Origin of the sequence: Bradyrhizobium sp. 2TAF24 (genome assembly GCF_052115025.1) — a bacterium.
In the GTDB taxonomy this organism is placed as follows: Bacteria; Pseudomonadota; Alphaproteobacteria; order Rhizobiales; family Xanthobacteraceae; genus Bradyrhizobium_A.
On the sequence record NZ_JBFRFW010000012.1, the window covers coordinates 54389 to 164560 of the forward strand.

General features: G+C 67.6%; 111 protein-coding genes (2 of these 111 only partly in view). 55 read left to right on the plus strand and 56 right to left on the minus strand.

Translation table 11 applies throughout. The annotated features are described in order from the left end of the window. Both AB4Z37_RS19015 and AB4Z37_RS19020 read left to right on the plus strand, forming a co-directional pair. Positions 1-263 carry the final stretch of a sensor histidine kinase gene (locus AB4Z37_RS19015; protein ID WP_441518303.1) on the plus strand. It extends 703 nt beyond the left edge of the window, so the window shows 263 of its 966 coding nt (coding positions 704-966); its start codon lies beyond the left edge, outside the window; its stop codon occupies positions 261-263. 84 nt (positions 264-347) lie between these two features. After that, on the plus strand, positions 348-629 hold the full coding sequence (locus AB4Z37_RS19020) for a hypothetical protein (protein ID WP_441518304.1): 282 nt from the start codon (positions 348-350) through the stop codon (positions 627-629). 67 nt (positions 630-696) lie between these two features. Here the strand turns inward: AB4Z37_RS19020 and AB4Z37_RS19025 are convergent, their stop codons facing one another. The 13 genes from AB4Z37_RS19025 to AB4Z37_RS19085 all read right to left on the minus strand — a co-directional run bounded on the left by AB4Z37_RS19025 (position 697) and on the right by AB4Z37_RS19085 (position 12649). Further along, the gene (locus AB4Z37_RS19025) at positions 697-1566 is read right to left on the minus strand and encodes a hypothetical protein (protein ID WP_441518305.1); all 870 of its coding nucleotides are present in this window, start codon (positions 1564-1566) and stop codon (positions 697-699) included. A gap of 77 nt (positions 1567-1643) precedes the next feature. Then, positions 1644-2558, minus strand: coding sequence for a hypothetical protein (locus AB4Z37_RS19030; RefSeq protein ID WP_441518306.1), 915 nt, complete (start codon positions 2556-2558; stop codon positions 1644-1646). A gap of 3 nt (positions 2559-2561) precedes the next feature. Further along, the gene (locus tag AB4Z37_RS19035) at positions 2562-3851 is read right to left on the minus strand and encodes a hypothetical protein (protein ID WP_441518307.1); all 1290 of its coding nucleotides are present in this window, start codon (positions 3849-3851) and stop codon (positions 2562-2564) included. Next, on the minus strand, positions 3851-4105 hold the full coding sequence (locus AB4Z37_RS19040; RefSeq protein WP_441518308.1) for a hypothetical protein: 255 nt from the start codon (positions 4103-4105) through the stop codon (positions 3851-3853). Before AB4Z37_RS19040 ends, AB4Z37_RS19035 begins: the two co-directional genes overlap by 1 nt. 9 nt (positions 4106-4114) lie before the next feature. Continuing rightward, positions 4115-4534 (minus strand): hypothetical protein, encoded by a 420-nt coding sequence (locus AB4Z37_RS19045; RefSeq protein WP_441518309.1) that lies wholly within the window; start codon positions 4532-4534, stop codon positions 4115-4117. A gap of 10 nt (positions 4535-4544) precedes the next feature. Then, positions 4545-6728, minus strand: coding sequence for a portal protein (locus tag AB4Z37_RS19050; RefSeq protein ID WP_441518310.1), 2184 nt, complete (start codon positions 6726-6728; stop codon positions 4545-4547). 121 nt (positions 6729-6849) lie between these two features. After that, a complete protein-coding gene (locus tag AB4Z37_RS19055) occupies positions 6850-7821 on the minus strand; it encodes a hypothetical protein (protein WP_441518311.1) in 972 nt (323 codons plus the stop codon). A gap of 244 nt (positions 7822-8065) precedes the next feature. Then, positions 8066-8491 (minus strand): hypothetical protein, encoded by a 426-nt coding sequence (locus tag AB4Z37_RS19060; protein ID WP_441518312.1) that lies wholly within the window; start codon positions 8489-8491, stop codon positions 8066-8068. A 13-nt stretch (positions 8492-8504) separates the two neighbouring features. Continuing rightward, positions 8505-10025: a terminase gene (locus tag AB4Z37_RS19065; protein ID WP_441518313.1), complete on the minus strand. Its 1521-nt coding sequence runs from the start codon at positions 10023-10025 to the stop codon at positions 8505-8507. Continuing rightward, entirely contained in the window at positions 10000-10464 is a 465-nt protein-coding gene (locus tag AB4Z37_RS19070) for a terminase small subunit protein (RefSeq protein WP_441518314.1), read from the minus strand. Before AB4Z37_RS19070 ends, AB4Z37_RS19065 begins: the two co-directional genes overlap by 26 nt. A 311-nt stretch (positions 10465-10775) precedes the next feature. Further along, positions 10776-10946: a Flp family type IVb pilin gene (locus AB4Z37_RS19075; RefSeq protein WP_441518315.1), complete on the minus strand. Its 171-nt coding sequence runs from the start codon at positions 10944-10946 to the stop codon at positions 10776-10778. A 333-nt stretch (positions 10947-11279) separates the two neighbouring features. Continuing rightward, complete coding sequence (locus AB4Z37_RS19080) at positions 11280-11804, minus strand: GNAT family N-acetyltransferase (protein WP_441518316.1); 525 nt, start codon at positions 11802-11804, stop codon at positions 11280-11282. Positions 11805-12007: 203 nt separating this feature from the next. Further along, a complete protein-coding gene (locus AB4Z37_RS19085) occupies positions 12008-12649 on the minus strand; it encodes a glutathione S-transferase family protein (RefSeq protein WP_441518317.1) in 642 nt (213 codons plus the stop codon). Positions 12650-12942: 293 nt separating this feature from the next. Here AB4Z37_RS19085 and AB4Z37_RS19090 point away from each other — a divergent pair, with 293 nt between their 5' ends. Both AB4Z37_RS19090 and AB4Z37_RS19095 read left to right on the plus strand, forming a co-directional pair. After that, positions 12943-14196, plus strand: coding sequence for an MFS transporter (locus tag AB4Z37_RS19090; RefSeq protein WP_441518476.1), 1254 nt, complete (start codon positions 12943-12945; stop codon positions 14194-14196). Next, positions 14193-14858, plus strand: a complete 666-nt coding sequence (locus AB4Z37_RS19095; RefSeq protein WP_441518318.1) for a TetR/AcrR family transcriptional regulator — start codon at positions 14193-14195, stop codon at positions 14856-14858. Before AB4Z37_RS19090 ends, AB4Z37_RS19095 begins: the two co-directional genes overlap by 4 nt. A gap of 11 nt (positions 14859-14869) precedes the next feature. Here the strand turns inward: AB4Z37_RS19095 and AB4Z37_RS19100 are convergent, their stop codons facing one another. Continuing rightward, positions 14870-15493: a LysE family translocator gene (locus AB4Z37_RS19100; protein ID WP_441518477.1), complete on the minus strand. Its 624-nt coding sequence runs from the start codon at positions 15491-15493 to the stop codon at positions 14870-14872. Between the two features lie 199 nt (positions 15494-15692). Between AB4Z37_RS19100 and AB4Z37_RS19105 the strand changes: the two genes are divergently transcribed. Both AB4Z37_RS19105 and AB4Z37_RS19110 read left to right on the plus strand, forming a co-directional pair. Further along, positions 15693-16466, plus strand: a complete 774-nt coding sequence (locus tag AB4Z37_RS19105; protein WP_441518319.1) for a DUF169 domain-containing protein — start codon at positions 15693-15695, stop codon at positions 16464-16466. Continuing rightward, the gene (locus AB4Z37_RS19110) at positions 16463-16795 is read left to right on the plus strand and encodes a hypothetical protein (protein WP_441518320.1); all 333 of its coding nucleotides are present in this window, start codon (positions 16463-16465) and stop codon (positions 16793-16795) included. The genes AB4Z37_RS19105 and AB4Z37_RS19110 overlap by 4 nt, the downstream gene beginning before the upstream one ends. Before the next feature lie 188 nt (positions 16796-16983). On the opposite strand, the gene AB4Z37_RS19115 is transcribed toward AB4Z37_RS19110, so the two are convergent. The 4 genes from AB4Z37_RS19115 to AB4Z37_RS19130 form a co-directional block, all read right to left on the minus strand. Then, on the minus strand, positions 16984-18231 hold the full coding sequence (locus AB4Z37_RS19115) for an MFS transporter (RefSeq protein WP_441518321.1): 1248 nt from the start codon (positions 18229-18231) through the stop codon (positions 16984-16986). Between the two features lie 289 nt (positions 18232-18520). Further along, the gene (locus AB4Z37_RS19120; RefSeq protein ID WP_441518322.1) at positions 18521-19846 is read right to left on the minus strand and encodes an ABC transporter substrate-binding protein; all 1326 of its coding nucleotides are present in this window, start codon (positions 19844-19846) and stop codon (positions 18521-18523) included. Positions 19847-20105: 259 nt separating this feature from the next. Beyond that, positions 20106-20870: an outer membrane protein gene (locus tag AB4Z37_RS19125; RefSeq protein ID WP_441518323.1), complete on the minus strand. Its 765-nt coding sequence runs from the start codon at positions 20868-20870 to the stop codon at positions 20106-20108. 264 nt (positions 20871-21134) lie between these two features. Next, the gene (locus AB4Z37_RS19130) at positions 21135-22823 is read right to left on the minus strand and encodes a methyl-accepting chemotaxis protein (RefSeq protein ID WP_441518324.1); all 1689 of its coding nucleotides are present in this window, start codon (positions 22821-22823) and stop codon (positions 21135-21137) included. A 252-nt stretch (positions 22824-23075) separates the two neighbouring features. On the opposite strand from AB4Z37_RS19130, the gene AB4Z37_RS19135 reads away from it, so the two are divergent. Next, positions 23076-23534, plus strand: a complete 459-nt coding sequence (locus AB4Z37_RS19135; protein ID WP_441518325.1) for a cupin domain-containing protein — start codon at positions 23076-23078, stop codon at positions 23532-23534. Positions 23535-23655: 121 nt separating this feature from the next. On the opposite strand, the gene pdxR is transcribed toward AB4Z37_RS19135, so the two are convergent. From pdxR to AB4Z37_RS19150, 3 genes are all read right to left on the minus strand, one after another. Next, complete coding sequence (gene pdxR / locus AB4Z37_RS19140) at positions 23656-25098, minus strand: MocR-like pyridoxine biosynthesis transcription factor PdxR (protein WP_441518326.1); 1443 nt, start codon at positions 25096-25098, stop codon at positions 23656-23658. An 84-nt stretch (positions 25099-25182) separates the two neighbouring features. Continuing rightward, positions 25183-25710 (minus strand): nucleoside 2-deoxyribosyltransferase, encoded by a 528-nt coding sequence (locus AB4Z37_RS19145; protein WP_441518327.1) that lies wholly within the window; start codon positions 25708-25710, stop codon positions 25183-25185. Continuing rightward, positions 25707-25904: a hypothetical protein gene (locus AB4Z37_RS19150; RefSeq protein WP_441518328.1), complete on the minus strand. Its 198-nt coding sequence runs from the start codon at positions 25902-25904 to the stop codon at positions 25707-25709. The genes AB4Z37_RS19145 and AB4Z37_RS19150 overlap by 4 nt, the downstream gene beginning before the upstream one ends. A gap of 226 nt (positions 25905-26130) precedes the next feature. Here AB4Z37_RS19150 and AB4Z37_RS19155 point away from each other — a divergent pair, with 226 nt between their 5' ends. Both AB4Z37_RS19155 and AB4Z37_RS19160 read left to right on the plus strand, forming a co-directional pair. Then, the gene (locus AB4Z37_RS19155) at positions 26131-26412 is read left to right on the plus strand and encodes a hypothetical protein (RefSeq protein WP_441518329.1); all 282 of its coding nucleotides are present in this window, start codon (positions 26131-26133) and stop codon (positions 26410-26412) included. Positions 26413-26425: 13 nt separating this feature from the next. Further along, positions 26426-26740 (plus strand): hypothetical protein, encoded by a 315-nt coding sequence (locus AB4Z37_RS19160; RefSeq protein ID WP_441518330.1) that lies wholly within the window; start codon positions 26426-26428, stop codon positions 26738-26740. 49 nt (positions 26741-26789) lie between these two features. Here AB4Z37_RS19160 and AB4Z37_RS19165 read toward each other — a convergent pair whose 3' ends face one another. Beyond that, complete coding sequence (locus AB4Z37_RS19165) at positions 26790-28772, minus strand: methyl-accepting chemotaxis protein (RefSeq protein WP_441518331.1); 1983 nt, start codon at positions 28770-28772, stop codon at positions 26790-26792. A gap of 405 nt (positions 28773-29177) precedes the next feature. Between AB4Z37_RS19165 and AB4Z37_RS19170 the strand changes: the two genes are divergently transcribed. Continuing rightward, the gene (locus tag AB4Z37_RS19170; protein ID WP_441518332.1) at positions 29178-30155 is read left to right on the plus strand and encodes a helix-turn-helix domain-containing protein; all 978 of its coding nucleotides are present in this window, start codon (positions 29178-29180) and stop codon (positions 30153-30155) included. A gap of 109 nt (positions 30156-30264) precedes the next feature. Here the strand turns inward: AB4Z37_RS19170 and AB4Z37_RS19175 are convergent, their stop codons facing one another. Further along, entirely contained in the window at positions 30265-31005 is a 741-nt protein-coding gene (locus AB4Z37_RS19175) for a CBS domain-containing protein (RefSeq protein WP_441518333.1), read from the minus strand. Between the two features lie 200 nt (positions 31006-31205). Here AB4Z37_RS19175 and AB4Z37_RS19180 point away from each other — a divergent pair, with 200 nt between their 5' ends. After that, positions 31206-32087 (plus strand): universal stress protein, encoded by an 882-nt coding sequence (locus AB4Z37_RS19180; RefSeq protein WP_441518334.1) that lies wholly within the window; start codon positions 31206-31208, stop codon positions 32085-32087. A 77-nt stretch (positions 32088-32164) separates the two neighbouring features. Here AB4Z37_RS19180 and AB4Z37_RS19185 read toward each other — a convergent pair whose 3' ends face one another. Beyond that, on the minus strand, positions 32165-32614 hold the full coding sequence (locus tag AB4Z37_RS19185) for a hypothetical protein (protein ID WP_441518335.1): 450 nt from the start codon (positions 32612-32614) through the stop codon (positions 32165-32167). Between the two features lie 135 nt (positions 32615-32749). Here AB4Z37_RS19185 and AB4Z37_RS19190 point away from each other — a divergent pair, with 135 nt between their 5' ends. From AB4Z37_RS19190 to AB4Z37_RS19200, 3 genes are all read left to right on the plus strand, one after another. After that, positions 32750-33502, plus strand: a complete 753-nt coding sequence (locus AB4Z37_RS19190) for a Crp/Fnr family transcriptional regulator (protein ID WP_441518336.1) — start codon at positions 32750-32752, stop codon at positions 33500-33502. Between the two features lie 584 nt (positions 33503-34086). Continuing rightward, entirely contained in the window at positions 34087-35304 is a 1218-nt protein-coding gene (locus AB4Z37_RS19195) for an ABC transporter substrate-binding protein (RefSeq protein ID WP_441518337.1), read from the plus strand. 385 nt (positions 35305-35689) lie between these two features. Further along, a complete protein-coding gene (locus AB4Z37_RS19200) occupies positions 35690-38818 on the plus strand; it encodes an ATP-binding protein (RefSeq protein WP_441518338.1) in 3129 nt (1042 codons plus the stop codon). Between the two features lie 28 nt (positions 38819-38846). Here the strand turns inward: AB4Z37_RS19200 and AB4Z37_RS19205 are convergent, their stop codons facing one another. The 9 genes from AB4Z37_RS19205 to AB4Z37_RS19245 form a co-directional block, all read right to left on the minus strand. Next, positions 38847-40325 (minus strand): MmgE/PrpD family protein, encoded by a 1479-nt coding sequence (locus tag AB4Z37_RS19205; protein WP_441518339.1) that lies wholly within the window; start codon positions 40323-40325, stop codon positions 38847-38849. Positions 40326-40417: 92 nt separating this feature from the next. Beyond that, entirely contained in the window at positions 40418-41887 is a 1470-nt protein-coding gene (locus tag AB4Z37_RS19210; protein WP_441518340.1) for an MmgE/PrpD family protein, read from the minus strand. Positions 41888-41889: 2 nt separating this feature from the next. Further along, positions 41890-42777, minus strand: a complete 888-nt coding sequence (locus AB4Z37_RS19215; RefSeq protein WP_441518341.1) for a helix-turn-helix domain-containing protein — start codon at positions 42775-42777, stop codon at positions 41890-41892. Beyond that, entirely contained in the window at positions 42774-44210 is a 1437-nt protein-coding gene (locus AB4Z37_RS19220; protein WP_441518342.1) for an MFS transporter, read from the minus strand. Before AB4Z37_RS19220 ends, AB4Z37_RS19215 begins: the two co-directional genes overlap by 4 nt. Before the next feature lie 47 nt (positions 44211-44257). Continuing rightward, entirely contained in the window at positions 44258-45106 is an 849-nt protein-coding gene (locus tag AB4Z37_RS19225; protein ID WP_441518343.1) for an HpcH/HpaI aldolase/citrate lyase family protein, read from the minus strand. Position 45107: 1 nt separating this feature from the next. Beyond that, positions 45108-46298 (minus strand): CaiB/BaiF CoA transferase family protein, encoded by a 1191-nt coding sequence (locus AB4Z37_RS19230; protein WP_441518344.1) that lies wholly within the window; start codon positions 46296-46298, stop codon positions 45108-45110. A gap of 40 nt (positions 46299-46338) precedes the next feature. Next, positions 46339-46923, minus strand: a complete 585-nt coding sequence (locus AB4Z37_RS19235) for an HDIG domain-containing metalloprotein (protein ID WP_441518345.1) — start codon at positions 46921-46923, stop codon at positions 46339-46341. Further along, positions 46920-48206, minus strand: coding sequence for an MFS transporter (locus tag AB4Z37_RS19240; protein WP_441518346.1), 1287 nt, complete (start codon positions 48204-48206; stop codon positions 46920-46922). The genes AB4Z37_RS19235 and AB4Z37_RS19240 overlap by 4 nt, the downstream gene beginning before the upstream one ends. A 167-nt stretch (positions 48207-48373) precedes the next feature. Further along, positions 48374-50185 carry a DUF1302 domain-containing protein gene (locus AB4Z37_RS19245; protein WP_441518347.1) on the minus strand — a complete coding sequence of 604 codons (1812 nt, stop codon included), beginning with the start codon at positions 50183-50185 and terminating at the stop codon, positions 48374-48376. Positions 50186-50308: 123 nt separating this feature from the next. Between AB4Z37_RS19245 and AB4Z37_RS19250 the strand changes: the two genes are divergently transcribed. The 4 genes from AB4Z37_RS19250 to AB4Z37_RS19265 all read left to right on the plus strand — a co-directional run bounded on the left by AB4Z37_RS19250 (position 50309) and on the right by AB4Z37_RS19265 (position 54018). Continuing rightward, positions 50309-51511, plus strand: a complete 1203-nt coding sequence (locus tag AB4Z37_RS19250; protein ID WP_211963123.1) for a citrate synthase — start codon at positions 50309-50311, stop codon at positions 51509-51511. 143 nt (positions 51512-51654) lie between these two features. Beyond that, a complete protein-coding gene (locus AB4Z37_RS19255; RefSeq protein ID WP_441518348.1) occupies positions 51655-52377 on the plus strand; it encodes a Crp/Fnr family transcriptional regulator in 723 nt (240 codons plus the stop codon). 66 nt (positions 52378-52443) lie between these two features. Then, entirely contained in the window at positions 52444-52734 is a 291-nt protein-coding gene (locus AB4Z37_RS19260) for a DUF1330 domain-containing protein (protein WP_441518349.1), read from the plus strand. Positions 52735-52818: 84 nt separating this feature from the next. After that, entirely contained in the window at positions 52819-54018 is a 1200-nt protein-coding gene (locus tag AB4Z37_RS19265; protein ID WP_441518350.1) for a serine hydrolase domain-containing protein, read from the plus strand. Positions 54019-54160: 142 nt separating this feature from the next. On the opposite strand, the gene AB4Z37_RS19270 is transcribed toward AB4Z37_RS19265, so the two are convergent. Then, entirely contained in the window at positions 54161-54760 is a 600-nt protein-coding gene (locus tag AB4Z37_RS19270) for a hypothetical protein (RefSeq protein ID WP_441518351.1), read from the minus strand. A gap of 769 nt (positions 54761-55529) precedes the next feature. Here AB4Z37_RS19270 and AB4Z37_RS19275 point away from each other — a divergent pair. Next, positions 55530-56180 carry an ankyrin repeat domain-containing protein gene (locus AB4Z37_RS19275; RefSeq protein WP_441518352.1) on the plus strand — a complete coding sequence of 217 codons (651 nt, stop codon included), beginning with the start codon at positions 55530-55532 and terminating at the stop codon, positions 56178-56180. 348 nt (positions 56181-56528) lie between these two features. Here the strand turns inward: AB4Z37_RS19275 and AB4Z37_RS19280 are convergent, their stop codons facing one another. The 3 genes from AB4Z37_RS19280 to AB4Z37_RS19290 are packed head-to-tail and all read right to left on the minus strand — an operon-like array spanning position 56529 to position 61517. Further along, a complete protein-coding gene (locus tag AB4Z37_RS19280; RefSeq protein WP_441518353.1) occupies positions 56529-58016 on the minus strand; it encodes a Dyp-type peroxidase in 1488 nt (495 codons plus the stop codon). 25 nt (positions 58017-58041) lie between these two features. After that, positions 58042-60084, minus strand: coding sequence for a hypothetical protein (locus AB4Z37_RS19285; protein ID WP_441518354.1), 2043 nt, complete (start codon positions 60082-60084; stop codon positions 58042-58044). After that, positions 60084-61517 carry a cytochrome P450 gene (locus AB4Z37_RS19290; protein WP_441518355.1) on the minus strand — a complete coding sequence of 478 codons (1434 nt, stop codon included), beginning with the start codon at positions 61515-61517 and terminating at the stop codon, positions 60084-60086. The genes AB4Z37_RS19285 and AB4Z37_RS19290 overlap by 1 nt, the downstream gene beginning before the upstream one ends. A 423-nt stretch (positions 61518-61940) precedes the next feature. Here AB4Z37_RS19290 and AB4Z37_RS19295 point away from each other — a divergent pair, with 423 nt between their 5' ends. The 6 genes from AB4Z37_RS19295 to AB4Z37_RS19320 all read left to right on the plus strand — a co-directional run bounded on the left by AB4Z37_RS19295 (position 61941) and on the right by AB4Z37_RS19320 (position 65358). Then, positions 61941-62654 (plus strand): Crp/Fnr family transcriptional regulator, encoded by a 714-nt coding sequence (locus AB4Z37_RS19295; protein WP_441518356.1) that lies wholly within the window; start codon positions 61941-61943, stop codon positions 62652-62654. Between the two features lie 385 nt (positions 62655-63039). Then, positions 63040-63276, plus strand: coding sequence for a hypothetical protein (locus tag AB4Z37_RS19300; RefSeq protein ID WP_441518357.1), 237 nt, complete (start codon positions 63040-63042; stop codon positions 63274-63276). A 95-nt stretch (positions 63277-63371) separates the two neighbouring features. Continuing rightward, the gene (locus AB4Z37_RS19305; RefSeq protein ID WP_441518358.1) at positions 63372-63575 is read left to right on the plus strand and encodes a hypothetical protein; all 204 of its coding nucleotides are present in this window, start codon (positions 63372-63374) and stop codon (positions 63573-63575) included. A 55-nt stretch (positions 63576-63630) separates the two neighbouring features. Beyond that, a complete protein-coding gene (locus AB4Z37_RS19310; RefSeq protein WP_441518359.1) occupies positions 63631-63795 on the plus strand; it encodes a hypothetical protein in 165 nt (54 codons plus the stop codon). Between the two features lie 356 nt (positions 63796-64151). Beyond that, a complete protein-coding gene (locus AB4Z37_RS19315; RefSeq protein WP_441518360.1) occupies positions 64152-64379 on the plus strand; it encodes a hypothetical protein in 228 nt (75 codons plus the stop codon). 49 nt (positions 64380-64428) lie between these two features. Then, the gene (locus AB4Z37_RS19320) at positions 64429-65358 is read left to right on the plus strand and encodes a class I SAM-dependent methyltransferase (protein ID WP_441518361.1); all 930 of its coding nucleotides are present in this window, start codon (positions 64429-64431) and stop codon (positions 65356-65358) included. A gap of 114 nt (positions 65359-65472) precedes the next feature. Here AB4Z37_RS19320 and AB4Z37_RS19325 read toward each other — a convergent pair whose 3' ends face one another. Both AB4Z37_RS19325 and AB4Z37_RS19330 read right to left on the minus strand, forming a co-directional pair. Next, positions 65473-66633 (minus strand): acyltransferase family protein, encoded by a 1161-nt coding sequence (locus AB4Z37_RS19325; RefSeq protein ID WP_441518362.1) that lies wholly within the window; start codon positions 66631-66633, stop codon positions 65473-65475. 184 nt (positions 66634-66817) lie between these two features. Continuing rightward, positions 66818-68140 carry an MFS transporter gene (locus AB4Z37_RS19330; protein WP_441518363.1) on the minus strand — a complete coding sequence of 441 codons (1323 nt, stop codon included), beginning with the start codon at positions 68138-68140 and terminating at the stop codon, positions 66818-66820. A 240-nt stretch (positions 68141-68380) separates the two neighbouring features. Here AB4Z37_RS19330 and cyoA point away from each other — a divergent pair, with 240 nt between their 5' ends. The 13 genes from cyoA to AB4Z37_RS19395 all read left to right on the plus strand — a co-directional run bounded on the left by cyoA (position 68381) and on the right by AB4Z37_RS19395 (position 80242). Further along, the gene (cyoA, locus tag AB4Z37_RS19335; protein ID WP_441518364.1) at positions 68381-69541 is read left to right on the plus strand and encodes a ubiquinol oxidase subunit II; all 1161 of its coding nucleotides are present in this window, start codon (positions 68381-68383) and stop codon (positions 69539-69541) included. Between the two features lie 14 nt (positions 69542-69555). After that, on the plus strand, positions 69556-71562 hold the full coding sequence (cyoB, locus tag AB4Z37_RS19340; RefSeq protein WP_441518365.1) for a cytochrome o ubiquinol oxidase subunit I: 2007 nt from the start codon (positions 69556-69558) through the stop codon (positions 71560-71562). Next, positions 71559-72197, plus strand: coding sequence for a cytochrome o ubiquinol oxidase subunit III (cyoC, locus tag AB4Z37_RS19345; protein WP_441518366.1), 639 nt, complete (start codon positions 71559-71561; stop codon positions 72195-72197). Before cyoB ends, cyoC begins: the two co-directional genes overlap by 4 nt. Beyond that, the gene (gene cyoD, locus AB4Z37_RS19350; RefSeq protein WP_441518367.1) at positions 72194-72586 is read left to right on the plus strand and encodes a cytochrome o ubiquinol oxidase subunit IV; all 393 of its coding nucleotides are present in this window, start codon (positions 72194-72196) and stop codon (positions 72584-72586) included. The genes cyoC and cyoD overlap by 4 nt, the downstream gene beginning before the upstream one ends. Positions 72587-72678: 92 nt before the next feature. Beyond that, the gene (locus tag AB4Z37_RS19355; RefSeq protein ID WP_441518478.1) at positions 72679-73419 is read left to right on the plus strand and encodes an SURF1 family protein; all 741 of its coding nucleotides are present in this window, start codon (positions 72679-72681) and stop codon (positions 73417-73419) included. A 93-nt stretch (positions 73420-73512) separates the two neighbouring features. Beyond that, positions 73513-74871, plus strand: a complete 1359-nt coding sequence (locus tag AB4Z37_RS19360) for an ATP-binding protein (RefSeq protein WP_441518368.1) — start codon at positions 73513-73515, stop codon at positions 74869-74871. Further along, the gene (locus tag AB4Z37_RS19365) at positions 74861-75424 is read left to right on the plus strand and encodes a response regulator transcription factor (protein WP_441518369.1); all 564 of its coding nucleotides are present in this window, start codon (positions 74861-74863) and stop codon (positions 75422-75424) included. Before AB4Z37_RS19360 ends, AB4Z37_RS19365 begins: the two co-directional genes overlap by 11 nt. A 211-nt stretch (positions 75425-75635) precedes the next feature. Beyond that, on the plus strand, positions 75636-76028 hold the full coding sequence (locus tag AB4Z37_RS19370) for a DUF2946 family protein (protein WP_441518370.1): 393 nt from the start codon (positions 75636-75638) through the stop codon (positions 76026-76028). A gap of 86 nt (positions 76029-76114) precedes the next feature. Beyond that, on the plus strand, positions 76115-77209 hold the full coding sequence (locus AB4Z37_RS19375) for a hypothetical protein (RefSeq protein ID WP_441518371.1): 1095 nt from the start codon (positions 76115-76117) through the stop codon (positions 77207-77209). A 133-nt stretch (positions 77210-77342) separates the two neighbouring features. Next, positions 77343-77891 (plus strand): TlpA family protein disulfide reductase, encoded by a 549-nt coding sequence (locus AB4Z37_RS19380; protein ID WP_441518372.1) that lies wholly within the window; start codon positions 77343-77345, stop codon positions 77889-77891. Between the two features lie 8 nt (positions 77892-77899). Next, a complete protein-coding gene (locus tag AB4Z37_RS19385; RefSeq protein WP_441518373.1) occupies positions 77900-78454 on the plus strand; it encodes a hypothetical protein in 555 nt (184 codons plus the stop codon). 26 nt (positions 78455-78480) lie between these two features. Then, positions 78481-78669 carry a hypothetical protein gene (locus AB4Z37_RS19390; RefSeq protein WP_441518374.1) on the plus strand — a complete coding sequence of 63 codons (189 nt, stop codon included), beginning with the start codon at positions 78481-78483 and terminating at the stop codon, positions 78667-78669. Positions 78670-79105: 436 nt separating this feature from the next. Then, a complete protein-coding gene (locus AB4Z37_RS19395; RefSeq protein ID WP_441518375.1) occupies positions 79106-80242 on the plus strand; it encodes a DUF2778 domain-containing protein in 1137 nt (378 codons plus the stop codon). A gap of 213 nt (positions 80243-80455) precedes the next feature. Here the strand turns inward: AB4Z37_RS19395 and AB4Z37_RS19400 are convergent, their stop codons facing one another. Further along, positions 80456-81043 (minus strand): TetR/AcrR family transcriptional regulator, encoded by a 588-nt coding sequence (locus AB4Z37_RS19400; RefSeq protein WP_441518376.1) that lies wholly within the window; start codon positions 81041-81043, stop codon positions 80456-80458. A gap of 120 nt (positions 81044-81163) precedes the next feature. Between AB4Z37_RS19400 and AB4Z37_RS19405 the strand changes: the two genes are divergently transcribed. Continuing rightward, positions 81164-81529, plus strand: a complete 366-nt coding sequence (locus tag AB4Z37_RS19405; protein WP_441518377.1) for a nuclear transport factor 2 family protein — start codon at positions 81164-81166, stop codon at positions 81527-81529. A gap of 152 nt (positions 81530-81681) precedes the next feature. Here the strand turns inward: AB4Z37_RS19405 and AB4Z37_RS19410 are convergent, their stop codons facing one another. Then, the gene (locus tag AB4Z37_RS19410) at positions 81682-82086 is read right to left on the minus strand and encodes a GFA family protein (RefSeq protein ID WP_441518378.1); all 405 of its coding nucleotides are present in this window, start codon (positions 82084-82086) and stop codon (positions 81682-81684) included. A 122-nt stretch (positions 82087-82208) separates the two neighbouring features. On the opposite strand from AB4Z37_RS19410, the gene AB4Z37_RS19415 reads away from it, so the two are divergent. The 6 genes from AB4Z37_RS19415 to AB4Z37_RS19440 all read left to right on the plus strand — a co-directional run bounded on the left by AB4Z37_RS19415 (position 82209) and on the right by AB4Z37_RS19440 (position 86732). Next, positions 82209-82787, plus strand: coding sequence for a TetR/AcrR family transcriptional regulator (locus AB4Z37_RS19415; RefSeq protein WP_441518379.1), 579 nt, complete (start codon positions 82209-82211; stop codon positions 82785-82787). 84 nt (positions 82788-82871) lie between these two features. Then, positions 82872-83252 (plus strand): tautomerase family protein, encoded by a 381-nt coding sequence (locus tag AB4Z37_RS19420; protein ID WP_441518380.1) that lies wholly within the window; start codon positions 82872-82874, stop codon positions 83250-83252. A gap of 275 nt (positions 83253-83527) precedes the next feature. Beyond that, a complete protein-coding gene (locus tag AB4Z37_RS19425) occupies positions 83528-84577 on the plus strand; it encodes a hypothetical protein (RefSeq protein ID WP_441518381.1) in 1050 nt (349 codons plus the stop codon). Positions 84578-84723: 146 nt separating this feature from the next. Continuing rightward, positions 84724-85017 (plus strand): hypothetical protein, encoded by a 294-nt coding sequence (locus AB4Z37_RS19430; protein ID WP_441518382.1) that lies wholly within the window; start codon positions 84724-84726, stop codon positions 85015-85017. A gap of 153 nt (positions 85018-85170) precedes the next feature. Further along, positions 85171-85425 (plus strand): helix-turn-helix domain-containing protein, encoded by a 255-nt coding sequence (locus tag AB4Z37_RS19435; protein ID WP_441518383.1) that lies wholly within the window; start codon positions 85171-85173, stop codon positions 85423-85425. Beyond that, positions 85425-86732 (plus strand): type II toxin-antitoxin system HipA family toxin, encoded by a 1308-nt coding sequence (locus AB4Z37_RS19440; protein ID WP_441518384.1) that lies wholly within the window; start codon positions 85425-85427, stop codon positions 86730-86732. The genes AB4Z37_RS19435 and AB4Z37_RS19440 overlap by 1 nt, the downstream gene beginning before the upstream one ends. Positions 86733-86762: 30 nt before the next feature. Here the strand turns inward: AB4Z37_RS19440 and feoB are convergent, their stop codons facing one another. Continuing rightward, positions 86763-88640 (minus strand): ferrous iron transporter B, encoded by a 1878-nt coding sequence (gene feoB / locus AB4Z37_RS19445; protein WP_441518385.1) that lies wholly within the window; start codon positions 88638-88640, stop codon positions 86763-86765. Between the two features lie 4 nt (positions 88641-88644). Continuing rightward, positions 88645-88917 (minus strand): FeoA family protein, encoded by a 273-nt coding sequence (locus AB4Z37_RS19450; RefSeq protein ID WP_441518386.1) that lies wholly within the window; start codon positions 88915-88917, stop codon positions 88645-88647. 334 nt (positions 88918-89251) lie between these two features. Here AB4Z37_RS19450 and AB4Z37_RS19455 point away from each other — a divergent pair, with 334 nt between their 5' ends. Further along, positions 89252-90505, plus strand: coding sequence for a carboxylate-amine ligase (locus tag AB4Z37_RS19455; RefSeq protein ID WP_441518387.1), 1254 nt, complete (start codon positions 89252-89254; stop codon positions 90503-90505). Between the two features lie 156 nt (positions 90506-90661). Here the strand turns inward: AB4Z37_RS19455 and AB4Z37_RS19460 are convergent, their stop codons facing one another. Together AB4Z37_RS19460 and AB4Z37_RS19465 are read right to left on the minus strand one after the other, a co-directional pair. After that, entirely contained in the window at positions 90662-90829 is a 168-nt protein-coding gene (locus AB4Z37_RS19460; protein WP_441518388.1) for a hypothetical protein, read from the minus strand. A 29-nt stretch (positions 90830-90858) separates the two neighbouring features. Then, entirely contained in the window at positions 90859-91536 is a 678-nt protein-coding gene (locus AB4Z37_RS19465; protein WP_441518479.1) for a methyltransferase family protein, read from the minus strand. Between the two features lie 301 nt (positions 91537-91837). On the opposite strand from AB4Z37_RS19465, the gene AB4Z37_RS19470 reads away from it, so the two are divergent. Further along, positions 91838-92614: a TetR/AcrR family transcriptional regulator gene (locus AB4Z37_RS19470; protein ID WP_441518389.1), complete on the plus strand. Its 777-nt coding sequence runs from the start codon at positions 91838-91840 to the stop codon at positions 92612-92614. A gap of 72 nt (positions 92615-92686) precedes the next feature. On the opposite strand, the gene AB4Z37_RS19475 is transcribed toward AB4Z37_RS19470, so the two are convergent. Both AB4Z37_RS19475 and AB4Z37_RS19480 read right to left on the minus strand, forming a co-directional pair. Further along, a complete protein-coding gene (locus tag AB4Z37_RS19475) occupies positions 92687-93193 on the minus strand; it encodes a GNAT family N-acetyltransferase (RefSeq protein ID WP_441518390.1) in 507 nt (168 codons plus the stop codon). Between the two features lie 51 nt (positions 93194-93244). Next, positions 93245-94210, minus strand: coding sequence for a helix-turn-helix domain-containing protein (locus AB4Z37_RS19480; protein WP_441518391.1), 966 nt, complete (start codon positions 94208-94210; stop codon positions 93245-93247). A gap of 246 nt (positions 94211-94456) precedes the next feature. Between AB4Z37_RS19480 and AB4Z37_RS19485 the strand changes: the two genes are divergently transcribed. The 5 genes from AB4Z37_RS19485 to AB4Z37_RS19505 all read left to right on the plus strand — a co-directional run bounded on the left by AB4Z37_RS19485 (position 94457) and on the right by AB4Z37_RS19505 (position 99897). Beyond that, positions 94457-94735, plus strand: a complete 279-nt coding sequence (locus tag AB4Z37_RS19485) for a hypothetical protein (protein ID WP_441518392.1) — start codon at positions 94457-94459, stop codon at positions 94733-94735. A 292-nt stretch (positions 94736-95027) separates the two neighbouring features. After that, positions 95028-95306 (plus strand): metal/formaldehyde-sensitive transcriptional repressor, encoded by a 279-nt coding sequence (locus AB4Z37_RS19490; protein ID WP_441518393.1) that lies wholly within the window; start codon positions 95028-95030, stop codon positions 95304-95306. A gap of 10 nt (positions 95307-95316) precedes the next feature. Then, the gene (gene dmeF, locus AB4Z37_RS19495) at positions 95317-96639 is read left to right on the plus strand and encodes a CDF family Co(II)/Ni(II) efflux transporter DmeF (protein ID WP_441518394.1); all 1323 of its coding nucleotides are present in this window, start codon (positions 95317-95319) and stop codon (positions 96637-96639) included. A 203-nt stretch (positions 96640-96842) separates the two neighbouring features. Next, positions 96843-98576 (plus strand): ABC transporter permease, encoded by a 1734-nt coding sequence (locus tag AB4Z37_RS19500; protein ID WP_441518395.1) that lies wholly within the window; start codon positions 96843-96845, stop codon positions 98574-98576. Between the two features lie 13 nt (positions 98577-98589). Next, entirely contained in the window at positions 98590-99897 is a 1308-nt protein-coding gene (locus AB4Z37_RS19505; protein WP_441518396.1) for an ABC transporter ATP-binding protein, read from the plus strand. A gap of 284 nt (positions 99898-100181) precedes the next feature. Here AB4Z37_RS19505 and AB4Z37_RS19510 read toward each other — a convergent pair whose 3' ends face one another. From AB4Z37_RS19510 to AB4Z37_RS19535, 6 genes are all read right to left on the minus strand, one after another. Next, positions 100182-101300 (minus strand): alpha/beta hydrolase family protein, encoded by a 1119-nt coding sequence (locus tag AB4Z37_RS19510; RefSeq protein ID WP_441518397.1) that lies wholly within the window; start codon positions 101298-101300, stop codon positions 100182-100184. Positions 101301-101313: 13 nt separating this feature from the next. Continuing rightward, positions 101314-102420 (minus strand): serine hydrolase domain-containing protein, encoded by a 1107-nt coding sequence (locus AB4Z37_RS19515; RefSeq protein WP_441518398.1) that lies wholly within the window; start codon positions 102418-102420, stop codon positions 101314-101316. Between the two features lie 171 nt (positions 102421-102591). Continuing rightward, the gene (locus tag AB4Z37_RS19520) at positions 102592-102951 is read right to left on the minus strand and encodes a hypothetical protein (RefSeq protein ID WP_441518399.1); all 360 of its coding nucleotides are present in this window, start codon (positions 102949-102951) and stop codon (positions 102592-102594) included. Positions 102952-103037: 86 nt separating this feature from the next. Then, positions 103038-103364, minus strand: coding sequence for an NIPSNAP family protein (locus tag AB4Z37_RS19525; RefSeq protein ID WP_441518400.1), 327 nt, complete (start codon positions 103362-103364; stop codon positions 103038-103040). A 185-nt stretch (positions 103365-103549) separates the two neighbouring features. Beyond that, positions 103550-104482, minus strand: a complete 933-nt coding sequence (locus tag AB4Z37_RS19530) for a LysR family transcriptional regulator (RefSeq protein WP_441518401.1) — start codon at positions 104480-104482, stop codon at positions 103550-103552. A gap of 173 nt (positions 104483-104655) precedes the next feature. Continuing rightward, entirely contained in the window at positions 104656-105114 is a 459-nt protein-coding gene (locus AB4Z37_RS19535; RefSeq protein WP_441518402.1) for a nuclear transport factor 2 family protein, read from the minus strand. Positions 105115-105439: 325 nt separating this feature from the next. Here AB4Z37_RS19535 and AB4Z37_RS19540 point away from each other — a divergent pair, with 325 nt between their 5' ends. Both AB4Z37_RS19540 and AB4Z37_RS19545 read left to right on the plus strand, forming a co-directional pair. After that, positions 105440-105697: a DUF6894 family protein gene (locus AB4Z37_RS19540; RefSeq protein ID WP_441518403.1), complete on the plus strand. Its 258-nt coding sequence runs from the start codon at positions 105440-105442 to the stop codon at positions 105695-105697. A gap of 337 nt (positions 105698-106034) precedes the next feature. Further along, the gene (locus AB4Z37_RS19545) at positions 106035-107237 is read left to right on the plus strand and encodes an MFS transporter (RefSeq protein ID WP_441518404.1); all 1203 of its coding nucleotides are present in this window, start codon (positions 106035-106037) and stop codon (positions 107235-107237) included. A gap of 63 nt (positions 107238-107300) precedes the next feature. Here the strand turns inward: AB4Z37_RS19545 and AB4Z37_RS19550 are convergent, their stop codons facing one another. Continuing rightward, positions 107301-107723 carry a BA14K family protein gene (locus AB4Z37_RS19550; RefSeq protein ID WP_441518405.1) on the minus strand — a complete coding sequence of 141 codons (423 nt, stop codon included), beginning with the start codon at positions 107721-107723 and terminating at the stop codon, positions 107301-107303. Between the two features lie 188 nt (positions 107724-107911). Further along, positions 107912-108385: a redox-sensitive transcriptional activator SoxR gene (gene soxR, locus AB4Z37_RS19555; protein ID WP_441518406.1), complete on the minus strand. Its 474-nt coding sequence runs from the start codon at positions 108383-108385 to the stop codon at positions 107912-107914. 331 nt (positions 108386-108716) lie between these two features. Here soxR and thrS point away from each other — a divergent pair, with 331 nt between their 5' ends. Next, positions 108717-109907: a threonine--tRNA ligase gene (gene thrS / locus AB4Z37_RS19560; RefSeq protein WP_441518407.1), complete on the plus strand. Its 1191-nt coding sequence runs from the start codon at positions 108717-108719 to the stop codon at positions 109905-109907. An 82-nt stretch (positions 109908-109989) separates the two neighbouring features. Here the strand turns inward: thrS and AB4Z37_RS19565 are convergent, their stop codons facing one another. After that, positions 109990-110172: the 3' portion of a nitroreductase gene (locus AB4Z37_RS19565; protein ID WP_441518408.1), read on the minus strand. Its footprint extends 495 nt past the window's final position; only the last 183 of its 678 coding nucleotides appear in the window; the start codon falls outside the window, past its right edge; it ends in the stop codon at positions 109990-109992.

Here is a 110172-nt window from a genome sequence, read left to right on the forward strand (position 1 = left end):
TCGCGACCAACGCCGCCAAGTACGGCTCGTTCGCATCGACCAGCGGCCTGCTCAACGTGTCGTGGCGCCAGGACGCCGATCGTCTCCACATCACATGGGACGAGACCGAAGGCCCGGAGGTGCACCCGCCGGAGTCCACCGGTTTCGGCACCCAGTTGCTGACATCGGCGCTGCGCGCGTTCGACGGCAGCGCCGAGCTGCAATTCCTGCCCACCGGCCTGCGCTGCACCATCACCTGCCGCGTGCCGTCCGATCCCGCCTGACCGGCCTGATGCACGGCCGCTGTGTCCCCCACGACATTGGCAATCCCGCCAGACTCGTCCAAGATCGTGTTTGGGAGGCTGTCCATGGCAAATTACCTGGTGCACGTTCCGGTCTCACGCATCGTCGATGTGTTCAATGCGCTGAAGCTGCTCGGCACGGCCGAGCTCTACGACTACAAGCTGGTCACCGTGCGCTGCGACATGGACATCGAGGTGCTGCAGAAGGTGGTCGACGCGGTGAAACCGGACCAGCCCGCGATCATCGTCAAGGTCGACGACTTCGTATTCCAGGGCGACCCGAGGGTCGAGAAAGCTGTCGGCGTCTGGCGCCGCGCCATGCCGGCGAACGGAGCGCCCGGCTTCTGACACGACACTCGACGCCGCCGACACCTGATCATCTCATCCCACCACCGCCCGCTCGCAGCCCTCTGCTTCAACCGCCCATGATGCGCTTCGCCTTGGCCGGGTTCTTGGCGCACCACGCCTCGAACTGGTCCATCGGCATCCGCAGCAGCGCCTCCGCGCTCATCTCGCTGTCGGAGGCACCGCCGCCGGCGCTGGTAAGGCTCTTGCCCGCCGCCTGGCCGCGGGCGATGGTGTCGAGCCGATCCTGCCCCGAGCCGCCACCCCTGACATAGCCGCGCTGCCTTGCGAGGTTGTAGATCACCTCGGCCGGGCTGCGCCGGCTCTGCAGCGCCATCTGCGCCACCGCGAACTCGTCTGCCAGCAGCGCCTGGTGCACCGCCTGCGGATCGTCATAGCCGAGCGCGACCAGCTCCTGCGCCCGGCTCTGCAGCAGATGGTTGTACGCCGCCTTGAAGTCGGGCGTGCGGCTTTCGAACTGCGCGGCGTCGACCTGATAGGCCCGCACCAGGTCGTCGCGCCAGGCGACCTCGCGCTTCTCCTGGTCGGCGGCGTCGAGCCGGCGGCGGATATCGCTCACCGCCGAGCTGGTGTTGCGCACCACGCCGAAAATATCATCCTCGACCGTCGGCTCGCGCTGCTGCGGCGGCGCCGTGAGGCGATCGATGACCGAGAACTTGCCCTTCAGCTCGGCGACCTCTCGCTGCAGATCGCGGTTCTGGCGGTCGAGATCGCGGCGACGGCCACGCTCTTCGTGCAGCGCCGCGAGCGGCACCACGCGCTCCTGCTGCGGCACGTCCTGCGCGTCGTGCAGCTGGCTGCCCTCGTCCGCCGCGGATGGCGCGGCGCCGGCATCGGCGGGAATTTCGGTCTGGCCGCCGGTGTCGAAATAGCTCTGTTCGTCCGGGGAGAGCGTCGCCCCGAGGTCGGTATCGGTCATGGCATGATGTCCTGGCGGTGCTGCCGCCTCAGATGCGCAGGTTCGCCTGCGCGCGATGGCCGGGAGAGCCCCGGCAATTACGATGCCAGCAACAGGATCTCGAGATCGCGGCGGCGGCGCGCGGCTGCCGCCTGCTGCGCTTGTTCTGCCTGCTGCGCCTGCGCCGCCTGCCGCTGCGCGGCCATGGCCTGCAGGTCGATCGCTGGCGCCTGCGGCTGGAGCGGCGCCGGCTGCGGCGTCATCACCGGCCGGAACGCCGGCTGCATCGGCCGCACGACCGGCGCCGGTGTCTTGCGCGTGATCTCAGCGAGCCGGCGCTGTTCCTCCAGCTCCTCGAGGTAGTGCCCGACGCCGCCATAAACGAGGTCAAAATCGGCGCCGGTGCGCACCAGCACGTTGTTGCCGAACGCCAGGGCATAGGACGCGCCGGCTGCCGGCATGGTGATGGCGACGGTGAAGCCATAGCCGGTCAGCGTGAACGCGCCCGGCCCCGCGGCGTGGCTGACGCCCTCGGCCACGGCCCTGCCCGCCACGCCATAGGTGCCGCCGGCCGCCTGCCACTTCGCCGCGAAGGTCGCGTTGACACCGCCGACAATATAGACGCCCGTCACCGCCGCGCCGGCCGTCCCGAATCCGGCAGCGACGCCGGACGACACATAGGCGCCGCCAGCGGCGATCATCCTGCCGCCGAACACGATTGCCATGCCGGTCGACGCGTAGGCGCCGGGCGCGCCCGCGAAGGCCAGCGCCATGCCCTCGGCATTGCCGGTGAGGCTGTAGGCGCCGGCCGTCGGTGCCAGCGTATCCGCAAAGCCGGTCGCGACGCCCGTCAGCACATAGCCGCCGGCCGCCGCCGTCAACGCCTCGTTGAACCGCGCCGCGACACCCGTCAGCGCATAGGCGCCGCTCGCAGCCGCCAGCAGGTAATTCGCCGTCGCCCTGCGCGGTCCGGCGCCGAGCGCCACAACGCCGATGGCATCAAATCCGAGCATCGGTCAAAGCTCCGCCGACACCGCATAGTCCATGGACAGGTTGGTCATGCCGGACTGCGGCCCGTAGTAGAACGCAAAACCGCTGTCCGACCATGCCGAGATCGTCGGCGTGCCGCCATTGGTCCAGGCGCTGACGAGATAGCTCACCTTGCCCGACGCGCCGGCATTGTCGTAGGTCACCGGCTGGATCGACGCCCGCATGACGACCGGATAGCGCACGAACGTGCCCCAGTAACCGCTGGCCGGCCCGACCATCAGGATGGCGCCACCGCCGCCGCCGACATTGCTGCCGGGCGGCACGCCCTGCCCGTAGCTCTTCTGAAAATAGCGCTGGCAGAATGTCATTTCGGTGCCGACGGCGCGCAGCTCCGGCGGCGGCGGCGCGGCGTTGAGGCCGACGGGAGCGAACGGCGTCACGCGGATATCCAGCTCGGTGACCTGCACGCTCTTGCCGCCCGATGACAGATTGTTGCCGAAGTCCAACAGGACCTGCAGACCGTAGCCGCTGGCCGCGGCGGCGCTGAACGTATAGGCCACGCGCGTCCATGCGCCATTCGGACAGGGCTGCAGGCTGGCGGCATTGAGATCGGTCGTCTGCGCACTGCTCCAGTTGTCGATGGCGCTGGGATGCGTGACGGTGAGGGTCGGCGTGATGCTCGCGCCCGTGTTGTTGTAGATCTGCGCCTGGACGGTGACGCTCTGCGATGCCAGCGGCGCCGCGACCAGGCTTTCGATGCGCTGATACACCAGCACATCCGTCACGCTCGCCGCGCCGGTCACCTTCAGGCTGTTGGTGCCGAGCAGCCGCCCGGCCGCCTGGGTCACCGTCACCGCCGCACCGCTCGGCGTCACCATCCAGCCATCAGCCGTATACGTGCCGCCGCCGGACGCAGCTGAGATCGACGTCCCCCGCTGCCAGATATCCATGCCGGCGTTGCGGAACTTGTTGACATAGCCGCTGCCGGTCGACGCCAGGTTGATCAGGTCGGCCGACAGCGCCGTGCAATAGACGTTCGGCGCCGTGCTGAAGTTGATGGCTGCCGTGGTGCCGGCCGAGTTGGCGGTGATGGTGGTGCGCGCCAGCGTGGTGGTGCCGCTGGCGTAGGTGCCGAAGCCGATTTCCCACTGGGTCAGGTCGAGGCTCTGCGCCCGATAGGCATAGACGGCGCCGTTCACCGCGCCGCCGGCCGCCGGCGTCTGGTAGCCGGTCAGCGCCGCGGAGACGACAAAGCTGCCCGTGCCGCCGGCCGTCGGGTTGAAGCCGACCGCGTCGATGAAGCCGGTTGCCGGCATCAGGCCGTCTGCCCGTTCAGCGCGTTGGCGATCTGCGCGATCTGCTGCAGGATGCCGACCAGTGGCGCCTCGATCGCAGCAATCTGCGCATCGAGCGGCTGAAGCGTGGTGGCAAGGCTCGCCGCCGCCTGGGCCACCGCCGCGTCACGCTGCGCGCGGATCGGCGCCGACTGCGCCAGCGCCGTATCGCGCTGCTGGCAGAGGGTGGTGAACTGCTGCTTGAGCAGGGTCAGGGTGTCGGGAGTGGTGGCCATGGGGGCTCCTTACGCCAGCGTGAACACGCCGTTGGTCTGGTCGAGCGACACGGTGAAGCTGTTGCCGCTGGTCAGCGTGATCGCGGTGCCGTAGTCCCACCAGGCGATCAGGTTGCCGCTTGCTGCGGTCGCATTGTAGAGCACGGCATACTCAAACGGCGCGAAGCTGCCGCCCACGGCCGTGAACACCACCGGCGACAGGATCAGCTTGTAGCTGCCGGAGGTGTTGTTGCCGGAGACGAACACCGCCTGATTGCCGCCGGCCACATAGCCGTTGCCGGCCGCGATCTCGGTCAGATTGGCCTTGATCGTGTTGGTCGCAGCCGGCGCATTGAGCGTCAGCATGATCTTCAGCGTATCGCTGTTGAGGTTGTGCACCTTGGTGGCCATGTCGGACACGAAGGAATTGAACTTGTTGTAGGCCGCCACGGGTCAGCTCCTATTGCATGGGTTGGCCGGCGGGACCGGCGGGCATCGGCGGTTGAGGCTGTGCCGGCCCCGCCGGCATCGGTCCCACGCCGATCGGATCGCCGTTCTGGTCGCGGATGATCTGCTTGGGCGCGGTCATCGCCTGCGCGATGGCCTGCATGCCCTGCTGAAACTGCTGCATCAGCGCCATCACCAGCACGCCGGGATCGTGCTGCGGCGGCATCGGCATGCCGTCCGGGCCCATCACGGGCGCGCCCATGGTACGCAGGCCCTCCGCTGCCGCCTTCTGCAGCTCAAGCTGCTGCTTGGCCGCCGCCTCGCGCTGCATGCCCTCGATCTTGGCGTCGGTCAGCGCCTTGTGGTTGGCCGCCTCCGCTTGGCCCTTCTGCTGCATCAGCTGCAATTCGGCCTGCGCCTTCATCATCTCCGGACTGGGCTGCTGCTGCTGTTGCTGCTGCTGTTGCTGCTGCTGGATGCTGTCGGAAATATCCTTCTGCGCCGAGGTCGGCAGCGGCGAGTATTTCAGCAGCGCCAGCCACGTGGCCGGCGGCAGCATCTTGCCGATCACCGGCAGGATCTGCTGCAGCATCGACCAGGTCGCCTCCTTCTGGTTCGGCGACGTCGGCGCCTCGTCCACGATCACGTCATAGGTCGCATTGCCCGGCTGGCGCACCAGCGGCACATATTGCTGCTCATCCGGCCCGACGATCCGGATCAGGCGGCCGTCGGACAGGTAGTTCTCGATCAGGTACAGCAGCAGCCGCCCCTGCTCTTTCCGATAGCGCCGCAGGCTGTCGAACAGCGGCTGCAGGATGGTCATCGACGACTGCTTGCGCTGCATGTCGAGGCTCGCGGCCTGGCTCGCGCTGTTCTGCATGCCCAGAAGCTCGACATTCACCCCGGAGGTGTCGCGAATTGACGAAATCGCGAACTCCATGAGTTGGAACGTGCTCGACGGAAACTGCGATTGCGGCTTCGGGGCGTATTTGCCATTGCCGCCGGACAGCGCGCCCTGCTTGGTCCAGGTGATGGCATCCTGCCGCGCCCAGGTTGCTTCCGCGTCCGCGTCGTTCTCGAAAAAGCCACGCTCGGCCAGGATGCCGCCCTTGGCCGAGGTGTTGAGGATGTGCATGGTCTGCGACATCCACTTGTTGGCCCAGCGCTGCGGGTCTTTCATGGCCCGGACGAGGCCATAGAATGTGTTCTTGTTGCGGTCCCGCTTGCCGGTGATCGCCTTGAACGAAAAATGGTCCTTGCAGGGCGCAGGGCCGATCTCCAGCAGCACGCGGCCGAGGAACGCCTGCTTGTAGACCTTGCGGGTGGACTGCGTCGACGTGATCTTGCCGCCGGCAATCTCGATGCGCCGGTTCAGCTCGTCGAACTGCTCTTTTTCCAGCGTGATGACTTTGTCGGGATTGGTCGGATCGACCACCAGCCACACCGGCACCCGCTCCCACCACTGCGCCCGCACCATGGTGACGGTCTTGTCCGACGGTACGCCGTCGCCAATGTCGTCCTTGTCATAGAAGCGGTTGTTGACCTCGTGCGGCTCTTTCTCGTCAGCGCGGTCGACCCACGACGCATTGTAATCGGCATCCTCGAAGTGATCGCCCGGGCACAGCGCCCGCGCGTCCTCGATCGGAATGTCGCGGCGGATATGAAACACGCGCCGCATGTCCACGAGGTTGCGTTTGCGGGCGCTCGAATCCCACACCACCTCCAGCGGATCGAGCCGCTCGATCACCGGCTGGCCCTCCGGTTCCTCCTCATAGTCGAGGCGCGTCTCGGTCCAGCCCATGCCGCAGATCACGGTGTCGCGGAAGGCGTCGGATTCCTCGTCCTCGGCGTCGCACTGGTCGCGAAACCATTTCGCCGCCGCGGTCAGCACCTCGTTGACCTGCACGTCGCCCTGGGTGCGCGGGATGAACTGCACCTCCTGCCGGTTCGCGACCTCCGAGCCGGCGACACTGTCGATCACCGGCTCGATGCGGTTCATGATGATGATCGGCCGGTTCATCTCCCGCAGGCGCGCCTTGTCCTCCTCCGACAGTTGCTCACCCGAGGTGAAGGCAAAGTCCTCCCGCGCCGCCTTGCGCCAGTCGGACTGCTGCTCGAAGTCCTCGAGAAACCAGCTGCGCAGCCGGCGGAACAGCGCTTCGCCGTCCACCGCGGGATCGTCGTGCTCGTCAGTCATGCGGCCTCGTGGCGTGCGTCGGCGGCCCCGCGCGCAAAGCGCGCGCGCAGCTCAGTCAAGACATCAATGATGAGAGAAATTTTGCTCCGCACACGGCTGCAAAGACAATATCTCGCTGCAGTCATCCGAGCGGCCAAGATATCTCAGGAATTTTCCAAGGTCCCCATCCGAAAGTGACTCCGCCACCTAGGCCGCCCTTACCAGCCGAGAAAGTACCTGACAAACCCGTCAGTTGCCCCTCGAGATCGCCCGAACTGGCGGCTGAGGCCGCGACACCTGGGGTACCGATGTAGACTTGCGGGTAATAATATCCATCACTGTCAAAGTAAGCCCCCCCTCCCACGCCGACCCCAAAGATGGGCACACCGCCAACGGCGCCGGCAAAGTTGCCTTCACGCTTAGGCCTTGGTGCTTGCGGCAAATTCTCTAGTGGGCGGCGGAAGGGTGCCAGCGTTCTCGTGCTGCTCTCGAGCGATGGATCGAAGTTCAACGAGCCCGGCCCCGCAAATCCGAACGGAGCCGCACCGGCGTAGAATTTTCCGCCCCGAACGATTTTTTCACGTTCCGACGGAATATGAGGCTCAGTATTCAATGCTGTCCGTACTTGCGCCATGTAGTCCGGATCAAGCCGATAGCCGCGATCGGCATCACCTGCCAACGGAACACCCGCAAACTGTTCACTGCTCTCTGGCGACAAGCCAAGGCTCTCGCGCGTCGTTGGACGCACCCAATCACCCCAGCCGGATGCATGTCGCCTCTCCGGTTCCGGATAAAGATAGTAGCTTTCACCCGGGGGCGGCCTGATTCCAGCTTGGCCAGGATCAATCCCAGGCACACGCCTCTCCTCCAGCCTTGGATTGAGATAAGACGGATCAAGGTCGTAACCGCCCTCTGGACGCCGCCTGATGCCGGCCGAGCCAGGATCGGTCGCCGCGCTACCTTGTAGGGCCGGGGGATCAGAAAATGCAGACGCTCCCCGAGGAGCGACTGAACTTGCGGAAGCACCGTCGTAACCGTCGCGAGAACCACCAGCGAAGGCAACCGCCATCGCCTGCTCGCGCGGGACGCCGTTGGCCATCAGGATGTCGAACATCGCCCCCGGCGTCACTGCGTTCTGTCGATCAGGCATAGATGGTCTCCCTGGCATGCGCCGACCGCCCGGCGCGTACACAACGCGTCAGGGGCGGTCGGCCTCGTCAATGATGGAAAAGGAAATTCGCGCCGTCATCACAATGGCGAGCGCTTCAGCAAACCATGGCCACCCGAACGCGGCGGGTGGTATCTCAGAGCACGCTACGGATCGGATATGCCTCGGATCGTCTTGTCATCGAGGACAACTAGAGTTCTTGGCGATGGTCCAGCCAGATCCGGACGGCCCGGTAGGTCAGGACACAGACCAACGCGACACTCATCGGGGTACCGATGTAGTCGCCCCGCTCCACAGCGATGCCGATCATCGGAAAAGACCCGATCGCAAAAAGACACTGGGACAAAAAGTACAGTCGGCGCGTCGTAGCGGAAATCCCATATCCCCAGAGATTGGCGTCCAGTGTCCTTCTGTCCGTCCACTTCCAGTCAATCGGCAGGAGATTGCGGATGCTCTTCGCGGCAGCGATGTAGCAGCCAATCGCACCCGAAAAAAAGACCAGAGATATCGCTACGAACATATTTTTCAAGCTACACCCCACCAGCCGTGCGAACGATGGGATCGCACCAACATCGCGCCGCGAACATTTCATGTTCGAGCCCGAAATGTCCAGCAAACTTTCCCGCCCCTTACGCCGACTCCCACGACCCGCTGCCGCCCTTGCGGCTCTGATACCGTCCGCGCGGCGCAACCGTGGAGGCTTCGACGAAGCCCTGCGCGAAGGTGCGGAAGGCGTCGGCGCCGTGGGAGGCCCAGTTGTGCAGGGGCTTGTCGCGGAACACCGCGCGCTCCTCGTCCCATTCCTTGCGATAGTTCCGCAGGGCTTTCAGGCCGCGGTCGCAGCGCACGGGGTCGATGACTGATTTCGCCAGCAGGCGGCGCACGGCGTTGATGCCGTCGTTGATGTTGTGCACCCGCGGCACCGCAATGGGCGTAACGCCAAGGCCGACCAGCGTATCAAACCGGCTGCGGCCATTGGAGAGCTCGTTGTTGGTGACGTCGTGCGGGAAGTAATGGTCGCCGAAGGTAATGCCGTGCTGCTCGCGCCACTTGTGCAACTCGCCGACATAGTGATCGAGACCATAGCCGCTCGCCTCATAGTAGCCGACCCAGCGCACCTCCAGCCCCACCACCTGGTTGAACCAGATGGTGTTGGCGTCGTTGAAGCCGAGGTCCCAGGCGGTGTTGACGGGATAGGCCGGGTCGATCGGCACGCGCGTCAGCCGGCCGTCGAGCTCGAGCCGCGAGAGCTGCTCGGAATAATAGGCGCCTTCGATCGCGGCCTCGAACGCTTCATCCGGCGTCGAGGGAAACTCGCGCTTCATGTCGCCCTGCTGCTGCTCGGCCTTCTTGACGTACCAGGCCTTCTGGTCCGGCGTCAGCGTGACGCCTGCCGCCTGCAGGCCCTCGAAATAGTTGGCATAGGCCGGGGTGATCTCGACACTCGCCGCCGGCAGTGTGTAGGCGGCGTCCTCCCACCACGGCGAGAAGTGAAACCTGAAGTCCATGGCGGTCAGCGGGGCGCCGATGTTCTTGCGCGTCCGTGCCGCCTGGCAGAGCTCGAAGAAATGGCCGTCCTGCCCCTCCGCCGTGCTCTCGATGAACACCAGCTGGTTCTTGTCCACGGTGTTGAGCGCGCCGGAGCGCACCTCGCGCGCCTTGTCCGGATATTTGGCGCAGATCTTGCCGTATTCGGAGACGTGCAGGTACTGCAGCGTGCCGGAGCGCAGCGAGGTCGAGACGCGGATGCCGGAGTTGTTGCCGAGCAGCAACTCACTGGCGTTGTCGTTCACGATGGGGACCACCGTCTTGATGCCGTCGGGCAGGTTGTCATAGGGAAAACGCACCTTGTCGCGGAAGATCACCTGCGCGTCCGACAGCGTGTGGGCGATGGTGCCGGCGCGGACATCGGAGTTGAAGACGCAGGCGTCGAGCATGAACAGCTGGATGAAGGTGGTGAAGCCGCGCTGGCGCGCTTTGAGGATCACATTCTGGTTGTGCATACCGTCGAACAGCGCTTCCTGCGCCGCGTTCATCCGGAAGTTGATCCGCCGCCCTTCCTTGTCGGTGATGACGTAGAGGTTGTTGAGACGCCAGCGCCGGTCGGAGAACTGGTCGAGTGCCCTAAGGAAGACCGCGCGTTCGGCCATCGATCGTCTTCATCAGCGCCGCGAGGTCGTCTCCGGCCTCGTGGGTCGCCTTGAGGTCGAGGCGGTCGCCATAGACCTTGGGCAGCGCCTTCGACAGCAGCCAGCGCCGCGTCTCGACGCGCAGCCGCGCGCGCGACACGTGCTCATGGTCGACCATCGGCTCGCCCTCACCATTGGCGCGGCGGCGCGCGATCCAGTCGTTGCGGCTGTCGTCGGCGATCTCCAGGATCTCGTCGGCCATGGCGTGGTAGCCGATCTCGCGCGCGCTGCGATAGCGCGCCGCAAAGCCGCTGCGGTCGTTCTGCACCCAGCCCCGCACCGTGCTCTCGTCCGGCATGCCGGCATCGCGGCAGACGTCGCGCAGCGTGCGGCCGGAGCAGAGCTCGGCGCAGATGCGTCTGGCGATGTCGGCGGTATAGAGCGTGGGGCGGCCAGTCATGTCCTGCATCAAGCGAATGTCGGAAATGGCAAGGGCGAATGGCGCGGTGATCGTTCGGCGAGCACCGGTCGCCTCCGCACGTCGCCGGCAAGCGGCAACAAAAAAACCGCTGCGGTCATCCGGAGCGGTTTGCAGAGCATCAGGGAATGTTGTGATCGGCGCGGCGTCGCGGTGCCAAACTTCTTGCGACGATGCCAACCATCAGCGATTTGCCGTTACGGGTCAAGTTGCGCATCCCGCGCTGTGGCTAACCACGGACCGGCGCTGAGAAGGCCGCCTCTGTCGCGCCGTCGGCCACGGAAGATGCGAGTTCAGCTACCACCGAGGTTCGACTTGATCGATGTGAACTTGCCGCTGATGTTCGTGCCGAGCGTGGTGATGGCGACGATGATGGCGAGCGAAATGCCCGCGGCGATCAGGCCATACTCGACCGCCGTCGCGCCGCGCTCGTCCGCCACAAACCGGGTGACAATCTGCTTCATGGGTGGAGTCCGTACACCGCAGGTGTGAAGATGGTGTAAAGCGCCGGCGTTCAATCCTGTGTGACGGGAACCGGCAAAAAATGCCGGGCGGAAACACCTTGGAGTCTGACTGAACACCTTGGAGTCTGACTGAAAAAGCCTCTGACCCTGGTGTTTGTCGTCGCCGGGCAGCGCGATCCGGATTCAACGGATCGCTCGGACCAAGGTCTCCTGGCGCCCCCGATAAGGAAGGCACTGCGCTCCTAAGCGAGGTGGCCGGGACAAGTCCGGCCACGACAGAGAACGACGGAAACGCTTTGATTGCTCAGCAGCCTGACATTTTCGGGCAGACACTTAGGCAAGCGTGAGCAGCTGCCGGCCGGGCCGCGATCCCGCCGCGCCGCTCGGACGGAAACCGAGCTTCTCCAGCAGGCGCCAGGACGCGATGTTCTCGCGCCGGCACTCCGCGACGATGCGGCGCTCAGGCCAGTGCGCCGTCAGCCAGTCGAGCACGGCGCACACAGCTTCGGCGGCGATGCCGCGGCCATGCATCGTGCGCGCGATCCAATAGCCGATCTCGATGTCGGTGGCCTCGCGCAGATGCACGCCGACAATGCCGACAAGGCCGTCGGCGACGTCCGGCGCGCGGCCGAAGATGCCCATGAAGCGGTCACGGCCACTGCTGTTGGCCGCGATCAGCGCCTCAGCGTCGGCGAGCGTGAACGGGCTCGCGAGGAAATGAATCATCGCCGTGATCGCGGGATCGTCAGTCACCCGCTGCAATGCCGGCGCATCGTCCGCCGACAGCGCCGCGAGCCGCAGGCGGCGGGTCTCGATCACCGCGGGGACCGACAGGTCTTTGGAGGAAGCATGAGACATGCCCGTTTCTAGCGCAGGCCGACGGCGCGATCCATGCGTCAGCGCGCCGCCGCCGGCTCGACGTTTCCCCATGCCAGGACGTCGCCATAGCCCATCACCACGAACGTCGCCCAGAACCGCGGATGCTGGTGGGCGCGATCGGACGTGATCGCAGAGCTTGTCGCAGCGACGCAACCAGGCTGGCCGCGTCGATGAAGCGAGCACTATAGTCCCGGTGACCTCGCCGCCCAGGCCTTGGTGCCCTGGCAGCGTTCCATCGCGCGGGCGTAGGCGGGGCGAGCCGTCGTACGGGCGAGATAGTCCCGCTCGACAGGCCCGGGGACGTAGTTGCCGGTTCGCAGGCCGAGCAGGAGGGCGTAGCTCACCGAGATATCGGCCGCCGTGAACCGGTCGCCGGCGAGATAGGGGCTCTCCGCGAGGCGGCGGATCACCACCCCCAGCCGGCTCTCGAAGGTCTCGCGTGCCCAGAAGGTCACCCGGGCGTCCCGCTCGGCTTCGGGCGCCAGTTCGCGACCGACAAAGACGGCGTTCATCGGCCCGGCGAGCCCGGCCTCGCCGAGGTGAAGAAATTGCAGATAGGCGGCGAAGGCGGGATCATGCGGAGCGACGGCCAGCGAACCCGAGCCGTGGCGGGCGAGCAGGTATTCAAGAATCGCGATCGACTCGACCATGATCGTCTCGCCGTCCTGCAGCACGGGAATGAAGCCGGCGGGGTTGATCGCGAGGAAATCGCGATCATTCTCGACTGCGAGCAGATCGACCGGGCGCAGCCGATAAGCCAATCCCAGCTCCTCGAGCAGCCAGACAACACGGAAACCACGACCTTCGCCATAGACGGTGAGCATCGTTGTGCATTCCTGGATTGGACGAGATGGCCAGCCTCGCAGAGGTCAGCCCGTCGCGCAACGCACGATCGCCGGCGCATCATGCGCTCACGGCTTGACGCATATTCGTCATCCTGCGGTGCGGGCGCTTTCCAGGTCATGGGTTCACGCCCCAGCGAAGCGCACGGCGTGCGGCAGGCCCGGCCTGTCCTTGACAACTGACCGACGGTCAGTCATACGCAGGCGGCGTCGCCGGTCGTGCATGAGCACGGGGCATGCGCCGCACTGCCGCGAACCGGAGCCTTCTCGCCGTCATGCCGTCCGAGCCGCCGCCAGCGCCGTCCGAAGCCAGCGCCGTCCATTCCGGACCGCTGCTGCGCCACCCGCCCTTTCTCGCCTTCTTCGCCACCCGCACGTTGTCGCGCTTCGCCGGACAGATCGCCTCGGTTGCCGTCGGCTGGCAGCTCTACGAGATCACCGGCAGCGCGTTTGTTCTCGGCATCGCCGGGCTGATCCAGTTCCTGCCGACGGCGCTGCTGGTGTTCGTCGCCGGCGGCGCCGCGGATCGTTACGAGCGCCGCCGTGTCATGCAGCTCTGCCAGGCGGCCGACGGCGTGACGGCAGCAGTGCTGGCGGCGGCGAGCCTCGGCGGCTTCCTCTCGGCGCCGACGATCTTCGCCGCGCTCGCGGTGTTCGGCACCGCCGGCGCGTTCGAGAGCCCGGCGGCCGCGGCGCTGCTGCCCGCCACCGCGCCGCAAGGCCAGCTGCAGCAGGCGACCGCGGTGTGGACTGCGGGCGGCCAGGTCGCCACCATCACCGGTCCCGCGCTCGGCGGCCTCGCCTACGCGCTGTCGCCCGCCGTGCCTTATGTCATGATGACGGCGTTCTGGCTCGCGGCGGCGGCGCTGACCGGCCTGCTGCGGGTGGCGCCGGTGGCGCGTCCCGACCTCGCGGAACAGCCCACCCCCGGCGCGCTGTTCGAGGGCGTGCGCTTCGTCCGCAGCAACCCGACCATTCTCGGCACCATCTCGCTCGACCTGTTCGCCGTGCTGCTCGGCGGCGCCGCCGCGCTGCTGCCGATCTATGCCCGCGACATCCTGCATACCGGGCCGTGGGGCCTTGGCGTGCTGCGCGCGGCGCCCGCGGTCGGCGCGCTGGCGATGACGCTGGTGCTCGCCCGCGTGCCGCTCAGGCGCCGTGTCGGCATGCGCATGTTCCAGGCGGTGATCGCGTTCGGCGCGGCAACGGTGGTGTTCGCGCTGTCGCAGTGGCTGTGGCTGTCGCTCGCCGCCCTCGCCGCCATGGGCGCCGCCGACACGGTCAGCGTGGTGATCCGCTTCTCGCTGGTGCAGCTCGCCACCCCCGACGCCATGCGCGGCCGCGTCGGCGCGGTCAACTTCCTGTTCATCAACGCCTCGAACCAGCTCGGCGACTTCGAGAGCGGCATGGTCGCGGCGCTTGTTGGCGCCGTGCCCGCCGCGGTGATCGGCGGCCTCGGCACTATCGCGGTGGCGCTGCTCTGGATGAAGCTGTTTCCCTCGCTGCGCCATGTGGAGAAGCTGCAATGACGGCGCAGGACAGGCCCCGCCGCACGCCGGTGCGCAAACCCGTCGTCAAATCCGCGGGCAAGCCGGCCGCACCGCGCACCCGCCCGGCGGAAGAGCGCCTCGACCAGTTGATGACGGCGGCACAGGAGCTGTTTCTCGCCCACGGCGTCGCCGCGACCAGTGTCGAGCACATCACCGCGCGCGCCGGCGTCGCCAAGGGCACGTTCTATCTCTACTTCGCGTCCAAGGACGAGATGCTGCATGCGCTCGGTGAGCGCTTCGCCCACGACCATCTCGCGGCCATCAGCCGCGTGCTCGGCAAGCTGCGCCCGGATGACTGGGAAGGGCGCCTCGCCGCCTGGGCGAAGAGCAGCGTCGCGAGCTATCTCGACACGGTGCGCTTGCACGACATGCTGTTCCACGAGGCGCGCACGCCGATACGCCGCGGCCTCGTCGACAACATCGTCATCGATCATCTCGGCGGCCTGCTCGCGGCCGGCGCCGCGGCGAAAGCCTGGAAGGTCGAGGATCCGCGGCTGACCGCGGTGTTCCTGTTCAGCGGCGTCCACGCCATGGTCGACGACGCCCTGCTCGCCGCCGACCGCAAGGCGGTGCCGCGGCAGGCGCTGCTGGCGAAGGCGGTCGACGCCTGCTTCCGCGTCGTGGGGCTCGGCGCGACCTAGGCGCCCGGCGCTCAGTTCGCCGCGCGGCGATAGAGCGCGAGGGTGCCGGCAAGCATCAGCAGCGCGCCGCCGCAGATGCGATCGAGCCACAGCGCGCCTGCACGCTTGAGCACCTGCACGGCTTTCGCGCCGAGCAGTGCGTAGCCTGCCATCACCACACAATCGATGGTCGTGAACACCGCGGCCAGCACGGCGTATTGCGGCGCCTGCGGCAGGTCCGGCGCGATAAACTGCGGCAGGAACGCGGTGAAGAACAGGTAGCCCTTCGGGTTGGTGACCGCGACGAGGAAACTCTTGAGAAAGATCGCGCGCGACGTGCCGGTGTCGCCGGCGCCCACTGCCGCAGCAGCGTCGAACGCGCCCTTCGAGCGCAGCAGCCCGACGCCGAGGAAGGCGAGATAGGCGACGCCGATCCATTTCACGGCCGTGAACAGCGTCTCGGAGGCCGCGAGCAGCGCGCCGAGCCCGAGCGCTACGGCCCCCGTCAGCACGACGTCCGACAGCATCGCGCCGGCCATGCCGAACGCGGCGCGGCGCACGCCGAACCGCGAGCCGTTGCTGAGCGCGAGCAGCACGGTCGGCCCCGGCGTGACGATGCCGATGAAGGCGACGAGCGCGAAGGCGAGCAGGGTCATGACGGTCACGGCAGGGCTCCAGCGAATGCCGGCGCATTGTCGCCATCGCCACGGCGTTTGCACGCGCTATTTTCGGGGGATGGCATGCCGCGCGCGCGGCCGGCCACGTGCTTGACCGCATCGCACGCCCTCCCTACCCTTCACGGCGAAGGCCGGCGTGGCGACAGCCGCCGCAACACGGCCGCCGGGAGAGCGCGCGATGCCGCAACAGACTTTCGATTACCCCGCGATGATCGCGGAGCTCAACGCGCTGTTGCGGCTCAAGACCACCGTGATCGGCATGAAGCTGTTCGCCAGCGCCGACGCCATGGCCGCGATCCCCAAGCTGCGCCGTCCCAATGCCGTGCACACCACCGACCAGATCGTCAGCATGGCCGCGCGGCTCGGCTGGACGGTCGGCATCACCGCTGATGATCTCGTCGGCGCGCAGTGCCGCGCGGTGATCGGCCTTGCGCCGCAGGACGAGACCTGGCTGTCGGGGACGCCCTATGTCGGTGTCTGGCACGCAACCGCGGAGGACGCCCGCGCGCGCCAGGAGGCGCTGTGCGTGGTGCCGCACGGCCGCTATGAAGCGCTCGTCGTCAGCCCGCTCGCCAGCGGCCGGCTCGATCCGCCGGACATCTGCCTTGTCTACGCGACGCCCGGGCAGATGATCATCCTGATCAACGGCCTGCAGTACAGCGGCTACAAGAAGTTCGAATGGGGCGTCGTCGGCGAGACCGCGTGTGCCGATTCATGGGGCCGCGCGCTCGCCACCGGCGAGCCCAGCCTGTCGCTGCCGTGCTATGCCGAGCGGCGCTATGGCGGCGTGCCGGATGAGGAGATGCTGATGGCGCTGTCGCCGGCGCATCTGCGCAAGGCGATCGCCGGCATGACCGCGCTCGCTGGCAACGGCCTGCGCTATCCGATCGCGCCCTATGGCATCCAGAGCGATGTGCGTGCCGGCATGGGCGTCTCCTACAAGAAGCCATGAAAAAAACGGATTCGCTCGAATCCGGATTCGTCCGATTGCAGGCCGCGCGACATGTTCCCGTCGCCGATCTCACCGGCGAGCAGGAACCTTCGCTTGGCTCGCGCGTTGATAGAGACGCAATCGGAGGACTATCTGGAATGGATCATGTTGTCGAAACCGCCGTCGCGCGCATCGTCGATACCTATGGCATGCTCTACAGCGCCGCCGAGGCCGAGCGGCGCCGCGACGAGGTGACAAAGTACGTCGACAGGCTGTTCTGGAGCGGCCAGGACGACGGCAACCGTCTCGTTGTCGAAGGCCTTGCCTATCTTCGCCAACGCTACCACTGACAGCGCTATCACTGACGGCGAGCGATCGGGGGGACCATACTCTCGCCGATCGCACCGCCCTCGTGCGACGGCGCATCGTCGTCGCTCTCCGCATTCGCATCCCGAAAGGCCAGCCATGCAACGCTGAGCGACCTCCTCCCTCACGGGACGAGGCCGGCCACGACAAAATTAAAGACGGATCGCGTCTTTCAGGCCGCCTTGCTGTCCGCTGTCGCCATCGCAAGCCCTTCTGCCGGCTCGGCTGTGGGATAGTGGCCGAGCGACAGGAACAGCGCCGCGGGAATGATCTGCAGAGCGGCGAGGATGACCAGCGGGATCACGACGCTGCCGCAGGCTGCGGAGACCCAGGCGAACGCCATTGGACCGGCGGTCGCCCCCAGGAAAAAGGCGAACAGGAACCAGCCGAAGATGCGCGACACCGACCGGGTGCCGAAGTAGCGGCTGGCGAGATAGGGCAGCAGGTCGGTTTCACCGCCGAGTGCAAATCCCGACATGACCGCCGCCAGCAAGATGATCGTTGGAGCCGTCTGGGTGGCGTAGATCAGCGCGCAGCACGCCGACATCACGACCGTCATGACGCCGATGAGCGGTGCATGGACGCGATCGAGCAGATGACCGAAGCCGATGCGCCCGAACAGCACCGAGATGCCGACCACGGCCTGGATCTTGGCGATCTCCGCATGGCTCATGCCGGCGGTCTTGGTCAGGATATACACGACGTTGGGCGCGATGGCATAGAACGACATGCCGATGAGGGCAAAGGCGATCGCCATCTTCCAGAAGGTCGTGGTGCCGATGATGGCGCCGACCGTCAGGCCGGGATCGCCATCATCGACAGACGCGCCGGCGTGGGCCGCCGGCGCGATGCCGTCGGGATGCAGGCCTAAGGGCGCCGGGCTGTCCTTGACCAGCCAGGCCACCAGCGGCAGGCAGACCACGAGTTCGACGGCAGCGAGCGTCAGCAGCGCTGCCGTCCAGCCGTGCTCGGCGATGATCTTCTGTCCGAAGATGGGAATGAGAAAACCGCCCACCGCCTGGGCGCTGGCAGCGAAGCCGAGCGCAAGGCCGCGCTTGCGGCTGAACCACAGCGCCAGCGCGCGGGCGTAGGACAGCACATTGGTGCCGGCGCTGACGAGGCCGATCAGCGCGAAGGCGAGATAGAACTGCATCAGCGAGCCGACCTGGCTCAGCAGCACCAGCGCCACCGCGAACATCGCGATGCTCGCCACCGCAAAGCGGCGCGAGCCGAAGCGATCGAGCGGCCAGCCGCAGATCGGATAGGTGACGGTCTGCAGCAGCAGGAAGATGGTGGCGGCCTGGGCCACCTGCGGCTGGGTCCAGCCGAAATTCTGGGCCATCGCCGCCGCCAGCAGAGGGAAGCCCGCGGCGAAGAACGGCGCCGATCCGAACGCAATGCCGACACCTGAGCCGGCCACAACTTTCCACCCCGGGAAAAATCCCTGCCCTGCCACGATACCCTATCTCCCCAATGACCGTTCTTGTGTCGGCTCCTGGCCTGTTCACGGCGCCAGGCCCCGCCTGTGCGCCGTACCGGAGCATGTCCCCATTCCATCAGCAATGATCGCCGACCCGGGACGAGCCGACGATCCTGTGGTGAAGCACGCGGCGATGGCCGTCCGATGACGACCGTGCGCGGCACGGGAGCGCATGATCGGGCGCGCCCCGGCGTTTGGCAAGCGCCAACTGCATGGCTCCCCAGCACGATCAGCTGCGGTACATCCGCTTCAGCTTGCGCTCGGCGGAGGCCATCGCGGCCTTGGTGTCCTCGGCGCCGGTGCAATAGTTGGCGAACATGTCGACCACGATGAAGTCGGCGATCGCCGCCGCCGCGCTCTCGGTCATGGTGCCGATCCCTGCCGGCGTGGAGGCCGACTGGGCGACATCGCGATAGGGCGTGGTCTTGGGATCGGCGGTCCACACCGGATTGCTGTCGTAGCCGAGCAGGAAGTGCGACAGGTAGCCCTGCGCCGCCTCGATCCAGGGATTGAACTGCGCCGGCTCCAGCAGGAAGGCGGTGAACGCCTTGCAGGCCTGCGGATACTTGCTGAAGTTGAAGACCAGGATCGGGAAGCCGAGATGCAGCTCGCGCCGCTTGCCGTCGAGCCCGACGGGCAGATGCGCATGGTTGATGTCCTGCGCCATCACCGGGTTCTCGGTCTTCGCGGTGACATAGATCGAGATGCCGTTGGTGGTGAGATAGAGCTGGCCGGCGAGGAACGCCTTGTTGTTGGAGCTGTCGTTCCACGACGACGTGCCGGGAATGAAGGTCTCGTACAGCGACTTGACATAGTCCAGCGCCTTCGCCGTCTCCGGTGAACTGACGATCACCTTGTTGGCCTTGTCGACGGTGGCGCCGCCATGGGCCCACAATGCCCAATGCAGCCAGCCATTGGCGTCGCCGGACGCATGGCCGATCGCCATGCCGGCGGGCGTGCCGTTCTTCTGCAGCGCCCTGCATAGCTCGCGGAAGCCGGCGAGATCGCCCGGGATCGCCTTGAAGCCGGCCTTCTCCACCGCACTGATGCGGTAGTTGACGAGGCCGCCGGTGGCGGCGACGGGAATGCCGATCCACTTGTTGCCCAACTTGCCGTAGGCCTCGCCCGACGGCGCCCAGCCGCCGCAGGTCTTGGCGAGATGGTCGGCGACATCGGTGAGATCGACGCATTTCTCCGGAAACAGGAACGGCAGCGAGTACAGCCCCCACACCATGTCGAGCCCCTGCCCGGTGTTGGCGGCCACCGATGCCTTGGGCTGGAGATCGTCATAGGATTCGTTGGAGACGTTGATCCTGACGCCGGTCGCCTTCTCGAAGGCGGCGACGATCTTCATGAAGGCGACATCCTCCGCCTCGACGAAGCGCTTCCAGCGCAGCATGTTGATGGTGGCGCCGGCCTCCGGCTTCCATGGCGCGCTCTGGGCGAAGGCCTTGGCGCGCCCGAGCAACTGGTCCGCGGACATCGTGGCCGCGGCGGCGAGCACGGTCGCTGCGCCAGAGAGCAAACGTCGTCGATCCCAGCCGAACCCGGTCATTGCGTCTCCTCCATGTTGGACCGGGTCGCTGCCCGGCCATTCTTGATTGCGCAGGAGGATAGACACTCGCCTGTTCGCTGTCGAACCGCGGCGCGCCGCACCCGCAGTGCTGCGCGCCTACGCCGCACACCGGGCGCTGTGCACAGCGATTTCGACACACCGCAACACGAGCCTGCCGCAGCGCAATGGAATGAAACGCAGGTAATAAAAAAGCCCGGCGTCGCCGCCGGGCTCGAAGTCGATGGAGGGATGACGATCGTCAGTAACGAGCGACGACCGGGCCGCCGAACTTGTAGCTGATCCGTCCGGTGACCGTGGAGATGGTCAGGTGGTCCTTGAACGACTCGGTGCCGAGCGTCGCCGGCGTATTGGACACCGTGAAGGTCTGCTTGCCGAAGTCCATGTAGTTGTATTCGACGCCGACGACCCAGTTGCCGGCCACGGCATATTCGAGGCCGGCACCGACCACGAAACCGCTCTGCCAGTCACTGTAGTTCAGGCTGTTACCGAGGGTGTCGAAGTTGACGGTCTTGAGCTGCGCGCCGGCATAACCGCCCTTGATATAGGGCAGCCAGTTGTTGAGCGCGTAGCCGACCCGGCCGGTCACGGTGGTGGTGAAGTCGACCTTGGCGCGCAGGCTGTCGGTCGCCGGGAAGAAGATGCTGGTGTCGGTGCGCTTGAGGCTCGTGCCGTTGAACTGCGCCTCGAGGCCGATCACCCAGCTCGAGAGCTGCCAGTTGTAGCCGATCTGGCCGCCATAGACCGCGCCGGTCGGCTTGATGCTCTGCGCACCGCCATTGGTCCAGAAGCCCCCTCCGGGGATCAGGTCGGTGTGGCGGTCGCGGCCCCAGCCATAGCCGGCATCCGCGCCGACATAGAAGCCGGACCAGTCATAGACCGGCTGGAGCAGCGGCGCCGGCGCCTTGGTATAGGGGCGCGCCGCGAGATCCGCAGCGTTGGCCGAACCGATGCCGCCGACAGCGAGGGCGGCTGCGAACAAGGTGGTCTTGATGTGAAGCGTCATGTGGATTTCCCCGGAACTGCATCATCAGCCTATACGGGCGCGTCGATTTGTCTGTAACTCTGCAGCAACAAATAGAAATACAACCATTACGCGAAGCTTACGTGAGTCAACCATTTGAAAAATCTACGGAGTTTCGAGATCCAGAACCGTCCTTGACGACCCGGAAACGCGTCAGCGCCACCACCGGACCTCCCGAACGGAGGCCGGCGGCGGCGCTGCGGCAATTGGCAGCCTTTTCCCGGCGCGAATCAGCGAATCAGCCGGTCACGCCGCACGGATGTTGGCGAGGAAGCGGTCGACGTCGGCACGCAGCGTCGCCGACTGGCGGCTGAGCTCCTCGGCCGACACCAGCACCTGGTTGGCCGCGGTGCCGGTCTCGCCGGCCGCCTGGTTGACGCCGACGATGGTCTGCGACACCTGGCCGGTGCCCTCGGCCGCCTGCTGGACATTGCGGGCGATCTCCTGGGTCGCGGCGCCCTGCTCCTCCACCGCGGACGCGATAGTGGTGGCGATCTCGTTGATGGCGGCGATGGTGCCGCTGATGCTGCCGATCGCCGCGACCGCCTCGCCGGTGGCCTGCTGCATGGCGGCGACCTGGGCGGAAATCTCCTCGGTGGCCTTGGCGGTCTGGCTCGCCAGCGACTTCACCTCGTTGGCGACGACCGCGAAGCCGCGGCCGGCTTCGCCCGCGCGCGCCGCCTCGATGGTGGCGTTGAGCGCCAGCAGGTTGGTCTGGCTGGCGATGTCGCTGATCAGCTTGACGACGTCGCCGATCTTCTGCGCCGCCGACGACAGGCCCTGCACGGTGGCGTTGGTGCGGTTGGCTTCCTGCACCGCCTTGGCGGCGATCTCGGTCGACTGCGTCACCTGGCGGCCGATCTCGCCGACCGACGACGACAACTCCTCGGTCGCGACCGCGACCGTCTGGACATTGGACGTCGCCTGGCCGGCGGCGGTCGCCACCGTCGACGCCTGGCGGCTCGCCTCCTCGGCGGTCGCCGACATCGTCTGCGACATCGAACGCATGCCGCTGGCGGACTGGCCGAGGGTGTCGAGCGAGGCGCGCACGCCGGTCTCGAACTCGTCGGCGAGACGGCCGAGGAAGTGCTTCTTCTCGTCTTCCGACTTCTGCTTCAGCGCATCCTGCTCGGCGCGCAGCCGCGCGGTCTCCTGCATGTTGTCCTTGAACACCTGCACCGACTGCGCCATCGCGCCGACCTCGTCGCCGCGTTCGAGCGCCGGGATCGCGGTGTGCGCGTCGCCGCCGGCGAGCTTGCGCATCGCCGCGGTCATGCCGGTGATGGGATTGACGATGCTGCGTCCCAGCAGCACGGACATGCCGACCACCAGCAGCAGCGCCACCACGGACAGGCCGCCGATCCATTCGACCTGCGACCAGAAGATGGCATTGACGTCGTCGAGATAGATGCCGGCGCCCATCGACCAGTTATAGGGCTTGTAGCCCAGGGCGTAGACGATCTTCGGCTGCGGCTCGGTGGCGCCGACCTTGGGGAAGCGGAAGGTGCTGAAGCCCGATCCCGGTCCCTTGCTCACCAGCTCGACCTGTTCGCGGGTGAAATAGACGCCATCCGGATCGGGGCTGTTCATCAGGTTCTTGCCCTCGACCTTGGGATTGGGGTGGGCGACCACGTTGCCGCTCATGTCGAGGGCGTAGAAGTAGTCGTTGTCCTTGCCGAACCGCAGGCTGCGCAGCAGCGTCTTGCTGCGCTCCAGCATCTCCGCCTCGGACAGTCCCGCCTTCTTCGCCGTCTCGCGGTCGAAGTCGAGCGCCTGCTGGGTCACGCGCACGAGATCCTGCAGCTTGGCCTTGCGATCCTCCAGCAGATTGCTCTTGAGCGTCGACAGTCCGACCGCGGCCACCGCGCCGATGCCGAGCACCGCGAGGCACACCATGATCATGAGCTTGGAGGAAATCCGCAAATTGCCGAGCATCACGTACCCTTCCGGAATCGCCGAGAACAATGCGGCGCCCGCAGGCGCCGCAACATGATACCTCTGCTAGCGTAAATTGATGAAAGTGCCCCTAACAATAGCCCCACGCGGCTCCCGCACATTGTCGCAGCCCCCGGGGCGTGGATGGCCCAGTCCGCCGTGCCGGTCATGGCCCTTCGGCCCGATCGCGCCCGCAGCTAGCGTGCGCGGCGACACCCGATCGAGCCCCCGATCGAGCCGGAGACCCATCCGATGCTTGCTCCCGACAGGAGACACTTCAACCTCACCGCCGTGACATCGCTGCTCGCGGCCGCCCTGGCCCTGCCCGCGCGTCCGGCGTCATCCGCCGACGGCCCGGCGGCAACGCCATCCGGCACAGCGTCGACGCGCCGCGCAGTCATCGCCGAGCGACTGCCCGGACCGGACGCGCGCCTGATGAGCCTGATCGAGATCACCTATCCGCCGGGCACGGGATCGCCCGAGCACCTGCATGCCAACGGCGTGATGGCCTTCGTCGTGGCGGGGTCGATCGTGTCCCGGGTCGGCGACGGACCGGAGCGGACCTATGGCCGCGGCGAGGCCTGGTGGGAACCGCCGGGCGCGATCCACCGGGTGTCGCGCAACGCCAGCACCTCGGAGCCGGCGACGCTGCTCGCGATCTATGTCGCGCCCGCGGACGCGAGCCCGGCCGACCTGATGAAGCCGATCTGACGCCGGCGCGGCGGGCCCCTGCAGAACCATCGTTTCCCTCCAACTTGAGCCGGGCCCGCGCCCGGCTTTTTTGTTGGGTGAATTCCAGGTCAAGCGGCCATCGTTCGCGTGGCCGGCGCGCTCACTTTCGTCGGGATGCGCTGTCGCTGCGCGGCGTCGCCGCGCCCGCGATCCCCGGCAGCGCCTCGCGCAGGCGCCGCGCGATCCGCGGCGCATCGCGTTCGGCAACATTGGTGAACGACAGCAGCAGCGCCGGATCGCACGCCACCTCGATCGCGCAGTCGCGCAGCGCGCCGGGCGCGAGCCCGTGCGCCGCCGCGGCCTGCGCCAGCGCGACATCATCGGCGCCCGCCGGCAGCCGTGCCACCAGATGCATGCCGCCGGCGTGGTGGTCGATGCGCAGCGCCGCGCCGAATGTCCGCGCCAGCGCCTCGGCCAGCGCGTCGCGCCGCGCGCCGTAGAGCCCGCGCATCCGCCGCAGGTGCCGTGCGAAATGTCCCTGTGCGATGAAATTCGCAACCACCGCTTGCTCCAGCGCCGGCAGGCCGGTGCCGAACAGCCGGCATGCGGTCGCGAACGCTTCGACGAGGCCGTCGGGTACCACGAGGTAGCCGAGCCGCAGCGACGGAAACAGCGTCTTGCTGAAGCTGCCGACATAGAGCACACGCTCGCCGCGATCGAGGCTCTTGAGCGCCGGCAGCGGCCGGCCGCTGTAGCGAAACTCGCTGTCGTAATCGTCCTCGATCACGAACGCGCCGGCCGTCTCCGCCCAGGCCAGCAGTGCCTGGCGGCGTGGCAAGCTCAGCGACACGCCGAGCGGGCTGTGATGCGAGGGCGTCACCACCGCAAAGCGCGCCCGCGGCGCGCGGCGCCGCCCCGCGGCGACATCGAGGCCGGCGGCATCGACCGGGACCGGCACGAGCCGCGCGCCGGCATGCTCCAGCGCCCGTCGCGCCCGCAGATAGCCGGGATCCTCGAACCACGCCTGATCGCCCGGCCGCAGCAGCACCCGCGCGATCAGGCCGACGCCGCCCTGGTAGCCGGCGCAGACGATGACCTGAGACGCGGTGCAGGCGATGCCGCGCGACGTCGCGAGATAGCCGGCGATGGCCTCGCGCAGCGGGCCGAAGCCGGCGGGGTCCGGATAGGCCAGCGAAGCGGGCGATGTCATGCGGGCCTGCCGCGCCACGAGGCGCGACCACAGCTTGCGCGGGAAAGCATCGAGCGCCGGCAGCCCCATCTCGAGCGGCCGCACCGCCGGGAGCGCTGCGGCACGCGCCGGCCGTGCCGGTCGGCGCCGTGGCGCGGGCGTGGACGGTGCGAGCTCCGGGGAGACGATGGTGCCGCGCGGGCCGCGGCTGATGATGTAGCCCTCGCCCGAAAGCAGGGCATAGGCGGTGTCGATGGTGCCGCGCGCGGCGTGGAGCTGGGCCGCAAGGCTGCGCGCCGACGGCAGGCGGTCGCCGGGGCGCAATTGTCCGCTTTCGATCGCCATGCGGATGCTGTCGTGGATCTGGCGATACAGCGGGGCGGACTGGTCACGATCAAGGTTCAGGGCGCGCATGCGGCTCTCCCGGCGCCGCGGCGCCCGATGGCCCTATGATCTAGTGACAATCAGCCGAACTGGCCAGACCATGGCCCGCGCCGGTCAGCGCGGCCGGACGCCGCCGAGATAGTCGGCGCAGGCCGCGACAGCCTCGCGCAACGAGGGGAAGACATGCCGCACCGCGGTCGCGATCATCAGGTTCTCGCCGAGGCCGAAGTCCTCGATCGCCATATGCGCGCCGTCATAGATGACGCCGGCCGCCTCCTGGGCGTCGTCGCCGGCGGTGCGCTCCAGCAGCGTGCGGTGGTCCGTCGTCCAGGCGAACACCGGCTTGCCGAGCGCCGCCGCGAAGCCGATTTCATAGGCGGTGCCCGGATCCATGTTGGGCCCGCGGAACGGCGAAATCTCCGCGATCACCGCCTCGGCGCGGTGGATCATGTCCTCGTTGGCGCGGCGGATATGGTCGGCCTGGCGCGCCTTGTCGGCTTCGGTGTCGATCTCGTTGTCCATCGGCCACAGCGGCGTCAGGCCATGGGCCCGGCACACCTGCTTCAGCGTGGCCGCGAACTCGGCCACGTCCCGGCGGAACACACCGGGACCCGCCAGGTAGACCTGGGCGCGCGGGATCACGTCTTCTGCGCCAGCAGCGCTTCGCGGGCCTTGGTCAGCCGCTCGAGCTCCTCGGTCTGCTGGGTGATGCGATCGGCGACCAGAGCTTCGTTGTTGCCGCCCGACACGGCGGCGGCCTGCTCCACCAGTTGCCGGATGTTGTCGCGAACGATGGCGATGCGCCTGTCGAGTTCAGCCAGTGAACCGATGCTCATGGGTGCCGCTCCTTCCCCGGCCGTCCCCGGCCGGCTGCAACGATGATAGCGGCAACTGCCGGAGCCACCAGCGAGAATTTTGCCCGTCGGGCCGGCCGGCCGCCGCCACGCCCGCGCTGGGCCGCGGTGCGCCGCCCCTGCCTGCGGCCTCCGCATGGCGTAAAGCCGGCCCGGAATCCGCCTGAAGCCAGCCGGGCGCCGGCGCGCGGCGACTGTCCACAGGCAAATGCGTGACCGCACCGTGACGGACCGGCAGGGATATCCACACGCCAGGCGCCGCTGCCGGATTTGCCCGGCGACGGCAGCCGCGATAGGTTCGCGCCCGCTCAAGACCGTCGATGACGCCCCTGCCCGCGAGCCGTGGATGGAAGACCGCTCTTTTTTCGTGACCGTTGTCCTGGTGATGCTGGCGCTCGCCGCCGGCGAGATCGCCTATGGCATCTACGGGCCGTTCTCCGCGCCCGGCCACGACGCGATGGAATTCAGCAGCCGCAACCGGCTGCGGTGATCAGGATCACATCATGATGCGCCATGACCGCCCTTCGCGACTGCTGCTGACCGTCTGTGCCGCGGCGCTGGCTGCCCTGCTGGTGACCACCGCCGACGCCACGGCGAAAAGCAGGCGCCCGAAGGTTACCCGCTGGCACGGCTATGGCTTCCTGCCCGGCGTGCGCACGCCCGAGCGGATCGAATGGGAGCGGCGCGTGGCGCGCGAGCGCGACCCGTTTAACCGCTGGTACGGCTATCCCCGCTACTATCGCGGCCGCTGGAACGGCGGCGGCTTCGGTCCGTGCTGGACCTACACGCCGATCGGGCCGCACTGGAACTGCGGCTGAGCCGACCTTTCATGCGGCGCGGAGCACGCCGCGCCGCCGGCCGCGGCCATCATGCCGCCCGCTCGGTCGCCACGAGGTCGCGCACGATCGCCAGCGCCGCGTCATTGGCCTCGAAACGCATGAACACGCCGTCGCCGGCGATGCGCGACACCGCGCCGGCGAGCCGCGCCGGGACGCCGTCGATCGCCAGCATCAGCGCCGTGCCGGCGGCGACCTTGCCGACGTCCCCGATCACGGTCGCCCCGGCCGTCGACAGATCACGCACCTGAACGCGATGGGTGCGGCCGCCGACCGTGACGCTGCCGGCACGCTCCATCGTCCTGCGCGGCTCGAAGCGGCGATCGACATCCGACGTCGAGGTGCGGATCACCCGCACCAGGATGGTGCGCAGGTCGTCGACCTTGCCGGCGATCTCGGTCGATCCGTTCTGGATCTCGGACGCCCGCCGCCCGGTCTCGATCGCTTCCTGCGACACAGTGGCGATCTGCGCCGCGACCTCGCGCGCCGCCCCCGAGGTCTCGTCCACGGTGCGCGCGATCTCGCGGGTGACGGCGTTCTGCTCCTCGATCGCCGCGGCGATGGCCGAGGACACCGTCTCGACATGGCCGATCGCCTTGCCGATGGCGGTGATGGAGTCCACCGACTCCCGCGTCGCATCCTGGATCTCGGCGATCTGCTGCGAAATCTCGCCGGTGGCGTTGGCGGTCTGCTGCGCCAGCGATTTCACCTCGGAGGCGACGACCGCAAAGCCGCGTCCGGCCTCGCCGGCACGCGCCGCCTCGATGGTGGCGTTGAGCGCCAAGAGGTTGGTCTGGCTCGCGATCTCGCTGATCAGCTTGGTGACGGTGCCGACCTTCTCGGCCGCCTGCGCCAGCTTGCCGATGGTCGACTGCGCCATCTCCGACGCCGACACCGCCTGCGCGGTCAGCGCCTTCGACGAATTGACCTGGGAGGCGATCTCCGCGATCGAGGCGCTGAGCTGCGAGGACGCCGCGGCGACCGTCTGGGCGTTCGTCAGCGCTTCCTCGGCGGCCGCGGCGACGCTCGCGCTGTTCTTGCCGAGCTGCACGGCGGAGCCGGTCATGTGGGCGGCATTCGCCGCCATCCGCTCGGTACCGGCGGAGACCTGCGTCACCGCCGCGGTGGTTTCCCGCTCCACGGTGTCGGCCATCTCCTGCAGGGCGCGGCGCTTGAAGTCCTCGGCGGCCTGCCGCCGCTCCTCGTCGAGCGCGGCTTCCGCCCGCGCCTTGTCCGCGGCGCGGATGCGGAACTGGTCGATCGAGCGCGCCATGTCGCCGAGCTCGTCGCGGCGCGTCAGCCCGGGCAGCGCGATGGCGAAATCGCCCGCGCCGAGGCGCGTCAGTGCCGCCGTCATCGCCACCATCGCGCTCGAGATCTTGCGGGCGATCAGCAGCGTCACCGCGCCGAGCAGGACCATGACGACAAACGCGGCCAGCGCCACGTCACGCACGCTCTGCCACAGCTGGGCGTCGAGATCGTCGATATAGACGCCGGTGCCGATGATCCAGTTCCAGGGCGCGAAGCCGACGACATAGGACAGCTTGGGCTGCGGCGCATCCTTGCCCGGCTTCGGCCACTGGTAATCGACGAAACCGGCGCCGTCCTTCTTCACCACATCGACGAACTCGACGAACAGCCGCTTGCCGCTGGGATCCTTGATGCCGCTGAGGTCCTTGCCGTTCAGTTCCGCCTTCTCCGGATGCATGATCATGCGAGGCGCGAGATCGTTGATCCAGAAATAGTCGCCGCTGCCGTAGCGCAGCCTGGCGATGCGGGCGGCGGCGCTGGCGCGGGCGGCCTCGTCGGTCGCCTGTCCCTGCGCGATCTTGCCGTGCTCCTCGCGGGCGATCCCGAGCGCGAGCTGCGCGAGATGGCTGAGCTCGCTCTGGCGCTGCTGCTTGAGCGACTGGGCGAGGTTCGCAGTCTGCATCAGCGCCAGACCGATCAGGCAGCAGAAGCTGAGCCCGATGATGCAGTAGATGCGGAAACTGACAGAGAGCCGGCGAAACATCAGAACATTCCCGTAATGACGAAGGCGCAAAATGTGAATCGGTCCGCTTAAACTGTCATGGCAAAGCTTCCACAATCTTAATCAGGCGATCGTGCGCTATAATTTCCGGAGCGCAATGTGCACGACCACAAGACATTCCATACTTGACGACGTCGCGTTTTGAGCGACTGCGGCGCTTTCCGGCGAATCGCGCCGTCGCGGCGCAACGGGGATCCTGCCCCTCCGCGGCGCGAGGCAGCCCCTGATCGAACGCCGGAGCCAACCCGCCGGCCCGAATGACAGGCGAAACGGCCGCCGGTGACCGCGCCTCGTATCGCGGCGGCACCGGCACGCGGTTCAGCCCTGGTCAACTCTTTATATGATAACCTTCCTATGATTGATTCGACGCCGAGGCATCGCACGCTCATGCTGACAGGCCCGCACGATCCCCTGCACCGCTTCCCCACGGTCCGCACCACCGACCCGGAGGAGTTCAGGCACGCGCTGCTGAACGTCTATGGCGCCCGCGCGCTGACCGTTCACGACCCCGCCCGGCTCAGGACGCGCGGCAACTTCCTGCGGCTCGGCTCCATCGCACTCGGCTTCAGCGCCTGCGAGGCCCCGGCGGACGTGCGGTTCGACGGCGCCGACTTCGCCCGCGTGCAGATCGCGCTCGCCGGGCGCGCCCGCACCACCAGCGGCGGCCGCACCGTGGACATCGACAGCGGGCAATACTGCATCACCTCGCCGGACCGCCCGGCGACGCTGGAATATGGCGCGGACTTCGAGCACCTGGTGCTGCGGGTGGACCGCAATGCGCTGCTGCGCAAGCTGACCGCGCTGATCGGGGTTCCGCCGCATGGCGGCATCGAATTCGACGCCGCGGCGTTCACCAGCCTCGCCGCCGTGCACGGGCTGCGCGACCTGATGCTGTTCCTGGCGCGCCAGCTCGATGGCGAAGCGTCGCAATTGCCGGCGCTGGCGCTTGCGGAAATCGAGCAGGCCCTGATCGTCGGGCTGCTCACCACTGGCCGGCACCGCTTCAGCGACGTGCTGCAGCAGGATCCGCCCGGCGCCAGTGCCGCCCAGGTGCTGCGCGCGGAAGCCTATATCGAGGCGCACTGGGACAGCCCGCTGACCGTCGACGACCTCGTGGCGGCGACCGGGATCGGCGCGCGCAGCCTGTTTCGCGCGTTCCAGACGGCACGAGGCTATTCGCCGATGGCGTTCGCCAAGACGCTGCGCCTGCGCAAGGCCCGCGAGATCCTGCTGATCGACGGCTTGAGTGTCGGCGAAGCCGCGTTCCGCTGCGGCTTCAGCAATCTCGGCCACTTCGCCCGCGACTACCGCAACGCTTTCGGCGAAAAGCCGTCGGCGACACGCGCCCGCGCACGCGGACGCTGAGCGGCGCGCCGGCCGGTGTGCTGAACGCGACATTCGTGAGATTGCGCGGCCGGCTCATTCAGGAACGTCGCGATCATAAAGCACACTAGAAACGCTGCGAACCCCGACACTAGCCGGCCTGCCGTGCCGGCGCCTCCGGCGCGATCGCATCCGGCTCGATCACGTACAGCCCCGACATCGGATCGACCCAGTACAGGTGGTCGCGCACCTTCCTGACGCCGGCGACGTTTTCCGCGGCGACGGTGATGGCCTGGCGGACATGGTCGTCGGTGATCGCGCCATAGAGGTCCACGACGCCGTCGCACACCATGACATTGATGCCGATCGGCGCCCACTGGCCCTGCTCGATGGCCGCGACGATGCGCCGGCGAATGTGGTCGTCGTCCGCGGTCGGATCCGGCACCTCGCGCGCCAGACTCGCCACCGCGCGGACGAAATTCTGGCGGCTGATGATGCCGACCACCGCGCTGCCGCGCATCACCGGCACGCGCTTGACATGGCGGCGCTCCATCAACGCGACGATGTCGTCGAGCGGTGTATCCTCGTCGACGGTGGCAACGTCCGGCGTCATCACCTCCTCGACCCGGCGGCCGGCGGCGCGGACATAGTCCTCGGCATCGCGGCCCGGGCCGAGCACGAAGGACAGCCAGCGCGGCCGCCGCTTGTGCGTGCCGATCTCGCGCCGGCGCAGGAAATCGCGCTCGGTCACCATGCCGACCAGCCGGCCGGCCGCATCGATCACCGGCAGTCCGCTGATATGGTTCTCGATCATCAGGCGCGCGGCGCGCTCGGTGGTGGCGTCCGGCGTCACGGAAATCACCTTGCGCGTCATGATGTGGTGGGCCTTCATCGCCTCGTCTCCCGTTCCTGCACGCCGCCTGGCTGAAAGTCCGCCGGGGCCCGGCATCATGAAAAGCGTACCGGCGTGGACATGGCCGGCCTTGATGCAGCTCAACTCCCGCCAGGGAGGCGCGCCGTTTGCGGCAGATCAAGCGCCCGCCCCGGCTCTCCGGCTACCAATGGCGCATCCTGCAACCGATGGAGCGCCTCATGGCCGCCAGGGACCTTCTGCTGCCGCTGCTCAGCTATCCGCTGCCGCTGTCGACGGACGCGATCGAGCGCGCGGTGCGGCTCGCCCGCGGGCTGTCGCAGGCCCACGGCCCCGACGGCCGCTTTCCGGAAATTCCCACCCGGGTGACGGGCCTCGTGTACGAGATCGAGCTCGAGGCCGGCCTCTACTTCGAAGGTGCCGACTTCGGCAGCTTCCTCGACCAGGAAACGCGCAAGAGCGCGCTCAACGCCGACCGCCTCACCGCGGCGTTCGAGGCCGCCGCGACCCACCACAACGTCCGCCACGTCTGCCGGCGCGAGCGCCGCACGGTGGACGCCGCCGCACGCCACCTCGTCGACGAAGCCCGCCTGCACCAGGCCACCATCCTGCCGATGCGGCGGGACGACATCAACCAGCAGGACCTCGCCGTCCGGCTGCTGTTCGGCTCGGGACGCCCGATGCTGATCGGTCCGGAAAGCCCGGCGCGGCAGCCTGCGAGCGCGTTCGGCACCGTCGCGGTGGCCTGGGACGGCAGCCGCTCCGCGACCCGCGCCGTCGCCGACGCCATGCCGTTCCTGCGCCGCGCCGCCGCGGTGCGGATCTTCACCGCGACCGACGACAAGCCAGCCGCGGCGGAAGCCCGCGCCGACGATCTGGCCGCGCATCTTGCGCTGCAGGGCGTGACGGCGAGCGTCGACGCCATCCGCAAGACCGATGCCCACTCCATCGGCTCGTTCATGGAATCCTATGTCGCGGCCCACCAGGTCGACCTGCTGGTGATGGGCGCCTACGGCCACTCGCGGCTGCGCGAGTTTCTGCTCGGCGGCGCCACCCGCGCGATCCTGATGAATCCGCCATGCTGGGTGCTGCTGTCGCACTAGTGTCTGGGTTCGCAAGCCGCGAAATCGAGCAAACTTCGGATTGCGGACACTAGCTCAGCGCGGTCGCCGCCACGATGTCAGTTCTGGTGGAGCGTGGCGGCTGGATGCGGACGTGCGGCCAGCGCCTGCGCCGTCGGGCACGACGGCTTGGCATCGAGGGCGGCAGCAAAGGGCTGCTCGATGAAAATGGAGTGGCACGCGGAATGGACGGCGATCTCCCGCGCACTTGCGGCGATCGCCTCGTCGATGAGGCGGCCCGGCAGGTAGGCGACGATCATGTCGCCGATGCACAGCCGGCGGCGGGCGCGCAGATCGACATCGACGCGGTAGCTGAACAGCGCGTGGATGATGCCGCGGCAGTCGCGAATCGTCATCACGCCGCCCTCCGCGGCGCCGCCGCGGCCGCGCTTGCGGGCATACTGCAGCCAATCCGCCAGCGAGACGCTGGCGTCGTGCAGATAGACCAGGGGATAAGCGGCCCTCGCGCCTTCCCCGGTCAGGGGGAGTGCCTGAAACTGCTCGATCATTCACAAGATGTCCTGCTTTCGTCGACAATGCTGCGGCGCCCGATGCGCCGGCATTGATCTGGATCAACGACGATGCCCGTTGATCCAGATCAAGTGAGGCATGCGATCTCGTCCCGAACCAGAGTGGACAGCCCCATGACATTGACCGAGCCGTGGAACGACACCCGCGCCGGGGGGCGCAAGCGCGCCTGCACCCAGAGCTGCGAGGAGAGCCACTGCGCCGACTGCAAGGTGCGCACGATCAGCGTCTGCGGCGCGCTGGAACCGTCCGAGTTCGAGGAACTGGAACAGCTCAGCCATCCGGCGACCTTCGCGCCGAAGGCGATGCTGTTCGAGCAGGGCGCGCTCGCCGGCAACCTGTTCAACGTCACCGAGGGCGTGGTGCGGCTGTACAAGTCGCTGCCCGACGGCCGGCGGCAGATCGTCGGCTTCGCGCTGGCCGGCGACTTCCTCGGCCTCGCGCTGATGGACCGCTATGGCGTCACCGCCGAAGCGGTGACGCAGGTCAAGGCCTGCCGCTTCACCCGCGCCGCCTTCCTGACCTACATCGACGACAAGGCGCATCTGCTGCGCCGCCTGCACGAGTTCGCCGGTCACGAGCTGAGCCTCGCCCAGGACCAGATGCTGCTGCTCGGCCGCCGCAGCGCCGAGGAGAAGATCGCCGCATTCCTGCTCAACCTGCAGGCGCGCTATGCCCGGATCGGCTCGGCCTCGGTGACCATCCCGCTGCCGATGAGCCGCCAGGACATCGCCGACCATCTCGGCCTCACCATCGAGACGGTGAGCCGCACACTGACCAAGCTGTCGCGCGACAAGACCATCCTGATCGTGCCGGATGGCGTGCGGCTGCTCAACAATGAGCGGCTCGACCAGCTCACCGCGGCGTGACGCTGGCGCGCGCGGCCGTTCGCCGCGGAGCAGCCCTTTGTGGATTTGATCGAGGTCAAACGCTTTTCCGCACCGGAGCTCTATGCATGAGGCTTCGCAAGGAGAAATGCAGATGCCTCTCGACAGCCTTCTGGTGACCGCCGCGGTCGTTCTCGTCTTTGTCGCCTTTGGCAGCGCAGTCGCCTGGGCCGATCATCGCACCCGCAAGCTCTGAGCGAGCGCCCCGTTCCCACATCCCCACGGCGGCGGCCCTGTGGCCGCCCCGCCGAGACCTTGACGCCCCGCCTGTCTCCGCTGGTGGGGCTTTTTTTATCGCCGGATCAAATTCCGCATCGCGCAAATCGCCCCGATCAAATTCCCCACGGCGAACATCTGACCTGCCGGCAGGCCCGCTGCGGCGAAGGGTCGTCCTCCACGCACCGCAGCATCGCGCCCTGACTGTTGGCCGGAGCCTGCACGCGTATTAGCCTGCACCACAACAAGGAGGCCGCGAAGCCGGCCCCTGTCAGGGGAGGACGTGTCATGCCCATTCCGTGTCACGCGGCCAGTGCCAGACAACAACCAAGCCGAGGAGACGACCACCGATGAGCAGGCTCGACCGACGCACCTTCATCGCCACCGCCGCCGCTACCGCCGCGTTCGGCGCCTCGACGCGGCGCGTGCGCGCGGCGCACTACGATCCCGGCGCCAGCGACACCGAGATCAAGCTGGGCCAGACCATTCCGCACAGCGGCCCCGGCTCGCTCTATGGTGTGCTCGGCCGCACCGGCCTCGCCTATTTCGACATGCTCAACCAGAAGGGCGGCATCAACGGCCGCAAGATCACCTTCCTCACCCTCGACGATTCCTACAGCGCGCCGAAATGCGTCGAGGCGACGCGCCGCCTCGTCGAGCAGGAGGAGGTGCTGGCGCTGTTCGGCTCGCTCGGCACCGCGCCGCAGACCGCCGTGCACAAATACCTCAACAGCAAGGGCGTGCCGCAGCTGCTGCTCAATACCGGCGCGTCGAAGTGGAATGATCCGAAGACCTACAAATGGACCACGGCCGGGCTGCCGCTCTACCCCACCGAGGCGCGCATCCTCGCCCGCCATGTGCTCAACGTGAAGCCGAACGCCAGGGTCGGCATCCTCTACCAGAACGACGACTTCGGCCGCGACTTCCTCGGCCCGTTCAAGAAAGTGCTGGCGGACGCCGGCGGCAAGGCCCAGGTGGTCATGGAGACCACCTACGACCTCACCGACCCGACCATCGACTCCCAGCTCATCAACCTGTCGAAGTCCGGCGCCGACGTGTTCTACAACATCACCACCGGCAAGGCGACGTCGCAGTCGATCCGCAAGGTCGCCGAGCTCGGCTGGAAGCCGCTGCACCTGCTGTCCGCCGGCTCGACCGGCCGCTCGATCCTCAATGCCGCCGGCCTCGAGAACGCCGCCGGCATCGTCTCCATCAGCTACATCAAGGACTACGGCGCGCCGCGCTGGGCCAGCGATGCCGACGTCATGGCGTTCGACGAGTTGCGCAAGAAATCGCTGCCCAATGTCGACCCCGACAACAGCATTGCCTTCGTCGGCTACGGCCAGGCGGTGACCATGGCCGAGATCCTGCGCCGCTGCGGCGACGAACTGACCCGCGCCAATGTCATGAAGCAGGCGACGACGCTCGCCGGCTTCCGCGCGCCGCACTTCCTCGACGGCATCAGCTACAGCTACACGCCCGACGACTACACCTCGATCAAGACGCTCTTCATCCAGGTCTTCAACGGCAAGGACTGGGAGATTTCAGACAAGCCGGTCACCGAGTGACTGGCTGCCCCATGCGCCGGCGCGTCACGCGCGTCATGATGAAGCGTGCGGCGGCGTCGCCGCGCGCTTCAGCCTTAATTTTGGGTTGCCCTGCCGCGACCACGGGCAGGCGACCGCGGCGACGACCCTTTATGCAGAACTTTCAACATGCTATCGTCGCCGCGCGCCACGGCGGCACATGCCGCGGCGCGCGATACGGACCACGAACGATCACAAACGAAAAACACGAAGTCGAGCATTGTCTTGCGGCGGACCGACTTCCCCTTCGCAGCACGATGCTCCACGCAAATGCGGTCGGGGCTTGTCGCTGATGGGGCTGCCGTAGACACAGGGCAGCATGGTGGCGGGCGGCATTACCATTCCTTGCGTTCATTGCGGCTTCGCAATGGGACCGGCGGTGCGTTTCTGCGGCGGCTGCGGCCGGCCCAAGACGCTGCCGAGCGCGTTCGGCCACCATGCCCAGACCTTCCTGCAGTCCAGCGTGCCCGCCGGCCTCGCCCGCCACATCCAGCGCTCCGGCAACGCCATTCTCGGCGAGCGCAAGCACGTCTCCGTGGTGTTCGCCGACATTCTCGACTCGACCGCGCTGATCGACAGCCTCGATCCCGAGGAGGCGCTCGGCGTGCTGGCGCCGCTGCTGCGCCTCCTGATGGACGCGGTGCATCAGCATGACGGCTTCGTCAACCAGACGCTCGGCGACGGCATCATGGCGCTGTTCGGCGCGCCGATCGCCAGCGAAGACCATGCGGTGCAGGCCTGTCATGCCGCGATCGCGATGCGCACGGCGGTGCAAGACCACAACCGCCGGACCGGCGCGTCGATCGCCATCCGCATCGGCATCAATTCCGGCGAGGTGGTGATCCACTCGATCGGCAGCAATCTCGCCATGAACTACGACGCCGTCGGCAAGAGCGTGCATCTCGCCGCGCGCATGGAGGAGATCGCCAGCCGCGACACCATCGTGCTGTCCGGCGATACCCATCGTCTCGCCGAAGGTTTCATCAAGGCGACGCGCCGCGGCCCGGTGAAGGTCAAGGGCGTCACCGAGCCGGTGGAAGCCTATGAGCTGGCCGAGCTGCGCCGGCGCACGCGCTGGCAGGTGCGCTCGGCGCGTGGCCTCAGCCTGCTGGTCGGCCGCCAGGACGAGCTGCGCCAGTTCGCCGATGCGGCCGGCCGCGCTGCCGACGGCAAGGGGCAGGCCTTCCTGGTCTGCGCCGATGCCGGCCAGGGCAAGTCGCGCCTCGTCCACGACTTCATCCGCCAGCTGTCCGCCGACTGGATCGTGCTGGAGACCGCCTGCGCGCCCCAGCGCCAGACCTCGAGCTATCATCCGGTATCGACCGTGATCCGCTCGCTGTTCAGCATCGGGCCAGACGACACCCCGGCGCAGGCCACCGCGCGCACCCGCGAGGTGCTCAGGCGCTTCGGCCCGGACGCCGCGGCATTCCTGCCGGCGGTGCTATCGCTGCTCGACATCGACAGCGACGACCCCGCCTGGCGGGCGCTGGAGCCGACCGAGCGGCGCAACCGCATCAGCGCCGCGATCCGCGCGCTGGTGCTGCACCAGGAACGAATGACGCCGCTCGTCATCCTGGTCGAGGACGTGCACTGGATCGACGCCGAGACCCGCCTCGTGCTGCAGGGCATGCTCGCCGAGCTGCGCCGGGCGCGGATCGTGCTGATCCTGACCCAGCGGCCCGAAGGCAGGGCGTTCGACCGCGGCTTCGCCCGCATCGATCTCGGCCCGCTCGACGCCGCCGCCGCGCATCAGTTGCTCGACTGGCTGATGGGCCGCGATGCCAGCCTCATTCCGGTCAAGCGCACCCTGCTGGCGCAGGCGCAGGGCAATCCACTGTTCCTGGAAGAGCTGGTGCAGGCGCTGCGCGACCACAACGTGCTCGACGGCCAGCCCGGCAATTTCCGGGTCGCCTCGCCGTCGCTGCGCATCGACATCCCCCAGACCATCGCCTCCGTGCTCGCCGCCCGCATCGACCTGCTCGATGGCCTGCCCAAGACGTTGCTGCAGACCTCGGCGGTGATCGGTAGCGACGTCTCGCTCGCGCTGCTGTCCGGCATGGTCGGCGTCGCCCCCGACGCGCTTGCCGGCGAGCTCGACATCCTCGAGCATGCCGACTTCCTGCGCCGCAACAAGACCGGCGCGCCGGCGGAATATTCCTTCAAGCACCAGCTGACCCGCGAGGTCGCCTACAACACCATGCTGCTGGGGCTGCGCCGCTCGCTGCACGCGAGGGCCGTGGAGCTGATCGAGAGCCGCTTCGCCGACCGCCTCGATGCGCATATCGACCGCCTCGCAGACCATGCCTTCCTCGCCGGCCTGTGGGACAAGGCGATCCCCTACCAGCTGCGCAGCTGCCGCCGCGCGCTCAAGCGCGGCGCCTACCACGACGCCATCAGCATCTTCGAGCGCGGCCTGGAGACCCTCGACCGCTGGCCGCCGTCGCCGCTGCGCAGCAAGACCGAGCTCGATTTCCGCCTCGCGGTGGTGATCGCGCTCGAGCCGCTGGGCCAGCACCGCCGCATCGCCGAGGTGCTGCGCGAGGCGCAGCGCCTCGCCTATGCGCTCGGTGATCCGCTGCGCATGGCGGCGGTGGACTTCCAGCTCGCCACCGCGCTGTGGCGGCTCGGCGAGCACGACGCGGCGATGGCCGCGGCGGACGCCGCCACCGCGACCTCCGCACGCATCGCCATCCCCGCGATGACCTTTGCCGCGCCATTCGCCATCGGCATGGTGCAGCACGAGACCGGCGCCTTCGCCGCCTCGGTCGCGACCCATGAGCAGTGTTTCCAGCACGAGACCGCGGAGCTCGACGAAAAGCGCGCCGGCTGGGCCGCCTTTCCGACCGTGATGCTGCGCACGTTCCTCGCCGACTCGCTGATCGAGCTCGGCGAGTTCGACCGCGCCGACCTGCACGCCAGCGAGGCGAGCCGGCGCGCGGAGGCGGCCAACCACGCCTATTCGCGCGCCAACATCAACCATGTGCTGGGACGGCTGCGCACCGCGCAGGGCCGGCCGCACGAGGCGATCGCGCTGCTCAAGCAGGGCTGGCAGGACTGCCTCGACCGCGACATGGTGCAGATGTACCCGGTGTTCGCCGCCCGGCTCGGCGAGGCCTATCTCGCCGCCGGTGATCTCGCCGCCGCGCTCGACATCATGGCGGCGCCGGAACAGCTCGACGTGCCGCTCGCCGAGCATGCGTTCGGCTGGCGCTACCTGTTCGTCGCGCAGGGGCGCGCCTATCTCGCCGCCGGCCGGACCGACGAGGCGCGCCATGTCGCGGAGCGCGCGCTGGCGCTCGCGATCGAGCGCGGCGAGCCGCCGCAGCAGGCCTATGCGCTGAAGCTGCTGGGCGACATCGCGCTGGCGACCGACGCGCCGGAGGCGGCCGATCATCTGCAGCGCGCCCGCGCCCTCGCCCGCCAGTGCGGCATGCAGCCGCTGGACGAAGCCTGCGCTGCCGCGCTCGCGACGGCGAACACCGGCGCGCGCTCCTAACGGGCGTGGCGCGCCCGATCGCGCCGTGTCACTGCGGCCTGACCGCAGCAACAGCATCGAGAAGCGCCTCGACGCGCGTCATCTGCTCGAGCGACCAGATTGTCTGAATCAGGGCCTTGCCCGCGGCGGCGGATGCCCGCGGCCCGACATTGCGCCAGAACTTCGCCTCGATATCAGCCCGGGTGAGCGGGCGGCGTGGCGATCCCGGCAGGTCGTCGACCTGTTCAGTGAGCACTTCGCCAGAGCGCAGGGTCACCACGACGCGGTTGGGGATTTGTCGGGGATAAAGCGCCGTCAGGGTCGGATCTTCCGCGATCGTGATCTTCGCCATCAGCGCCCGGACATCGGCAGCGGCAAGCCGCTCCGGCGCATAACTGTCGTTGGTGATGGTGCCATCGAGCAGCGCACGGGCCACGATATAGGGCATGCTGTGATCGGCGGTCTCCTTCGTCGCCGGCGCCCACACGTCCGGCCCGGTCGCCGTCTGCCGGTAGCCGAACTGGGTCGTTGCGACGCTCACCTTCGCGATCGCGCCGCGATCGCTGATCTTGCCCGACAGGCGAATGGCCGCCTCCACCGCCGTCAGGGTGTGGCCCTGGGCGGGATATGGCTTGACCAGCACATCATTGATGCGGAAGGGCCGGCCATGGCCGCCGAAGCTCGCGGTGTCGATCACGATCGGCTCGCCCGCTACCTGGGTGTTCAATCCGAACCGCCCCTCGAAAATCGGGCTCGGGCCGGTGATGCCTTCGCGAGCGAGGATGGCCGCGAACACGCCGTGGCGCGACGCCGAGGCGTCCGCGAGGCCCTTCCAGTTCGACAGCACCTGGACGCGCGTCTGGTTCATGGCGACGTGATCGACCAGCGCGATATTGACCGCCTCGGTCAGGCGTTTGACCGAAAGCCCCATCAGCTTGCCCGCAGCGAGCGCCGCGGTGACCACGCCATAAGTCGTGTTGTCCCAACCACGGGCATTGAGCGAGACGGCGTCGAACAGCCGGCACTCGATCTCGTAGGCCGCAACGATCGCCACGATGACATCGCGGACCGATCGGCCCTCGGCCTCGGCGACTGCAAGGCACACCGACACGAAATGGCTGGGGTGGCCGACCTCCCTGGAGGCATAGCCGTCGTTGAGGTCGTAGTAGCGGATCGCGGCGCCATTCGCGAACGCCGCCATCTCCGTGCCAACGCGATGCCGCGTGCCGATCAGCGTGGCCTTGCCGTCCCCGGCCGCGCGGGCGATGCGATAGCAGCTGGCGACGACAGGCTCATCGAGCGCGGCGAGCGCACAGCCGAAGGTGTCGACGAGGCGGAGCTTCACCGCCTCCAGGGTGGTGGCATCGATATCGGCATAGCCGAGCCCATCGACATAGGCGGCCAGCCGCGCCGCCAGGGGCGGCCCTTCTCCGCCGCCCGGCGACGGCGCGGCCGGCTGCGCCTGGCTTTGGCTTTGATTGTCGCCGGTGATCGCAACGGCGGCCGTCAGCGTTGCCGCCGCCGTCATAAATCGACGTCTGTCCATCAGGATGTTGAACATGTGCTCGACCTTCCAGAAATGAAATGCAACGCAGACGCCGGGATCACGCGCAGGCGACCTCAGCTCTTGACGACCAGCAGCTCGAACAGGCGGTCGAGCTTGTCCTGGCGTTCGAGGGCCCAGAGATAGTCCAGCACCTCGCGCTGATGCGCTTCGGACCACACCCTGGCGACGTTGCGCTTGAACTTCTGCTCGAAGTCGCTGCGCTGCATCGGCATGCCGATGAACCCCGGCAGCGCATCGACCTGATGCGAGACCGTGCGCCCATCGGTCAGCGTCGCGGTCACACGGTTGGGCAGCGCCTTCGGCGTCATGGCGGTCAACGCCTCATCCGGCTTCACCGTGATCTTCGCCATCAGGGCGCGCACCGCCGGATCGCGGATGGCCGCCGGCGTATAACTGTCGTTGGTGATGTCGCGGTCGAGCATGGCGCGCGCCACGACATAAGGCAGGCTGTGGTCGGCGGTCTCCTTGGTCTCCGGCTTCCATTTCTCCGGATCCTTGCCCGCGGACATATAGGTGAAGTTCACGGTGGCGACCTCGATCGCCTGGATGCGGCCGAGATCGCCGACCTCCGCCGCGACCTTCGCGGCCGCGGGGATCGCGGTCAACGTGCCGCCCTGCGCCGGATAGAGCTTCACGCCGCAATCGTTGATGCGAAAGCGGCCGCCGCGGCCGCCGAACGCATCGACGTCGAGTTCGAACGGCCCGGACACCTGCTTGAACAGCCCGGCATTGCCCTCGAAGATCGACGACGGCCCGGTGACGCCGCGCCGCGCCAGCAACGCAGCGAACACGCCGTTGCGCGCCGCGTTGGCGTCGGCGATCCCCTTCCAATCCGACAGCACCTGCACCCGCGTCTGGTTGAGCGCGAGATGGCCGCTGATGGCCAGGTTGACCGCCTGCGCCAGTTGCCCGGGCGGCATCGCCATCAGCTTGCCCGCCGCGAGCGCCGAGGCCGGCAGGCTGTAGATCGGATGGTCCCAGCCGCGCCGCGTCAGTTCGGCCGCATCCATCAGGCGGCAGGCGATCTCGTAGGCGAGCACGGTTGACAGCAGCAGGTCGCGGCCGCCGCGTGCCTCGGCCTCGGCGATCGCAAGGCATGCCGTGATGTTATCGCTGGGATGGCCGGGCTCGCGGCCGACATAGACATCGTTGAAATCGTAGTAGCGCACCGCGACGCCGTTGGCGAAGGCCGCAAGATCCGGGCTGGTGCGCTGCGTCGTGCCGATCACCGTCGCGGGGCCGCCGGGCAGCGCCAGGGCGACCTCGCGGCAGGCGCGCACCGGCGTTTCGCCGAACGCGGCGATGCCACAGCCGATGGCATCGATGAGATGCGCCTTCGCCGTCTCCAGGGTCGCCGCGTCCAGCGCGTCGAACCCGGTGCCGGCGACATAGGCGCCGAGCCGCTCGGCGATCGTCGGCGGCGCAGCCGCCGCGCCCTCGGCGGCGGTCGCCGCGCGCGACAGCATGGCGGCTGTGCCGGCGATAGCGCCGATGGCAGAACGCCGGTCGATCAATCGTGTCATGGTCATCTCCTGCTTTCGAGCTGCATCGTCCTGCCCGCCCTCTCCACCGCCGGACCCGCACTGCTGCGCGCATCCGGACGGCGCGTCACCACATAGCCGTCCCACGACAGCGCCGCGCCGATCTGCCGTGCCGTGTTCTGCAGCGGCGCGAGATAGCGCTGCGCAATCCCGGACGGGCTGATCACCCGCGTGCTGCACACGATGTTCAGCGCCGCCACCGACTGGCCGGCCACCGTGATCGCGACCGCGATGGTGGACGCGCGAACGAACGCGAAGCTGTCGCCGCGTGTCGCAAAGCCTTGCCGGCGGATGGCGTCGAGCAGATCCGCGGTTTGCGCGGCGTCGTGCGCGACGCGGTCGTGGATCCGGCTCGACCGCGCCAGCGCATCGAGGATGCGGTTGCGCTGCGACGGCGCGCCGAACGCCAGGAACGCACGGCCGAAATCGCTCTCCAGCATCGGCAGGTCGGAGGTGTTGATGGGCGCGCTGATGCTGATCGGCGCCGATGCGCGCGTGCTGTAGCGGATCGCCATGCCCTGCCCTTCGAACACCGCGAAGTCCGACGGCCATTGCACCTGCTGCGACAGGCGGTCGACCGCCGGCGCCGCCACATCGGCGATCCACGCCTGCGACGACACGCCGGCGCTGAGGACATTGGCGCGGGACGATGGCCGGTAGGCACCGCCATCGTCGCGCTGCACATAGCCGGTCCGCCGCAACGTGGCGAGCAGCCGGGAGATCGTCGGCTTGGGCATTCCGGTGAGATGGTGCAGGTCGCGCACCTGCAGCGGATAGACCTCGTTGAGCAGCCGTAACAGTTCGAGGCCGCGCACCAGCGATCCCTTGTCGTCGCCATCGGTCGTTCGCTCGCCGTCGCCGTGCGGCGTCATGACGAAGCGCCCTGCCCTGTAGTGGCGGACGCCGGCTCTGCGAGACCATCGCGCTCCAGCGCCTCCAGGCTGCGCCCGGCGGTATCCGGACCGAGCAGCGCGAAAGCGACCGCGAGGCCGCCATAGAGCAGCCCGACCCCCGCCACGACCAGCAGCGGATTGTCGAGGCGCACGAGCGCCGCGCTCACCGCGAACGGCGTCAGCGCCGAAGCGATGCGCCCGACCAGCGCCGCCGTGCCCATGCCACGCAGCCGCACGCCGGTCGGCAGGATTTCAGGCAGATAGATCGCAAAGCCTGTCGCCGAAATGAAGTAGATCGTCGTGGTCAGCACGAGGCCGGTCGCGGTCAGCCATAACGGCGCGGCGGACAACGGATAGAGCAAGCCCGTCACGGCGCCGAGCAGCGCGGCGGCGATCAGCAGGCGGCGGCGCTCGAAGCGGTCGGACAGCACGATCGCCAGCGCCGGGCCGAGCAACCCACCGGCAAAGGTCGCGGCCGACAATGCGAAGGTGGTCGCGGTGTCGAAGCCGCGCGCCGCGATGATGGTCGGCAGCCAGCCCGAGAAGATGAAGATCGCCGACAGGTGGCAGGCCTGGAACAGCAGCGCCAGCGCAAAGCGCGGCCGCAGGCCGGCGCTGAACAGATGCCGCCAGCCTAGATCGCGTGCCGGCGGCGGCAGCACGTCGGGCGGTGCCAGCACGACACCGCGGCGCTGCAGCCGCCGCTCGATGTCCCGGACAAGATCGTCCGCCTCGGCGAGACGGCCGACGGATGCGAGCCAGCGCGGGCTCTCGGGCAGCACGGCACGTGGCGCGAACGCCAGCGGCAGCACCAGTGCCGACAGCAGGAACAGCGCCCGCCAGCCATCATCCACCGCGAGGTTCGGCACCACCAGCCACGCCACCAGCGCGCCGATCGGCAGCGAGCCGTTGACCAGCAGCGCCACCGCCGACTGGAAGCGGCCGCGCGACAATCGTGGCGTCAGTTCGTTGAGATAGGCAAAGCCGGTCGGAATCTGCATGCCCAGGGCAAACATCGTCAGCATGCGCAGGCCCAGCAGCGTCGCGTAGTCCGGCGCAAGGCCGCACAGCGGACTGGCGACGCCGTAGACCGCGATGTTGGCGATGAACAGCCGGCGCCGGCCATAACGATCGCCGATCACGCCCGACAGCGCCGAACCGAACGCCGCGGCAAACAGCGACAGCGAGATCAGCCACGCCCGCGCCGGCTCACTGACGATGCCGACCTTGACCAGTGACGGCATCACGAGGCCGGTCAGCGCGAGGTCGTAGCCGTCGAAGAACATCGCCGCGCCGATCACGGCGCAGGCCAGCACCTGAAAGCGCGACGGCGGCAGGCGCTCGAGACGCCCGGCGATGTTGACCTGTTCGGCAGCCGCCGCCGGGGTGCGAAGCTCCACGCGCTGATGCATGTCGATCTCCCAGATGTCCACCCGCGATCGCGCCGGGCAACGCCGGATCACGCCCGCGCGAGCACGTCGCGCGCCCGCGCCGCAACAGCCTCATCGACGAAGGTGCCGTCATCGAGCACCAGCGCGCCGCGTCCCTCGCGCATCGCATCGGCATACGCCGCGAGGATCTTTTCCGCCTGCGCGAGGACCTCGGCGCCGGGCTGGAAGACATCGTTGACGATGGGCACCTGCGCCGGATGAATGCAGGAGCGGCCGTAAAAGCCGAGCGCCCGGTCTTCCTCGCAGGCATGGCGCAGCGCCGCGAGATCGTTCACGGGCGTGAACACATGCGCCACCGGCGCCTCGAGCCCCAGGAAGCGCGAGCGCGCGACGAGATGCTGGCGGGCGTAGAGCGTCTCCAGCCGCGCCGCCGTCGGCTCGGCGCGCAGGTCGCGCACGAAATCGCCGGCGCCGAACGCGAAGCGGCGAATGCGCGGCGAGGCCGCGGCCAGGGCATCGAGGCCATAGAGGCCGGCGACGCTCTCGATCAACGGCTGCACGATGACGCTGCCCGGCGTCACTCCTGCTGCCGCCTCGCGCGCGGCGAGCAAGTGGTCGATCTCGCGGATCAGTTCGGGGGCCTCGGCCTTGGGCAGCAGCACACCATGCAGGCCGCGCACGGTCAGCGCGGCGAGGTCGGCGAGCGCATCGGCCCCGCCGTTCAGGCGCACCAGCAGCGTCGCTCCCGTCGCGCACGCCGCCAGGAAATCGCTGACGATCGCCCGCGCCGCCGTCTTTTGCGCCGGCGGCACCGCATCCTCCAGATCGAGGATGACGGCATCCGCGCCCTTGCCCAGCACCTTGCCGAGCAGGTCCGGCCTGTTGCCTGGCGCGTAAAGATAGGAGCGGATGGCCATGTCAGATCACGCCCGCCTGCTTCAGCTCGGCCATCTCGGCTTCGCTGAGCCCGAGCTGCTGCGTGAACACCTCGGTGTTGTCGGCGCCGAGCGGCCGTCCCGTCCAGCGGATCGTTCCCGGCGTGTCGGACAGGCGAAAGATCACGTTCTGCATGCGCACCGGCCCGAGCTCCGGATCCTGCACGGTGGTGATGGTGTCGAGCGCGCGATACTGCGGGTCCTCGAAGATGTCGGAGACATCGTAGACCGGCGCCAGCGCCGCCTCGGCCTGCTCGAACGCAGCCACCACCTCCTTCATCGGGCGCGCGCGAATCCATTCGGCGACCTTGCCGTCGAGCTCCTCGACATGCTGGCGGCGTCCGGACGCCGAGCTGAACCACGGCTCGTTGACCACCTCCGGCCAGCCGACCAGCGCCATCGTCCGTGCCGCGATCGAGGTCGACGAGGTCGACAGCGCCACCCACTTGTCGTCGGCGGTCTTGTAGGTGTTGCGCGGGGCGTTCTTGTCGGATCGATTGCCGGTGCGCTTCTGGATCAGTCCTGTCTGATCGTAGGTGATCGCCTGGGCGCCCAGCACCGCCATGATCGGCTCGATCAGGGCGAGATCGACGACCTGGCCCTTGCCGGTGCGGTGGCGGGCGTTGACCGCCATCATCACCGCGAGCGCGCCGGCAATGCCGGCGATGCCGTCGGCGAGCCCGAACGGCGGCAGGGTCGGCGGGCCGTCCGGCTGGCCGGTGATGGAGGCAAAGCCGCTCATCGCTTCCGCGATGGTGCCGAAGCCGGGACGATGGGCATAAGGGCCATGCTGGCCGAACGCGGTGACGCGCAGCAGGATCAGGCCCGGATTCTCCGCCGCCAGCACGTCATAGCCGAGCCCCCACTTCTCCAGGGTGCCGGGGCGGAAATTCTCGACGATGACATCGGCCTCGCGGGCGAGCTTGCGGAACAGCTGCTGCCCCTCGGGGCTGCCGAGATAGAGCGTGATGGCGCGCTTGTTGCGCCCGATCATCTTCCACCACAGCGACGTGCCGCCGCGCGAGGGGCCGTGCGTCCGCGAATTGTCGCCGCTCGGATGCTCGATCTTCAGCACGTCGGCGCCATAGTCGCCGAGCAGCATCGCTGCGACGGGGCCCGCGAACAGCGTCGCGACGTCGATCACCTTGAGGCCAGCGGCCGGTCCTTCACTCACTCTCGACTCTCCTTCAGCTTGGCAGATGCGGCACGGCGCGTCAGCGCCAGTGCCGCTGGTAGAACGGCGGCGCGCCCTCGCGGATGCAGGTCCGGTCGGTCGCGAAGAAATCGGCGTAGTGCAGCACGTAGGCCTCGAGGCTGCGGCCGTGGAACGGGGCGTTCGCCGCATGGGTCGCCACCGTGCTGACCACGAGATGCGGAAAGCCCAATTCCTTGATCAGCATGGCGCCGACGACGCCGTGCGGCAGCTCCTTCGACAAGGTCGAAGGCGCGACGACGCCGTTGCTGCGGTCGTACATCAGCGGCTTGTCGATATCGTGCAGGATCAGGATCGACAGCAGCGTGTCCTGATCGAAGGCGTCGCCCCATTGCTCGCTGGCGCTGCGCGCGAGCTGCACGCCGACCCGCGTCACCTCGTTGACATGCCGCGTCAGCGGCCAGGCCGCGAGATGGGAATACGGCATGTCCTCCAGGCGTTCATGGCAACTCGACGTCCAGGCGCTGACCCAGGCGGTGACGAGGCGCTCGCGCACCTCGGCGGAAACGAGATCGAGGCCGAACAGCCAGGCCTCGACCTGCGCGCGCTGCGGCGGCGTTCCGCGGGTGATGGTGTAACCGCTCATTCGATCCTCATTCCCTTGGTTTCCGGCGCGAACATCAGCACGACGATCGCGAGGGCAAACGCCAATGTCGTGGTCAGCATGCCCGCTTCGAAGCCATGCGCGTCGGTGGCGAGCAGGCCGATCAATGACGGGGCGATCAGGCCGCCGATGCGGCCGCCGTTGTAGGCAATCGCCATGCCGAGTGCGCGCGAGCGCGTGGAGCGGATCAGTTCGGCGGTGAACGGCCCCATGCCGGCAAAGATGCCGCCGATGCCGAAACCGGTGAAAAAGCTCGCCGCCAGCAGCAGGTCGGGATCGGTGAACTTCACCAGCGCGAACACCGCCGCCGCCCCGATCAGCAGGTAGAGGATGAAGGTCGGACGTCGCCCGAACCGATCGACCAGCGCGGCGAACACGATGAAGCCGGCGAGCGATCCCAGTTGCTGCGTCAGCGTGAAGCCGAGGCTCTTGATGAAGGCGAAGTGCTTGACGGTGACCAGGAAGGTCGGCGTCCATGTGAACACCGCCCAGTAGACATACTGGACGAAGAAGATGAAGCCGAACGCGATCAGCAGGCCCCGCCCGGTCTCGCCGCGAAACAGCGCGCCGACATCGCCGCCCGGGCGCTTCTCGATGCTGCCGCGCAGCCACACCGGCGATTCCGGCGTGTTGCGGCAGAACAGCACCAGCGCCACGATCGGCAGCGCGCCGATGCCATAGACCCAGCGCCAGCCGCCGCTCTCCAGCCCGCCCGACGCCGACGACAGCGCCGCGACCACGGCGATCGCCAGCATCGATCCCAGCGGCAGCCCCATCTGCATCAACGCGCCGCCCTTGCCGCGATGGTCGGGATGCCAGGTTTCGGCGATCAGCGACGCGCCCGCGGTCCAGGCGCCGCCCATGCCGAGACCGCCGATGAGGCGCAGCGCCACCAGCCAGCCGAGCGACGGCGCGAGCACGATCGCGCCGGTGCACAGTGAATAGATCAGGATCGACACGAACAGCGTGCGCACCCGCCCGATACGGTCGGCGACCCAGCCGAACAGGATGCCGCCGACAATGGCGCCGCCAGCGGACACGCTGGTGAGCAGGCCGGCATCGGCGCGGCTGAGCCCGAACACCACCATCAGCGCCGGCGCGGTCAGCGCCAGGACGTAGAGATCGAACACCTCGAACGTCCAGCCGAGCCCGGCGGCGCGCAGCACGCGCCAGGCGTCGCCCGACACTTCGCGATACCACGGCCGCCGCAGCGCGCCGGAACGCGCGGCGACGCCCGTCGATGCGGGAACATCAGTCGATTGCATGGTCTCCTCCCGGTCGGTCATCTCTGGACAGCGGATCGACCGCATGCCCGCGGGACCTTGGTGACAGCTTGTCCGCCGCGGTGCGGCGTTGAAAAGCGCCAATGCGCTGCGTTTCGATTATTGAAACGCGATCGATGCATGGCAGCCGTGATCGCCGCGCGGTCATGCTAGAATCTCGCGCCCATGCTGGCGGCGAACACCGAGCGGTCGCGCAGCACGTTGAACGCGCCGCCCCAGATCGGCAGATAGGCGATCTCGGCGAAGTAGCTCTTGCGGTACTCGGCCCGCAGCGCCACGGACGCGGTGTTGCGGCCCTCGCTGAACGTGCCGTCATACGACCAGCCGGACACGTCCTTGCCATAGCCGCCCGACAGCGTGACATCGAGATCGGTGATGGTCGGCACCGCGTAGGTCAGCGCGCCGCGCAGGCGAAAGCCCCACGCGTTCCTGGTGACGAAGCCGTCCAGCGTGCAGCCGGTGTAGAGCACGCCCGGATTGGCCGGCGGGCAATAGCCATTGACCGGGCCGGACCCGAAGGTGTCGGCGCGCAGGTAGCGGCGCACGGTGGGATCGGGCAGATCATAGACCTGGCGCAGGCCGACCTCGGCGGAGAACGACGCCAGCTTCGCGCCCAGCAGGTTCTCGAACTGCTGGCCGACGGCGAGGTTCAGCGCGCCGGTCTGGTGACGGTCGTAGCCGGTGAAGAACGCGCCGGGCGCGAGCGCATTGAGCTGCCGGCGCAACAGGCTCGGCGCCGACGCCGACACCGCCGCGGTCAGTTCCTCGCCGGCGGGAAAGCCGAGCGCATAGTTCGGGCGGTAGACATACTCTGCCTGCAGCGTCGTCTTGGTGGCGAGCTTGGTCTGCCAGGTGGCGCCGACCATGTCGATGTCGGGTGCGTACACGGTGCGGTACACCGGATTGCCGCCGTCCGGATTGCCCGCGATGAACGGGATCGCCGCTGACGTCCGGAAGGTGCGCGTCAGCTCCGGCAGGGCATTGCGGGCGTTGTAGTGGGCGTAGAACAGCCCGACCTCGCTGTGCAGGGCATCGAGCGCGTAGCGCGCGCCGACGCCGCCCTGCCCCAGCTCGTTGTTCGATGGCGTATCGGCGCGCCCGATCCAGTCGCCGGCGCTCAGCGCCGTGCGATCGGTGACCGTGAACGGCGCGCCGACGATCACGTAGTTGCAGCCCTGCGCGTAATAGTCCGAGGCATAGAAGGTGCCGCAGCCATCATAGGCGTTGCGCGCCGCGCCGAACTGCCAGAAGCCGTCGAGCGACAGCTTCGGCGTCACCGAGAGACGTACCGACGCCGCCGGGAACGGGATCTGGGTTTGCTCGACCGTTGCGCCGGCACGATGCGTTGCGGGGGCATCGACGGGATTGAGCGCCGACAGGCCACCGGCGAGCGAACTACGCAGCCCCCAGGTGATGACCTGATTGCCGACGCGAAAGTCGAGCGGGCGCTCGCCGAGGTCCACGCGGCCGAACGCATAGGCCTCCTGCAGGGCGACACCCGAGAATTTCGAGCGCGACGCGAAGCCGGCATCCGACAGCGGCGTGTTCGGCACGAGGCCGTTGGGATAATTGCCCCATGGCACCGACTGGTCGGCGAGCGTGAAGTCGCGCCAGCCCTTGCCGCGCACGAAGACGCCGAAGTCGTTGTACCTGGCCTCCACCGAGACCCAGCCCTGCAGCGCGGTCGACACCGGCGCGCCCTTCCTGAAGTTGAGCTCGCTGTCGTCGCTGTTGCGGGTGCTGCCGGCGGACGGGACGCCGAGCGTCTTCGCATTCGGGATGGAGGTAAATTGCGGATCGGGATTGGCGGCCCGGACCACGGTGCCGACGCTGGCCGCGCCATGAATGGTGACATCGACGTCGCCGACCTGGAATTGCTGGGCAAAGCCCGCACCCGGCGCCATCGCCAGCAGCGCCACTGATACGCGCGCCGCCGGCGCCCGCAACGCAAACACATCCATCACGTCGTTTCCCCCTCGCGACATATTGACGACAATCGTCAATATGTATTATTTTGTTCATAAATTATTGTTCGGCGAATTATCCGTCAATCTGTACAGATTTCGTCAATATGAGAGGCCGCCATGGCGGAGGACGATCATCTCTATTTCAGCGCCGACGAAGCCGCCGAGCATCTCGGCGTGTCGCGCGCGACGCTGTATGCCTATGTCAGCCGCAAGGGCATCCGCTCGGAAAAGGCCGCGAACGCCAAGGAACGCCGTTACTGGAAAGCCGACGTGCTGGCCGTGCGCGCGGCGAAGGGCGCGCGCGGCATCCGCACCACCGAGGCGAGCGGCATCAGCGCGGTATCGGCGCTGACGCTGATTACGCAGCAGGGCGTGTTCTATCGCGGCGACAGCGCCGCCGAGCTCGCCGGGCACGCCAGCCTGGAGACGACCGCGAGCCTGCTGTGGAACGCGGACGAAGCCGCGGTCTTCACCTCGCGCCTGCCGCGTCTGTCCGGCCGCTTCGGCAAGGTCGCGGCACTGTTCGATCACGATGGCCTCGCCGATCGCGCCAGCGTGCTGTTGCCGGTGCTCGAGGCCGACAATCCGCGCTCGTTCGATCTCTCGCCGCTCGGCATGGCGATCACCGGCGCCGATCTCGTGCGCGCCGTCACCGCGATCCTGCTGCGCCGGACCAAGGTCGGCGCCGAACCGATCCACGTCCAGATCGGCAAGGCCTGTGATCTGTCGAGCGAGTGGACCGACCTCGTGCGCCGTATCCTGGTGCTGTCGGCCGACCACGGCTTCTCGCCATCCGCCTATGCGGTGCGCGCCGCCGCCAGCGTCGGCGTGACGCCTTATCGCAGCGTCGCCGCCGGCCTTGCGCTGGCAGCCGGCCGCTACTCGGCGTTCGGCCGGCTCGATGCGATGTCGCGCTTCATCGACGAGCTGACCGCCACCACCGACCCGCAGAGCGTCATCGTGCGGCGGCTGCGCGAGGGCGAAGAACTGCCAGGTTTCGGCAATGTCGACGTCTATGCGACCGCGGATCCGCGCGCCCAGGCGCTGCTCGCGCAGCTCGACGCAGTGTGCGGCCGCGACCAGGCGTTTCGCCGGCTCAAGGCCGCAATCGCCGTCGTCGGCGACATCAAGGGCCTCAAGCCTGACTTCGCCCTGCCGGCGATGTTCGTCAACCGCCGCATCGGGCTGAACGCCCAGGACTTCATCTGGCTGCTGGGCCGGACGGTCGGCTGGGTCGCTCACTCGATCGAGCAATCCCAGCTCGGCCCGCAGGCCCGCGCGCCCTACACCTATATCGGCGAGCTGCCCGGCAAGGACTGATCAACGCCGCTGCCCGCGCGGCGGAATGGGCGCCATGCATGCTCCGCGCGGCGCAGTGTCGAGAACTCGACACCCATGGGCGGAAATCCGCGCTAGCCTCGACGCGATCGGCCGCCATGGCGGCGGATCACCGGAACCATGCGATGACGCTTCATACCGAAATGCCCGACTTCGGATCCGCCCATTCGCCGAAGTGGCGGATCGCGACAGAAGGGCTCGATGCCGCCGCGCGGCAGATGCTGCTCGACCGCATGCGGTCGATCTCCTATGACGCGCGCGATGCGCTGTTCGACCAGGGCGAGCCCAGCGACACCCTCGTGCTTCTGACCGACGGCCGGGTGCGGCTGTCGCAGACGCTGGACAACGGCGAGGAATTCACCTTCTGCATCACCACGCCCGGCACGCTGCTCGGCCTCGCGGCACTCGTCACCGGCCAGCCGCGCATCCTGTCCGCCACCGCCATCGAGCCGGTGACGGCGGCGCTGATGACGCGGACCGACTTTCTCCACTGCCTGACGGCGCTGCCGCGCTTCCACTGGAACGTGACGCGCCTCCTGGCGATGCTGTCAGTGGAGAGCATCGAGCGCAGCGGCCCGATGGCGCTCGACAGCGCCGCCGTGCGCCTCGGCACCACGCTGAAATCGCTGGCGCGCCCCGAAGATAGCGATCCCGACGGGCGACGCCTCGCCGTCGCCGGCCTCAGCCAGGGCGAACTCGCCCGCATGATCGGCGTCAGCCGCAGCTGGGTCGCGATCGCGCTGGCCCAATTCGAGCGTGACGGCCTGATCGCCCGTCAGCGCGGCCGCATCGTCATCGTCAGCCTGCCGCGGCTCGACGGCTTCATCACCGCGGCGCGCAACGCCTGAGCGCGGGATCGCCAGCCGCGGCATCCGTCAATCAACACCACATCCGCCACCTGGCAAGGAAACGCCATGACCGTCTACATCGTCGCCCAGCTCAAGTTCACCGAACGCGCCCGCTACGACCGTTACCAGGCGCGCTTCTTCGACGTGTTCCGCAAGTTCAACGGCAAGCTGCTGGCCGCCGACGACAAGCCGGTCGTGCTCGAAGGCGACTGGCCGCGCGACAAGATCGTGATGATGGAGTTTCCGGACGCGGCCTCCGCCGACGCCTTCCACGCGTCGCCCGAGTATCAGGAGATCGCCATCGACCGCAAAGCGGGCGCCGACGCCGTCGTGCTGACGGTCCGCGGCCTGCGCTAAGGGCAAACCGCCTCTCTCCCGATCGCCGCCATCAGCATCATCTGCTATGCTGTATGGCCGCAACAGATACGGGCGCGAATGCGAATGAGACGCCGTACGTTTATCTCACTCCTCGGCGGCGCGGCGCTGGCGCCGCTCGCCACGAGGCCGGTCAATGCCGATACCCTCGAAGGCTGCGGTCTGCCAGCCGCACGCGAGGACGGCTGGCCTGCCGTCACCGCTGACGACGCGTCCGTCGACCGCAGCGCGCTGTGCACGATGGCCGACCGGCTCGCGGGCGACAACGATCCTCACATCCATGGCGTAGTGGTAGCGCGCGGCGGCAAGCTGGCGTTCGAGCGCTATTTTCCGGGAGCTGACGAAATTCCCGGCCGCATCTTCGGCCACCGCATCGCCGACGTCGCGTTCGATTCCGACACGCTGCATGCCATGAAGTCGGTGTCGAAGAGCATCGCCTCGCTCGCGGTCGGGATCGCGATCGACCGCGGGCTGATCCCGGGCGTCGACGAACCGCTGTTCAACTTCTTTCCCGAGCTCGCCGACCTGCGCACGCCGGAGAAGGATGCCCTCCGGCTGTCGCATGTGCTGACCATGTCGCTGGGCCTGCGGTGGATCGAGGCGACGGCGGCCACCGGAGACTTCGACAACGACGAGGCACGCATGAACATGGCGCAGGATTCCTGCCGCTATGTCCTTGGCCTGCCCTCGACCGCACCGCCGGGACGGGAATTTTTCTACAACACTGGCGCGCTGACGCTGCTGTCGACCATCATCCGCAAGGCCACCGGCCAGCCGCTCGATGTCTTCGCGCGCGACAATCTGTTCGCGCCGCTCGGCATCACCACCGTGGATTGGGCGCGGGTCAAGGGCGACACCGATGCCGGCGGCGGCTTGCGCCTGCGGCCCCGCGACATGGCCAGGATCGGCCAGCTCGTCCTTGCCGGCGGCCAGTGGAACGGCCGCCAGATCGTGCCCAAGGCCTGGATCGAGGCCTCGACGGCGCTGCAGATCACGGCGACCGACGGCATGTCCTATGGCTATCTCTGGTGGCTCGGCCGCACCCGACTTAACGGTCGTGAGCTCCAGTGGGTCGGCGCGCTCGGCCGCGGCGGTCAGTCGATCCGCATCGTCCCGGAGCTTGATCTCGTGGTCGCGGTCACAGCCGGCTACTACCAGGACTACAGCCCGCGCGCCTTTCAGGCGCAGTACGGCGTTTTCAGGGATGTGGTGCGGGCGACGTCACCCCGGGGTCTGGGGGAACGCGGACGGTACATTCGCCCCTGAAATCAGACGTCAGGCAGTCGGTGCGGCATGTCAGCGATGGGCCAATTTCGGAAGTCCGCCAAATGTCGTTTCTTTGGTCGTCGAAGACCACCAAAGAAAGACCGCCTCGCGGCGGTCTCTCCGGGGCAACCAGTACTTTTGATCAAGCAGCTCGCTTGAACGCCTCCCGTGCCGCCTCATTGGCGCGATCGAAGGCAGCGCGCGTTTCCGTCAAAGCTGCCATAAGTGCGGACCATGACTGGGTCCCGGCCTGGTTCAACTTCTCCAGTTTTTTCTCCGCCTCGACTGCATCTGCGTTCATACGCTTCACGGCGGCGTCGATATCGCCGCGACGCTCAGAAGCGAATTTTTTGGCGTCGCTGCCAAGTTTGTCGGCCGCTTCGCGCCACGCTTTCAATTGGGCATCGGCTTGATGCTTAAACGTCGCCTGCTGGTGCTCGATTTGCTTGCCGAAGCTCTCGACATATGTCTTGACCTCGGCCTCGAACGAGCGCCAGTCATCCTCCAGTTTTGCCTTTGCTTGGATCCAGGCCGCTTCGCTGGCTTCCGACTGCGTCTTCATGGTGTCCCGGAAGTTGTCACGCTGCTTGCGCAGTTCAGCCAGAAACTTCTCAGCCGTGTCGCGGACATCGGCCTGCACCTCGGCTACCTTGCCTTCAAGCGATGTCACTGCGGCGTCCATTTCATCGAGACGCTCCTTGGCCCAAATTGTGAAGAAGTGGAGATTGCTTTGCGTTACCATTTGCTTGTCTCCTCGCACGCCACCTTTGCTAATTAACATGCCGCGCCGATTTATCTTTGATGCAAGTCAACGTCCAAGAAGCTACGAGATCCGAAATGGGTCATGAGCAGACATGTCGGGCGCGCATCCATTTCCACCCACATCAAGCGCCTTCTGATTGCGGTCGGCATGCGGCCCGACCGGACAGGTAGGGACCGCCCATCAGTACTTTCGCTCGCGCCCCAAACGAGGAGACATTCGTCGACAAGGGTACGAAAGTGTTGGTGCCTCCAAAAACCGGCGACGCATCGACGCCGGGGAACCCAACATGCTACGTTCGATCAGTTTGAGGCCAATTCCAGTTGTCTTGAAGTCTCCAATTGCGAGCACCATGAGCACAAGACCTCCCATTTTTCTGCATGCCGGCACTGTCCTTTGGACGCTCGGCGTTCTGTCCCCAATCTCATCGGCTATCGCCGCGTCCGCACCATCTGAGTTCAGGCCACACCTAGGGTGCTACGAAGAAAAGAATGACACCTCTGGAGCCTACATGCAGGGCTTCTGCCTGTTGGATCGCGGTGTTTTATATTCGTACAGGATGGGACATAGGGAAGGCTTCGGAGCATGCGGAAAATATAATGTCCGCACTCGCACTAGGATTATGTTTTGGTGGCCGGGCTCCTCGGATGGAGCGCTCGTTCGCGATCCTGACGTCGGTGATAAGCTGATCAAAGGGACATGCACGTGGCGTGCGGACAAAGTTGACGTTTTGATTCTCTCGAACTGCGAGATGGAGGGCGAATGGAGACGCATCGCCGACGACAAAACCCATTTTAGCCTGAAGGAATGCACGCCACCTTCGCCTGCGGAAGCCTTCGTTTCTGCGGCCGGATTTGGCGATCTCACCACTCTGCAGAAGCTGCTCGCGAGGGGCGTCAACGTCAATGCCGTAGGCGACGGCAACGGCGGCACAGCGCTGATGGCCGCCTCACTCAACCGTCGGACCGATGTCGTTCGGGCTTTGCTCCGCAAAGGCGCCAACGTCAATGCGAAGGATAACCTCGGTCGTACAGCGTTGTTTTGGGGCGCCTCATATGGTCCGCTTGATATCGTTCGAGCCCTGCTTGAGAAAGGTGCTGATGTCAACGCCACGAACGATGACACTATCGGTACGCCACTCACGGCGGCATCTTTTGCCGGCCACCTCGATATCGTTCGCGCCTTGCTCGATAAAGGTGCCGACGTCAACGCCAGGGGCAACAAGAACGGTGGTACGGCGCTGATGGCGGCTTCTGAGCAAAACCACATTGATGTCGTACAAGCGCTCCTCGAAAGCGGTGCTGACGTTAATGCCAGGGGGAGCGATGGCAGAACCGCGCTGAGCGTGGCGAAAGATGACGAGGTTAAGGCCGTTTTGACCCAGGCGGGCGCCACACCATGACGGCCTGATTTTCCTGATTTTGCCTCCCGCCGCGGAGGCCACTACCTAGGGCAGACCGACAATGACCTGAGGTTACTTCGCTTGAGTACGCGACCGACAACTGCTTCTTGCCCATCGCATCATTTGCTGCGGCTGCGCAAAGGTGGTCGGTATCGGTGCAAAGCGGGCATCGCCTACTTTTTATGAATACACGGCCTAGAGCGCGTTCGCTTTTGATGGAATCACGAACGCGCTCTAGTTATTTGTTTTGACGCGTTTTCTTCACGCGAACCGGTGCCCGCTTCGCTCGAAAACGCTCCAGGGCCTTCAAGATCCGCTTGATTGCTGCAACTGACCATCAACGCAACATCACCCCGCCAGCGCCCGCACCGCGGCGATCCCCGGCAAGAAGAAATACGCCCCGCCGCGCACCCGCACGAAGGGTTTCGGCCGCTGCAGCACGAGGTTGGTCGGCCGGCGCTGGATGACGATGGCGCCGTCGTCGACCTGCGCATGGCCGATCGGATCGCTGCCGACATAGAGATCGCCGAAATGGCGGTTGTTGAGCCAGGAGTGCTGGATCATCTCGAACTGCCCGGCGATATCGGCGTTGAGGCAGAGGAACAGCAGGCCGCGCGTGTCGGCGCCGTTGCCCGTCGCCGGAACGAAGCGCTCGCCATACATCCGGCCGCGGCGGATGATGCGATGCATCTTCGACAGCCGCAGCGCGGTGTCGGGATCGGGCCCCTTGCTGTCGCGCGGATTGGCGCGGCGGATATGCGCGCCGACCGGGCACTGCAGGCCGAAGCGATCCTCGAAGTAGTAGAGAAAGTCGTTGCCGCCGCTGTGACGGGCCACCGGATCGGACGGATCGCGGCTATGCGGCGGGGCGAGCGCCAGCGGCTTGCCGGCGCGGGTGCGGCCGACGAGACGCGCGGCAACCCACTCCTCCTTGTCCGCCGCGGCCTCGGTGCCGCCGAGTAGCGACGCCGCCTGCGCCACGAAGGCCTGAAAGGCTGCGACATCCTGCTCGAGCTGGCGCAGCACCAGGTAGCTGCCATTGCGCTTGAGCTCGGAAGGTCCCGCGCCGGTCGCGCGCCCCCGCCGCTCGTTGGCGTAGCCGAACACGAACTCGCCGGCCTTGACGTGATGGATGCGCCGGTCGTCCGGCGTCGCGCGCCGCGCGCGGGGCGAACCTTCGATCACCGGCTGCGAGATGCCGTCGGTGTAGCCGAAGTGCTCCTTGCGGTCGTCATAGACCTCGCCCTGCAGCAGGCGCGGATCGTCGCCGCCGGTCGCGGTGACGCGCAGCGGCTCGGCCGCCTCCGCCATCGCCGCCAGTTCGTCCCCGACCAGCGACGTCAGCGCCAGGCGGTCGGGCGCGAACAGCATCAGCATGCCGTCGATCTCGGCATGGCCGTTCCAGCCGCCCCATGCCCAGGTCGCCGGCGAGCTGTCGCCGAGATCGCCGAGCAGGTTGGTGCGGCGCGACGGCCCGGTCGTCGCATCCGGCGGCGGCGCCATGCCCTCGACGAACTCGACCGAGAAATCCTTGAGCGCCGCGGCGCCCACCGGCAGCTGGCCGAGGCCGCGCGCGGTGAGCGCGAGGTTGATGGCGTGGCGCGCGCTGCCCGTGGCGAGCTTGAGCGCGGCGAGATGCGGCCCGGCGCTGCCGTTGTCCGCCTCGCCGTCGCCCTGCCCGGCGCGCATCAGGCGGCTGGCGAGCTCCCCGAGCCAGCGCCGCGCGGCGTCCGACGACTGCGGGCGAAAGCGAAACAGCACATAGGCCGACAGCGGCAGATGCGGATAGCCGCTCAGCACCAGGCCCTGTACGTCGCCCCACTCGACCTTGTCCATGTCCCCAAACCTTCCTGGCAGTCCGCTACAGCCGCTGGAACACGGCGTCGACCTCGCTCGGCGTCAGGTCCTGCGACAGCGACTGGCGCAGCGAGGTGTTGGCGTTGACGTTGACGACGCTCAGCGTCGGAAAGGCGCTGTACCACACCAGCGTCTCGATCTGGCTCTGCCGCACATAGGCCTTGAACGGCTGCTCGGCCTGGGCGCCACGCCAGAAAAAGAACTTCGTCGGCGGGAAGCCGTAGCGCTTGCCGGCAGCATGGACGAAGGTGTTGCACCAGATCGCGTTCAGCCCCTTTACCGCGGCGAGGTCGATGAACTCGTTGAGATAGCTCTCCCACGCGCCGCCGAAATTATCCAGGAACAGCAGCCGCTGCCCGCCGTCGATCAGCACCCAGCGCGCCGACAGGATGGTCGGGATGCCGCCGAGCTCGCCGCGGTTGAACCAGAACCGCGCCAGCAGGTTCACCGCATGCAGCGCCAGCCATACCAGCAGGCGGCGCAGCACGCCGGGCTTCACATAGGTGAGGCTGGCGAGATGGTTCTGGTAGACGTTGATGCCGCCCTCCTCGCGGGCGTATTTGCGGGCGTTGGCCTGCGCCCGGGCGATCAGCCCGCCCGCATCCGCGAACGTGCTGGCATCGCGCAGCTCGCTGAGGCGGATCAGCAGGAACACGGCGACGCCGACCACATAGGCGGCGAGGATGCCGAGCACCGCATAGATCATCGCCACGAAGCCCGCGGCGAACAGCGCGCGCAGGCTGCCGGCGAGGTGATCGCCGAGCACCAGCGGCGTCTGCCGCGCCACCACCAGCAGCCCCATGACGCAGGTCAGCACCATCAGGTACTGGATGACGTCGAGCGCGGCACGGCGCAGCCGCTCCGGCCGCGCCTTGAACGGCTTCAGCGCCACCGCGAGCTTCAGCGAGGTGGCGACGTGCTGCAGCACGGCCAGCACGACGCCCGTGCCGAGCGCGGCGACGATCGCGGTCGCAACAGCCGCCAGCGCCGCGCGGTCGGGATCGGCGGGGGGCCGCTGCTCCATTCCGGTGATGATCATCACCAGCACCGATCCCGCCATGAACGCCAGCAGCGCTGATCGCAGGATCACCGCGAGCTGCAGCGGCACGCTGAGCCAGAACGACTGGTCGCGCGGATCGCGCGTCAGGCTGCTGAGGATCAGTTCGACCACCCGCACCGCCGCCCAGATCACGGTGACCCCCGCGAGATTGGGCAGCGCCGGGCGCAGCGCCTCGATGAACGGGCCGATCCACGGCAGCGCCGCGGCGACGGCATCGACCACGCCCGCGCCCTGCCGGCCGGCGGTGTTGATCGACTGGGTGATGACGTCATAGAGCGGCCCGGGCCGCAGCGACGGCATGAGCGCGGCGACGATCGCGCCGAGCGCGCAGGCGATCAGCAGCAGCACGCCGCCGGCGACGGCGGCGACGACCGGGCGCGCGGTGACCTCCCAGGGCAGCTGCGGCGGATCGGCTGCCCAGCGCCGCGCCGGATCGGCGCGGATGAACTCGGTGCGGATGGCGTCGAGGAAGCCGCCGATCCGCCCCGGCAGGCGCTGCGCCGCGCGATAGCGCGCGCCGAGGAACGCCACCACGCCGGAATGAACCGCGCTCTCGTCCCTGACCTGCGCCGCCGAGCGGCCGGGATAGCCGCAAAAGTAGGTATCGGCACCGACGTCATGGCGCTCGAAATATTCCTGCACCAGATCCGGCGCGGTCATGCCGGCGGCCGGATAGCCGACGCAATGGTGGAACGCGGCATGCAGCCCGGTCGGCGCGATGCGCAGCAGGTCGCGGAGGAAATCGGCGCGGGTGCCGTCGAACGTCGCCTCGAACACCAGACGCGCCCCGAAGTCCGCTTCCGCCTCGAGGATGACAAAGCTGCAGAAGTGCAGCGTCGCGACCTGATCGAACGGAAACAGCGGCTGGCAGGCGAGCCGGCCATTGGCGAAGTCCGGCGACGGCTCGGCATTGGCGCGCAGGTAGTGCCGGCAGGGCTCGACGCCCGCCGCATCGAGCGGCGCGATGATGGTGACGAAGCTCGGCATCACGCGGCTCCGCGATCGGCGGTACCGGCTTCTTGCCCTGACGCGCCGTCTTCTCGCGAACCGGGATCCACTTCGCTCGAAAACGTCACCGTCAGGCTGCGCGGCGCCGGGCCTTCATAGCGTACCTCGCCGGCCTCGCCCGGGGCGCGGGCCAGCGCCGGCAGGCGCAGCAGCGCCCGCGCGATCTGAAGCAGCACGATGTCGGCGATGTAACGGCCAAAGCAGCTGCGCACACCGACACCGAACAGCACATAAGCGTCCTGCGGCCGGTCGGCGCGGAATTCCGACGGCGCCGGCACCTTCTGCGCATCGAACATCGCCGCCAGCGGCGCGGCGATCACCCGCGTGCCGCCGGGCACGATGCGCGCGCGCGGCGTACCGCCGGCGATCACCGTGTCGCGCGGGCAGTCGCGCACCAGCAGCGGCAGCATCGGGCGGAAACGCAATGCCTCATAGACCAGCTGCTGCAGCGCCGCAGCGGCGGCGGCGTCCTGCGGAGCGCGGTCGAGGCGCGCGGCGGCGTCCCGCGCCAGCTGCAGCCCGTGCGGATGCGCCAGCAACTGATCGACGGCATGCGCGGTGGCGCGCACGATGGTGGCGCCGCCGGTGGCGATGAGGCCGGTGAGATAGCGGCGGATCCAGTCGTCGTCGAACCACGCCGGCTGACCGCCCGCGGCCTGCAGCCGCACCAGACGGGTCAGCAGATTGTCCGGCAGCTGCGCGCCGCGGCCGGCCGCGAGCATCGCCCGGCAGGAGGCGATTTGCGCCAGGATCTGCTGGGTCACGCCGGCCATCGCCTCGCGCGAGCGCGCCCACGGCGCGGAGCCCGCCGGCGGATTGACCATGATGATCCCTGCGAGGTCGGCCATGGCGTCGGCCATCTTCTGTGCGCTGCCATTGAGCGGCGCGACGCCGAAATAGTCGGCCGCGATACGCACCACCACCGGCTCGGCGAGCGCGGCCACCACATCGATCCGCCCGCCGTCCGCCTGCCTGATCTGATCGTCACAGATCTGTGTGACGAGCGCGGTGATCGCCTGCCTGTCGTCGTCCAGCCGCACCGCGCTCTGCAGCAGGCCGCGTTCGACCGCATGCTGCTCGCGCCAGTCGATGGTCATGATGAACTGGCCCCAGGGCATGCCGGGCTCGATGACCTGCGCGAGGTGGAAGTCGTCGAAGCGTCCGAGCACCTCACGAACGTCGTCGGCCTTGGTCAGCCACAGCGTGCCGCGGACCAGCGCCAGCGGCCGCACCCGCCGCAGCAGCGCGAACGCCAGCTTGAGCGGCAGCATGTGGCAGAAGGCGAGGCACAGCAGGCGGTAGACCAGCATGGCGAGCCGCGACGGCGCGGCCGGCGCGCCGTCCGATGGCGCAGCGGAAGTGGCGACAACGGGCGTGCCGAACACGGCGTCGACCTTCGAGACATTGCTCATCACCTGATCCTCAAACCCCTGCCTGAAATCCACATCATCAAATCACATGCCAGTATCACCGCCATGATGCCGCGGCCCGCGCGCATGCTAAAAAAGAGCGTGATGCGCACGATCACCACAGGCTGAAAACGCGCGGTGCCGTGGCACGCTATCATCGCGGCTGCGCGACGGCCAAGAGCGCGCATCCCTGCAGCGGCCGAACGCCGCGCGGTTTGCGGCGAAGGGTTGCCGAGGCCTCAACGGCCTCCGCCACGCATCTGGAATGACGATGAAAAACAACGCTGTGCCCCTGTCGACCGCGGCCTTTTCGGCACGGCGTTTCGCGGCTACTGTCCCCTCGTCCGACGCCCGGTCTTTGGTCACGCGAGCGGCGCTTCGGTTCAACGCCGCACGAGCCGCCCCGCACAGGGCACCACCAGGACGATGCCTCAGGACACCACCCGCCTCGACAGCAAGGTCGCCTTTCTCAGCGGCCATCCGATGTTCAGCGACATCGATCGCGGCGCGCTGGTGCAGCTGTGCCACTACGCCAAGACGCGCAAGTACCGCAAAGGCGCCGTCGTGTTCTCCAAGGGCGATCCGGGCGACCGGCTGCTGGCGGTGATGAGCGGCACGGTGAAGATCGGCATCTCGGCGGCGAGCGGCCGCAGCACCATCTTCAACCTCGTCGGCGCCGGCGAGCTGATCGGCGAGATCGCCTTCCTCGACGGCTCGCCGCGCACCGCGGACGCGGTCGCCAACTCCGCCTGCGAGATTCTCTCGTTCGACAAGCGCGACTTCCAGCCGTTCATGGCGAGCCAGCCGGCGCTGCTGCTGAAGTTCATCGACCTGCTGTGCCGGCGGCTGCGCTGGGTCAGCCAGCATGTCGAGCAGATCGGCCTGCCCGACCTGCAGACCCGCCTCGCGCGGACCCTGATCCGGCTCGGCGCGCGCGATCCGTCCGCGGCGGCGAACGGCAAGGTCGCGGTCACCCAGCAGGAGCTCAGCGAGATGATCGGCATGTCGCGCGAGAGCATCAACCGCCAGCTCCGCGCCTGGGTGGCGCAGGGCTGGCTGCAGCTCGGCCACGGCCATGTGATCGTGCGCGACCACGCGGCGCTGCAGGCGACCGCAGCCGAGGACGCCCCGGCCGGCTGACCGGCGCGGCTCAAGACCGACAAGCCTTTGAGATTTCATCTTAATTCCCTACATCGCGGCGGTGCCGGGCGGTCTGGCGCGGATCCTGCGCCGCGCCTGCCTCCACACCCCGCGCGATAGGAAAAATCCTAATCCGACGAGTCTGTTAGCAAGTGTGAGCCAGCTCACATTCGCTGCCCGGGATTTGCTCTAGTGTGCTGAACGCGAAGTTCCTGCGATTGTGCGGCAGGCTCATTCAGGAACTTCGCGTTCATAAAGCACACTAGAAATATAGAGTTGCTAGTGTCCTGATCGGTTCGCAAGTTCGTACGGAGGTTGCTGCAAATGCAGCGAACTTGCGAACCGGGACACTAGGTCAGGGTCTGCAATGAACCTGGAGGCCCCCATGACCTGGCATCCTCTCCCGACGGACAGCGACCGATCCGGCGACGCCTGGATCGTCGGCCTGCTCGCGAGCTGCAGCCTGGCCGCCGTGATCCTCGCGCTGGTGATCGCCACCCGTCCGCACAGCGGCAGGCTCGCCTCCGAGATCGCAGCGGCCGAATTTCCGGTCGTGCGCGCGGCCCCGGATACCGCCGCCCCCGGCCCGCGGGGACCCACCCGCCTCGCCGCCCGGCAGTAAGCAGACACCGGACGGACCCGCCCGGACCTCGGAACGACGACGCTCACAACAACAACCCCGCCGCACACAGGCGACGAGCATTCGGGAGCCCCGTCATGCGCAACGATCTGAACGCCAACGCTCCGCAACTGACCGATCAGGCGCTGTTCTGGCCGACTTTCCTGGTGTTCGCCGCCCTGCTGGTCGGAACCTATGTGGTCACCGCGCCGCCCGGCGGCGACATGATCGAAGCGCTGTTCTCCGGATCGGGGCCTTCGACCGCCGTGAGCGCGCTCAAGGTGGCGCTGCTCGGCGCATGAGGGGATCGGGGGCGTTCAGCCGCATGGCCGCGGCCGGTTTCGGGAGTGACACGTGTTGAGCAACAAACTGGACAAACGGCTTAGCCATGAAAAGAGCCCGCTCACCGATCGGGCGATCTTCTGGCCCGCCTTCATCATCTTCGTGATGCTGCTGATCGGACTCTACATCATCACCTCGCCGCCCGGCTCGGAGGTGGTGCGGTTCCTGTTCAGCACCTGAACTCAAGAGCCGGCCGGCGCGTCGCGCGACCTCTCCGCACGCGCCGTCCGGCCCGGCAATGACCCCGCGAAGATGGCCCTTCGCAGGTCAGGTCCGGCATCCGGGATGGCCTCCACCCCGGATGCCGGACAAACGACGCCGGAGCCCGATGCAGTCCCACCACTGCACCGGGCTCTTCTTTTTTTTCGCGTGGCGCGATCAGGCGCATCGTTGCGGCCGAAACACGCACGATGCCGCGGCGCGGTGGAGGAACATCCGTTCGCTCGCAGACAATGATTGACTGCCATCGGCATTGGGCATTCAATATTGCAAGTGAGTTCAGATCCCGGGCCGACTCGATGTTCGCGCGCTTGAGGATGCTTCTGGTCAGATGGATCAGCCCTTCGCCGGCGCGGACGTATGATGATTGCCCGTTCGATCCCGCCGAACTGGCGCGGCTGATCCGCCGCGGCCATCACGCCGATTTTCTCCACATCGCACGGGTGCTGTCGGCCCGTACCGCGCCACCGCCTGCCGCACCGCCGCCACGCCGTGGCGGCGGCCGCTCCCGCTCCAAGCTGCCGCAACCCAAACTGCCACAGTGAATGCCATGTGCCCGGCGACCACCGCCGAATCCATCAGCTGCCTTGTCGGATGACCAGCGCTTTCGCGCCGCCCGCCGACATCTGGTCCGACTGGATCCTGCATCACCGCAGCGGCGACGATCCGGATGATGCCGTCGTGCGCGCCAACCTGACCCGCTCCGCCGATCGCGTGCTCGACGGCGCGGCGCTCGGCCCGGACATGGTGCTCGCCGACATCGGCGCCGGCGAGGGACTGGTGGCGTTCCGTGCCATCGAGCGCATCGGATCATCGCTGCAGGTGATCCTCACCGATATTTCTCCCGCGCTGCAGGCCCATGCCGAGGATCTCGCGATCCAGCGCGGCGTCCACGGCCAGTGCCGCTTCGTCGCCGGCCCCGCCGACGACCTCGCGCCCATTGCCGATGGCAGCGTCGATGCGGTCGTCACCCGCGCGGTGCTCGCCTATGTCACGGACAAGCCGGCGGCGCTGGACGCGTTTCACCGCATCCTCAAGCCCGGCGGCCGGCTGTCGCTGGCGGAGCCGGCGCTCCATGACGAGGCGTTCGAGGTGATGGCGCTGAAGCAGCGGCTCGAGGCTTCCGCGCAAGCGGGCGAGAAACCCGATCGCATCCTCGAACTGATGCACCGCTGGAAGTCCGCATACTACCCTGACACCCCGGCGGCGATGGCCAACAATCCCATCACCAACACCACCGAACGCGATCTGTTCCGGCTGGTCGCGGCCGCCGGCTTCGCCGACACCCATCTCGAGCTGCATCTCGACGCCGCGGAGAGCCGCATCACGTCATGGAAGACGTTTCTCGACATCGCCCCGCATCCCTGGGCGCAACCGCTGCGCCGGCTGCTGGCCGAGCGCTTCACCGCCAAGGAGCGCGTCGTGTTCGAACAGACGCTGCGGCCGCTGGTGGAAACGCAGCGCCTGCCCGCCACCAGCCGCATGATCTATGTCACAGCCACCAAACCCGGCGCCGAACAATAAGCCTTTCCCAACAGGGGCCAGCCATGTCCCCTCGCCCGGTCTCGCCGGACGCGTTGCGCGCGTTCGCCACCGCAGCCTGTCGCGCCGCCGGCCTGCCGGAGGACGATGCGTGGCTCAGGCCGCGCTGTGCTGCAGCCGGCGGCGCGCCGAGAGCAGCGCGATCAGCGGCATCTCGACGATGCGGCTGAACAGCAGTCCGGAGCCGATCAGGGCGGCGAGCATCACGACGAGCGTCACAGGCTGCGGCAGCAGCATCGCGAGGCCGGTGGCGAACAGCGCCTTGGCATAGACCGACAGCAGCGGCAAGTGCACGAGGTAGATCGAATACGATGCGTCACCGATGGCGTCGAGCACGCGCGGCGCCCGCAAGCCGTGGGCGCGTTCGAAACTGCAGGCGCCGAGGATCGCGATCGCGCTGCTGAGGCCGAACGCCAGGATCGCCGCATCGGCGGGCCACGGCTGCGCCGCGAGCACCTGATGCGCGCCGGTGCCGAGGAAAACCAGCGCGCCGGCGACGGCGACGAGGCCCGGCGCCGGGCAGCGCCATGTGCGATGCAGATAGGCGGCGGCGATACCGAACATGAACAGCAGGTTGTTGGCCGACAGCACCACGCGTAGCGCCGAGTCGCCGCCGCCGGCAAGGGTGTGGACGAGGCAGGCGAGCTGCCAGCCGATGAACAGCGTGACGCCGATGCGGGCATTGAGAATGCACACCGCGAACACCAGATAGAACAGCACCTCGTGCTGCAGCGTCCAGGCGACGCTGAGCACCGGCTCGCGCTGCACCGGCAGCAGCAGCACCGAGGCGACGATATGACCGAGATCGCGTTCGCCGACCGTGCCGAGCGCCGGCGCGGCGAACAGCGCCGCCAGTAGCGCGGCCAGCACCACCCAGTAGGTCGGATAGACGCGGACCAAACGTTTGGCGGCAAAGCGGCGGACGCGCTCGGGCATGCCGACATCTGCCGCATGGATGTGGGCGATGATGAAGCCGCTCAGCACGAAGAAGAACTGCACGCCGGCATTGCCGAAGCCGAGCAGCGGCGAGAAGGCATGGGGAAAATACTTGTCGACGCCCCACAGCGAGTTGTTGAGGTGGAACAGCACCACGCCGACGGCCGCAAGGCCGCGTCCGATCTGCAGCGCGCGCAGCGGCGAGGCGCCGGCCGGCGCCGCTGCGATGTTCGCCGCCGGCGCGCGATCCGCGCCGTGCCGCAAACGAAAATCATGTCGCGGCGCATGCAAGGTGCGCGGCGCGTGGGTGGCGTGTCGCATCGGACTGCTTGGCGTGACGGGCCCTGTGCCCAGTGTCTCACGACCCTATCGCGGACGCCGTGGCCCCGCCAAGCGACATCCCCGTTCATCGTAAACGGACGGAGAAACAATCCGAAATAAAACCAGAGGGTTAGGAAGGGTAAGTGCTCACCGCCCCGGTCCGCCGGGGCGGTGAGCCGCCCGGTCAGGGATCGACGCTCTCGATCTGGCGGTTCACCATCAGCGCCACCACTGTGCAGATCGCTCCCGACAGCAGATAGGCGCCGGCCGAGAGCAGCCCGAAGCGGCTCGACAGCAGCAGCGCCACCAGCGGCGCGAAACCCGCGCCGAACAGCCAGGCGAGATCCGAGGTGAGTGCAGACGCCGTATAGCGATTCTGCAGTGCGAAGCTCGACGCCACGGCGCCCGACGACTGGCCAAACGACAAGCCGAGCAGCACGAAGCCGAGCACCATGAACAGCCCCTCGCCGACATCGCCGCCGTCGAGCAGCTGCGGTGCGAAGCCGCTGAACACCGCGATCGCCACCGCGGAGACCGCGAGCAGGGTGCGGCGGCCGTAGCGGTCGGCGAGCATGCCCGAGGCGATGATTGCCAGCACGCCGGCGACCGCGGCGATCGCCTCGATCACCAGGAAGCGCGCCGGCCCCTGGCGGGTGAACAGGAACACCCAGGACAGCGGGAACACCGTGACCATGTGGAACAGCGCGAAGCTCGCCAGCGGCGCGAACGCCCCGATCACGATGTTGCGCCCCTCGGTGCGCAGCGTCTCGCGCACCGTCGCCGGCTGCAGCTCGCGGCTCACGAACAGCCTTTCGAACTCCGGCGTCACCACGATGCGCAGCCGCGCGAACAGCGCCACGACGTTGATGGCGAAGGCGACGAAGAACGGATAGCGCCAGCCCCAGTCGAAGAAATCCTCCGACGACAGATTGGCGACGAAGAACGCAAACAGCGCGCTCGCCACCATCAGGCCGAGCGGCGCGCCGAGCTGCGGGATCATCGCATACCAGCCGCGGCGCTGCTGCGGGGCATTGAGCGCCAGCAGCGAGGCGAGACCATCCCAGGCGCCGCCGAGCGCGAGACCCTGGCCGATCCGGAATGCGGCCAGCAGGATCGCAGACCACACGCCGACCTGGTCGTAACCCGGCAAAAAGGCGATCGCCACCGTCGAGGTTCCCAAAAGGAACAGCGCGATGGTCAGCTTGACGCCGCGGCCATGGGCGCGGTCGACCGCCATGAAAATCATCGAGCCGAACGGCCGCGCGACAAACGCGAGTGCGAAGATGGCGAACGACCACAGCGTGCCGGTCAGTGCATCGAGATGCGGGAACACCAGCCTCGGGAACACCAGCACGGAAGCAATGGCGTAGACGAAGAAGTCGAAGAACTCGGAGGTGCGGCCGATGATGACGCCGATCGCGATCTCGCCGGGATTCACCGCGCCATGGCTGGCCGTGTGCCCTGCGCCCAGCGGCGATGACGGCAGCGCCGTGGTGTCCGTGCTCATGCAAACTCCTTCAACATCAGTGCGACCGCCCGGCATCAGCCAAACGCCAGCGCAGCGCCGATCTCTGCGACCGGCACCGTCACGTGGCCGCTCGCGCCGGACCAGATCCGGCGGGCAGCCTATCGCCCTATCTCGCCGATGCGGCGCGTGGCGGGGATTGGGCAAATTGTCCAATGTCGGCTGTCCGGCCCGGTCGGTAGCGGTGGAGTGCAATCTTCATCATCGACAGGACTCAAGGTCGTGACCCGTTTTCGCCTGCTCGCCCTGCTGCCGCTCGCGGCGCTCCTCTCCGGCTGCGACGCCGTGGTGCTGAACCCCTCCGGCGACATCGCCCTGCAGCAGCGTGACCTCGTGGTCATCTCCACCGTGCTGATGCTGCTGATCATCATCCCGGTGATGAGCCTGATCGTGCTGTTCGCCTGGCGCTACCGCGCCTCCAACACGGCGGCGCGCTATGAGCCGGACTGGGCTCACTCGACACAACTGGAACTGGTGATCTGGTCGGCACCTCTCCTCATCATCATCTGTCTCGGCGCCATCACCTGGATGGGCACCCACCTGCTCGACCCGTTCCGCCCGCTTGGCCGTGTCGCCGAGAACCGGCCGATCGCCACGGAAGCGACGCCGCTCGAGGTCGAGGTTGTCGCGCTCGACTGGAAGTGGCTGTTCATCTACCCCGAGCAGGGCATCGCCACGGTGAACGAGCTCGCCGCCCCGGTCGACCGTCCCATCAGCTTCCGCATCACCGCCTCGTCGGTGATGAACTCGTTCTACGTCCCCGCGCTCGCCGGCCAGGTCTACGCCATGCCCGGCATGGAGACCAAGCTGCAGGCGGTGATCAACAAGGCCGGCACCTATGGCGGCTTCTCGGCCAACTACAGCGGCGCCGGCTTCTCCGGCATGCGCTTTGCGTTCCACGGCCTGTCGAACGGCGATTTCGACAAGTGGATCGCGCGCGCCAAGGCTGACGCAGGCAAGCTCGACCGCCCGACCTATCTCGCGCTCGAGCGCCCGAGCGAGAACGTCCCGGTGCGCCGCTACGGCACCGTCGAGGCCGGCCTGTTCAAGGCGATCCGCAACATGTGCGTCGAGCCCGGCAAGATGTGCATGAGCGAGATGATGGCGATCGACGCGCGCGGCGGCCTCGGCCTCGAAGGCCTCAAGAACGTGCTGGCGCTGCAGTATGACAAAAACGCCCGCCGCGGCACCCCGCCCGACGGCGTGCGCACCTATGTCGCCGGCATTTGCACGCCCGACGACACCGACGGCTCCGCCAGCGCGACGCCGCTGCGCCCGCGCAGCGCGACGCCGATCCTCGGCCTCGGCCTGCCGCGCCCCGACGCCACCCCGTTCCGCTTCGACAGCTCCGCGCGAACCTCGCGCGCGGCCACCAACTCCTGACCGGACTGTTCCCGATGCTCGCCAATCCTGATCTCGCCAAGCTGATCTTCGGTCGCCTGACCTGGGATTCGCTGCCGTTCCATGAACCGATCCTCATCGCCACCTTCGCGGTGGTGGCGATCGGCGGCGTCGCCGTGGCCGGCGCCGTCACCTACTTCCGGCTATGGGGCTACCTGTGGCGCGAATGGTTCACCACCGTGGACCACAAGCGCATCGGCATCATGTACATGATCCTCGGGATCGTCATGCTGCTGCGCGGCTTCGCCGACGCCCTCATGATGCGGCTGCAGCAGGCCATCGCCTTCAACGGCTCGGAAGGCTATCTCCCGGCCCATCACTACGACCAGATCTTCACCGCCCATGGCGTGATCATGATCTTCTTCGTGGCGATGCCGCTGGTGACGGGCCTGATGAACTACGTGGTGCCGCTGCAGATCGGCGCCCGCGACGTCTCCTTCCCGTTCCTCAACAACTTCTCCTTCTGGATGACGACGTCAGGCGCGGTGCTGGTGATGATGTCGCTGTTCGTCGGCGAGTTCGCCCGCACCGGCTGGCTCGCCTACCCGCCGCTTTCCAACCTCGGCTACAGTCCCGATGTCGGCGTCGACTACTACATCTGGGCGCTGCAGATCGCCGGCGTCGGCACGACGCTGTCGGGCATCAACCTCATCGCCACCATCGTCAAGCTGCGGGCGCCGGGCATGACCATGATGCAGATGCCGGTGTTCACCTGGACCTCGCTGTGCACCAACGTGCTGATCGTCGCCTCCTTCCCGGTGCTGACGGCGGTGCTGGCGCTGCTGTCGCTCGACCGCGTCATCGGTACCAACTTCTTTACCAATGACTTCGGCGGCAATCCGATGATGTATGTCAATCTCATCTGGATCTGGGGCCATCCCGAAGTCTACATCCTGGTGCTGCCGGCGTTCGGCATCTTCTCGGAAGTGACCTCGACGTTCTCCGGCAAGCGGCTGTTCGGCTACACCTCGATGGTCTACGCCACAGTGGTCATCACCATCCTGTCGTACCTCGTGTGGCTACACCACTTCTTCACCATGGGATCGGGCGCGAGCGTCAACTCGTTCTTCGGCATCACCACGATGATCATCTCGATCCCGACGGGCGCCAAGATCTTCAACTGGCTGTTCACGATGTACCGCGGCCGCATACGCTTCGAGCTGCCGATGATGTGGACGGTGGCGTTCATGCTGACCTTCGTGATCGGCGGCATGACCGGCGTGATGCTGGCGGTGCCCCCGGCCGACTTCGTGCTGCACAACAGCCTGTTCCTGATCGCCCACTTCCACAACGTCATCATCGGCGGCGTGGTGTTCGGCATGTTCGCCGGCATCAGCTACTGGTTCCCCAAGGCGTTCGGCTTCAAGCTGGCGCCGTTCTGGGGCAAGGTGTCGTTCTGGTGCTGGGTGGTCGGCTTCTGGGTCGCCTTCACCCCGCTCTACGTGCTCGGCCTGATGGGGGTAACCCGGCGGCTGCGGGTGTTCGACGATCCGTCGTACCAGATCTGGTTCGTGATCGCCGCGGTCGGCGCCGTCCTGATCCTGATCGGCATCGCCGCCTTCCTGCTGCAGATCGCCGTCAGCATCCGCGACCGCAAGGCGCTGCGCGACGTCACCGGCGATCCCTGGAACGGGCGGACGCTGGAATGGGCGACGTCGTCGCCGCCGCCGGCCTACAACTTCGCGTTCACGCCGGTGGTGCACGACCTCGACGCCTGGTGGGACATGAAGGCGCGCGGCTATATCCGGCCGCTGGAGGGCTTCCGCGCCATCCACATGCCGTCCAACACCGGCGCCGGCATCATCCTCGCCGGCATCTCCACCGCGATCGGCTTTGCGCTGATCTGGCACATCTGGTGGCTCGCGGCGGTCGGCTTCGCCGCACTGCTCGTCACCGCGATCGGCCATACCTTCAACTATCACCGCGATTTCCACATCAAGGCCGATGACGTGATCCGCACCGAGAACGAACGCACCCGCCTGCTCGCGGAGACCGCACGATGACAACCCACGTTTCCCCCGCCGCCACCACGCCGGACGGCAAGCCGGTGTTCTACCTCGTCGACGAACCGCATCACGCGGAAGGCGGCAGCACGCTGCTCGGCTTCTGGATCTACCTGATGAGCGACTGCCTCATCTTCGCGATGCTGTTTGCGACCTATGGCGTGCTCGGCGGCAGCTATGCCGCCGGCCCCGCACCGAAGGACCTGTTCGAGCTGCCGCTGGTGGCGCTCAACACCTCGATGCTGCTGCTGTCATCGATCACCTACGGCTTCGCCATGCTGGCGATGATGCAGAACCGCACCGGCCAGGTGCAGGCCTGGCTCGCCATCACCGGGCTGTTCGGCGCGGCGTTCATCGGCATCGAGCTCTACGAGTTCTCGCACCTGATCCATGAAGGTGCGACACCGCAGCGCAGCGCCTTCCTGTCGTCGTTCTTCACCCTGGTCGGCACCCATGGCCTGCACGTCACGTTCGGCCTGATCTGGCTGGTGACGCTGATGGTGCAGGTGGCGCAGCGCGGCCTGATCGCCGCCAACCGCCGCCGCCTGATGTGCCTCAGCATGTTCTGGCACTTCCTCGACGTCGTCTGGATCGGCGTTTTCACCCTGGTCTACCTGATGGGAGTTCTGCGATGACCACCGACGCACACGCCAGCCATGGTGGCACCCATGATGCCGCACACCATGGCGACGACGGCCACGATCACGGCTCGCTGCGCTCCTACCTGACCGGCTTCGGCCTCTCGGTGGTGCTGACCGCGATTCCGTTCTGGCTGGTGATGACCAACGCGCTCGGCAACACCAACCTCACCGTGCTCGCGGTGATGGCGTTCGCGGTGGTGCAGATCGTCGTCCACATGGTCTACTTCCTGCACATGAACGCCCGCTCCGAGGGCGGCTGGACCATGATGGCGCTGATCTTCACCCTGATCATCGTGATCATCGCGCTGAGCGGCTCGCTGTGGGTGATGTACCACCTCAACACCAACATGATGCCGATCCACGACATGCGGCAGATGCCGTGAGCATATTTGCTCCCGCCAACGACAACGTCCACGCGCCGGCCCCGGCCGGCGCGCAGGCGTCGTCGCGGGCGCGGGGCAGCCGCAATCCCCTGATGCTCGCCGTGCTGGGCACGCTCGCCGGCGTCGGCATCGCCGGCCTCACCGCGCTCGGCGTGTGGCAGGTCGAACGCCGCGCCTGGAAGCTCGACCTGATCGACACGGTCGAACAGCGCATCCATGCCGCCCCGGTGACGGCCCCCGGCCCCGCCGCGTGGCCGGCAATCACACCGGCGAGTGCCGCCTATCGCCGCGTGACGGTGCGCGGCCACTATCTCAACGACCGTGAGACACGGGTGCAGGCGGTGACCGACCTCGGCCCCGGCTTCTGGGTGGTGACGCCGCTCATCACCGACGCCGGCTTCACCGTGCTGGTCAACCGCGGCTTCGTGCCGACCGAGCGGCGCGATCCGGCGACACGCCAGAACGGCGACATCGCCGGCCAAACCGCCGTCACCGGGCTGTTACGCCTGACCGAGCCGAAAGGCGCGTTCCTGCGCGCCAACGACGCAGCCACTGACCGCTGGTACTCCCGCGACGTCGCGGCCATCGCCGCCGCGCGCGGGCTCGGCACGGTGTCGCCCTATTTCATCGATGCCGACGCGGCGGACCTCCCCGGCGGCGCCCCCCGCGGCGGGCTGACGGTCGTGGCCTTCCCCAACAACCATCTCGTCTATGCCCTGACCTGGTTCGCGCTCGCCGCGATGCTGGCGGGCTTGAGCGCCTTTGTGACGCGCGACGAGTGGCGTAGAATGGCCGAACGGCGCCCGAATCCACGGCGCGGGGTCCGGACCTGATGCAGCGGCGTCCCGGCGACCGCCGCGGCGAACGCGTGCCACCCAACTTGCGGTCGATTCCTGTGATGCTGATCTTGTGATGCTGATCTTGCGATGCTGACAAAAACCCCGGACATCGGCGCCGACCCGGCCGCGCCCGCCGCGGCGCGGCCACCGCGCCGCGCGCTGCTGCTGCCCGACGACACCACCAACCGCAAGAACATCCTGCTGCTGATCCAGCTGCGCTGGATCGCGGTGGTCGGCCAGATCGCGACCATCGCCGTGGTGCAGTTCGGCCTCGGCATCAAGCTGCCGCTGGTGCCGATGGGCACGGTGCTCGCCGCCCTCGTTGCCCTCAACCTCGCGAGCCTCGCCTGGCTGCGCAACCGCACCCATGTCAGCAACCGCGTGCTGCTGATGATGCTGCTGCTCGATGTCGCCGCCCTCACCGCCCAGCTCTATCTCAGCGGCGGCGCCACCAATCCGTTCATCTCGCTCTACCTGCTGCAGGTGACGCTGAGCGCCGTGCTGCTCGACACCCGCTCGACCTGGGCGATCGTCGCCGTCACCTGCTGGAGCTTCGTCGGACTGACGCTGCAGCACCGCCCGCTGGAGCTGCCGCCGGGCTCGATCGGCGACCTGTTCACGCTGCACATCGCCGGCATGGTGGTGTGCTTCGCGCTCGACGCCGCGCTCCTCGTCGTGTTCATGACCCGCATCGCCCGCAACCTGCGCGAGCGCGACGAACGCCTCGCCGCGCTGCGTCAGCATGCGGCGGAGGAGGACCACATCGTGCGCATGGGCCTGCTCGCCTCCGGCGCGGCCCACGAGCTCGGCACGCCGCTGGCGTCGCTGTCGGTGATCCTCAGCGACTGGCGGCGCATGCCGGCGCTCGCCGCCGACCCGGACCGGCTGCAGGAGATCGACGAGATGCAGGCCGAGCTCAAGCGCTGCAAGACCATCGTCACCGGCATCCTGCTCGCCGCCGGCGAGGCGCGCGGCGATGCGCCGCGCGTCACCACGGTCAACACCCTGCTCGCCGAGTTGATGGCGGAATGGCGAGCCGCCCGCGCCGCCCCCACCCTCGCCTACGAGAACGCGTTCGGCGCCGACGTCCAGATCGTCACCGACACCGCACTCAAGCAGGTGGTGTTCAACGTGCTCGACAACGCGCTGGAGGCATCGCCGCACTGGCTGAACTTCTCGGCCTCGCGTGACGGCGACATGCTGGTGCTCAAGGTGCGCGACATGGGGCCGGGCTTTGCGCCCGACATGCTGGCGCAGCTCGGCAAGCCCTACCAGTCGAGCAAGGGCCGCCAGGGCGGCGGCCTCGGGCTGTTCCTGGTGGTCAATGTGGTGCGCAAGCTCGGCGGCACGGTGTCGGCAGCGAACCGACCGCAGGGCGGCGCCGTGGTCACCCTCACCCTGCCGCTGGCGGCGCTGGCGATCGGAGCACGCCCCCATGACAAGTGATCTCGCGACGGAGGCCGACGACGCCGCCGAGCGGCTGCTGGTGATCGTCGAAGACGATGCCGGCTTCGCCCGCACGCTGAAGCGCTCGTTCGAGCGCCGCGGCTACCGCGTGCTGCATGCGGAAGGGTTCGAGGCGCTGACGGACATTCTCAAGGACGAGCAGCCCGGCTACGCGGTGGTCGACCTCAAGCTCGCCGGCGCCTCGGGCCTCGCCTGCGTCGAGGCGCTGCACAGCCACGATCCGGACACCCTGATCGTGGTGCTGACCGGCTATGCCAGCATCGCCACCGCGGTGGAGGCGATCAAGCTCGGCGCCTGCCACTACCTCGCCAAGCCCTCCAACACCGACGACATCGAGGAAGCCTTCACCAAGGCCGAAGGCAATGCCAAGGTCGCGCTCACCGAGCGGCCGACCTCGATCAAGACGCTGGAGTGGGAGCACATCCACCAGACCCTGGTCGAGACCGACTTCAACATCTCCGAGACCGCGCGCCGCCTCGGCATGCACCGCCGCACCCTGGCGCGCAAGCTCGAGAAGCGGCAGGTCAAATAGCCGGGGTTCAGCGGCCCCGCCGGCGCACGGCCGCAGCGGGCATGCGGCCCGAAAGCAACAGGTTCCCAAAATGCGAGCCGCGGCCGGTCCGGTCGCTGGACAGCGGCCGGGTTGCGCGCCCTAAGTACGTCCGTTTGGTGATTTCCGTTGCCGTCGTCGCCTCTCCGGCAGGCATTCCGCCGCCCGAAGCCACGGCCTTGTCATAGTGAGCATGAGCGGACCTGCAACCCCGAGGCGATTCCTGCACCAGCGCACCGCGCTGGCGTGGCTGCTCGTCTTCGGCTTGCTGATCAAATCCGTCCTGACCGCGATGGCCGGGCATCCGGCCGGACTGGACACGTCCTTCGCCATCGTGTGCCAGCACGACGAGGGACAGAGCGGCAGGACCGACGCTCCGGCGGCACCAGGAGAGCTGGATCTCAACGACTGCTGCTCGACCTGCGCGCTGCTGGAGGCCGGGCATGCCGCGTTGCCCCCGCCGCTCGCTCCCGAGCTCCGGCTGCGCGTCGCGACATCGACGCGCATCGACATCATCGCCGACGTGCTGCCGGCCGCGCTCCGCCAGGCCGCCCCTTACAGCTCCCGCGCACCGCCAAGGATCTGACGCCGTCCTGCGTCGCCGGCTCGCCAGAGCCGTTCCTTGTCCCGGGTCGACCTTGCGCGGTTGATCCGTTTTGCGGAGCCACAGCCATGCGCAAACCTTCGACCCACGCGACGATGAGCGTCGCATCCTCGACATCGTTCCCGTCCTCCTCCCGCCCGCTGACAATCAGGCTGCTTGCCATCGTGTTGCTGGCGCTGGCGCCACTGATCGTGTTCGTGCCGTCGGCGGCCAACGCCTGCGCCTGCGGCTGCAGCGTGTTCGACGTCGGCGGCGGGCTGCTGCCCCAGGAAGACGACCATGGCGGCCGCGTCTTCACCGAGTGGTGGCACGCCAGCCAGAACCGGAACTGGATCGGCAGCTCCCGCGGCCCAGCCGACGCCAACAACGACAAGCGCGTGGTGACCGACTGGGTCACCGCGGGCCTGCAGTACATGTTCAACCGCGAGTGGGGCATCTCGATCCGCGTCCCCTATGTCAGCCGCGCCTTCACCACCGACACCGGAGCGCCCCCCGACGGCGCCGGCATCCAGACGTTCAACTCACGCAGCATCGGCGACATCGAGATCATGGGCATGTACACCGGCTTCTCGTCGGACATGTCCACCGGCATCATCTTCGGCCTGAAGCTGCCGACCGGCACGTTCACCGCGCAGGGGCTGGACCGCGATACCCAGATCGGATCGGGCAGCACCGACCTGATCCTCGGCGCCTTCCATCGCGGCATGATCAGCGGCGACAATGCCTGGCAGTACTTCACCCAGGTGCGCTGGCTGCAGCCGTTCCTGTACCAATCGGCCTACAATGCCGACGCCAACGCCGTCCTGCTCTACAAGCCGGGATACCAGATCGACGGCGCGGCAGGCGTGGTCTACAATAACCTCTACAACGTCGCCGGTTTCGACAAGATCGCCCCGCTGCTGCAGATCATCGTGTCGCATCGCCAGCGCGACAGCGGCCCGGCAGCCGATCCGCTCAACAGCGGCTTCGATCGCATCATGATCTCGCCGGGCATCGAGTTCACCAAGGTGGTGGACGAGGTCAACAAGCGGGTGCTCAAGTTCTACGTCGACGTCGAGATTCCGATCTTCTACCGCGCCAATGCGGCGATCAACGACAACGGCAGCATGGGCCAGCTGATCGCGCCGTACCTGATCAAGACCGTCGCGAGCTATAATTTCTGACGCATCGATCGGCCGGCCCGCGCCAGCACCGCGCGGCCGGCGATGCCATCACCACCGCGGCGGAACGGCGACTGCGCCCGCTGCCAGGCGACATCAGCCGCACCAAGGTTCGGTGCGAGCAAGGAGGCCGTTCGTGAGGCCGCATTCATTCCGACACCGAGCCGGCGGCCTTGCCGGCTGCCTTGCTGCCTGCCTTGCCGGCTGGCTGGCGCTGCTGGCCGGACCGGGCGCGGCGCAGGCCGCGCCGGAGATCGGCGCGGCTGCGCCGGCGCTGACCATGACCGCGCTGGACGGACACGTCTTCGCGCTCGCCGCGCTGCGCGGCAAGGTGGTGCTGGTGACCTACTGGGCGACCTGGTGCGCGCCGTGCAAGAAGGAGATGCCCGTTCTCGACGCCTTCTATCGCCGCCACCGGTCCGAGGGCCTCGAGCTGATCGGCATCAGCGCCGATCGTCCGCAGGACTATGCGAAGATGCGCGACATGAGCCGCGCACTCAGCTACCCGACGGCGACCATGGACCGGATTTCCGACAATGGCTTCGGGCCGCCGGAGGGCTTTCCACTGACCTATGTGATCGACCGCAATGGCGTCGTCCGCGACAGGTTCATCGAAGTGCGTGAGCAGCTGCTGCGCGACGTCGTGCAGCCGCTGCTCGCGGCGCCGCCCGGGCCGCGCCCATGAGGAGGGATATGGCCCGCACCAAGCCGCGGAGACGGATGCAGCCGGCGCGCGCCGGCGCCATGCTGCTGGCGCTCGCGCTCGGCGGCCTGCCGGCGGCGCCGTCGCGGGCGCAGAGCGATGCGGACGGGCGCTTCGTCGCCGATCCGGTCAGCGGCTGCAAGCTCTGGAATCCGCATCCGCGCCCGGACGAGACCGCAAGCTGGTCGGGCGCCTGTGTCAACGGCTTCGCCGAGGGCGCCGGCTCGCTGCAATGGCTGCACGGCGGCAGGGCCTATGAGCGCGACGATGGCGTGTGGAAGGACGGACGCCAGGTCGGGCGCGGCACGCAGGACTGGGGGACGGGCCGTTACGACGGCGAGCTCGCCAATGGCGAGCCGGAAGGCCATGGCGTGCTGTCACTGCAGACCGCGCGCTACGACGGCCAGTTTCACAACGGCAAGCCGAACGGCAGCGGCACCGCCACCCGCCTCGACGGCCTGTTCAAGGGCACCTGGAAAGACGGCTGCCTGGTCGGCGATCCACGGCGGATCGCGTTCGGCGTGCCGTCCGCCACCTGCCAGTAGAGCATTGTCGCAAACGGAGATCGATCATGACGCGCATCATCGCCCCCCTCGCCCTGCTTCTTGCTTTGGGTCTTGCCTTGGGTCTTGCCTTGAGCCTCGCCCCGACGGCATCGGCCGCGCAGCCGGACACGGCCGCAAAAGCGTGCCGGATGGAAAAGCAGTGCCGCTGGGAAAACTTCAAGAAGATCTGCATCTACGTCAAAGTCTGCCGCTGATCCCCGCGACCGCTGGGCGGGCCAACAAACCGCCGGTCTCCGCCATGCGCGGCGACCGCAGATGCGACTGCGCGGCGTCCCGAGTCGCCCCCGTCACATTCCCGTGCACTGGGAACGATTGCAGGTGTTTTGGACTGCCCGCAGCCTGATTGTGGCCAAATCAGGGCGACGCCAAGCCCCTTCCATGGCCAAGTCTTTGAAAGTCCATCGAAACCTATTTCACACAGTCAAGAATTTAATCGCAGTTTAACCTTGCTCCGCCTTAATGACGCTCCGCGGGTCTGCCAAAGGAGTGTAGTCTTGATGAGCAGGCGCGCACTTGGGGTCGCGCCGTGCCCATCCACGGAACGATCGTCTGGGGTCAAGGACGCGCGTTCCCGGAAGTCTCGGGGTCGTTATCGTCTTGGGTTTTGACTTGGGTTTGGAACTTGGGTGAATGACATACGGGGCCGATGTTGACGGCGCCGCGGAGGGTAGCCGCGGTTTCGTCCGAAAAGCTTGTCCTGCGATCGCATTCGGCGTTGCCGCGCTGGCGCTCGGCGCGGTCGCCGGTGTGTGCTACGCGCCATCCGACGATGTGACCGTCGCGACCGGCGAAGGCGTCACGCTGGTCAGCACCCGCTGGGCGACCGACGAGGAGATGGCCGCGAACAACGCCTCTGGCAGCTCGATCGCGCCGAAGACCCGCACCGCCAGCCATCCCTATGTCGCGCTGTACTTCGATCCGGCCACCGCGCCCGGTGCGCGGCCCGCCAGCTTCTCGCAGAATGCGCCTGCGCCGCAGTTCCCGCTGAGCACGCCGCTGCAGGACCGCCTCGCCACCGCATCGATCAAGCCCGCCACTTACAAGCCCGCCAGTTACAAGCTCGCCAGCCTGCAGAAGCCCGACGGCGACGACAACGCCGAGAGCCTGCTGCCGCTGCCGGAGTCGTCGCAGATGGCGCTCAACGTCCCGATGCCGCGGCCGCGGCCGTCGGTGGCGCTGCCGACCCAGGCGACCGGCCCGTCGCGCGACGAGATCATGGAGCAGGCCCGCGCCGCCAAGCTGGCGTCGATGACGCCGGACAAGCGCACCCTGCTGGAGAAGATTTTCGGCCTGCCGCAGCAGTCCGGCCCGTCGCTCGCCTATGCCGCGCCCGACGGCGGCGTGCTCAGCGACGGCCAGAGCACCACCCCGGGCCGCACGCCCCTCGCCGACCGCCAGACCGCGGTCTACGACATCTCCGCCAAGGTCGTGTACATGCCCGATGGCAGCCGGCTCGAGGCGCATTCCGGTCTCGGCAACCGGCTCGACGACGTGCGGTTCGTGCATGAGCGCATGCGCGGCGCCACCCCGCCGGCACTGTATGACCTCAAGCTGCGTGAAAGCCTGTTCCATGGCGTGCAGGCGATCCGCCTGACCCCGATCAACAGCGATGTCCATGGCCGCACCGGGCTGCTCGCCCACACCTACATGCTCGGCCCGAACGGCGATTCCAACGGCTGCGTCTCGTTCCGCAACTACGACGCCTTCCTGCGCGCCTTCAACCGCGGCGACATCAAGCGCCTCCTCGTGGTCGCCAACATCACCTGATCGTCGTTCGACATCCTCCGTCGATGCATCATAACCCGGCTCTGCCGGGTTATGTCGTTTTGGGAGACTGTCGCGGACGAGCGGTGCGGAGCATGGCTCTCACGGGGCGACGGGCCGGGCGGCAAACGCAGTGGCCATTCATCCTTCGAGGCGCGCGATGCTCGCACCTCAGAGTCTGAACGACGGACTGTCGTCGGACCTGACACGACAGGATCAGCCGATCCGCAGCCCCGCCAGCAGCCGCTCCAGCGCTTCCGCATACATGCGCCCGGTCTCGGCGGGCTGATCGCTGCCCGCACACGCCACCGCCGCTTCCGTCACCGCGCCGAGCAGCAGCCGCGCCAGCGGTGCGACCGGCTGCGGCGCGATCAGGCGGTGCGCGATCGCCAGTTCGATCGCGCGCGGCATCATCGCGCCGAAATGCCTGCCGTCGATCTCGCGCCAGCGCTGCCAGCCGAGCACGACCGGGCCGTCGCGCAGCACGATGCGGCCCGTCGCGCCCTCCGAGCAGATGCGGAAATAGGCCCGCGTGCCAGTGGCGATGCCGCTGAGCACATCGGGCGCCTTGCGCGCGGCCGCGGCGACCTTGTGCACGACCTCGAGCGACACCGCCTCGAGCACCGCCTCGAACAGCACTTCCTTGGTGGCGTAGTGATGATAGACCGCGCCCTTGGCGACGCCGGCCGCCGCGGCGAGATCGTCCACGGTGGTGGCGGCAAAGCCGTCGCGGCCGAACAGCCTGGTCGCGGCGCCGACAATCGCGCCCCGTGTCGCCTCCCGCCGCTCCGCCTGCTTCGCCATGACAGCTCTATAGCATCGCGCCGCGCGCTGCGCGCAAGCGTCTTGACTTTCCGACTTTCGGTCGGTTATTTACCGACCTAAAGTCGGTTTTATCAAGCCCAGCGACAAGGAGAGCGGATCATGCCGAGCGAGCAGACGCTGCGGGACTTCGTCACCACGGTGGAGAGCGGCGACTATGTCGGCGCGATCGAGCGCTTCTACCATCCGGAAGCGTCGATGCAGGAGAACGAGGACGCACCGCGCGTCGGCCGCGACCTGCTGGTCGCCGGCGAGAAGCGCATCATGGCGACGTTTCCCTCGATCACGGCGCGCCGCCTCGCCGAGCCGATGGTCAATGGCAACGAGGTCGCCCTGCGCTGGCGCTTCGAGTTCACGCGGCCGGACGGCGGCGTCATGGTGATGGACGAGATCGCGTTCCAGACCTGGCAGGGCGAGCGCATCATCACCGAGAAGTTCTACTACGACCCCAAGCAGATGGGCCGCTGACGCAGGGTCTGGGCAGTGGTCGCACGCCGGCGACCGCAGGCATCATTGCGGTTCCCCCCGCCTGAGATCGCCGGCGGCCACTGACCAGCCCGTCGCACCGGCCACCGGCGCATCGGTCCTGGCGAACAGGGCCGATGCGCCGGACACTCCCTTCACATATTGCGTGGCGAACGCGCCGTGCCCGCGACCGGCGCAAGCCAGGCCACCGCATGGTCGGTGTAGATCTCGGCCTTCGGCTGCAAGCCCTCCATGTTGTCGAGCGTGCCGGCCTTGACCACGACCTTGCCGGGCGCCCGCGCGATCTTCGCCAGGATCGGCGACCCGCAGTTGCCGCAGAAATGCCGATAGACCGGCTGCCCGCTGTCGCCGTCATCGACATAGATCCTGGTCTCGCCCGACTGCTCATAGTCGGTATCCTCAATCACGAGGTTGAACGACAGCACGCTGCCGCTCTGCTTCTGGCAGTGCGTGCAATGGCAGATCGCAATGCCGCGCGGCTCACCCTTCAACACGTAACGCACCGCCCCGCACAGGCAGCCGCCTTTCCGTTCCTGCATGACGCCCTCTCCCCGATGATGATCTGGATGGCCCCGCCGCCACGACAGGCAGGCTGCGACAACCATTCTTGACATTAACGTCAAACTTGACGATGCTGTCAAGAATAAACCGGAGCAGGCCAATGGTGGGCGCACGCCAGTTCGACGAGCAGGAAGTGATCGCGACCGCGCTCGACGTGTTCTGGCGCAAGGGCCTGCACGACGCGACGATGCAGGACCTCGCCACCGCGACGGGCGTGCAGCGCGGCAGCCTCTACAATGCCTACGGCGACAAGGAAGCGATTTTCCTGCACGCCTTCGACCGCTACACCGAGCAATTCCTCGACGCGGCCGGCAACGCGCTGGCGCGCGGCGACACCGCGACGCGGCTGCGCAGCCTGCTCGACATGGTCATCACCAACATGACCAGCGGCTCGCCGCCGCGCGGCTGCCTGACGACGCGCACGGCGCTCGATGCCGCCATCTCCGGCGCCGCGGTGCGCCAGCGCGTGCAGCATCTGCTCGAGCATCTGGAGCGGATCGTCGGCGAAGCTATCGTTGCGGCGCCAGACGGGCGCGCCGCGGCCGACGCCCGCCGCCTCGCCCGCGTCATCGCCACCTTCACGCGCGGCCTCGCCGTGATGGAGCGCGCCGGATACAGCCGCAAGCAGCTCAAGGATGTCGCCGCGACCTTCGTCGACGCCCTGACCGGCCAGGCGTGAAGCCGCCCGACACCCCGTCAGCCCGATCGGGCGACACCACCGGCATCCGGCACTCGTGCCGGGACAACAGCGAAAGGACCCATCATGCCCCTCACCCAGATCTCACTCCGCAGCGGCAAGCCGGCAGCCTACCGCCAGGCGATCTGTGACGGCCTCTACCGCGCCATGCGCGAAACGTTCAACGTCCCCGAGAACGACCAGTTCATGACCATCACGGAGTTTGACGCGGCGAACTTCCGCTTCAACGCGTCCTATCTCAATGTCGCCCGCAGCGACGATCTCGTGATCATCCAGATCACCGCCAACGACACCCGCACCATCGACCAGAAGAAGGCGCTGTTCCGGCGCATCGTGGAATTGCTCGGCGACAATCCCGGCATCCGCCCCGACGACGTGTTCATCAACATCGTCGAGGTCAAGAAGGAGAACTGGTCGTTCGGCTTCGGCCTCGCGCAGTATGCGTGAGGCAGCGGCGCGTTGATCACGCCCCGACCGGGGCGAGCCTCGCGCTGACCCAGGAGATGTAGAGCATTTTCGAGCGGCGCATGCCCCGGACCTGGATCCGGGGTGGGCACCGGTTCGCGTGAAGACGAGGCGTCGAAACCCAAACAACGCATTCGCGCTTCCATCTCGAGCGAGCGCGCGCGAGCGGCATTCACGCGGCGGTGAGACGCCCTGCACAACATCCGCACGGACTTGCGTGTAGGGTCGGCCAGTTTCAGCTTTGGGGAGAATGACCCATGACTGATCTGCACCAGCCCGACATCACGTCATCAGCGGCCCGGACGCAGGGCCCCCTGGTCGGCACCGCCAGCGGCGGATGGGACAACGGATACCTCGAGCTCGGCGGCATCGACTTCTGGGTCCAGCACGCCTGGGCGACCGCAACCTACGGCGCCACCTCGCACAAGTTTCCCTGCTTCGGCGGCCCGCAGGGCGCGGAGTGCTATCCCGGCACCAGCTACTGCGCCAACCCGGCGTCGCTGTTCCGCCTGAGCGACCTGAAACAGGCCGCATCGACCGCGATCGACATCGACATGGTCCTCGCCATCCTGATCTGCACCCGGATCAAGACCACCGATCCCTACAAGTGGCGGGCGAACTACGACTGCACGATCAATACCGGCTGCCATCCCTCGACCGAGCAGTGGGTGCAGGGCGATTCCTGCGGCATCCTCTATGGCCTCAACGGGGTCTGTCATCAGGCCGCCAACCGCATCCTCGCCGCGAGCAACGGCCAGGCCCCCCTCGATCTCGCCAACACCGTCGCGGTCGAACCCTTTCCCACCGGCATCCTCAGCTGGCTGACCTACGGCCCCCTCGGCTGGGACATCGACGAGTTCTGGGCACTGGTGCAGGTCCTCTATGCGGGCTCACCGGCGGCGAGCGTGCAGGAGGCGGAAGCCCGCCTGATCCAGCTTCATTTCGCCCGAAGCACGGACGTCGCCCTGCGACGGCCGATCATCGCGCGTTTCATCCTCAGCGACCCCGACGCCAACGCGGCCAATCCCGCGGCGATCGAGGACGTTGTCGGGGCTTATCTCCGCGACAAATCCAGCCTCGACGCCGACCTGGTGACCGGCACGGCGAAGCCGGAAGCGTTTGCGTTCGAGGTCAACCGCCGTGCGGGTGACCTCCTGAAGCAGCTCGGCGAGATCGCCGGCGAAGCGTGGTATCGCAAATTTGCCTTTCCGGGCGCGGTCCTGAACTTCGTCTGTCCGGCCTGGATGTCGCACGGCGATCACTACCGCAGCTTCGCCCGTCTGGCGCCGGCGCGTTCGTCGCGCTGACGGCTCCCCGGGATCTCCGGAGACGCGGCGCACGCCACGCGGCGCACGCCACGCGCCGCGTGTGGACGAAATGGAAGAGCGGATTGACGAAAGAACAAAACAAGAACAATATGCCGTCCAAACAATCCTTCGCCAGAGCCGTCATCATGTCCGCAGCCGCTTCTTCCGGCGCCACGCGCCGTTCCCTGCCCGCATCCGCCTCGGAGGACAGCGACCGGCTGGAGGCGGCGGCCGATCAGGCGATCGCGGCCTGCAACGGCGACATGCGCAGCGCCATCCGCGCCCTGATCCTCGCCAACGAATACCTGGAGTACGAGCTGTGCGAGATGTTCACCGCGGTTTCCAGGGGTTATGCGCGCGGCCGGGTCAAACCGACCGACGCCGACGGCAAGCCGATCGAGCGCCCGGCGGTCAGGAAGGCGGAAGACGACGCAGCCTGACGCCCGGCATGCGAGTGCCGGATCGCTTGAGCCCGGCACAGGTCGACATACGCGATCGCGTATAATTTCGTTTTATACGCGATCGCGAATATTATCGAAATATACGCGAGTCCGTATATTGATATTTTATACGCGATCGCGTATTTTGTGAACATGTCCCAACCCATCGCCCGCACCGAAAAGCAGCTTGGAGCCATCCTGCGCCGGACGCGGAAGCAGGCCGGACTGACGCAATCCGATCTCGGCGAGAAGATGCATCTGCGCCAGGGGACGGTGTCCCGGCTGGAAGCCGGAGCACCCGCCATCCAGTTGCGGACCGTCATGGAAGCACTGGCGGCGCTCGACCTCGAGCTTGTCGTGCGCCCCCGCAGCAAGGCGAGCCCGGCGGACATCGAAAGCCTGTTCTGATGGCGCGGCCGAAAGTCCATGCGCCGCTGAACGTTTTCCTCAACGGCCGTCTTGTCGGCGTGCTCAGACGCGAAGCCAGCGGCGCGATCGACTTTCGCTACGATCGGGACTGGCTGTCCTGGGACGCGACCTTTCCGATTTCGCTGTCGCTGCCGCTGCGCGAAGATCGCTATATCGGCGCGCCGGTCATCAACGTGTTCGACAATCTGCTGCCGGACAACGAGCCGATCCGCCGGCGCGTCGCGGAACGGGTCGGCGCGGCGGGCACGGACGCTTACAGCATGCTGTCCGCGCTCGGGCATGACTGCGTCGGCGCCCTCCAGTTCCTGCTGGATGGCAGCGATCCGGGCCCCGCGGGACAGGTCGACGGCAAAGCCGTCACCGACGCCGAGATCGCCGATCTCATTCAAAACCTCGCATCGGCGCCGCTCGGCATGGGAGCGGACGAGGACTTCAGAATCTCCATCGCCGGCGCACAGGACAAGACGGCCCTGCTGCGCCGTGACGGCAAATGGTACAAGCCGGTCGGCACGACGGCGACGACCCATATTCTCAAACCCCAGATCGGGCGGCTGCCCAACGGCGTCGATCTGTCGAACAGCGTCGAGAACGAATATCTCTGCCTCAAGCTGCTGTCCGCGCTTCGCGTGCCGGCCGCACATGCCGAGATCGCCGATTTCGGCGATCGGCGAACACTCGTCGTCGAGCGTTTCGATCGGCGCTGGACGCGCGACCTGCGCCTGCTCCGACTGCCCCAGGAAGACTGCTGCCAGGCCCTCTCCGTGCCGCCGACCCGGAAGTACCAGTCGGATGGCGGCCCCGGGATCAGGGACATTCTGGAATTGCTGAAGGGCAGCGATACGCCGACCGAGGACCTCGCGACGGTGCTGCGAGGCGCCATCATCTTCTGGCTCATCGGCGCCACCGACGGTCACGCCAAGAACTTCAGCATTTTCCTCAGTCCTGGAGGACGCTTCCACCTCACGCCGCTGTACGACGTCGTCAGTGCCCAGCCGAGCCTGGACGCGAAGCAGGTTCAACCCAAGGCGTTCAAGCTCGCCATGTCGGTCGGCAGCTCACGACACGATGCGGTGAATGAAATCGTGCCGCGCCATTTCATCCAGACCGCCCAAATGTCTGGCGTCGGAGCAAATGTGGTTCAATCCATCTTCACGGATTTGACGGATGAACTCGAAGCAGCGTTCGCGCAGGTATTCGCAGCGCTGCCGAGCGGCTTCCCGGAAGACCTGACGAACGCGATACGCACCGGGGCGCTCCGCCGCGCCGCGCTCCTGGGCAAACACTGACGCCTGCGCAGGCGGCTTCGCCGTCGCGCCCTACCCGGCGCCGAGCGCGACCGCGACGTTGTAGGTGATGAGGCTCGCCACATACGCCAGCGCGAACATGTAGCCGAAGGTCAGCGCCATCCAGCGCCAGCCGCCGGTCTCGCGCTTGATCACCGCCAGCGTCGAGGCGCATTGCGGCGCGAAGATGTACCAGGCGAGCAGCGACAGCGCGGTGGCGAGGCTCCACTGGGTCGCCAGCACCTGGCCGATCTGCTCGGCAGCTTCCTTGCCGCCCTCGATGGCGTAGACGGTGCCGAGCGAAGCCACCGCGACCTCGCGCGCCGCCATGCCCGGGATCAGCGCCACCGCGATCTGCCAGTTGAAGCCGAGCGGCGCCAGCAGCGGCTGCAGCGCGTGGCCGATGATGGCGGCGAGGCTGAAGTCGATGGCCGGCTCGGTGGCGCCCGCCGGCGGCCGCGGGAACGAGGCCAGGAACCAGATCAGCACCATCATGGAGAAGATGGTGGTGCCGGCGCGGTACAGGAACATCTTCACCCGGGTGAAGATGCCGATGGCGATGCTCTTGAGCCGCGGCAGCTTGTAGTCCGGCAGCTCCAGCATGAACGGCGCCGGCGCGTAGTCGCGCAGCATGAAGAACTTGACCAGGAACGAGACGCCGAGCGCGCTGAAGATGCCGACCGCGTAGAGCCCGAACATCACGAGGCCCTGCAGGTTGACGAAGCCGAACACCAGCTTCGGCGGAATGAACGCCGAGATGATCAGGGTGTAGACGGGAATACGCGCCGAGCAGGTCATCAGCGGCGCGATCAGGATGGTGGTGAGGCGGTCGCGGCGGTTGTCGATCACCCGCGTCGCCATGATGCCGGGGATGGCGCAGGCGAAGCTCGACAGCAGCGGAATGAAGGCGCGGCCATGCAGCCCGGCGCCACCCATGATGCGGTCCATCAGGAACGCGGCGCGCGCCATGTAGCCGAAGTCTTCGAGCAGCAGGATGAACAGGAAGATGATGATGATCTGCGGCAGGAACACGATGACGCTGCCGACGCCGGAGATGACGCCGTTCTGCAGGAAACTCTGCAGCAGCCCCTCGGGCAGATAGTCGTGCACGAGGCCGCCGAGCGCATCGAAGCCGGACGACAGCAACTGCATCAACGGCTGGGCCCAGGCGAACACTGCCTGGAACATGACGAACAGGATCGCGATCAGCACGACGAGCCCGAACACCGGGTGCAGCACCACCGCGTCCACCTTCGTGGTCAGCGTGTCGGGCTTCACCGGCGCGCCGATGCACTCGGCGATGATGCGGTCGGCCTCGCGCTGGGCGGCGCGCATGTCGGCGATGCCAGGCGGAGCCCAGTTGCCCTCGGCCGCTGGCGCGCCCTGCGCGGCCGTGGCGTCGATCAGCTTGAGCAGGTCGTCGGTGCCGCCCTTGCGCACCGCGACCGCGGTGACCACCGGCACGCCAAGCCGTGCCGACAGCTTCTCGGTGTCGATGACAATGCCGCGGCGGCGCGCGATGTCCACCATGTTGAGCACCAGCACCAGCGGCCGTCCCGTGCGCTTCATCTCGATGACGAGACGGATGGCGAGGCGCATGCTGGTGGAATCGGCAACGCACACCGCAAGGTCGGGCTGCTTCTCTCCCGCGAAACGGCCGAGCACGACGTCGCGGGTGATCTCCTCGTCCGGGCTGCGGCCGCGCAGCGAATAGGTGCCGGGCAGATCGACCAGGGTGATGTGGCGGCCGGCCGGGGTGATGAAGCCGCCGGACTTGCGCTCCACCGTCACGCCGGGATAGTTCGCGACCTTCTGGCGGCTGCCGGTTAGGGCGTTGAAAAGCGAGGTCTTGCCGCTGTTCGGGGTCCCCACCAGGGCAAGGTGCAGGGAGCCGGCGCCATCGATCCGCATCAGATCATTCCACGACCACGGCCATTGCCTCGCGCCGGCGCAGCGCGACGGTGACGTTGTTGATCCGCACCGCGATCGGATCACGGCCGATCGCGCCTTCGTGCAGGATCTCGATCGCCGCGCCCTCGACGAAGCCGAACTCGATCAGCCGCTGCTCGAGCTCGCCTGCGTCGAGCGCCGAGGCCGACGCCGTGGTCTCGAGCGCAGCCACCACGCCGGTGAAGCCGCGCGCCGCATCGCCGAGCCGGCTGCGCTTGTCGTGACGATCTCTGGTCATGGCGTGTACGTCGCAGCCGCACCGTTGCCGGTCAAGCGCCGCGCCGCGGGTTGTGACCGCTTTCGCTTAGAATGATTATAAGGCTGTCAACGGCTTGCCGCAGCGGCGTGTCCCGGCCGGCGCTTTCGGGCCGATCAGCCGGCGCGGGCCGGCCGGAGAAACGGCACGACCACGGTCCCGGCCCTCGTAAGCTCTCGGCGCCTCTTTAAAAAAAGCGCGCCGTTTCAAACAATTAACCTCGGGATCCAGCCGCGCCGCGGGAACCGCGGCTCGCCGCTGGCGTTGTTGCCCGCAAACCCCCGGCCGCGACCGGCAGGTGATGAAGGGGTTGGGCATGGCGTTTCACGATCTCAAGGCCCTGATGCTGGGCGCGAGCGCCGACCGCAAGCACATCGTGCTGCGCACCGACACGCCGTGGCGCGGGCCGGATGCGGCGTTTACCTTCGGCATCGAGGAGGAGTACTTCCTCGCCGACGCCGAGACCTTCGAGACGCCGGAATTCACCCCCGAGGGCCTGTTCGAGGCGGCCGGCTTCGCCACCGGCGGCCAGAGCACCCGTGAGTTCATCCAGGCCCAGGTCGAGATCGCGACCAACGTCCACGCCTCGCTCCGCGACGCCCGCGCCGAACTCGCCTTCCTGCGTCGGGAGGTCGGCCGGGTCGCGGCGCAATACGGCCTCGTCATCATGGCCTGCGGCACCCACCCGACCGCGATGTGGAGCCGGATGAACCCGACGCCCCGGGCACGCTATGTCGACATGATGGATGACCTGCAGATGATCGGCCGCCGCGACCTCGTGTGCGGCATGCATGTCCATGTCCAGCTGCCCGATCCCGCCCGCCGCGTCGAGGTGATGCGGCGCATGACGCCATATCTCCCGCTGTTCGTGGCGCTGTCGGCGTCGTCGCCGTTCTGGCACAGCCGCGACACCGGGCTGAAGGCCTACCGCCTCGCCGCCTATGACGAGCTGCCGCGCAGCGGCATCCCCGACCTGTTCGAGAGCGAGCAGGCCTATGCCGACTATGTGGAGGCCATGGTGCGCGGCGGCGCGATCGCCGATCCCAGCTACATCTGGTGGATGGCCCGCCCCTCGGCGCGGCGGCCGACGCTGGAGCTGCGCGCCTGCGACTGCTGCACCCGGATCGAAGACGCGCTGGCGCTCGCCGCGCTGTACCGCGCATTGGCGCGGCGGCTCACCCTCGATCCACAGATCAATGCCGACCTCACCGCGCTCGATCGCGCGCTCGCGGTCGAGAACAAATGGCGGGCGCAGCGCTTCGGCGTGCAGGGCTCGTTCGTGACGCGCAGCGACGCGGTCGCGGTCAGCGATCTCGTCGATGACCTGCTGGCGCTGGTCGCGATGGATGCGATCGCGCTCGACTGCGTCGATGAGGTCGAGCACTGCCGCGCCATCGTCCGCGACGGCACCGCCGCCGACGGCCAGATCGCGGTGTTCCGCGAGGCGAACCGCGCGCCGGTGGTCGGCGCACCGCTGACGCAGGTGGCACGCTGGATCGCCGGCACCACGCTGCAGGAGCATGCGCCGCAGCAGGCCGCCCGCCGCGTGCACATCCCCGCCCCGAAATGATGCCGTGATGCTCCGCGATGATGCTCCAGGACGTCGGGCAATACGCGCCCCGATCGCCGCGATGCATGCGGCGTCCGAGAGCATTTCCGAGCGAAGCATGCCCCGGACGTGATCAGGGGGCACCGGTTCGCGTGAAGACACGCGCCGAACACAAGATTAGAACATCAGCGCCATCAGCACCTCGTTGCGACAGCCGGTCTCGGTCTTGAGCGCGCGCGGCTCGACGCCGTAGGCGGCGAAGCCGAGCTTGCGGTAGAGCGCGAGCGCGGCGGCGTTGCCCTCGACCACCGCCAGCGTCAGTTGCTCGACCGACAGCCCCCACACGCCCTGTGCATGGCAAACGCCGCCGGCCGCTACCAGACGCCCGGGACGAGGCGCCAGCGCACCCGCTCCGCATAGGCGTCATAGCCCGCAAGTCCCTCGCGCAGGGCCTTCTCCTCGATCGGAATGCGGATGCAGAACATCAGCGACAGCCCGACGGCGATCACAACGCCCCACCATGAGCCGAGCAGCAGCGCGATGCCGACGAACACGAACAGCATGCCCGAATACATCGGATGGCGGACGAACGCATAGGGACCGGAGGAGATCACGGTCTGCTGGCGCTCATGCTGGATCTTGACCACCGGCGCGGCAAAGCTGTTCTCGCGCATCACGCGGTAGGCGAGCCAGCCGCCGAACACCAGCGCCACGCCGCCGGCCACCTGCAGCCACGCCGGCATGTGCGACCAGCCGAGGCGCATGACATCGACACCCATCACCACCAGCCACACCAGCAGGACGCAGCACAGCGCGACGACGAAGATCTTGTCGGCGCGCGGCTGCTCGCGCTGGAACAGCGAGCCGGTGCGCTCGGCGACCAAAGCCGGATCGTGCCGCACCATGGCGATGCCGCCCCAGATGCCGAACACGATCATGCCGAGAATGAAGAGCCAGGCGGCCGGCCAGTGCCACGTGCCGGCACCGAGAAACAGCAGCGCGCCCATCGCGCCGAACCACACCACGGTCTGAACGACGATCCTGGTGATCAGTAATGCCTTGCTCATGACGCACCTCTTTGTCTGACGGTCCGGCAGCGCGCGGCGGCCGTCCTATCGGGACGTTTTCCTTCGAAACAAGTCGCTCGAAACCCGGGATCGGCGCCGTGCGCGCGGCCAGCGCGCATCACGAACGCCGCGACAACGAGGTTGCCGCAGACCGACCATCAGTCTATTATACCGACCATTGGTCGGTCAGACAACCCCGCCCCTTTGGCGCCGCCCCCTGCCAGGACAGGCGCCCTGACTTGTCTTAAGCTCCTGCCCCGGACTCTCGTCCTGTTTTGGAGGTGCCTTGCCCCGCGTCGTCAAACATCCGGAGGTTCGCCGCAACGAGCTGCTCGACTGCGCCCAGGGGCTGTTCCTCGCCCGCGGGTACGAGCAGGCGAGCCTCAACGACGTCATCGCGGCGGCTGGGGTTTCCAAGGGCGCGTTCTATCACTACTTCTCGTCCAAGGAGGCGCTGCTCGAGGCGCTCGCCGAGCGCTTCGCCCGCGCGGCGCTGGAACGCGTGCGGGACGTGCTGGACGCGCCCGGCCTCGATGCACTGGCGCGCCTCAATGCGCTGATGGCGCGGCTGCGGCAGAACAAGGTCGAGCACGCGGTCACCGAGTGGGCGCTGTTCGAAACCTTGTTCCGCCCTGAGAACCAGGTGTTGTTCCACCGCATCAATGTCGCGGCCGGCGCGCTGTTTCACCCGCTGCTGACCACGATCATCACCGAGGGCGTCGCCGGCGGCGTCTTCCATACCTTCGATCCTGCCGGCGTCGCCGACATGATCATGCAGCTCGGCGGCGCGACGCGCGGCCTCGTCGCCGACATCGTCAGCGAGATCAAGGACGGCCGCGCGTCGACCAGGACGGCGATCCGCAGGCTCGAGCAGCGCATTCATCTCTACGAGATCGCGCTCGACCGCGTGCTCGGCCTCCCCGACGGCAGCATCAAGCTGACGGCGCCAGGCTATCTGCGCCTGCTGATGACCGCGCGCCACCACGCGCTGGCCGGCTCCAAGGTCGCGCCCAGGCCCGCCCGGAAGCAGCCGGGGACGCGGCGCGTCGCCGCTCGCCGGTAAATCGCTTCCAGCCATTTCCGCCCGCGATCGAAAGCGCCTGGCCCGCGCGCGAGAGAGCAGCCGGCCCGGACATCAGGCGATCTCCGCCATCATCACAATCGACACCTGCTCGAACCGATTGCGCTCGAAGAAGTGGTGGGCGTCGTGGTTGTCCTTGCCGCTTTCGAGATAGGCCCGCCTGATGCCGCGGCCCTTCGCCCGGGCGAAGATCCAGTCGAGGAATCCCTGCCCGATGCCATGGCCACGCAGATGCCGCGCGATCGCGATATCCTCGACGACAACGAACGGATGCGGCACGTCCTCGGTAAAAGCGACGAACGCAATGCCGGCCAGTTTGCCCTCGACATACGCGGCGGCGACCTTGCGATCCGGCATGGCGGCGACACCGACGCGCTCGCCGATCTCGGAGCGCAGGATTTGGGCCAGTCGCGGAGACCAGCGCCCGACGGCATCGGCACGCCCGAACTGGAGTTCCGAATGGGAAATATATGAAGACGTGATGTTGTCGGCAAAGAAGCGCGCCAGATCATCGACGGAACTCGCATCGTCGCACCACGAAAATTCAGGCCCGCCCGTCATTTCATCCTCCAATCCCGACGACATCACGCACTCCGGCAGATATCGACCCGTCTATTCCAGCAGCCCGGACTGCACCCGCTTTCGCAGGCCCTTCACGCGTGCGAAGAATTCGTGCCCGACCAGCAGATTTCTAACCTTTGGCAAGCTCGTGGCCTTGCTGAAGCGCGGTTTCCGGACGACGTCCGAGGGGCTCTCGAGCTTGAAATTGAACAGGCGATTGAGCAGGCGGGAGCCGATCGCGGTCGTGCCCTCCGAGACGATGACGATTTCCCGTTCGCGCAAGGCCGATGCATTGCTTTCGATCCAGCGCGCGAGGCTGTACCCGAGGACGCTCGGCAGGTGGGTGTGGAGGCTGCGCCCCCTGAACGACGACGACAAGCCCGACAGATACCAGTACTGGCTGCTGTCGCGGGCGATCTCGCCGGGATCGAGCTCGAACTCGCCGCTCGCGTGCCGGATGAAATCCTTGACCCAGGTCTTCTTCACCGGGAACAGCCCAATGACCGCGAACGGCTCGTTGTTCAGCGACGAGCACAGGAAGCCGTTGGCATGAGCCTTCCACCATCCCTCGAACAGCTCGAAGGAGATGTCGGGAACGACATTTCCGCTTTCATCGACATAGGCCCGCTCGTCGAAGGCGTAGACCTTACGCAATTGCTCGGGGCTCGTGATCGGTATCCCATACTCTGCGCCACTCATGTTGGTCTCTCGTTCGGATTCGGTTGCGGAGGTCCCGCCGAGCCGCAGCAGCCGCTTCACTTCGGTCGGGTAGCCCAGATTCAAGAGCTTCAGCGCGTCGCCGTCGGGAAGGCCGCGGGCCTGCAGGACGCCGCAATACTCGATCAGCCGGTCGAGCGGCGGCTTGATCTCCCCGGTCTCCCAGCGCGTCACCGTGTCCTGGCTGGAGCCCAGCGAACGAGCCATCGCAACAGCGCTGAAGCGAGGGCTCTGTGACCGCGTGTTCTCCCTGGCCAGCCGCATTTGTCGACCCAGCTCTTTGTTGTGCACGCGTGACATCGATGCCCCCACGGGTTCTGAAACCTTAGCACCGCGCGCCGCCGCCGAGCAGGCCGCACGATGCAAAACCCCCGGCATACGTGCGGCGGCACATGTGCGGCCGCAGTGAGCATGCGTGCCGAGGCAGGATTGCTCAGGCAAAAAGCAGGTTCGCGACGATCAGTCGTTGATGACGTCAGGCGCTCGACTAAGCTGTTGGTGTTTTCGTGCAGCGGAGGTTCGACAGCCTCGACAACGGAGACTCACATGACGCGCTACACACGGGATGAAATCGATCGAATCCACTTATTTATTGGAGAAGGAAATCCGAACTGCAAGGACCCGGAAGAAGAGGCCGAAGACAATATCGTCGAGACGGTACCAGCCCCCGCCGACACGATCAACCTGCAGGCACCTTCGATCCGCGCATCTGCGCGGCGCCGGATCGGACAACGCAACCACCCGCACGTCGTGGCGGACCGCGCCGCACGCAACAAGCGTCTCAGCCAGATCCTGAGAGCTCAACGCAAGCGCTCCGCACGCTGATGGCCACGACAGGGACTTAGGGCCGGCCCCGACCACCGGCCCTGCTTTTTTGGCAATGGTGCCGCTCCGTCGCTGTCGCGGCAGCGTCATACTTCGCAAGGCCGCGGCCGTTCTGAATGATCGCAATGCCGTCGCGGTGGCGACGCCGGTGAACGCGCGCCACGCGCGTGACACCGCCCCGCCTCAAATCGCCATCCGCCCTCTGCCGTCCGCCCCGTCCGCCGTGCGGATGTGCACGTGCCCCCGATTTTTCCCTAGCCTAGGATAGGGGGGTAGGCTATATAGGGTGGCCATGAGCCATACCATTCGCGAGAAGAAGAAGCTGCTGGCCCGGGTGCGGCGCATCCGCGGCCAGGTCGAGGCCATCGAGCGCGCGCTCGACGAGGAAGCCGGCTGCGAGCGCGTCATGCATATGATCGCCGGCGTGCGCGGCGGCGTCGCCGGGCTGATGGCCGAGGTGGTGGAGGATCACATCCGCACCCACCTCGTCGACCCGAAGAAGAACCCCGGCGCCCTCGACACCGAGGCCGCCGAACAGCTGATCGAAGTCGTCCATACCTACATGAAGTAAAGGTGCTGCCATGACCGACGTGCAAACCGCGGCCGTCTCCGTCCGCCACAGCCACGTCTTCCTCGGTCCCGACCATGCCCGTGCGGAACGCCGCACCTGGGCGGTGATCTGGCTGTGTGCCGCCATGATGATCGCCGAAATCGCCGGCGGCGCGCTGTTCGGCTCGCTGGCGCTGATCGCCGACGGCCTGCACATGTCGACCCATGCCGGCGCGCTGCTGCTGGCGGCGCTGGCCTACACCTACGCCCGCAAGCATGCGCACGACCAGGACTTCGCCTTCGGCACCGGCAAGTTCGGCGACCTCGCCGGCTACACCAGCGCCATCGTGCTGGCGATGATCGCGCTGCTGATCGGCTATGAGGCGGTGATGCGCTTCCTCAACCCGGTGGCGATCAGCTTCCGCGAGGCGATCCCGATCGCGGTGCTCGGCCTCGCCGTCAACGTCGCCAGCGCCTGGCTGCTGTCCGGCGGACATGACCATGGACACGGCCTCGGCCATGGCCACCATCACGGCCATGGTCATGACCACGCCGCACACGATCACCATGACCACGATCATGCCGCCGAAAGCCTGCATGTCGGCGCCGGTGACGACAGCCTGACCATCACCATTGTCGAGGACGGCGTGCCGCCGCGCTTCCACATCACCCGCGACACCGGCGCGCTGCCGGACGCCGCCGACCTCACCATCGAGACCATCCGCCCCGACGGCACGCGCCAGACCTTCGGCTTCGACAGCCGCCTCGCCTACCTCCAATCCCAGGACGAGATTCCGGAGCCGCACGCCTTCACCGCGCGCATCCGCTGGTCGGTGGACGGCCGCAGCCACGACCACAAGGTGCTGTTCACCGAGCACGACCACGGCGACGCCCACGACCATGGCAATGCCGCCCATCACCGCGACAACAACATGCGCGCAGCGTTCGTCCATGTCCTCGCCGATGCCGCCGTCTCGGTGCTGGTCATCGTCGGCCTGTTGCTGGCCCGCGCCTTCGGCTGGCTGTGGATGGACCCGCTCGCCGGCCTCATCGGCGCGCTGGTGATCGCCAACTGGTCCTATGGCCTGCTGCGCGACACCGGCGGCATCCTGCTCGACCGCACCGCCGATCCGCGCATGGCCGACAAGGTCCGCCAGGCCATCGAGGCCGACGGCGACGCGCTCACCGACCTGCACCTGTGGCGGCTCGGCCCCGGGCATCTCGGCGCCATCGTCTCGATCATGACCGCCAGGGTGCGTGATCCCGACTATTATCGCCGCCGGCTCGCCCGCTTCCCGGATCTCTCCCACGTCACCATCGAGGTGCGGCACCCGCCGTCCCTGCCGGCGACCTGACGCCCCACCCGAAGCCCCGAATCGACGCCGCCCCTGCCCGCCCCCGCGGGCGGGGGCGGCTGCTTTTTGCCGTGCCGCCAAGACGCTGCGATAGCGGTTGATCCCTGACACCGCGCACTCGCCTCGCCGTCACAACAATGTCATATGTTGCAGGGCAATACCTCTGTCTGCAGTCCTTTCCCGTCGTCCCAGGGCCCCGCCGCATGACGTCCCGCAAGCTCTCTCCCCCCGCCCTCGGCCGGACCCTGCTGCCGAACGTCTGGGACGTCGTGGCGCTGGTGCTGATCATCGGCACCATGGTGCTGATCGCCTATGGCGCGCGCCAGACCAATGCGCCGCTGTCGACGCTCGACACCCCGCCGCTGTCGCTCGATCCCTGGCACCTGCCGCTCTATGCGCTGCGCACCACGCTGCGCATGCTGCTGGCGATGGCCTGCTCGCTGGTGTTCACGTTCATCTACGCCGCGCTCGCCGCCAAGAGTCGCCGTGCCGAGATGGTGCTGATCCCGATGCTGGACATCCTGCAGTCGGTGCCGATCCTCGGCTTCCTCACCTTCACGGTCGTGTTCTTCATGAACCTGTTCCCCGGCCGGGTGCTGGGGGCCGAGCTCGCCTGCGTGTTCGCGATCTTCACCAGCCAGGCCTGGAACATGACGTTCAGCATGTACCAGTCGCTGCGCAACGTGCCGAACGACCTCGACGAAGCGTCGCAGAGCTTCCACCTCTTGGCGTGGCAGCGCTTCTGGCGGCTCGACGTGCCGTTCGCGGTGCCCGGCCTCGTGTGGAACGCGATGATGTCGATGTCCGGCGGCTGGTTCTTCGTGGTGGCGTCGGAGGCGATCACCGTCGGCGACACCACCGTGACGCTGCCGGGCGTCGGCTCCTATGTCGCGCTGGCGATCAAGGAGCAGAACCTGCCGGCGATCGGCTATGCCGTGCTCACCATGCTGCTGGTCATCGTCGCCTACGACCAGTTGCTGTTCCGCCCGGTGGTGGCGTGGGCCGACAAATTCCGCTTCGAGCAGACGGCGTCGCAGACCGCGCCGGAATCCTGGGTGCTCGACCTGTTCCGCCGCACCCGGGCGCTGCGCATGCTCACCGTGCCGTTCGTCGCGGTGCGCCGGTGGGTGGCGTCGATCCAGATCCGCCTGCCGCAGCGCCCGCGCCGCACGGCGATGCGGCGCGCGCCGTCGCGCGCCATCGACGCGCTGTGGCTGGCGCTGATCCTCGCCGGCACCGTCTATGCCGGCTGGCGCATTGTCGACTATCTCGCGACAACCCTCGGCTGGGCGGACGTCGCAGTGGCGATCGGCGACGGCTTCCTCACGCTGCTCCGTGTCATCGTGCTGATGGCGCTCGCGAGCCTCGTGTGGGTGCCGATCGGCGTCTGGGTCGGCCTGCGGCCGCGCCTTGCCGAGCGCATCCAGCCGCTGGCGCAGTTTCTCGCCGCATTCCCCGCCAACCTCGCCTTCCCGGTGTTCGTGGTGCTGATCGTGCATTTCGGGCTGAATGCCGACGTCTGGCTCAGCCCGCTGATGATCCTCGGCACGCAGTGGTACATCCTGTTCAATGTCATCGCCGGCGCCAGCGCCTTTCCGACCGACCTGCGCGAGGCCGCCGACGGCTTTCACCTGCGCGGCTGGCGCTGGTGGCTGAAGGTGATCCTGCCCGGCATCTTCCCCTATTATGTCACCGGCGCGATCACCGCGTCCGGCGGCTCGTGGAACGCGTCCATCGTCGCCGAAGTGGCGAGCTGGGGCGACGAGAAGCTGACGGCCACCGGGCTCGGCGCCTACATCGCCAAGGCGACGGAAGCCGGCGACTTTCCCCGGGTGGTGCTCGGCATCACCGTGATGTGCGTGTTCGTCACGCTGTTCAACCGCCTGCTGTGGCGCCCGCTGTACGCCTTCGGCGAACGCCGCCTGCGTCTCGGCTGACAGGAGATCCGAAATGCTCGATCCCACCGCCCCGCAACTGATCGACATCCGCAATGTCTGCCGCTCGTTCCCCAAGGGCAGCGGCGAGGACCTGCTGGTGCTGGAGAACGTCGATCTCACCATCCGCTCCGGCGAGATCGTCGGCCTGCTGGGCCGCTCGGGCTCGGGCAAGTCGACCCTGCTGCGCATCATCGCCGGCCTGACCTCGCCGTCGTCCGGTGACGCCACCTGCCGCGGCGAAGTCATCAAGGGGCCGCCGCACGGCGTCTCCATGGTGTTCCAGTCGTTCGCGCTGTTTCCCTGGCTCACCGTGCTGCAGAACGTCGAGCTCGGGCTCGAGGCCCTCGGCGTCGAGCGCAGCGAGCGCCGCAAGCGCGCGCTCGCCGCCATCGACCTGATCGGCCTCGATGGTTTCGAGTCGGCCTATCCGAAGGAATTGTCCGGCGGCATGCGCCAGCGCGTCGGCTTCGCTCGCGCCCTCGTGGTGCATCCCGACCTCCTGCTGATGGATGAGCCGTTCTCGGCGCTCGACGTGCTGACCGCCGAGACGCTGCGCACCGATCTCGTCGACCTCTGGATCGAAGGCCGGCTGCCGATCAAGTCGGTGCTGATGGTGACCCACAACATCGAGGAAGCGGTGCTGATGTGCGACCGCATCCTGGTATTCTCGTCCAATCCCGGCCGCGTCGCCGCCGAGATCAAGGTCGACCTGCCGCATCCGCGCAACCGCCTCGATCCGGTGTTCCGCGCGCTGGTCGACAGCATCTACGCCCGCATGACCCAGCGCGCCGAGCCGCGCACGCCGACGGTCGAGGGCATCCAGGGCACCGGCGTCGGCATGGTGCTCAACCATGTGTCGTCGAACCTGATCTCGGGCCTGATCGAGACGCTGGCCGGCCCGCCCTACAACGGCCACGCCGACCTCCCCGTACTTGCGGAGAGCCTGCAGCTCGAGGCGGACGAACTGTTCCACCTCGCCGAAGCCCTGCAGCTGCTGCGCTTCGCCCAGCTCAGCGAAGGCGACCTGACGCTGACCGACGCCGGCAAGCGTTTCGCCAACCTCGAAACCGACGCGCGCAAGCGCCTGATCGCCGAGCACCTCGTCTCCTATGTGCCGCTGATCGGCCTGATCCTCCGCGTGCTCGACGAGCGCCCCTCGCACACCGCCCCCGCGGCGCGCTTCCGCAACGAGCTCGAGGACTACATGTCCGAGGACTATGCCGACGAGACGCTCAAGACCATCGTGTCCTGGGGCCGCTATGCCGAGCTGTTCGCCTATGACGAGCAGTCGGAGATGTTCAGCCTGGAGAACCCGCACTGAGGCGGGAGACGAGTTCGGAGCCAGGTGCGACGGGCTCTTTGAACTGCTACGTCTGATGGGCCTCGCCGCTATCTGAGACTCAGGGCGCTTCCACATCCTCAGCGTCATCACCGGGCCGACGCGAAGCGTCGAGACCCGGTGATCCAGCTTCAATACTCACGTGCACGGCAAGCAAGCTGGATTGCCGGGTCTTCGCCCGGCAATGACGCAGTGGGGGCTGTCAGCGCCGGAAATCAGCCATACGCCTGCGCGGGGTATAGGACCTCTCTGCACACCGCCACCGCTTAACGGCCCTCGCGCACTCCGCCATCTCCCACGAGCTGCTCCCGGAAGAACCGCACCACGCTCGCGTCGAAGTCACGGTGGAAGGCGACGCGGTCGAAGCCCGGCGGATCGATGCACAGGCGCGGCAGGGCGGCGGCGAACGCCGGCGAGCACGGCATGAGGAAAGCGAAGTGGCCGGCCGGCACGACATGGATCTCGGGTGAGCCCGGCAGCGCGCGCAACACGCGCGCGACGCCTTCCGGATCGATGCCGGTCCCCGCGGTGGACACCTCGGACCGCCAGACCTGCAGCGGGATGCGGATGCCGGCCAGGGCGTCCCGCGTGAACGCGCCGCTGTGGGCGGGGTCGGCGAGCACCGCGGCCTTGATCCGGGTGTCGCGTGCCAGGTCGTGCGGAACGTCGCCGCTGCGCACCTGCACGCAGAAAGGCGCGTCGTTCGTGCACAAGGATACCAGCCGCTGGTAGTCCGGCGAGGCGCCGATCAGCAACAGCCCAGTGAAGCCGCCCTTGGAGAAGCCGACGAAGCCGACGCGCGCGGGGTCAATGACCGCCCGGTCCTTCCAGTCGTGCAGCATGAAATCGAGCAGGCGCACGATATCCGCCGGGCGCGTGGCCCACACGGACAGCACGTCGCTCTGCGAGCGATCAAGGCCGTTGTCACCGGGATGGTTGATGACGGCGACCACGAAGCCGGCATCGGCGAGCGCCTCGGCCGTGTCCTGATGCATGGTGAACCAGCCGCCGTAGCCGTGGGAAAACACGATCAGCGGCAGCTTCGCGCCGGTGACGGCGCAATCCCTGACGCCCGCGAGCGTGATCGCGGGCATCGCCGCGAGCGCGCCGAGCGGAATGTCCTTCGCCTCGCCGGCGCAGGGATACCAGATGGCCCCGGTGAGGCGCGGATCGGAATCGAGGAGCTGGATACCAGCGGCCGGCGCACGCGAAACCAGGCAGCACAGGATGATCGCACAAGCCCAATACGTCTTGAGCACCACGAGCCGCCCCTCAATCTGACACCTGAGAAATGATCGAAGACGAACACCCCAGCCAAGCGACACCGCAATTGTGTCGAAAGTTGCGCGCCCGCCGTCGCGATGATCGGGACGGCGCAGCGTCACCGGCGAAACGCGCTCAGGTCACGAGCGGCAGCACGGCGCCGATGAGCACCGTGAGCGCGACACGGCTCTGTTCGCTGCCGGGCTTGTCGTAGTTGCCGCAGTTGATGCCGACCACGAGATCGAGGTCCGGCATCACGAACAGCCGCTGACCGCCCCAGCCGATGCCGCCGATCCAGTGATGCGGCTGGCCGGAGACAGCGATGTCGCCCATGTACCAGTGATAGCCATAGCTGCGGCGCTGGTCGATGGTCACGGTCTGCGTCGTGACCGTCCTGACCCACGCCTCCGGCACCAGCTGCCGGCCCTGCCAGTTGCCGCGGGCGAGCACCAGCTGCCCGACCTTGAGCATGTCGCGCGGCAGCAGGCGCAGCCCCGACGCCGCGATCGGCTCGCCGTCCCGGCCCGGCCCCCACACGACAGGGCCGAAGTCCATCGGACCGAACAGCATGCGCTGCGCATAGTCGAGCAGCGGCATGCCGGTGCCGCGCGCGATGAGGTGGCCGAGCAGCGCGGTCGCACCACCGCAATAGAGCCAGGCGCGGCCGGGCTCGGCGGCGATCGGCAGCGACAGGATGTAGCGATAGCGGTCCGGCGCATCGTCCATGGCGTTCTCGCTGTTGCGGGGATCGCCATAGGGAATGGTCAGTTCGTCCCACTGCAGCCCCAGCGTCATGCTGAGGACATGGGCGATGGTGATGCGGTCGCGCCCGGGCTCCGCCGCGAGATCAGCGTATTGCGGAAACTGGTCGTAGAGCCTGGCGTCGGGCGGCGGCACCTTGCCGTCCGCGAGCGCAATGCCATAGAGCAGGCCGACCACCCCCTTGGTGACCGAGCGCAGGTCATGGGGCACGTCGGGCGCAAACGCCACCGTGCCGAGGTTGCGCCCTCTGCGGTCGACATCCGTGCCCGGCTGATAGTGCTCGAAGATGATCCTGCCATGCTGCGACACCAGCACCGCATGCAGGCCGGACAGCTTGTCATGCTCCGCCACCATCGCGAGGCGCTGCTCGAAATCGGCGGCGGCCGGCGCGGCGGCGACGCGGTGCCGCGAGGCGTCCGTCACGGTCGCCGTCGCGCCAAGGGCCATGGAGCCGAGAAACGTCCGACGGTCGAAGCGCATGGTGCATCCTGCTGGCTGGCCCGTCCGTGCAGGAGCTGTCGCGTCCAACATCCCGTCTCGCGTCCGGCAGGCGTAACTATCGCACTTCCCCACGAGGTTGAGAAGCGGGATCGGCGGACGCGCCGCACCGCTGTCGCGGCGGCGTCACAGCCGCACGCCCGCCTGCAGCGCTCAATGCTTGTGTGGCAGGACGTGCCGACAGATCTTCATGGCGTCCGGCGGCGCGAGGCGGTCGAACAGCTGTGACAGCTGGATGTCGTCCATGGCGTCGTTGGGCAGCTCGCGCGGCAGCGCCACCGGCAGCCGCAGCCGGCCGCCGCCGGGCACCCGGGTGACCAGGATGCGCCAGCTCATGCCGAGCGGCGGCACCCCGAGCGGATCGAACGATTCGAACGGCACGAGGTCACGCAGCCGGTGCACCCGGCCCGCGTTCTTCTCGAACCAGACGTGATCGACGTCCGCGGCCGGGCCCGGCATCTCCGGATCCGCGGCGTCAGCGGCGGGCGCGTCGGGAGGATTGGAAATCTTCATGTCCGCGGCCTCCTTGTTCGATCAGCAGACCACGCCAGCAGATGTGGGGCCGAAACATGCCGCCGTCAACGGGGGCGGCGCGCCGATCACGGCGGCGGTGAATAGTCCGTCAGATGCAGCAGGCGGTCCTGAATGCTGCCAACCATCACGCCATCGGTTGCCGCCGTCCGGGTCTTGATCTCGGACCACTCGTGGTCGGCCATGAAGTCCGCCCAGCGCGCCGTCAGCGTCGCCTCATCAGGCCATTGCAGCAGATAGACGAACTCGGTGCGCCCGGCGGTGCGCGCCTCCCACATCGCCACGATGTGAAAGCCATGGCGCGCCATGATGCGCGCGGCGTGGTCGCGGAAGCGGGCATGGAACGCGGCCTTGTTGTGCTCGAATATCTCGTAGATGCGAAGCTGATGAATCATGACGTTCGATGTCGCTGGATAGGCCGCGGTCGCGGCGGCGGGGCGAAGGAGTTGCGCGAGGGCAATCAGGGCCGGCGCGAGGTCACGACGGGTCAACAATGCACGGGCGGGCGGCATCAACGATCGTAGCCTCCGATCAACTCCGGGCACGATGGTGGCGTCGCCAGCGCGGGCTGTAAAATATCTTATTCGGTCGCCAGTGAGACGGTGCGCGTCTCAGCGGCGGCGACCTGCCTGACGGTGGCGAGGAACGCAGTGCGCACCGGGGAGGCGCGCGAGCCGGTCCAGCCGGCGACGAGATCGACATGGGTCATGCTGCTGGGCGCATCGACCGCAAGCGGGCGGAACGTGACGCCGTCGCGGCGCCCGCGCATCAGCGCACTGGGCACCAGCGCGACACCGAGCCCGCCGGCCACGAGGCCGACAATGGTCGGCATCTGCCGCGCCTCCTGCACGATGCGCGGCGAGAACCCGGCGAGGCGGCACAGGCCGATGATCTGGTCGTAAAAACCCGCGCCCTTGTCGCGCGGCGAAAACACAAAACCCTCGCCGGCAAGGCGCTGCAGCGGCACCGTACGCAGCCGCGCCAGCGGATGATCGTCGGGCAGCGCCACCACGATCGGCTCCTGCGCGACGCGCTCGAACGAAAGACCGGGCGTCGGCACACCCGGCCAGCGCATCAGCCCGAGATCGGCCGTGCCGTCGCGCAGCGCCTCGACCTGCTCGAAGCTGGTCGCCTCCTGCAGCGCGAGCTCGACGTCCGGATAAGTCTCGCGGAACGCGCGCAGCACGCCGGGCAGGAGGTCGTAGGCGGCGGATTCGAGGAAGGTCACCGCAAGCCGCCCGGCGACGCCAGCCGCGACGCGGCGGGCGTGGTCGGCGCCGTCGGTGAGCTGCGCCAGCGTACGCCGCGCGGTATCGAGAAAGGCGACACCAGCCGGCGTCAGCGTGACGGCGCGGCGGCTGCGCGTGAACAGCGGCACGCGCAGTTCCTTCTCCAGCCGCCGGATCGCCTGGCTGAGCGGCGGCTGCGCCATGTTCAGGCGCTGGGCCGCACGGTGAAAATGCAGTTCCTCGGCGACCGCGATGAACTGGCGAAGCAGGCGGGTTTCGATCATCACCTGCAATACTAGAGCGTTTTCGAGCGAAGTGGATACCGGTTGGCGTGACGAAAACGCGTCAAAACAAAAATGAGAGCACGTTCGCGTTTCAAAAGCGAACGCGCTCCAGGGCGCGCCCCGGCCAGTAAATCCAGTGCCGGCCGGTTTCGACGGCGACGGCCGGTGACGGCTCAGAACATGGTGTTGGCGTTCGCCGCCGTCTCCGGCACGTCCTGGCGCACGTCCCAGTGCTCGACGATCTTGCCGTTGTCGAGGCGGAAGATGTCGACGATGGCGGCGCCGCGCGTGCCCGGCTCGCGCACCGCATGCACATGCAGGATGACATAGTCGCCGTCGGCGAACACCCGCTTGATCTCGCTGTGCGAGTTCGGGAACTTGGTGCGCAGCATCTCGATGAAGGCCTTGAAGCCGGCGATGCCGTCCGGCGCGGTCGGATTGTGCTGGACGTACTGCGCGCCGAAATAGGCTGCCGCGGCGTCGAAGTCCTTCTGGTTCAGCCCCTTCTCGTAGAACGCCACCACGGCCTTCTTGTTGGCCTCGAGCTGCGCCGCATCCGCCGCGCGCGCCGGCAAGGCCTGGCCGGCGAGCGCGACAAGCGCCGCCGCGCCGATGATCAAGCGTCGTGTCATGATGATCTCCCCCAGATGGTTGCAGGTGAATGCGGCTGGTGAAAGCGGCGTCGCGCTGCCCACCTGTGATGTCCGAGCCATCACGGCAACACAACCGGCCTGCTCACGAAGTTGTTGCTTGCGACGCCGCCCCGTCGACGTCAAGACAGGGCGGAGAGACCAAGTAAGCGCCGGGTAATCGCGTTTTCCAATCGCGCGTCGCCGTTTGCGACGCGGCGTCGTCGTTCGTGGCATTGCCTGGTCGTTTGCGACAATGCGCGGCCTTGTGATCGCGGCGCATGCGGGCCAGAGCAGGCGCCGTTGCCGCCATCGGAGCATCAGGATCATGCCGAAGTTCTTCTTCAACACCCGCGTCGGCGACGACCTCGTGCGCGATCCGGACGGCATCGTGCTGCGCGACGCCGACCAGGTCTGGGAGGTGGCGCGCACCACCATCCGTGAGCTGTTGCGCGGCGAGGGCCAGCCGCGCCACCTGCTCGCCGCCTCGCTCGAGGTCACCGACCGCGACGGGCAGGTGGTGCTGGAATTTCCGTTCTCCGAAGCCCTGTTCGATCCCTCGGCGGAAGACACCGTGAAGCACTGACCGCCGCTGCCGCCGCAATCTTTTATTCACCATGTTATCGAACGGGGGCCGATGGCCGCCCGGCGCCAACCGTTCATCACGGCCAGCACAACCGCCTCTCCTGGCCACACCGATGCCGCATGCAGTGCCCCGCTCCGAACGCCTCGGAGAAAATTTTCCTTCAATGAAGATGACCGGTGGCCGAATGCCGCTACAAAGCCGCCCCGGGCTGGCACACCAGTCCGCGAGTGGCGGCCACCCCTGCAACCTGCAGCTGATGAGCGGCTTGAAAAACGCCACCGAGTTGTGCTTGGTGCGTTGGCTCAACGCCCCCGCTTCCGCTGACCGTCGAGGCATCATGCTCCGAACGCGCTGGATTATGCTCGCCGTGCTGTTCATCGCGCGCACGGCGATGGCCCTGCAATTCCAAACGGTCGGCTCCAGCGCACCGTTGCTGGTCGGTCAGCTCGGCCTGTCCTATGCCGACATCGGCACGCTGATCGGGCTCTATCTCCTGCCCGGCGTCGTCATCGCCCTGCCCGGCGGCCTGCTCGGCCAGCGCTTCGGCATCAATGTCGTGCTCGGCGGCCTCGTGCTGATGGTGATCGGCGGCGTCATCACCGGCTTTGCCACCACGCTCGGCATGCTGTCGCTCGGCCGCCTCGTCAGCGGCACCGGCGCGGTGCTGCTCAACGTGCTGCTGACCAAGCTGCTGGCCGACTGGTTCACCGACCGCAGCGTCACCGCGGCGCTGGCGATCCTGGTGACGAGCTGGCCGCTCGGCATCGGCGCCGGCCTTGCCGGCGGTCACGCCGTCGCCGGCACGTTCGGCTGGCCGACGCTGATGATGGCCGGCGCGGCATTCTCGCTCGCCAGCCTTTTGCTGCTGGTCGCGGTCTATCGCACGCCACCCGGCGCATCCGCCGGGCGCGCGCCGACGCTGCTGCCGCGGCTCAGCGCCTATGAGATCACCATGTCGCTGGTCGCCGGCGCGATCTGGGCGGTCTACAATGTCGGCTTCATCGTGCTGATCAGCTTCGCGCCGGAATTTTTCGTCGCGCGCGGCTATTCGCTGGCGCAGGCGAGCGGCCTCGTCAGCCTGCTGGGCTGGTTCCTGGTGCCGATGATCGTGGTCGGCGGCCTGCTCACCGCCCGCACCGGCCGCCCCAACCTCCTGATGGCCGGCGGCTTCATCATCGCCGCGATCACCGCGGCGGCGCTGCCGGTGGCCGGCCTGCCGGCACTGCTGTTCATCGTCATCGCGCTCGCGGCGGGCCTGCCGGCCGGCCCGATCATGACGCTGCCGGTCGAGGTGCTGCGGCCGGAAAACCGCGCCGCCGGCATGGGCCTCTACTTCACCTGCTACTATGGCGGCATGGCGGTGCTGCCGGCCTTCGCCGGCTCGCTGCGTGACCTCAGCGGCACCACCACCGCGCCGCTGCTGTTCGCCGCCGCCATGATGGTGATCGCGCTGGCGCTGCTGGTGATCTTCCGCGGCATGCAGCGCACCGACACAGCGGCGCTGCCGCCGGGCGCGGCCACGGAAAAGCTGAAAGGCTGATCGACTGCAAGGCCGATCGCGGCGGTCCGCGGTCAGGCCGCGCGACCGCCGCGGAACATCGCGTTACGGGCAGGGATGCCGACGGCCGTCGTGGCCGAGATAGGTGCCGCTCGCCGGATCGTAGGAGCGGAAGCGGCGGATGCAGTACTCCTCGTCGCCGCCCGGCGGCGGCGCACCGTAATAGGCCGGCCCCGGCGCGTAATAGCCGGGCGGATAGCCATATGGCCCATAGCCGTAGCCATAACCGTAAGGCGCGGCGAGCGCGCCGCCGATCAGCGCTCCGGCAATGATGCCGCCGGCGACCGGCCCGCCCCATCCCCAGCCGCGACCGCGCCAGTACACGTTCTCCACAAGACCGGAGGCCACGGCCTTCTGCGGTGGCTGACCAATCATCGGCGCCGCCGACGCCTGGCCGAGCGGCATCGCCAGACTTGCCGTCACCGCCAATGCGGCAGCGAGATGCCCCGACCGGATCCACATGTTCATACGCGTTGCTCCATGGCTGTCCGCCCCCCAACGGCAAGGGTAGCCAAATCGGCAGAGCCTGTCAGATCAACTTTTACCCGGTGATGCCGCCATCATCTTCGCATGATGTCCACTGGCGACGTGGATGATGCGACCGCATCGTCCCGTTAGCGCCAGCCGTCGCGGATCGCCACGGTACGCCGTCGGCGTCATGGCACCGGTATTTTGGTCCGGCGCGTCCTCAGCAGGATACGCGGGCCGGCACCTTCCTCAGCAAGGCGGTCGTTCGGATTGCGTAAGGGACAGTCCTTCAGCGACAGGCAGCCGCAACCGATGCAGCCGTTGAGCTGGTCGCGCAGCTGGGTCAGCGCCTCGATGCGGGCGGCGAGCGTCGCGGCCCAGTCCTTCATCGCCCGCGACCAGTCGCGCGCGCTCGGCATGCGGTCTGCCGGGATCGCGGCGAACGCCTGTTTGACGTCGGCGAGCGGAATGCCGGCACGCTGCGCGATGCGGATGATCGCGACGCGGCGCAGGATGCCGCGGTCATAGCGGCGCTGGTTGCCCGCCGTGCGCCGGCTCGTGATCAGGCCCTTGCTCTCATAGAAGTGCAGCGTCGACACCGCGACGCCGCTGCGCATCGCGACCTCGCCGACCGACAATTCGCGCGCCGGCTTTTTGGCCATGTTGTACTCGCGTTCCACGCTGCGTCTCCGGACCCAGCTCGACCTCAACTAATATTGAGGTTCTATATCTGCTGCCGGTTTGCATTGCGCAAGCGCTCGGTGCGTCCGTCGTTGACGGCCCGGTGTTTTGCCGCCATATAAAGGGCATGAACAAGCTGCTTCCAGCCGCACTGACCACCACCGCGACCGCTCACGGCGGATCGCCAGCTGGTTGCGCGCGCTAAGAATAAGCGTTCTTCACCCAGAACAGGCCCCGCCGGCGACGGACGGGGCCTGTTCTGTTTGTGCCGATCCCCGTCCGCGCTTTTTCTCCCCACAAGGAAACAAAGCCATGGACGATCTCGACCACAGACATCTCGGTGTCAAACTCAAGCTCTGGCATGTGCAGGATGATGCGCCCGGCATGGTGTTCTGGCATCCGCGCGGCCACGCGATCTACCGCGTGCTGGAGGATTATCTGCGGCGCAGGATGCGCGGCGCCGGCTATGCCGAAGTCCGCACGCCACAGCTGCTCCCGCAGGCGCTGTGGAGCCGCAGCGGTCACTGGGACAAGTTCGGCGACAACATGTTCCGGGTCGACGACGGCGATCTGGTGATGGCGCTGAAACCGATGTCGTGTCCGTGCCATGTGCAGATCTTCAACCGGAGACTGCGCTCGTGGCGGGAACTGCCGATCCGCTATGCCGAGTTCGGCGCCTGCCACCGCAACGAGCCGTCCGGTTCGCTCCACGGCATCATGCGGACGCGCGCCTTCGAGCAGGACGACGCCCATGTGTTCTGCCGTGAACAGGATGTCGCGGGCGAAGTCGCAGGCTTCATCGCCCTGCTGGACGAGGTCTACCGCGATCTCGGCTTTTCCGAATACGACGTGGCGCTGGCGACGCGGCCGGCCGTGCGCGCCGGCGACGACGCCGCATGGGACCGGGCGGAGATGCAGCTCGGCGATGCCGCGCGGCAATGCGGCCTCGCGCCTCAGATCAATCCCGGCGAAGGCGCGTTCTACGGACCGAAGCTGGAATTCGCGCTGCGCGACCGGCTGGGACGATCCTGGCAATGCGGCACGGTGCAGCTCGACAGCGTGCTGCCGGAGCGGCTCGGCGCGTCCTATGTCGCGGCTGACGGCAGCCGCGCGATCCCGCTGATGATCCATCACGCCATCTTCGGATCGCTCGGTCGCATGATCGCAATCCTGCTCGAGCACCATGGCGGCGTGCTGCCGTTCTGGCTGTCGCCGGACCAGGTCGCGGTTGCGCCGATCTCGCAGGATCACGCCGGCTACGCTGCGGACGTTGTCGCCGCGTTCGAGAACGCGGGACTGCGCGCCATCGCCTATGACGGCGCCGACACCCTGTCGCGGCGCATCGTCGAGGCGCGGGACATGGCAGTGCCGGTGATGGCGATCATCGGCGCGCGCGAGATGAAGAACGGCCGGGTGACCCTGCGCGAGCGCGACGGCGCGCAGGCCGACGTCCCCCTGGCTGAGGCGGTGGCGCGGCTGAAGGAGAGAACGCGGCACGGCTAGATGCCGTGCCGGCAACTGTCTGCGAACGATAGACCCGGGTTCTATAGCTCACGTTTTCCGGCATTCTTGAGCGATAGGATCCCTACCCGTCGAACCCGACGAACACCGTGGCTTCCTCGACCGACTTGCGCTCGGACACGACCGCATTGGCCGGGAAGGTTTCGTCCGGCCAGCCCAGCGCGATGCTCTTCATGATGACCTGGTCGTCGGCGATGCCGGCATGCTCGCGCACCACCGGCGACTGCATGATGCCCTGGCTGTTGAT

What these genes read in the sequence shown, in the direction of transcription:
- AB4Z37_RS19530 (WP_441518401.1), bottom strand. Translation starts at nt 104,482, where the DNA reads ATGATCGAAACCCGCCTGCTTCGCCAGTTCATCGCGGTCGCCGAGGAA.
- AB4Z37_RS19210 (WP_441518340.1), bottom strand. Translation starts at nt 41,887, where the DNA reads ATGACACGATTGATCGACCGGCGTTCTGCCATCGGCGCTATCGCCGGC.
- AB4Z37_RS19190 (WP_441518336.1), top strand. Translation starts at nt 32,750, where the DNA reads ATGACATTGACCGAGCCGTGGAACGACACCCGCGCCGGGGGGCGCAAG.
- AB4Z37_RS19400 (WP_441518376.1), bottom strand. Translation starts at nt 81,043, where the DNA reads ATGGCGAAGCAGGCGGAGCGGCGGGAGGCGACACGGGGCGCGATTGTC.
- AB4Z37_RS19080 (WP_441518316.1), bottom strand. Translation starts at nt 11,804, where the DNA reads ATGTCTCATGCTTCCTCCAAAGACCTGTCGGTCCCCGCGGTGATCGAG.
- AB4Z37_RS19545 (WP_441518404.1), top strand. Translation starts at nt 106,035, where the DNA reads ATGCTCCGAACGCGCTGGATTATGCTCGCCGTGCTGTTCATCGCGCGC.
- AB4Z37_RS19355 (WP_441518478.1), top strand. Translation starts at nt 72,679, where the DNA reads ATGCTCGCCGTGCTGGGCACGCTCGCCGGCGTCGGCATCGCCGGCCTC.
- AB4Z37_RS19405 (WP_441518377.1), top strand. Translation starts at nt 81,164, where the DNA reads ATGCCGAGCGAGCAGACGCTGCGGGACTTCGTCACCACGGTGGAGAGC.
- AB4Z37_RS19475 (WP_441518390.1), bottom strand. Translation starts at nt 93,193, where the DNA reads ATGACGGGCGGGCCTGAATTTTCGTGGTGCGACGATGCGAGTTCCGTC.
- feoB (WP_441518385.1), bottom strand. Translation starts at nt 88,640, where the DNA reads ATGCGGATCGATGGCGCCGGCTCCCTGCACCTTGCCCTGGTGGGGACC.
- AB4Z37_RS19150 (WP_441518328.1), bottom strand. Translation starts at nt 25,904, where the DNA reads ATGAGCATCGGTTCACTGGCTGAACTCGACAGGCGCATCGCCATCGTT.
- AB4Z37_RS19480 (WP_441518391.1), bottom strand. Translation starts at nt 94,210, where the DNA reads ATGTCACGCGTGCACAACAAAGAGCTGGGTCGACAAATGCGGCTGGCC.
- AB4Z37_RS19250 (WP_211963123.1), top strand. Translation starts at nt 50,309, where the DNA reads ATGGCGGAGGACGATCATCTCTATTTCAGCGCCGACGAAGCCGCCGAG.
- AB4Z37_RS19425 (WP_441518381.1), top strand. Translation starts at nt 83,528, where the DNA reads ATGACTGATCTGCACCAGCCCGACATCACGTCATCAGCGGCCCGGACG.
- soxR (WP_441518406.1), bottom strand. Translation starts at nt 108,385, where the DNA reads ATGGCCAAAAAGCCGGCGCGCGAATTGTCGGTCGGCGAGGTCGCGATG.
- AB4Z37_RS19090 (WP_441518476.1), top strand. Translation starts at nt 12,943, where the DNA reads ATGCCGTCCGAGCCGCCGCCAGCGCCGTCCGAAGCCAGCGCCGTCCAT.
- AB4Z37_RS19430 (WP_441518382.1), top strand. Translation starts at nt 84,724, where the DNA reads ATGTCCGCAGCCGCTTCTTCCGGCGCCACGCGCCGTTCCCTGCCCGCA.
- AB4Z37_RS19420 (WP_441518380.1), top strand. Translation starts at nt 82,872, where the DNA reads ATGCCCCTCACCCAGATCTCACTCCGCAGCGGCAAGCCGGCAGCCTAC.
- AB4Z37_RS19265 (WP_441518350.1), top strand. Translation starts at nt 52,819, where the DNA reads ATGAGACGCCGTACGTTTATCTCACTCCTCGGCGGCGCGGCGCTGGCG.
- AB4Z37_RS19245 (WP_441518347.1), bottom strand. Translation starts at nt 50,185, where the DNA reads ATGGATGTGTTTGCGTTGCGGGCGCCGGCGGCGCGCGTATCAGTGGCG.
- AB4Z37_RS19050 (WP_441518310.1), bottom strand. Translation starts at nt 6,728, where the DNA reads ATGACTGACGAGCACGACGATCCCGCGGTGGACGGCGAAGCGCTGTTC.
- AB4Z37_RS19065 (WP_441518313.1), bottom strand. Translation starts at nt 10,025, where the DNA reads ATGGCCGAACGCGCGGTCTTCCTTAGGGCACTCGACCAGTTCTCCGAC.
- AB4Z37_RS19170 (WP_441518332.1), top strand. Translation starts at nt 29,178, where the DNA reads ATGCTGACAGGCCCGCACGATCCCCTGCACCGCTTCCCCACGGTCCGC.
- AB4Z37_RS19205 (WP_441518339.1), bottom strand. Translation starts at nt 40,325, where the DNA reads ATGACGGCGGCGGCAACGCTGACGGCCGCCGTTGCGATCACCGGCGAC.
- AB4Z37_RS19255 (WP_441518348.1), top strand. Translation starts at nt 51,655, where the DNA reads ATGACGCTTCATACCGAAATGCCCGACTTCGGATCCGCCCATTCGCCG.
- AB4Z37_RS19165 (WP_441518331.1), bottom strand. Translation starts at nt 28,772, where the DNA reads ATGTTTCGCCGGCTCTCTGTCAGTTTCCGCATCTACTGCATCATCGGG.
- AB4Z37_RS19175 (WP_441518333.1), bottom strand. Translation starts at nt 31,005, where the DNA reads ATGAAGGCCCACCACATCATGACGCGCAAGGTGATTTCCGTGACGCCG.
- AB4Z37_RS19035 (WP_441518307.1), bottom strand. Translation starts at nt 3,851, where the DNA reads ATGCCGGCAACCGGCTTCATCGACGCGGTCGGCTTCAACCCGACGGCC.
- AB4Z37_RS19435 (WP_441518383.1), top strand. Translation starts at nt 85,171, where the DNA reads ATGTCCCAACCCATCGCCCGCACCGAAAAGCAGCTTGGAGCCATCCTG.
- AB4Z37_RS19225 (WP_441518343.1), bottom strand. Translation starts at nt 45,106, where the DNA reads ATGGCCATCCGCTCCTATCTTTACGCGCCAGGCAACAGGCCGGACCTG.
- AB4Z37_RS19370 (WP_441518370.1), top strand. Translation starts at nt 75,636, where the DNA reads ATGAGCGGACCTGCAACCCCGAGGCGATTCCTGCACCAGCGCACCGCG.
- AB4Z37_RS19025 (WP_441518305.1), bottom strand. Translation starts at nt 1,566, where the DNA reads ATGACCGATACCGACCTCGGGGCGACGCTCTCCCCGGACGAACAGAGC.
- AB4Z37_RS19110 (WP_441518320.1), top strand. Translation starts at nt 16,463, where the DNA reads ATGAAAAAAACGGATTCGCTCGAATCCGGATTCGTCCGATTGCAGGCC.
- AB4Z37_RS19540 (WP_441518403.1), top strand. Translation starts at nt 105,440, where the DNA reads ATGCCGAAGTTCTTCTTCAACACCCGCGTCGGCGACGACCTCGTGCGC.
- AB4Z37_RS19030 (WP_441518306.1), bottom strand. Translation starts at nt 2,558, where the DNA reads ATGCTCGGATTTGATGCCATCGGCGTTGTGGCGCTCGGCGCCGGACCG.
- AB4Z37_RS19270 (WP_441518351.1), bottom strand. Translation starts at nt 54,760, where the DNA reads ATGGTAACGCAAAGCAATCTCCACTTCTTCACAATTTGGGCCAAGGAG.
- AB4Z37_RS19535 (WP_441518402.1), bottom strand. Translation starts at nt 105,114, where the DNA reads ATGACACGACGCTTGATCATCGGCGCGGCGGCGCTTGTCGCGCTCGCC.
- AB4Z37_RS19295 (WP_441518356.1), top strand. Translation starts at nt 61,941, where the DNA reads ATGCCTCAGGACACCACCCGCCTCGACAGCAAGGTCGCCTTTCTCAGC.
- AB4Z37_RS19085 (WP_441518317.1), bottom strand. Translation starts at nt 12,649, where the DNA reads ATGCTCACCGTCTATGGCGAAGGTCGTGGTTTCCGTGTTGTCTGGCTG.
- AB4Z37_RS19235 (WP_441518345.1), bottom strand. Translation starts at nt 46,923, where the DNA reads ATGAGCGGTTACACCATCACCCGCGGAACGCCGCCGCAGCGCGCGCAG.
- AB4Z37_RS19410 (WP_441518378.1), bottom strand. Translation starts at nt 82,086, where the DNA reads ATGCAGGAACGGAAAGGCGGCTGCCTGTGCGGGGCGGTGCGTTACGTG.
- AB4Z37_RS19120 (WP_441518322.1), bottom strand. Translation starts at nt 19,846, where the DNA reads ATGACCGGGTTCGGCTGGGATCGACGACGTTTGCTCTCTGGCGCAGCG.
- AB4Z37_RS19125 (WP_441518323.1), bottom strand. Translation starts at nt 20,870, where the DNA reads ATGACGCTTCACATCAAGACCACCTTGTTCGCAGCCGCCCTCGCTGTC.
- AB4Z37_RS19395 (WP_441518375.1), top strand. Translation starts at nt 79,106, where the DNA reads ATGACATACGGGGCCGATGTTGACGGCGCCGCGGAGGGTAGCCGCGGT.
- AB4Z37_RS19100 (WP_441518477.1), bottom strand. Translation starts at nt 15,493, where the DNA reads ATGACCCTGCTCGCCTTCGCGCTCGTCGCCTTCATCGGCATCGTCACG.
- AB4Z37_RS19305 (WP_441518358.1), top strand. Translation starts at nt 63,372, where the DNA reads ATGCGCAACGATCTGAACGCCAACGCTCCGCAACTGACCGATCAGGCG.
- AB4Z37_RS19325 (WP_441518362.1), bottom strand. Translation starts at nt 66,633, where the DNA reads ATGCGACACGCCACCCACGCGCCGCGCACCTTGCATGCGCCGCGACAT.
- AB4Z37_RS19490 (WP_441518393.1), top strand. Translation starts at nt 95,028, where the DNA reads ATGAGCCATACCATTCGCGAGAAGAAGAAGCTGCTGGCCCGGGTGCGG.
- AB4Z37_RS19375 (WP_441518371.1), top strand. Translation starts at nt 76,115, where the DNA reads ATGCGCAAACCTTCGACCCACGCGACGATGAGCGTCGCATCCTCGACA.
- AB4Z37_RS19285 (WP_441518354.1), bottom strand. Translation starts at nt 60,084, where the DNA reads ATGCCGAGCTTCGTCACCATCATCGCGCCGCTCGATGCGGCGGGCGTC.
- AB4Z37_RS19415 (WP_441518379.1), top strand. Translation starts at nt 82,209, where the DNA reads ATGGTGGGCGCACGCCAGTTCGACGAGCAGGAAGTGATCGCGACCGCG.
- AB4Z37_RS19055 (WP_441518311.1), bottom strand. Translation starts at nt 7,821, where the DNA reads ATGTTCGACATCCTGATGGCCAACGGCGTCCCGCGCGAGCAGGCGATG.
- AB4Z37_RS19390 (WP_441518374.1), top strand. Translation starts at nt 78,481, where the DNA reads ATGACGCGCATCATCGCCCCCCTCGCCCTGCTTCTTGCTTTGGGTCTT.
- AB4Z37_RS19385 (WP_441518373.1), top strand. Translation starts at nt 77,900, where the DNA reads ATGGCCCGCACCAAGCCGCGGAGACGGATGCAGCCGGCGCGCGCCGGC.
- cyoB (WP_441518365.1), top strand. Translation starts at nt 69,556, where the DNA reads ATGCTCGCCAATCCTGATCTCGCCAAGCTGATCTTCGGTCGCCTGACC.
- AB4Z37_RS19440 (WP_441518384.1), top strand. Translation starts at nt 85,425, where the DNA reads ATGGCGCGGCCGAAAGTCCATGCGCCGCTGAACGTTTTCCTCAACGGC.
- AB4Z37_RS19095 (WP_441518318.1), top strand. Translation starts at nt 14,193, where the DNA reads ATGACGGCGCAGGACAGGCCCCGCCGCACGCCGGTGCGCAAACCCGTC.
- cyoC (WP_441518366.1), top strand. Translation starts at nt 71,559, where the DNA reads ATGACAACCCACGTTTCCCCCGCCGCCACCACGCCGGACGGCAAGCCG.
- AB4Z37_RS19520 (WP_441518399.1), bottom strand. Translation starts at nt 102,951, where the DNA reads ATGAAGATTTCCAATCCTCCCGACGCGCCCGCCGCTGACGCCGCGGAT.
- AB4Z37_RS19505 (WP_441518396.1), top strand. Translation starts at nt 98,590, where the DNA reads ATGCTCGATCCCACCGCCCCGCAACTGATCGACATCCGCAATGTCTGC.
- AB4Z37_RS19195 (WP_441518337.1), top strand. Translation starts at nt 34,087, where the DNA reads ATGAGCAGGCTCGACCGACGCACCTTCATCGCCACCGCCGCCGCTACC.
- AB4Z37_RS19330 (WP_441518363.1), bottom strand. Translation starts at nt 68,140, where the DNA reads ATGAGCACGGACACCACGGCGCTGCCGTCATCGCCGCTGGGCGCAGGG.
- AB4Z37_RS19365 (WP_441518369.1), top strand. Translation starts at nt 74,861, where the DNA reads ATGACAAGTGATCTCGCGACGGAGGCCGACGACGCCGCCGAGCGGCTG.
- AB4Z37_RS19070 (WP_441518314.1), bottom strand. Translation starts at nt 10,464, where the DNA reads ATGACTGGCCGCCCCACGCTCTATACCGCCGACATCGCCAGACGCATC.
- AB4Z37_RS19320 (WP_441518361.1), top strand. Translation starts at nt 64,429, where the DNA reads ATGACCAGCGCTTTCGCGCCGCCCGCCGACATCTGGTCCGACTGGATC.
- AB4Z37_RS19040 (WP_441518308.1), bottom strand. Translation starts at nt 4,105, where the DNA reads ATGGCCACCACTCCCGACACCCTGACCCTGCTCAAGCAGCAGTTCACC.
- AB4Z37_RS19300 (WP_441518357.1), top strand. Translation starts at nt 63,040, where the DNA reads ATGACCTGGCATCCTCTCCCGACGGACAGCGACCGATCCGGCGACGCC.
- AB4Z37_RS19220 (WP_441518342.1), bottom strand. Translation starts at nt 44,210, where the DNA reads ATGCATCAGCGCGTGGAGCTTCGCACCCCGGCGGCGGCTGCCGAACAG.
- AB4Z37_RS19200 (WP_441518338.1), top strand. Translation starts at nt 35,690, where the DNA reads ATGGGACCGGCGGTGCGTTTCTGCGGCGGCTGCGGCCGGCCCAAGACG.
- AB4Z37_RS19315 (WP_441518360.1), top strand. Translation starts at nt 64,152, where the DNA reads ATGCTTCTGGTCAGATGGATCAGCCCTTCGCCGGCGCGGACGTATGAT.
- AB4Z37_RS19450 (WP_441518386.1), bottom strand. Translation starts at nt 88,917, where the DNA reads ATGACCAGAGATCGTCACGACAAGCGCAGCCGGCTCGGCGATGCGGCG.
- pdxR (WP_441518326.1), bottom strand. Translation starts at nt 25,098, where the DNA reads ATGCGCGCCCTGAACCTTGATCGTGACCAGTCCGCCCCGCTGTATCGC.
- AB4Z37_RS19485 (WP_441518392.1), top strand. Translation starts at nt 94,457, where the DNA reads ATGACGCGCTACACACGGGATGAAATCGATCGAATCCACTTATTTATT.
- AB4Z37_RS19180 (WP_441518334.1), top strand. Translation starts at nt 31,206, where the DNA reads ATGGCCGCCAGGGACCTTCTGCTGCCGCTGCTCAGCTATCCGCTGCCG.
- thrS (WP_441518407.1), top strand. Translation starts at nt 108,717, where the DNA reads ATGGACGATCTCGACCACAGACATCTCGGTGTCAAACTCAAGCTCTGG.
- AB4Z37_RS19240 (WP_441518346.1), bottom strand. Translation starts at nt 48,206, where the DNA reads ATGCAATCGACTGATGTTCCCGCATCGACGGGCGTCGCCGCGCGTTCC.
- AB4Z37_RS19525 (WP_441518400.1), bottom strand. Translation starts at nt 103,364, where the DNA reads ATGATTCATCAGCTTCGCATCTACGAGATATTCGAGCACAACAAGGCC.
- AB4Z37_RS19135 (WP_441518325.1), top strand. Translation starts at nt 23,076, where the DNA reads ATGCTTGCTCCCGACAGGAGACACTTCAACCTCACCGCCGTGACATCG.
- AB4Z37_RS19550 (WP_441518405.1), bottom strand. Translation starts at nt 107,723, where the DNA reads ATGAACATGTGGATCCGGTCGGGGCATCTCGCTGCCGCATTGGCGGTG.
- AB4Z37_RS19215 (WP_441518341.1), bottom strand. Translation starts at nt 42,777, where the DNA reads ATGACGCCGCACGGCGACGGCGAGCGAACGACCGATGGCGACGACAAG.
- AB4Z37_RS19260 (WP_441518349.1), top strand. Translation starts at nt 52,444, where the DNA reads ATGACCGTCTACATCGTCGCCCAGCTCAAGTTCACCGAACGCGCCCGC.
- AB4Z37_RS19075 (WP_441518315.1), bottom strand. Translation starts at nt 10,946, where the DNA reads ATGAAGCAGATTGTCACCCGGTTTGTGGCGGACGAGCGCGGCGCGACG.
- AB4Z37_RS19105 (WP_441518319.1), top strand. Translation starts at nt 15,693, where the DNA reads ATGCCGCAACAGACTTTCGATTACCCCGCGATGATCGCGGAGCTCAAC.
- AB4Z37_RS19020 (WP_441518304.1), top strand. Translation starts at nt 348, where the DNA reads ATGGCAAATTACCTGGTGCACGTTCCGGTCTCACGCATCGTCGATGTG.
- AB4Z37_RS19360 (WP_441518368.1), top strand. Translation starts at nt 73,513, where the DNA reads ATGCTGACAAAAACCCCGGACATCGGCGCCGACCCGGCCGCGCCCGCC.
- AB4Z37_RS19160 (WP_441518330.1), top strand. Translation starts at nt 26,426, where the DNA reads ATGATGCGCCATGACCGCCCTTCGCGACTGCTGCTGACCGTCTGTGCC.
- AB4Z37_RS19515 (WP_441518398.1), bottom strand. Translation starts at nt 102,420, where the DNA reads ATGCGCTTCGACCGTCGGACGTTTCTCGGCTCCATGGCCCTTGGCGCG.
- AB4Z37_RS19290 (WP_441518355.1), bottom strand. Translation starts at nt 61,517, where the DNA reads ATGAGCAATGTCTCGAAGGTCGACGCCGTGTTCGGCACGCCCGTTGTC.
- AB4Z37_RS19500 (WP_441518395.1), top strand. Translation starts at nt 96,843, where the DNA reads ATGACGTCCCGCAAGCTCTCTCCCCCCGCCCTCGGCCGGACCCTGCTG.
- cyoD (WP_441518367.1), top strand. Translation starts at nt 72,194, where the DNA reads ATGACCACCGACGCACACGCCAGCCATGGTGGCACCCATGATGCCGCA.
- AB4Z37_RS19275 (WP_441518352.1), top strand. Translation starts at nt 55,530, where the DNA reads ATGGAGGGCGAATGGAGACGCATCGCCGACGACAAAACCCATTTTAGC.
- AB4Z37_RS19280 (WP_441518353.1), bottom strand. Translation starts at nt 58,016, where the DNA reads ATGGACAAGGTCGAGTGGGGCGACGTACAGGGCCTGGTGCTGAGCGGC.
- dmeF (WP_441518394.1), top strand. Translation starts at nt 95,317, where the DNA reads ATGACCGACGTGCAAACCGCGGCCGTCTCCGTCCGCCACAGCCACGTC.
- AB4Z37_RS19185 (WP_441518335.1), bottom strand. Translation starts at nt 32,614, where the DNA reads ATGATCGAGCAGTTTCAGGCACTCCCCCTGACCGGGGAAGGCGCGAGG.
- AB4Z37_RS19455 (WP_441518387.1), top strand. Translation starts at nt 89,252, where the DNA reads ATGGCGTTTCACGATCTCAAGGCCCTGATGCTGGGCGCGAGCGCCGAC.
- AB4Z37_RS19130 (WP_441518324.1), bottom strand. Translation starts at nt 22,823, where the DNA reads ATGCTCGGCAATTTGCGGATTTCCTCCAAGCTCATGATCATGGTGTGC.
- AB4Z37_RS19155 (WP_441518329.1), top strand. Translation starts at nt 26,131, where the DNA reads ATGCGTGACCGCACCGTGACGGACCGGCAGGGATATCCACACGCCAGG.